The following is a 113,664-nucleotide window of genomic DNA, read 5'->3' on the forward strand; positions in this document are numbered from 1 at the left end:
CGATGGACACCCCCTTTATTTTGCATCAGCAGCAACACCGCGTGGTCACGCTGACGCTGCATCGCCCGGAGGCGCGTAACGCCCTAAGCACGCCGTGTCTGGAACAGCTGGTTGCCCGGCTGGAGCAGGCCGACGCCGACAGCGGCGTGGGCGCCGTGGTGATCGCCGGCGCGGCGCGCTTCTTCGCCGCCGGCGCCGATCTGCGCGAACTGCAACAGCAGGATCTGCCGGCCACGCTGGCGGATCGCCGTCCGCAGCTGTGGCAACGGCTGACGCAGTTCAGCAAACCGCTGCTGGCGGCGGTGAACGGTTATGCCCTGGGCGCCGGCTGCGAGCTGGCGCTGGCCTGCGACATCGTCATCGGCGGCGAAAGCGCCCGCTTCGGCCTGCCGGAGATCACCCTCGGCCTGATGCCGGGCGCCGGGGGCACCCAGCGTCTGATCCGCTGCGTCGGCAAGACGCGCGCCAGCCAGATGGTACTGACCGGCGAAGCCATCGACGCCCGCACCGCGCTGCAGGCCGGCCTGATCAGCGAAGTATGTGTCGATGCCCTGACGCTGGAGCGCACGCAGCAGATTGCCGATCGCATCAGCCGCCAGGCGCCGCTGGCGCTGCGCGCCGCCAAACAGGCGCTGAAACAGGCCGAGGAAATCGGCCTTAGCCAGGGGCTGGCGATGGAGCGTCAGCAATTTGTCACCCTGGCCGCCACCGACGATCGCCGCGAAGGCATCGCCGCCTTTTTCGAAAAACGTACGCCAAACTATCAGGGGCGCTGATTTATGGATAACGCATTGATTCTCAGCCATCTCGACGCCGGCGTGTTGACGCTGACCCTCAACCGGCCGGATCGGCTCAACAGCTTTAACGACGAGATGCATCGCCAGCTGAGCGAAGCGCTGACGCAAGCCGAGCGCGACGACAGCGTGCGCTGCCTGCTGATCGCCGGTGCCGGGCGCGGTTTCTGCGCCGGGCAGGATCTCAACGATCGCAACGTCAGCGCCGATCAACAGGCGCCGGATCTCGGCCTGTCGGTCGAACGTTTCTACAACCCCCTGATCCGCCGCCTGACCGCCCTGCCCAAACCGGTGGTATGCGCGGTCAACGGCGTGGCGGCCGGCGCCGGCGCCGCGCTGGCCCTGGCGTGCGATATCGTCATCGCCGCCGACAACGCCGGCTTTATTCAGTCGTTCTGCCGTCTGGGGTTGGTGCCTGATTCCGGCGGCAGTTGGTTCCTGCCGCGGCTGGCCGGCCACGCCCGCGCGATGGGCATGGCCTTGCTGGGTGACAAAATCAGCGCTCAACAGGCGCTGGAGTGGGGCATGATCTGGCAGGTGGTGCCGGCGGATGAATTGGCCGACCGCACGCAAACGCTGGCGCGCCATCTGGCCACCCAGCCGACCTACGGTTTGGGGCTAATCAAGAAAGCCATCTACAGCTCGGCCACCAACAGCCTCGATCAACAGCTCGATCTGGAACGCGATCTGCAGCGATTGGGGGGCCGCAGCGACGACTATCGCGAAGGCGTCAGCGCATTCTTCGCCAAACGCACGCCAAATTTCAGCGGGAAATAGCCATGAACGCGCCCCTTCTTAATGGCCAGGTGGCGGTGATCGGCGCCGGCACCATGGGCATCGGCATCGCCCAGGTGGCCGCCGCCGCCGGCCACCCGGTACGGCTGTTCGATATCGCGCCCGCCGCCGCCCAGCGCGCGATCGACGAACTCGCTCGCCGCCTGCGGCAGCGGGTCGACGGCGGCAAGGCCGACGCAAACGCCACCGAGGCGCTGCTGGCGCGCCTCGAACGCGCCGACTCGCTCGAGCAACTGGCCGACTGCGCGCTGGTGATTGAAGCGGTGGCGGAAAATCTGGCGATCAAGCAGAGCCTGTTCCGCGATCTGGAAGCGGTCTGCTCGCCCACGGCGCTGTTCGCCAGCAATACCTCCTCGCTGTCAATCACCGCCATCGCCGGCGCCTTGCAACACCCGGCGCGCATGGCCGGGCTGCACTTCTTCAACCCGGCGCCGCTGATGAAGCTGGTGGAGATCGTCAGCGGTCTGGAAACCGGGGCCGAGACCCTCGCCGCGCTGCAGGCCCTGGCGCAGCGCTGGGGTAAGCAGAGCGTCGTGTGCCGCTCGACGCCGGGATTCATCGTCAACCGCGTGGCGCGGCCATTCTACGCCGAAACCCTGCGCGCGCTGGAGGAACGGGTGGCCGACGCCGCCACCCTGGATGCAGTCATGCGCGACGCCGGCGGCTTCGCCATGGGCCCGCTGCAGTTGACCGATCTGATCGGCCAGGACGTCAATTACGCCGTGACCGACTCGGTGTATCAGGCCTTCTACCAGGATCCGCGCTTCACCCCCTCACTGGTGCAGCAGGAGCTGGTGGCCGCCGGACATCTCGGCCGCAAATCCGGCCGCGGCTTCTACCGCTACGACGCGCAACGCCCCGCCGCAGAGATGATCGCCTTTGCGCCGCCGGCGCAGGCCGCGCCGCCGCAACGCGTCACGCTGCACGGCGACTGGTCTTCGCTGGCCGATTTGGCGGAACTGTTGATCGAAAATGCGGGGGCGATCAAACAACCTGGCCAGACCAGCCCGTACCTCACGATCGACGACGTTACACTGATGTTAACCAATGGTAAAACCGCCGGCCAACTGGCCGACGAACGTGGAACGCCCGTGGTGCTGTTCGATCTCTGTGCCGACTATGCGCATGCCTCCGCCATCGCCATCAGCTGCGCGGCGCAAAACGGCGCGCAACACAATGCCAACGCGATTCGCCTGCTGCAGTCCCTCGGCAAGCAGGTCATTCAACTGCCGGATTATCCCGGCCTGCTGACGATGCGCACTCTGGCCATGCTGGCCAACGAAGCGCTCGACGTGGTGAACAAAGGCGTCGCCGGCGCCGAAGATACCGATCTGGCGATGCTGCGCGGTGTCAACTATCCGCGCGGCCCGCTGGCCTGGGGCGCCGCACTCGGCTGGTGCCACATTCTGACAACGCTGGAAAACCTGCAACGCTATTACGGCGAAGCGCGCTATCGCCCGATGCCGCTGCTGCGCCGCTACGCTTCCCCCGCCTCTTTCTCAGGAGCCGAACGATGAACGCCAATACGCCGCGCGCGCTGGCTCAGCGCTGCGCCGAACAGATGTTCCAGCAAGATACCTGCGCTCAGGCGATGGGGATGCATATCGACGCCGTCGACGCCGGGTACGCTCAGGTCAGCATGACCGTCGGCCCGCAGATGCTCAATGGCCACCAGACCTGCCACGGCGGCCAGCTGTTCAGCCTGGCGGACACCGCCTTCGCCTACGCCTGCAACAGCCAGGGGTTGGCGGCGGTGGCCTCCGGCTGCAGCATCGACTTCGTCCGCCCGGCGCTGGCCGGCGATCGCCTCACCGCCAGCGCGGCGGTGCGCCACCAGGGCAAAGCCACCGGGCTGTACGACGTCGAGATCGTTAACCAACTGGGCAAAACCGTCGCCTGGTTCCGTGGCCGCGCGCACCGCCTCGGTCACAGCATTTTAGGAGATCAGGCATGAATCAGGCATTTATCTGCGACGGCGTGCGCACCCCGATCGGCCGCTATGGCGGCGCGCTGGCCCAGGTGCGCGCCGACGACCTCGCCGCCCTGCCGCTGCGCGTGCTGCTGGAGCGCTATCCACAGGTGGATTGGGCGCAGCTGGACGATGTGATCCTCGGCTGCGCCAACCAGGCCGGGGAAGACAACCGCAATCTGGCGCGCATGGCGCTGCTGCTGGCCGGATTGCCGGTCGGCGTTTCCGGCACTACGGTGAACCGCCTGTGCGGTTCGGGCCTGGATGCGCTGGCGATGGCGGCGCGCAGCATCAGGGCCGGCGACGCCGGGCTGCTGCTGGCCGGCGGCGCGGAATCGATGACCCGCGCGCCGCTGGTGATGGGCAAGGCCGACAGCGCCTTCAGCCGCCAGGCACAGCTGTACGACACCACCCTCGGCTGGCGCTTCGTCAATCCGCGGATGCAGGCCGAGTTCGGCACCGATTCGATGCCGGAGACCGCCGAAAACGTCGCGGCGCAGTTCAATATCAGCCGCGCCGATCAGGACGCCTTTGCGCTGCGCAGCCAGCAGCGCGCCGCCCGGGCGCAGGCGCTGGGCCACCTGGCGCAGGAGATAGCCCCGGTCAGCCTCACCGGTAGAAAAGGCGCGGTCACCCTGTTCAGCCAGGATGAACACCCGCGCGCCGACACCACCTTCGAGCAGCTGCAGGCGCTGAAAACCCCGTTCCGTCAGCCCGGCAGCGTCACCGCCGGCAACGCCTCGGGCCTGAACGACGGCGCGGCGGCGCTGATCGTCGCCTCCGAAGCGATGGCGGCGCGCCAGGGCCTGACGCCGCGCGCACGCATCCTTGCCACCGCCACCTGCGGCGTGGAGCCGCGCCTGATGGGCATCGGTCCGCTGCCGGCCACCCGCAAGGTGCTGGAGATCGCCGGGCTGAGCCTGGCGCAGATGGACGTCATCGAACTGAACGAAGCGTTCGCCGCCCAGGCGTTGGCGGTGATGCGCCAGCTTGGCCTGCCGGACGATGCCCCGCAGGTTAACCCCAACGGCGGCGCGATCGCTCTGGGGCACCCGCTGGGCATGAGCGGCGCGCGCCTGGCGCTGGCCGCCCTGTTTGAACTGGAACGGCGAGCCGGCCGCTACGCTCTGTGCACCATGTGCATCGGCGTCGGCCAAGGCATCGCCATGATCATTGAGCGTGTCTGACCCCTGAGGCTAACCATGACAATAAATCCACAGCCCCTCGAAACGATCGAATTCGCCTCGCGCGATGAGATTGAAGCGTTGCAGTTGGCGCGTTTGAAGTGGACGCTGCACCACGCCTACGACAATGTGCCGATGTACAAACGCAAATTCGACCAGGCCGGCGTACACCCCGACGATCTTAAGCAGCTGAGCGATCTGGCGCGCTTCCCCTACACCACCAAGCAGGATCTGCGCGACAACTACCCGTTCGACACCTTCGCGGTGCCGATGGAGCAGGTGGTGCGCATCCACGCCTCCTCGGGCACCACCGGCCGCCCGACGGTGGTGGGCTACACCCAGCGCGACATCGATAACTGGGCCGATATCGTCGCCCGCTGCCTGCGCGCCGGCGGCGCCACCGCCAAAGACAAGGTGCACGTCGCCTACGGCTACGGCCTGTTCACCGGCGGCCTGGGGGCGCACTACGGCGCGGAGCGGCTCGGCGCGACGGTGATCCCGATGTCCGGCGGCCAGACGGAACGCCAGGCGCAGCTGATCCTCGACTTCAAACCCGACATCATCATGGTGACGCCGTCCTATTGCCTGACGCTGATCGACGAACTGGAACGCAAGATGGGCGGCGACGCGCGCGGCTGTTCGCTGCGGCTCGGCGTGTTCGGCGCCGAACCCTGGACCGAAGCCCTGCGCCACGAAATCGAATCCCGCATGGGCATCAAGGCGCTGGATATCTATGGCCTGTCGGAGGTGATGGGGCCGGGCGTGGCGATGGAGTGTCTGGAAAGCGGCGGCGGCCCCACCATCTGGGAAGACCACTTCCTGCCGGAGATCATCTGCCCGGAGACCGGCGTCGCCCTGCCGGACGGCGAGCACGGCGAACTGGTGTTTACCACCCTGACCAAAGAGGCGCTGCCGGTGATCCGCTACCGCACTCGCGATCTCACCCGGCTGCTGCCGGGCGACGCGCGCCAGATGCGCCGCATGGGCAAGATCACCGGCCGCTCCGACGACATGCTGATCATTCGCGGCGTCAACGTCTTCCCGTCGCAGGTGGAAGAACAGATCATGCAGTTCGAGCAGCTGTCGCCGCACTATCAGCTGCAGGTCAGCCGCAGTGGGCATCTGGACACGCTGGCGGTGCGTGTCGAACTGAAAGAATCGGCGCTCAGCCTCAGCCATCAACAGCGTTGCGATATCTGCCACCAGCTGCGCCATCACATTAAATCGATCGTGGGCGTCAGCACCGACGTCAGCATCGCCAACTGCGGCGATATTCCTCGCTCGGAAGGCAAGGCGCAGCGCGTGGTCGATCTGCGGCCGCGCTGAGGCGCACGGCGTCACGGATGACGCCGCCCCAAATTATGTTAATGTTGTGGCTCATCGAAGGCTAACCCATGGAAAAATATGGAACATAAACTGGATGAGTTCATTCGCCACGCCGTCGACGCGCAGCCGATCAGCGGCACCTCGCTGATCATTTCGCTGTACGGCGACGCGCTCAGCCACCGCGGCGGCGAAGTGTGGCTCGGCAGCCTGAGCGCGCTGCTGGAGGCCTTCGGTTTCGGCGATCGTTTCGTGCGCACCTCGGTGTTCCGCCTGCAAAAAGAAGGTTGGCTGGCGGTGGAGAAAATCGGCCGCCGCAGCTTCTACCGCGTGACCGAGCAGGGAATGCGCCAGTTCCGCCACGCCGAATCGAAGATCTATCTGCGCGAGCAGCCCGCTTGGGACGGCAAGTGGGAGCTGTTGCTGCTGGAATGCGCCGAAAAAAACGCGCGCGCGCGGCTGAAAAAAGAGCTGGGCTGGCTCGGGTTCGGGCAAATCGCCAACAATCTGATGGCCGCCCCCACCCATGCGCAGACCGACGTGACGGCGCTGCTCGGCGAACTGAACGCCAGCGAGCAGGTGATCTACTTTCGCGCCGATTACCCCTATAACCGCTCCGAGCAAACCCTGCAGAAACTGGTGGCCGACTGTTGGTCGCTCAGCGACGTGGCGGCCGGCTATCACGAGTTTATCGTCTCCTTCCGGCCGCTGATGGCGCTGCTGCGCGAAGTCGACCCGGCGGCGCTGACGCCGCTGCGCTGCTTCCAGATTAAGCTATTATTGATTCACTTCTTCCGTCGCGTGGTGTTGAAAGATCCGTTGCTGCCGGACGCGCTGCTGCCCGCCCAATGGGAGGGCCAGATCGCCCGCAATCTGTGCATCAATCTCTATCAGCAGGTCGATCGCGCCGCGACGGAGTACGTCAGCGCGCTGGCGGAGACCACCATCGGCGCCCTGCCCGCGCCGGCCGCCGGCTACTATCGGCGCTTCGGCGGCCTGCCGCGCGACCCTACATATTAAGGAACTCACGCTATGCCTGTGTATCAGATTGACGGCCTGACGCCGGTCGTTGACCCCAGCAGTTACGTGCACCCGACCGCGGTGCTGATCGGCGACGTGATCGTCGGCAAGCACGTGTATATCGGCCCGAACGCCAGCCTGCGCGGCGATTTTGGCCGCCTGGTGATCTGCGACGGCGCCAACATTCAGGACAACTGCGTGATGCACGGCTTCCCGCAGCAGGACACGGTGGTGGAAGAAGACGGCCATATCGGCCACGGCGCCATCCTGCATGGCTGCCGCATTCGCCGCAACGCGATGGTGGGCATGAACGCGGTGGTGATGGACGGTGCGGAGATCGGCGAGAACACCATCGTCGGCGCGATGGCGTTCGTCAAAGCCGCGGCGGTGATCGAAGCCAACAAGCTGGTGGTCGGCAGCCCGGCGCGCGTGCTGCGCGATCTGACCGAACAGGAGCTGGCCTGGAAGATCGCCGGCACCCGCGAGTATCAGGATCTGGTGCAGCGCTGCAAATCCTCGCTGCACGAAGTGGCGCCGCTGGCCGAAATCGAACCGGGCCGCCAACGCCTGAGTTTCGGCGACCACCTGATCCCGAAAAGCCAGCTGTAGTCGCAAGGGCTGAAGGCGCGCCTCAGCCCCTCCCCCGCATTACTTCACTTCCGGCGCCTTGAGCGGCGACGGCACAGCCGCGCGGCGGCTCTGGAAGTGATAAGCCACCACCAGCAACAGGGTGAACGGAATACCGAACCACAACGTCATGCGGAAAAATTCGGTAAACGCGGTCGAGATCATCAACGCCGCCATCAGCCCGGCGCCGAGCAAGGTGGTATAAGGAAAGCCCCACATGCGAAATTTCAGGTGGGTCTGCCGATGCCGGCGGCGGAAGAACAGGTGGGTGACGAAAATCATCAGCCAGGTAAAGCAGGCGCCATACACCGAGATAGACATCATGGCGGCGAACGAGGTTTTCGGCGCCACCAGGCTCAGCACGATAGACACCACGATACCGATGCACGACATCGCCAGTGCATTGACCGGAATACCGCGCCGGCTGACGCGCCCCAACGCCGCCGGCGCCTGCCCGGCGCGCGACAGCGAGAACATCATGCGAGTGGTGATATACAGCTGGCTGTTCATTGCCGACAGCGCCGCCACCAGCACGATAAAGTTGAAAATACCGGCGGCGGCGGGCAGATGGATCACGTTCATCGCCATCAGGAACGGGCTTTCGCCGGTGCCGGACTGGCGCCAGGGCACGATGGCCAGCATCAGGGCGATCGACAGCATGTAGAAGATGAACAGCCGCACGATGGTGCCCTTGAACGCCGCCTTCACCGCAATCACCGGATTCTTCGCCTCGCCGGCGGCCACCGCGATCATTTCAATGCTCAGGTAGCTGAAGATGGACACGATCACCGCGAACCACATGCCCTTGACGCCAAACGGCATAAAGCCGCCGGCGGTCAGGTTGCGCAGGCCATAGGCCGGGTTGCCCGAGAACGCCAGAATGCCGATGCCGATCAGAATAAACGCCACGATCGCCGTCACTTTGACGGTGGACAGCGCGTATTCCACCTGGCCGAACGATTTCACGCCGATCACGTTAACAACGATCACCGCCGCCGAGAACAGCAGCACCCACGGCCAGGTCGGCGTCGCCGGGAACCAGAACTGCATGTACATGCCGATGGCGGTGACTTCGGTGCCCACCGCCAGCACCACGCAAGACCAGTAAGAATAACGCACCAGAAAACCGAACAGCGGGCCGAGATAGAATTCGGCATAGTCGCCGAACGAGCCGGGCGTCGGGTGTTCGGAGGTCATTTCCGCCAGGCTGCCCATCAGCAGCAGCGCAATGACGCCACCGATCAGGTAGCTCAGCAATACCGACGGCCCCGCCATCTGAATGGCGTAGGCGCTGCCAAGAAACAGCCCGGTGCCGATGGCGCCGCCGATCGCCAGCATCAACATCTGTCCGGCGGTAAGATGCTTGTTCAACCCGCCCTGACGGCGGGCGATATGCTCAAAATCATTCATCTGTGGCATGGCTGTGCTCCCGGGCGGAGTTAGGCGGTACGGGTGACGTCGAGAATGGCGGCGGTCACGTAGTCAATGTTGCCGGGATTGAGCCCCGGCAAGCACATGCGGCCGGGTGAGACCAGATAGATGGCGTAGCGCTGTCGCAGAGTCTGCAGCTGCGCTTCATTCAGGCCGGTATAGCTGAACATGCCGCGCTGATCGCGTATGCGCCGATGATCCAGCGAAGAACCGCCCTGCGCCAGGCCGGCGGCCAGCTGTTCACGCATTTGCTTGATGCGCACGCGCATTTCCGCCAGCTCATCGCGCCAAAGCTCGCCGAGTTCGGCATCGCCAAGCAGGGTTTCCACGATCTGGCTGCCGTGCGTCGGCGGGCAGGAATAGCTGCGGCGGATCAGCGTTTTTAACGCCCCTTTGACGTTGACGGCGTTTTCCGCATCGACGCAGCGCACCGACAGCGCGCCCAGACGCTGGCCGTACAGCGCGACGTTTTTGGAAAACGAGTTGCAGACCAAAAACGGCAGATCGGTTTTCAGCGCTTCGCGCAGTGCAAAGCAGTCCTCCTCCAGCCCGTCGCCGAAGCCCTGATAGGCGATGTCGAACAGCGGCAGCAGGTTACGCCGCTGCAGCACGGCGAGCGTGGCGCGCCACTGCTCCGCCGTCAGATCGGTGCCGGTCGGGTTATGGCAGCAAGGATGCAGCAGGACTACGCTGCCGGGCGGCAGACTGTCCAACGCGTCGAGCATAGCGGCGAAACGCAGGCCGCCCGCCGCTTCATCAAAGTAGGGATAGGTATTCACCCGCAGCCCGGCGCCTTCGAAAATCGCCCAGTGATTGGCCCAGGTGGGATCGGACACCCAAATTTCACCGCGCGCCAGAAAGTGGCGCAAAAAATCCGCCGCCAGCTTCAACGCGCCGGAGCCGCCGACGGTCTGCACCGTGGCGATCTCGGCCGCCTGTTGTTCACCGAACAGCAGCGTCTGCACCTGGCGAGCGAACTGCGGCGAACCTTCGATCGGCGGATAACCGTGCGGGCGACGCAGCGCCAGCAACCGCTGCTCGGCGGCCGCAACCGCCTGCATCAGCGGAATATTCCCCTGTCGGTCGTAATAAAGCCCAATGCCTAAATTCACTTTTTTCGGATTGGGATCCTGCAAATAGGCTTCCATCAGCGACATAATAGGGTCGGCGGCGGAAGGTGTAATCTGTTTAAACATGACTCATCCTTAACTCGTCATTGAATTAATATTAAGACTGACTTAAGAAGAAATTAAATCAGGCGATGGCGCTGACGGTAATTTCTATTTTCATTCCCGGCACCACCAATTTTTCGACAATGACCGTGGAGCGATTGGGATAAGGATAATTAAAGTATTTCCGGTAAATATCATCGAGTAATTTAACGTCATTGACGTCGGTGAGATACACGATCACCTGCAGAACCTTATCGCTGTGGCTGCCCGCCGCCTTCAGCGTCTGCGCCAGATTATCGAAGGTCAACGTAATCTGTCGCTCCGGTGCGCCGGTGTCGATGCTGCCGTCCGCCCGCACCGGGCCGTGAGCGGTAAACAGCATGCCGCCGCCCCGGGTGGCCCAGGAAAAAGGCTGGCCGATCTCCGGCAGCCCGGTTTCTACGATCTCGCGCATGTCAGTGGTTCCCGTGGTGGTTAAGTTGGCGAAGCAGCGCGCCATCGGCGGCGAACAACGCATCCAGAATGGTAAAATGATTGGCGCCGGGCACCGCGACCAGGTCGGCCGGCAGCCCGCGTTGGCGCAGCGCCGCATGATAGTGTTGCGACTGACCTCTCAGTTCCGGCAGCTCCAATGCGCCGTAATACAGCGTAAGCGGCTTGCCGCGCGTCGGCAGGCGGCGCGCCGGGCTGAGCGTTTCAATTTGCCGCGCGCTCAGCTGCAGCGCCCGATTGACATAGCTTTGTTGCAGCGGTGCCAGCTCGAACAGACCGCTGATGGGAAAGACGGCATCCACCAACGCATGCTGCTGCCAGAACGCCGCCAGATGCCCGCCGGCGGAATGGCCGCACAGATAAACCGGATGGGCATAGTGCGGCGGCAGGCGGCGCTGAATGGCATTCAACGCCACCCCGATCTGTCGGCATATTTCGTCAAGATCCACCGCCGGCGCGAGCGCATATTCCACCAGCACCACGTCAAAACCCAACGCCAACGGTTCGGCGGCGATAAAGGCAAAATCCGCCTTATCGCAGAATTGCCAATAGCCGCCGTGAATAAAAATTAACGTCCCCTGGTGCTGCTTTGCAGAATAGAGCCAATCAAATGTTTCGCGTTCGCCGTTGCCATAAGCAATATTATTTTCATGGCGCGTCTGTTTATAAACAGACGCGCTGCGAGTTTGAAATGAAGTCAAAATAGCCGCTTCATTATCCACCGTGGCGCCGTTGTCATAACTCCCCGCAAGTGGTTTCATATATTAAACTTCGTTTATTATTTAAGATGTAAATTAACTATTAGCACCGCCAAAATTATTGTCAAGACGGGCGCACCAGCAATGCGCGCCCGGTAAAATAAAACCTGCAGAATAATGAAAAAGTTTAACCCATGAAACTTTTTGCGTTTATTTCCCCCGCCCGTCCGGCTGAATTTGCGGCAAGGCGCTGAGCCGTTCAAATGCATAATCCCAAAAGGCGCGCACCTTCAGCGGCATGCGTTGCGCCTGCTGCGCCACCAGCTGTACCGGCATTGGCAACGGCTCATGATCCGTCAACAGCCGCACCAGCGTACCGGCGGCCAAATCGTCCGCTACCTGATAAGAGAGCAACCGGGCGATGCCCTTGCCGGCGCGCACCGCCAGCAGTTGCGCTTCCACGTCGTTGAGCAACAGTCGGGGAGCCAATCGCACCCGTTCGCCGTTTTCCTGCGGGCCGAAGCGCCATTCGCGCAGCGACGGCCGCTGGGTGCCGACGATGGTGGCGTGCTCCGCCAGCTGCGCCGGCGATCGCGGCTCGCCGCAGCGCGCCAGGTAATCCGGGCTGGCGACCGTCATCCGGCTGACCTGCCCCAGCCGCCGCGCCACGCGGGAAGAGTCCTGCAGATGACCGATGCGCACCGCGATATCCAACCCTTCGTCAATCAGATCGAGATTGCGATCGTTCAACACCATTTCGATCTGCATCTGCGGGTAGTCATCGAGAAATGCCATCACCACCGGCGCCACGTACCGGCGGCCGAACTGCACCGGCGAGGTAACGCGCAGCAAGCCGCTCAGCTGCGCTTCTGCGGTATCCTGCACCACCGCCTGATAATCCTGCAGCAGCTGTTGCGCGCGTTCCAACAGCCGCATACCCGCTTCGGTGGGGGCCAGCCGTCGGGTGGTGCGCTCCACCAGCCGGGTGCCAAAACGCTGTTCCAGTGCGGCGATCGCCCGGGTGATCGCCGGCGCCGAACGCCGCAGTTTGCGCCCGGCCGCCGCCAGGCTGCCCTGCTGCACCACCGCCACGAAGATGGCCAACTCGTCTAGCCGATCCATAGATTCTTCCGAAAAGTGAAATTATCAATTTCCACATTGCCGTATTCCGCTCACTCAGCGCAAGAGTATGCTGACAAAAAGCACTGAGGAGAAACGCCATGTCCGCCATCACTCTCTACGGCACCCCGCTTTCCGGCCACGTTCACCGCGTAGCGTTGCTGCTGCGCATGCTGGCGCTGCCCTATGAATGGGTCGAAGCCTCGGCGGAGGTGCGGCAGAGCGCAGCCTTTCGCCGGCTCAACCCGTTAGGCCAGATCCCGGTCTTGCAGGACGGCGATCTGACGCTGGCCGACAGCAACGCCATTCTGGTCTATCTGGTGAAACGCTATGCGCCGGACAGCCACTGGCTGCCGGAACAGCCGGCCGCGGCGGCGCGAGTGCAAGCCTGGCTTTCCAAAGCCGCCGGTGAAGTTCGCTACGGCCCGGCCTCTTGCCGACTGATCGCCCAATTCGCCGTGCCGGAGGATTATCAGGCGGCGCGGGCGATCAGCGATCGTTTCCTGCCGCAGATGGAACAGCACCTGAGCGAGCGCGACTACCTGGCCACCGAACACCCGACCATCGCCGATCTGGCCTGCCACAGCTACGTGGCGGTCGCGGCCGAAGGCGGCATTTCGCTGGCGCCTTACCCTGCGATACGCCGCTGGACGGCGCGCATCGCGGCGCTTCCCGGTTTCTTCGCCATGCCGGCCCTGCCGGCGCCGGCGGGGAGCTGACGCCATGATCCCGCAACTGTTCCATCCCGACGAGCTGCGCGCGCAGACACTGGCCGGGTTTGGCGGCGTAGGCGGCGGCATCTATCCCGCGATGCCGGATCAGCACCGCGCGTTTTTCGCCGCGCTGCCCTACCTGTTCGTCGCCACGCTGGATGAACAAGGCTGGCCGATCGCTACCCTGTTCACCGGCCCGCCCGGATTTTTACGCGCGCCGGACGACACGCATTTACGCATCAGCGCGCCGCGTCGCAGCGACGATCCCGCCCAGGCGCTGTTGCTGCCCGGCAAACCGATCGGCGCGCTCGGGCTGGATTTCAGCAACCGGCGGCGCAACCGCGCCAACGGCACCGTCGGCCGCACCGACAAAAACCGGGTGGAGATCGTCGTTCAACAAAGCTTCGGTAACTGCCCGCAGTACATTCAGCGCCGCGAACTCTACCCGGTGGACAGTCGGCCACAGCCGGTTGAGCATTTAGCCTCGCTGGATGCGGCGGCACAGGCGCTGATCCGCGCCGCGGATACCAGCTTCGTTGCCAGCTGCGCGCACCTGGCACTGACGCAGGGCGGCGTCGATATTTCTCATCGCGGCGGCCGCCCCGGCTTTATCCACCTGGAAGGTGACACGCTGTGGATGCCGGACTTTCGCGGCAACCGCTATATGAACACGCTGGGCAATCTGCTGGCCGAACCGCGGGCGGCGCTGCTGTTCATCGATTTTGAACGCGGCGACGTGCTGCATCTGCAGGGGGAAACGCAAATCCTCTGGCAAGCGGAGGGGCATCCCGCCGTTGAAGGCGCAGAACGCTATTGGCGGTTTGACGTTCGTCGCGCCTGGCGTTTTACGGCAGCGTTGCCGTGGCGGGGGCGCAATCTGGAGTATTCGCCGGCGACGCTGGCGACCGGGGTGTGGCAGCGCTGAAATGAAAAGCCCCGCTGCGGCGGGGCTGGATCGGAAATTACAGGCTGTGTTCGGCCGCCGATGCGGCCTGATAAAGCTGACGAAAATAATTCAACCGCGCAAAGAACAGGCGGCTTTGCTGCTCCGACATATTGCCGGCCACCTGCCCGGCGTCAATCTGCCGCCCTTGCCATTCCATCAGAGCGATGCTCGACGCCAAAAAATCCATTTCGCTGCCGTAGGCCGCGAGATGTCTGTCCACTGATTTCATCATTCGCACACTCCTTTTAATTACATCGAAAAGGGTCATATGCCTGCTCTTTCAGTATCGGCCCGGCGGAGGATATTTTTTGTACAGAAGGTGCGCATAAAGAAAACGATCATCCTGTTGCCGCGCGGGCAAACGGCGGCGGCAAAATTTGCTAGGGTAAAGGGTAGCCGTATGGGATAGACCACTCTGTTGAACTCAGCAAAAAGGAAGAGACTCATGAGCACCAGCATCTGCGCTACCCTCAAGGACCCCACGCTGTTCCGCGAGGCCAATTACATCGACGGGCAATGGTTGCCGGCCAAAGCAGGCCACGCGATCGCCATCCATAACCCCGCCAACGGCGAGTTGGTTGGCCATGTGCCGGCCTTCGGCGCCGAAGAAACCGCGCGCGCCATCGCCGCCGCCAAGAAGGCGCTGCCCGCCTGGCGTGCGCTGACCGCCAAAGAGCGCGCCGGCAAACTGCGGCGGCTGTTTGAGCTGATGATGGAAAATCAGGAAGATCTGGCGCGCATCATGACGGCGGAACAGGGTAAACCGCTGGCTGAAAGCCGCGGTGAGATCGCCTATGCCGCCTCCTTTATCGAATGGTTCGCCGAGGAAGGCAAGCGGGTCTACGGCGACACCATTCCGCAGCCCCAGACGGGCCGCCGCATCATCGTGCAGAAAGAGCCGATCGGCGTGTTCGCCGCCATCACCCCGTGGAACTTCCCGGCGGCGATGATCACCCGCAAAGCCGGCCCCGGCTGGGCGGCGGGCTGTACCGGGGTGATCCGCCCCGCCAGCCAGACCCCGTTCTCGGCGCTGGCGATCGCCGTGCTGGCGGAGCGCGCCGGGCTGCCCGCCGGGGTGTGCAACGTGATCACCGGCCCCAGCAAAGGCATCGGCGGCGAGCTCACCGCCAACCCGGACGTGCGTAAACTCTCCTTCACCGGCAGCACCGAAGTCGGCGCGCAGCTGCTGGCCCAGTGTGCGCCCACCATCAAGAAAACCAGCATGGAGCTGGGCGGCAACGCGCCGTTTATCGTGTTCGACGACGCCGATCTGGACGCCGCCGTGGCCGGCGCGGTCGCCTCGAAATACCGCAATGCCGGCCAGACCTGCGTCTGCACCAACCGTTTTCTGGTGCAGGACGGCGTGTACGACGCCTTCGCCGCCAAACTGAAAGCCGCCGTCGCCAAGCTGAAAGTCGGCAACGGCCTGGATGACGGCGTCACCATCGGCCCGTTGATTAACCCGGACGCGGTGGAGAAAGTGCGCGAGCATATCGCCGACGCCGTCGAGCACGGCGCCTCGGTGCTGCTGGGCGGCAAGCCTGACGCGCTGGGCGGCAATTTCTTCACCCCGACCATCCTGACCGACGTGCCGCGCACGGCAAAAATCTTCCGCGAGGAAACCTTCGGCCCGGTGGCGCCCCTGATCCGCTTCAGCCAGGAGGCCGACGCCGTCGAGATGGCCAACGACACGCCGTTCGGCCTGGCCGCTTACTTCTACAGCCGCGACATCGGCCGGGTGATGCGCGTGGCCGAAGCGCTGGAGTACGGTATCGTCGGCATCAACGAAGGGCTGATTTCCACCGAGGTGGCGCCGTTCGGCGGCATGAAACACTCCGGTTTGGGCCGCGAAGGCTCAAAATACGGTATCGAGGACTATCTCGAGATCAAATACCTGTGCCTTGGCGGCGTGGATGCCTGATGTGAGGGGCCCCCGCGCCTGCGGGGGCCCTGCCTGGCGTTTGCTACCTTTAGGCATCTTTCTGCGGTTAAAAGGGATTGTCTCTATGCGGCCCATCTCGGTACATCTGCCCGGTTTTTACATCGCCGGGCCGTAACCAAAGCTCAGCCCCATGCAGCCCAGGCCCAACGCCGATACTTCCAGTCCTTCGCGCCCCAACTTGCGTGTTTGCATCTTCACTCTCCCGCTGATTGATACCGGCCCCGCCTGACGCGGAGCCGCTCCGGTGTGGTGACTGTAAAACGCGACTGCCGCCATGACTATGGGGCGAAATACGCTTGGGCTTATGAGCCAGGCTCATGAATCCGTTAACCGTCGCTGGGAGCGGAGTTTTTGCGGGAACGTTCCTGCCCGAGATACTCTATACTGATGTCAGGATGCCTTACCCTTTTCGTTTAGCGTCATGTAGATGGAGCGACAGATGGCTAACTCTGAATCGACCTGCGATTCCCTTTCAATACCAGTGGCAGATTTATCCCATGACCAATAAGAAAAGCGCCGTGCTGACCCCGGCTGCAATGCTATTGCTACATCCCATGTTTGCCAGCCAGGCGCTGGCGGCAGAAAATAATAAAGAGAAAAGCGACACCCTGGTGGTGATGGCGCAACCCACCGGATTGACCGAGCTGGGATCGCCGGTGTCCGTCAGCGTGATCGACGGCCAGGACCTGCGCAACGCCGCCCCGCAGATTAACCTGTCGGAAAACCTCGGCAGCGTGCCGGGCCTGCAGCTTCAAAACCGGCAAAACTATGCGCAGGATCTGCAGCTGTCGATACGCGGGTTCGGCAGCCGTTCGATGTTCGGCGTGCGCGGCGTGCGCATGTACGTCGACGGCATTCCCGCCACCATGCCCGACGGCCAGGGACAAACCTCCAACATCGACATCAATTCCGTCGAACGCATCGAGGTGCTGCGCGGCCCCTATTCCGCGCTGTACGGCAACGCCTCGGGCGGGGTGATCAATGTTGATACGATTACCGGCACCCAGCCGCCGACGCTGGAGGCCGGCGGCTATTTCGGCAGCGACAACACCTGGCGCTACGGGGTGAAAGCGACCGGCGCCACCGGCGACGGCACCCAGGCCGGCGACGTCAACTACGCCATTTCGGGCACCCGCTTCACCACTCAGGGCTACCGCGATCACAGCGCCGCGCGGAAAAACCTCGGCAACGGCAAGCTCGGCGTGCGGCTGGACGACGTCAGCACCCTGACGCTGATGTTCAACAGCGTCTCAATCGATGCCGGCGATCCGGGCGGCCTGACCGAAGCGGAATGGAAGGAAAACCCACGCCAGGCGCCGCGCGCGGATCAATACAACACCCGCAAATCGCTCGATCAAACCCAGGCCGGCCTGCGCTATCAGCGCCAGATGAGCGAGCGCGACGAACTGACGCTGACCGCTTACCACGGCGAACGCCACACCACGCAGTACCAATCGATCCCGATGGGGCCGCAGCTCAACCCCACCCACGCCGGCGGGGTGATCGTGCTGGAAAGAAAATATCAGGGCATTGACACTCGCTGGAAGCATGAGGATACTCTCGCATCGTTACCGGTAACACTGATCGGCGGTCTGGATTATGAAACCATGACCGAACGCCGCCAGGGGTTCGAAAACTTTATTCTGCGAGACGGCACAGTGGACTACGGCGAGAAAGGCGACCAGCGGCGCAACGAGAAGAACCGCATCTGGAACCTGGATCCTTACCTGCAAACCTCCTGGCAACTGACGCCACACTGGACGCTGGACGCCGGCCTGCGCTACAGCACGGTCAGCTTCGACTCGACCGATTACTACATCACGCCGCGCAACGGCGACGACAGCGGCAGCAAACGCTACCACCAGTGGCTGCCGATGGGCTCGCTCAACTACAAGATCAACCCGGCGTGGAACGTTTATCTCTCCGCCGGCCGCGGCTTTGAAACCCCGACCATCAACGAACTCTCCTACCGCCCCGACGGCCAGACGGGCCTTAATATCGGCCTGCAGCCATCCACCAGCGACACCGTCGAACTGGGCAGCAAACTGCGCCTCGGCAACGGCCTGGTGAGCGCTGCGCTGTTCCAGACCGATACCGACAACGAGCTGGTGGTGGCGGAAAGCAGCGGCGGACGCACCAGCTACGCCAACGCCGGCAAAACCCGGCGGCGCGGCCTGGAGCTGGCGCTGGATCAGGAGTTTGCGCTGGACTGGCGGCTGCATATGGCCTGGACGCTGCTGGACGCCACCTACCGCAGCGAAATGTGCGGCAAAGCCGGCTGCACCCCCGCCGGCAATCGCCTGCCGGGCATCGCCCGCAACATGGGCTACGCCTCGCTGGCGTTTGCGCCGCCGGAAGGCTGGCACGCCGGCGCGGAACTGCGCTACATGAGCGACATTCAGGCCAATGACGCCAACAGCGCGCAGGCCCCCGCTTACACCGTGGCCGGCGTAAACGCCGGCTATCGCTTTACCTGGGACCGCTGGGCGCTGGACGTGTTCAGCCGGGTGGACAATGTTTTCGATCGCCGATACGTCGGTTCGGTGATCGTCAACGAAGGCAACGGCCGCTATTTCGAGCCGGCGCCGGGGCGCAACTGGGGTGGCGGCGCCACCTTGTCTTATCGCTTTGAATAAGGCAAAGCACCTTAAGGTTAAAAAACGGGATGGGTTTTACGTCACCCTAGCGGCTTCTCGCTGAAATAGTAGGGAGAAACCGCGTGTTTTTTCCGATTTGGCTTAATCTCTAAATCGGGGACTTTCATTTTTGGTAAGGGTATTGCTATGCAAAATAAAGCGTCACTATCGCCGCTTATCGTCATAACGGCGCTGTTTGCCGCGCTGAGCGGGCTTTATCTGCTCGGCGGCGGCATCTGGCTGGCCAAGTTGGGCGGTTCGCTGTATTACATCATCGCCGGGCTGGTGCTGCTGGCGACCTCCTGGCTGCTGTTCCGCCGCCGCGCCACCGCGCTGCTGCTGTACGCGGTATTCCTGCTGGGCACCACCATTTGGGCCCTGTGGGAAGTGGGCCCGGACTTCTGGGCGCTGACGCCGCGCCTGGACGTCACCTTCTTCTTCGGTCTGTGGCTGGTGCTGCCGTTTATCTACCGTAAGCTGGTGGCCAACGGCAAGTTCGCCTACGGCGCGCTGAGCGCGGCGCTGGCGATCACCGTCATCGCGCTGGCCTATGCCGTATTCAACGATCCGCAAGAGATCAACGGCACGCTCGACGCCGCTCAGGTACAGCCGAAAGACGCCACCGGGTCCGACTGGCCGGCCTATGGCCGCACCCAGGAAGGCACCCGTTACTCGCCGCTGAGCCAGATCAACGACAAAAACGTTGGCCAGTTGCAAGAAGCCTGGCGCTTCCAGACCGGCGATCTGAAGACCGCCAACGATCCGGGTGAGATCACCAACGAAGTCACGCCGATCAAAATCCGCGATACCCTTTACATGTGTACGCCGCACCAGAAGCTGTTTGCGCTGGATGCCGCCACCGGTAAAGAAAAGTGGAAATTTGATCCGCAGCTGAAGTACAACCCGACCTTCCAGCACATCACCTGCCGCGGCGTGTCTTACCACGAAACCGCTGCAGCCGCGGGCGCCGCCGGCGATGCCGCACCGGCGATGTGCGCACGCCGCATCATTCTGCCGGTCAACGACGGCCGTCTGTTCGCACTGGACGCCGAAACCGGTAAACCCTGCCCGGACTTCGCCAACAACGGTGAGCTGAACCTGCAGAGCAATATGCCGTATGCGACGCCGGGCCACTACGAGCCGACCTCGCCGCCGGTGATCACCGATAAAGTGATCGTCGTCGCCGGTGCCGTGACCGACAACTACTCCAACCGCGAGCCTTCCGGCGTGATCCGCGGCTTCGACGTCAACAGCGGCAAGCTGCTGTGGGCCTTCGATCCGGGCGCGAAAGATCCGAACGCCATCCCGGCGGACGAGCACCACTTCGTGCCGAACTCGCCTAACTCCTGGGCGCCTGCCGCCTATGACGCCAAGCTGGATATCGTTTACCTGCCGATGGGCGTTTCCACTCCGGACATCTGGGGCGGCGATCGCACCCCGGAAATGGAACGCTACGCCAGCGGCCTGTTGGCGCTGAACGCCTCCACCGGCAAACTGGCCTGGTTCTATCAGACCGTCCACCACGACCTGTGGGATATGGACGTGCCGGCGCAGCCGACCCTGGCGGACATTACCGACAAGAGCGGTAAAAAAGTGCCGGTCATCTACGTGCCGACCAAAACCGGCAACATCTTCGTGCTGAACCGCACCAACGGCGAACTGGTGGTGCCGGCGCCGGAGAAACCGGTACCGCAGGGCCCGGCCAAAGGCGATCGCCTGTCACCGACCCAGCCGTTCTCCGAGCTGACCTTCCGTCCTGAGAAGAAACTGACCGGCGCCGACATGTGGGGCGCGACCATCTATGATCAGCTGGTCTGCCGCGTGATGTTCCACAGCCTGCGCTACGAAGGCACCTTCACCCCGCCATCCGAGCAGGGCACGCTGGTGTTCCCGGGCAACCTGGGCATGTTCGAGTGGGGCGGCCTGGCCGTCGATACCGATCGCGAAATCGCCATCGCCAACCCGATCGCGCTGCCGTTCGTCTCCAAACTGATCCCGCGCGGCCCAGGCAACCCGATTGAGCCGCCGGAAGGCGACAAAGGCGGCAGCGGCACCGAATCCGGCGTACAGCCGCAGTATGGCGTGCCGTTCGGCGTCACCCTGAACCCGTTCCTGTCACCGTTTGGTCTGCCATGCAAACAGCCGGCCTGGGGTTACATTTCCGCCGTGGATCTGAAAACCAACGACATCGTGTGGAAAAAACGCATCGGCACCGTGCGCGACAGCTCACCGTTGCCGCTGCCGTTCAAAATGGGCATGCCAATGCTGGGCGGCCCGGTGACCACCGCCGGTAACGTGTTCTTCATCGGCGCCACCGCAGACAACTACCTGCGCGCCTTCAGCGTGACCAACGGTGAAAAACTGTGGGAAGCGCGCTTGCCGGCCGGCGGCCAGGCGACGCCGATGACCTATGAGGTCAATGGCAAGCAGTACGTGCTGATCTACGCCGGCGGCCACGGTTCCTTCGGCACCAAGCTGGGCGACTACGTGGTCGCTTACGCTCTGCCCGATCAGAAGTAACTACCGCCGTTAGTACCCCGCAAAGCACGCCGCAAGGCGTGCTTTTTCTTTTTACGCCACCGCCCGATGCCACCTTGCAATACCCTTAATTTTTTCACCCCCACCATTGATAATGGTTATCATTCGCAATATTATGAATGCATGGCCCCGGCAGCGGCCTGTAATCCTTGCAATACAGCGATCGGCCGCCTGCCGGCGGCCTTATTCGGAGGCGCATGGTCGACCATACTCGGAAGCATCGAAAGAAAATTCTGCAAGCGGCGGTGAGGACGCGGCGCGCCGGTCTGCCGTTCGCGGCGGACTCCCCAGCCACCCCGCCCTTTATTGCGTTGCCCCATCTGCCGAAGGCCGTGCTGGTGCACCTGGTCGGCCATGATGGCGCACAGGAGGGGCGAGAATGAACCTGCAACCCTTTACCGCCATGCTGATGTTCGCCTACGTGCTGCTGATGGTGCCGCTGCTCTACGTCATCGACAGCCGCCTGAGCGCCAGTAAACTGGTGCGCAAAGCCACGCAAAACCTCATCATCATCGCCTTGACGCTGTTGTTCTTCAGCGCGATGACGCTTTTATACTGAGTCCACCTCGCCGGTGCCCCGCGGCCGGTTACCCGGCCTCCCGGCGTTTGGCCCGCGGATATTTCCACAGCCAGCGTCCGCTGACCATGCGCCAGTAGAACAAGGCGCCGCGCACCGCCCAATCGAGGAACATCCCCAACCAGACCCCCACCACGCCCATGCCCAGTTCGATACCCAGCGCGTAGCCCGCCACCACGCGGCAGCCCCACATGCCGAGCATCGTCACCCACATGGCAAAGCGGGCGTCGCGCGCGCCTTTCAGCCCGGCGGGCAACACCCAGGAAGCGGCCCAGATCGGCATAAAGGCGGCGTTGAGCCAAATCAGGGTTTCCACCACCGTTTTCACGTCATCCTGCGAGGTATAAAACGCGGCGAATACCCCGGCCAACGGCGCCGTGCCCCAGGCGATAGCGGTCAACCCAAGGGTAGACAGCCAGAAAATATGGCGCAGCTGCCGTTCCGCCTGACCGATCTCGCCTTTGCCGAGCCGCCGGCCGACGATAATGGTCGAAGCCGACCCCAGCGCGTTGCCCGGCAAGTTGATCAAGGAAGCGATGGAGAAAGCGATGAAGTTACCGGCGATCACGTTGGTGCCCATGCCGGCGACGAACATCTGCGTCAACAGTTTGCCGCCGTTGAACAGCACCGATTCGACGCTGGCGGGAATGCCGATCCCCAGCACTTCCCACAGGATGCTCATCTTCAGCGGCGTGAAATAGCTTTTCAGCGTGATGTGCAGCGCCGGATTAAAACCGATCGCCAGCACATAGAGGATGGCAATGGCGCCGATATAGCGGGAAATCGTCAGCCCCAGCCCGGCGCCGACGAACCCCAGGCCATGCCAGCCCAGCATGCCGTAAATCAGGATGCTGCTGATGATGATATTGAGGATATTCATGCCGCCATTGATCAGCAGCGGGATCTTGGTGTTGCCCGCGCCGCGCAACGCGCCGCTGCCAATCAGCGCAATCGCCGCCGCCGGGTAGCTCCACACCGTGGTTTGCAGGTAAGAGAGCGCCAGCGCTTTCACTTCCGGCGAGGCCGCACCGGCGATCACATCAATGATAGGCTCACCCGCCAGATGAATGCCCGCCGCCAACAGCAACGCCACACCGGTCATCAGGACCAGCGACTGACGCGCCGCCGCCCGCGCGCGCCGGCGATCCCGCTTGCCGAGGCTGAAGGCCACCACCACGGTGGTGCCGAGATCCACCGCGGCGAAAAAGGCGATGATCACCATGTTGAAGCTGTCCGCCAGCCCCACCCCGGCCATCGCCTCTTTACCGAGCCAACTCACCAGAAAGGTGCTCAGCACCCCCATCAACAGAACGCAGGCGTTCTCCAGAAAGATCGGCACCGCCAGCGGCGTGATTTCGCGCCAGAACAGCACGCGGTAGCTTTTCCGTTTGGCGTACCAAGGCGTATTTTCCACGCGCTGACGCAGTGCGGCATACAGGTTCAAGGTGGGCTCGATGGATAAAAGTGAAACATCATTTCAAATGATGAGCGATAAATCGTTATCCTGCAAAGAATTTTTGGGCGCCCGTGGCGAGCGCCCGACAGGCACACCGTAGCGCTACTCCATGTAGTCTTCCTGCTCGGCCTGCGCCGCCGCAATAAAGCGCGCGGTGCTGCGGCTGAGCGTGGCGCATTTGTCCGTCAGCAGCTGATCACCCTGTTGCAGGGTCAGGTAACGCGCCTGGGTGAGCGCCGGCAACTGCCGATACCCTGCCGCATGCGTATCCCAGCCGCGGCGCTGCGCTGCACGCATCGCAGTGCGTTGCAATTTCACGTCGTCCGGCACGTCGCTGCGCCCGCAGTCCACGCGCAGGAAATGCCCGCCGGCCAGCATCAGAGCGATGTGATCCAATTGCGCCTGCAGCGGCGGCGCCGGTTGATGCGCCGTCTGCTGACAACCCGCAAGCAGCAGCAACGCCGCCGCGCCGCAAAGAGACGTGCGAAACAGAGTAGACATGGACGCTCCCGGAAACCTGTGGGTAATGCAATGATCTTAGGTGAGCGGATGCCGGGCGGCAAGGCGGGCAGCACGCTTAGCGCCGGCCGCTGCTGACCTTGGTGGCGCGGGCGGGGTTGCCAGCGACAAATTCCAGCGTGGGGGAATAGTAAAACGGCAGCCAGGCGTTATAGCCGCTCTCCCACTCCCATTTGACCGGGCAGGGCCACAGCATGTCTTCATGCAGGATGTAATAGATCCACCGCCCGGGCGGACGGCGCGGTTTGCGCATTTTCATAGCGAGTACGACGGCCTGATGACGTGCGATAAGGTGAACTGCTGCATTTTACCGCGATTTGGGTTGCGGGGACAGCCTGCGTTGCCGTGCGAAGCGTCCGCTAAACCTCACCCGGTGATTCAGCGTAAAGCCCGCCGTTTTACTGATCCAGGACATCTTTTGTATTTATCTTGCAGATATATTGATTAAAAATCATTCCTATTCAGGAGGAAGGGCCATGGTTAAGTCATTGAATGCGGCATTCACGCGCCTTTTTGATCGCCCGGACGCCGGCAAGTTGGCGCTCAGGCTGACCTTCGGCGGGCTGATGCTGTTTCACGGCGTGGCGAAGATTCAGCACGGCGTCGGTTGGATCGCCGGTGCGTTGCAGGATCACGGGCTGCCCGCCTTCATCGCCTACGGCGTGTATGTGGGGGAGATCCTGGCGCCGATACTGATCATTTTGGGGCTGTTCACCCGCCCCGCCGCGCTGGTTTACGCCTTTACGCTGGTGGTGGCGTTTTTGATGGTGGGCACCGGCAAGGTGTTCAGCGTCACCGACGTCGGCGCCTGGGGCATTGAAAACGAGCTGGTGTTCTTTATGGGTGGGCTCGCCATCCTGCTGCTGGGCAGCGGCAAATACGCGATCGCGCGCAATGAAGCCTATCGGTAAGCCGTGCAATCCATAAGGAGGTTCCTGATGGCGAACCTCCTTTTTGCACGCTTAAGGTTGGGTGAGCAGCGTGTTCGCCATGAAAGACAATAAGGCGGTCGATTCGGGGAAGGCCGCGCGATTCTCGGTGACCGCGCGATCAAACCGCCAGTTCATGATGTAAACCACGGGCGCAGTCGGATATTGATTAATAAAATCCCAATACAGTTGAATTTGCGCATGCAGTTGCTGGTCGTTCATTCCTAACGATGCCGTAGAAGGCGGTACCAACACCCACTTTTGTCCGGCTGCGCTTATCGGCGCCAGGCGATTGTAGGTACTCCACATATCCGCCACCGACCAGTTGTAGTTATCCACCCCAACCCAATCTGGCGTGCTTTTTACATTGGCCGGACACGCGGTCGCGGGCGCGCCCTGCTGTATTTCACGGATCCATTCGGCGTTGTTGGCATGTCGGTAGGACAAGATGGTGTAGACGGGGATCGCGACCCCGTACTCCTGCATGGCCTGTCGCAGGGTGCAAACATAGCTGGAGTATTGGTAAGCGTCATATTTTCCCCCGGTCTGTAAGGCAGGAACGTCGAACGGCTCATCGATAAAATAAATGGCGCCGGGCTTATATTTGGCTTCGGCGATCTTCTTGACCACCGTCCAGATGGCGTTCCAGGAACCTGCGGCCTGGCAGTTGCTGTTCGAGACCGCCCCAGGGCAGATATCGATAAACGGCGAGCCCGATACCGCCCCCGAACCAGCCTGAATGTTCACGGCGCAAGTCCCCCCGGCGCAAACGGGCAGATTGAGACTTGCCAACGTGTGCACCACATTCAGATTGGTCATACTGAAGCCGGTGCCGGTAATCGCCTTAAGCGCCTCTGTGGCGCTGAAAGACGGCGTGGCGGTTTCATAAAAGTCCAGCCAGTCATAGCCGTAATACTTGATATTGGCGTTGGGGCCCGCCGCCAGCGCATTGGCGCCGATCAGGCACCAGCACAACAGTGCGAAACGTTTCAACATACTCTTCTCCTTCAAACCCTCGTCGATGTTAGCCAAAGGTGGGCGGCAAACGGCGCCGCCAACCGGAAACACCATCGTGGCACCGGCTATCGGCGGTGGCCCGTCGTTTGCGTTGTGCTACGGCAGAACGAACACAGGTCAGATTTTAGGAATATGTCACGTCGGTTTTCTTGCTGAGCGGCAAGGAGATGCGGGTAAAAAAGAACCGTAGAGGAGCCCGGCGGGAATCGCGCTTCATAAGCTGAACCGCCGACTATCGGTCATCAACTCTCGGCCAGGCGGTATACCGGAACCTTGCGCGTGGTGCCGGTCAGGGTGTCGAAGATCTCCGTTTCCGCCGTCACGATCGCCATGCCGGTTTTTCTTAGTCTGCGCACCTCGGCGGCAATGCGCTGTATGCCGAACCAGAACAGTCCGTCCAACGCCGTGACCCGCAGCCCCTGCTCCAGCGCCAGCTTAAGTCGCTCACGCGGCGCCTTGAGCGCTTTGGCGATTTCCCGGTAAGGCAGCGCGTCTACGCCCGACGCCGAAGTGCGGTGAATACGGGTCGACAGGCCGTATTGGAAGGCCTCAGGCACGTCGCTTAAATCGCTTTTCAGGCTGTAAACGCAGCCAAAGCGCTTGCCGTTGAACACCACATTTTTTTGACTGATCGACAACTCATCGCGCAGGCCGGCAATCAGCTGCGGCGCCCGCACCAGCAATAAACGAAACGGCAATTCGAAACTGGTCACATAGTCCACGTTGAGCAGCGCAATGCGCAGACGCTGTTCCGCCCCGGCCTGCGTCTGGCGACACTCGTTCAACACCTCGCTCCACTGGCGCGCGAGCCGCGGGGCTTCATCCAGCGGCGCGAAGTGGTATTTCTCGATGTGGTAGTCGATCCTTTCATTCATGTCCGTTGGCCCCTGCGTCAGTCATCATGCCCTCAGCAAATTACCTTACCCGCGGGCAACAATACAACACCGCGATGAGGTCACTCGGGAAATACGGCGCTGGCTTTCGCCGGAACGGACTACGCGGTCTCGATGAACAGCATCATGCGCCGCAGTGCGTCATCCAGGGCACTGAGCCCGGCATCATCCAGACAGGCCATCAGCTGTGCGTCATAATCCGCCACCCATTGCCTCGCCTGGTCAAAAATGGGACGAGACGCCGGCATGACGCGCAGATATACCGCGCGCTTATCTTCCGGATCGGGGAAGCGCGCGACCCACCCCCGATTAACCAGTTGGGTGATCGTACGGCCTAGCGCGGTGCGATCGGTCTGCGAATGCGCTATCACCTCGCTCATGGCCACGTCGCCCGGAAAACTGTAGAGAATGCGCAACGCGCGCCACTCATGGAGGCTGAGTCCTTGCAAATCGAGTAACGCAGACAGCCGTTTTTCGCGGTGACGCACCACCTCCGTCATCCTGTAAAGCGCACCATTGGGCAATCCCATTCCCCGTCGGCCGCTATGCCTGTCTTTTTTTTCAGAACCCATACTGTTTCCAATTAGCCTCGACTTTTGCCCTGACCTGTTCAGGATAAGAGTGCCTGTAAGAGGCGGTACCCGCACGTGTTACGCCGCTGAACTGCTCGGGGAACAGGCAGTTGATGATGACTTTGCCGCCGCTGCCGCGCGCCTTGTCTTCTTCCGTCAGGTACGGCACCATCGGGAACTCACGTACGTCCGGGAAAATAAAATGATCGCGCGCGGGATGTGAGCGCGTGGCCAACGCCCAAACCACCTGATCGATATCGACAATATCAATGTCATTGCCGACCAGGATCAGTTTGGGGATCAGGTAGCCCGCATGCGAGCCGAAGACCACCTCCGCCACCTTGCCGGCAAAATCCGCCGCGGTGGTATTCATTCCGGCCAGTTTTTCGATATCGACGGAGACCACCGCCCAGCAGGTCGCCGCCTCATAGGAACACCAGACAAAGTCAACGGGCAAGGCCGCGCTCTGCAGGGTTTCCAGCAGCTGAGCTGATATCATGGTGCCCCAGATCGTATGATTTTCTTCCGGCGGCGTGCCGGCGACGCAAATCGGCAAAATGGGGTCATCGCGAAACGTTACCGCACGCACATGGAACACCGGCTGTTCATGGCCTTGCTGGTGTTGATAGCCGTGATACTCCCCCATCGGCCCTTCCAGCGCCGTCTCCGTCAGGCTGATTTCACCTTCCAGCACAATTTCCGCATTGGCCGGCACCCAGAGATCGTTGGTTTCCGCTTGGGTGAGCGTGACGCTTTTACCGAGCAGCGCGCCGACATAGTCAGGCTCACTGACGCCGGCCGGCAACGGCATCCCCGCGACCGCCACCGCGGCAGGCGGCGCCCCGAGCACCATCGCCCACGGCGTAGGGTTCCCTTCTCGGCGCCACATTTCACGGATCATGCCGATGTGCTGGGTGGGGATTGCCGGGCCGGTGAGACGATTGCGATCGAGCATCATGAGTCTGCCGACGCCCCAGCTATGCCACTTTCCGTCCGGGGATTGCACGACATGGAACCCGTAGGTGCCGAAATAGCGCCCGCCATCCCGTTCATGCAACAGCGGCACCGGGAAACGTTTCAGATCAACCTCGTCACCACGCCAAATATTCTCTTTCACCGGGCCGGTCGAGCAATAATCCGGCGCAAACGGCTCCGCCTTCACCGCCCGGCGAATCGCCGCCACAATATCCCGCGGGGAGCTTTCTGGCGGCAGCCCAAAATGGAGGGCGAGGCGAGAATAGGCATGTTCCGCAGAAGCGAGCATGCCGGCCGGCGCGCCGAGGATGCGGGCTCCCGGCATCGCGCCCGCCACATGATGAAATAGCGGAGCCGAAAGCCGTTGCTCATAGACCCGGCGGCAGACAGCCGCTATCTCCAGGTCGGCGGAAACTGCCTGATGCACGTCGACCAAATCGTTTCGGCGACGCAATTCCTCAATGAAGTGACGAAAATCCAGTGCGCAATCGAGCAAACTCATGGCAAGTCCTCCGGTTTCCAGGCGTTCAGTCCCTGCTCTTCCCATCGTTTCAGGGAATAGACTGACATTTATGTGCATGTGCACACATATTGGTGCACGGAAAATCGCGTGTAAATACACGCTATCCTGGAGACGTTGGGCATGTTGTCAGTCTGGCAAACTCTTCAAGGAATAGCGGACTCGGGCCATGCACGCCCCTGCCGGCAGACATTATCGCCGTGACGGTTTCACACCTTCAGCATGATCGGCATAGCACTGGGCTTGCCGCAAGCGCCGCGCCGGGTTCAAGCACAACATGGCTCACAAAATGAAGAACATAATCGCAAAATGCTATTCGTTGATATTGCACGGGTTATAATGCGGAAAAGGATCTCTGCCAACGCAAACCGGTTTCAGATCGAACGGTTTACAAGCATTAGCGAAAGAAAAGGATTTTGATTCGATGGGGAACAACGAGGGGTAAAGTGGCGGAGAGAGGGGGATTTGAACCCCCGGTAGAGTTGCCCCTACTCCAGTTTTCGAGACTGGTCCGTTCAGCCGCTCCGGCATCTCTCCTGACAACGCTTGCTATCATGCCCGCTTTTGCGGCATTTTTACAGCATTAGCATACCGCTGAACGTTCAAGTGACGACTTTACGAGCAACCTGATGATTAAATGGCCGTGGAAAGCGACTCAACCCTCTCAACCCCAGGCAGACATCGAGGCCCAGTGGCAGGACGCGCTGGCGATCCCGCTGCTCTCGCCGCTGAATGAGCAGGAGCGGCAGCGGCTGGTGGCCGTCGCCGGGCAGATCTTGCAGCAAAAGCGCATCGTGCCGCTGCAGGGGCTGCAGCTCACCTCGCAAATGCAGGCGCGCATCGCACTGCTGTTCGCCTTGCCGGTGCTGGAACTCGGCGCGGAGTGTCTCGACGGCTTCAACGAAATTCTGCTCTACCCCACCCCGTTCGTGGTGGAAGACGAATGGCAGGACGAGATCGGTCTGGTGCACTCGGGGCCGGTGGTGCAGTCGGGCCAAAGCTGGGAACAGGGGCCGATCGTGCTCAACTGGCAAGACGTGCAGGACTCTTTCGACCTTTCCGGTTTCAATCTGGTGATCCACGAAGCGGTGCACAAGCTGGATATGCGCAACGGCGGCGTCGCCACCGGCGTGCCGCCGATCCCGCTGCGCGAGGTGGCCGCCTGGGAACATGATCTGCACGCCGCGATGGAAAGCCTGCAGGACGAGATCGACATGGTCGGCGAAGAGGCCGCCAGCATGGATGCCTACGCCGCCACCGATGCGGCCGAGTGCTTCGCCGTGCTGTCGGAGTATTTCTTCAGCGCTCCCGAACTGCTGGCCGAACGCTTCCCGGCGCTGTATCAGCACTTTTGCCGCTTCTACCGCCAGGATCCGCTGGCGCGCCTGCTGCGCGGCCAGGCGGAAAACGACGCGCAATGGGCGGATTGACGAGCTTATTGCTCAGATACCGAGCAGTCGCACCGCCCGGGGCAATTTAGCGTTGACACACCCGGGGCCGCTGGATATCATGCGCCCCGTTCACACGATTCCTCTGTAGTTCAGTCGGTAGAACGGCGGACTGTTAATCCGTATGTCACTGGTTCGAGTCCAGTCAGAGGAGCCATATTTAGAGAAGCCCGCTTAAGGAAACTTAAGCGGGCTTTTTGCTGTTGGGCGTTTACAGCCCGCGTTGTTCCATCAGCAGCGCCAGATCGACCAAGCGGTTGGAGAAGCCCCACTCGTTGTCATACCAGGCGAGCACTTTCACCAGGTTGCCGCCGATCACCAGCGTGGACAGGCCGTCGATGATCGACGAACGCGCATCGCCCCGATAGTCGCTCGACACCAGCGGTTCATCGCTGTACCCCAGGATCCCTTTCAGCGGGCCGGACGCCGCCGCCGCGCGGAAAGCGGCGTTGATCTCCTCCACCGTAGCCGGGCGTTTCAGCGTCACCGTCAGATCGACGATGGAAACCACCGGCACCGGCACCCGCAGCGAATAACCGGTCAGGCGGCCGTCCAGTTCGGGGATCACCTTGCCGAGCGCCTTGGCCGCGCCGCTGGAGTAAGGCACGATCGATTCCGCCGCCGCCCGCGCGCCGCGCAGATCTTTTTCCGGCTGATCGTGCAGCGCCTGGCTGTTGGTATAGGCATGCGTGGTATTCATCAACCCGTATTCGATGCCGAACGCCTGATGCAATACCTGCGCGGCGGGCGCCAGCCCGTTGGTGGTGCAGCTGCCGTTGCTGACCACCTTATGCAGAGCCGGATCGTAGAGGTGATCGTTAACCCCCATCACCAGCGTGATGTCGTCATTCTTGGCCGGCGCCGAGATAATCACCCGCTTGGCGCCGCCGTGCGTGATGTGCACTTCCGCCTTGGCCTTGTCGGTAAAGAAGCCCGTCGCTTCGATCACCACGTCAACGCCCGCGCTGCGCCAGGGGATCTCGGCGGGATCGCGCTGCGAAAACACCTGAATCGGCCGGCCGTCCAGCAGCAGCTGGTTGTCGCCGGCTTCCACCCTGGCCGCCAGCGTGCCGGAAAGCGTGTCGTATTTCAGCAGGTGCGCCAGCGTCTTGCTGTCCGTCAGATCGTTGATCGCCACCACTTCAAAATCGCTGCGCCCCAGCGCCGCGCGCAGCACGTTGCGCCCGATCCTGCCGAAGCCGTTAATGCCTACTCTCACCATGATGCACTCCTCGTTTTTGGGCTTTGCCTAAAATCTAGCGCCGACCAGAAACGGCGTAAATGACGTTTACCAATCAATTTACGCCAAATTGCGCGCATGAAAGCGCTCGCGGTATTCGCTCGGGGTCAATTGCAGTTTGCGTTCAAACACCCGCCGCAGGTTAAGGCCGTTGCCGAAGCCGGTGGCTAAGGCAATCTGCTCGATGCCTTCCGCGCTCTGTTCGAGGCGCTGCCTGGCGGTATGCAACCGCCCCTCTTCGACGAATTTGGCGGGAGAAATGCCCGTCTCGCGGGTGAACACCCGGGTAAAGTTGCGCGGGCTCATCGCCACGCGCTCGGCCAACCGATCGACGCTGAGATCGTCGGCGAGGTTTTCCAGGATCCAGGATTGCAGGTCACGGATCGGCCCCGGCGATTTGGCCTGGTTGAGCGGATAGCGGCTGAACTGCGCCTGCCCGCCGGGGCGACGCAGAAACATCACCAGATCCTGCGCCACTTCGCGCGCCTGCACGAAGCCGTAATCATCCTCCACCAGCGCCAGCGTCAGATCGAAGCCGGAGCTGACGCCGCCGGAGGTCCAGATCGGCCCGTCCTGCACGTAGATTGGGCCGTTTTCGACCTGCACTCGCGGGAAGCGCGCCTGCAGCGTCTCCGCCAGCCGCCAGTGGGTGGTCGCCCGCCGCCCGTCCAGCAACCCGGCTTCGGCCAGCAGCAGAGCCCCGCCGCAAACCGAAGCGATACGGCGCGCCTGCGGCGCCGCGCGACGCAGCCAATCGGCGACCAGGGCGCCCTCTTCTTCGGTCGCCCCCTTGCCGGCGACGATCACGGTATCGCGCGGCTGGGCCGGATCGAGATCCGCCAGGCGATGATCGGCCAACAGGCTCAGCCCGGACAGGCCGTGCACCACCCGGTGAGATTGCGTGGTGGCGACCGCGATCTGATACAGCGGCGTCTCGGCAGGGCTCAGGCGATTAGCCTGCATCAGGATATCGGCGATGCCCGCCGCTTCGAACAGCATGCCCCCTTCAGGGACGATAATCAGGAATGAGTGCATGGCGATAATATAAATAACAATCAAAACAGGCCAGGCGACCACTGTATAAGAAAAGCCCCGTCGGTTCACCCTGCGGGCATAAAAAAGCCCGCCGATAATCACCGGCGGGCCAGGAAGGAACGGCCATCAAGCCTGCGGCAGGTGCGCCCCGCCGGCGCGCGCCAATTGCGCCAACAGCGCCGTTTGAAACGCCTCATCGTGCACCGCCGCGTGAGGTTCAAGCCGCTGCTGGTGGTGCCAATAGCCGCCGGACGCCAGGGCCTGCGGTTCATCGCTGGTCACCAACCACGCCTGCGTCACATGCCCCAGCGCCAGATCGTCGGGCGCGTCCGCGCCGCCCATTTTGGTCGGCACCCAACCGGGATCGACCGCGCTGCTGATCACGTCAGGCCACAGGCGCGCCACGGCGGCGGCCAGCGCGGTGACGAACAGCTTGCTGTCCGAATAAGAACCGGCAGTGCCGCCAAGCCAATCCACGCCGTTCAGTTCCGCCACGCCGTCAAAATGCATGCTGCTGCTCAGGTAGACGACACGCTTGGGGCGTTCGATCAGGGCCGTCAGCAGGTAGGGCGCCATGACGTTCACCGGCATCACCTGCGGCCCGGTAAACATGCCGGCATTGTGGATCACCGCGTCCGGGCGGCCGAGGCGATTGACCTGCTCGGCAAGCTGCCGGATCTGTTGCACATCGGACAGATCGCCGATCGCCGCCTGCGCGCCCCGATCCAGCAAATCGCGCACCGCGGCCAAACGGCCAGGCTCACGCGCATGCAGGATCACCTGATGCCCTTCGTCCAACAGCGTTTGCGCGGCGGCGCGGCCCAGCCCGTCGACCGAGCCGGTAATGAAAATGCGTGACATGCCACTCCTCCGTTTAGCGCCAGCCGAGCGCCGGCGCGACATGGGTTAAAATCGATTCGATGACGTGCGCGTTGTAATCCACGCCCAGTTGGTTAGGCACGGTCAGCAGCAAGGTATCCGCTTCGGCGATGGCCTCGTCCTGCGCCAGCTGCTCGATCAGCGCGTCAGGTTCTGCGGCGTAACTGCGGCCGAAGATCGCCCGGGTCTGCGCGTCGATATACCCCAGCTGATCGCCCTCCTTGCCGCCGCCGCCGAAGTAGTTGCGATCCCGCTGATCCACCAGCGCGAAGATGCTGCGGCTCACGGAAACCCGCGGCTCGCGCGCATGGCCCGCCTCTTGCCAGGCCGCGCGATAGGCGCGGATCTGCTTGGCCTGCTGGATGTGGAAGGGCTCGCCGGTCTCGTCGTTCTTGAGCGTCGAGCTTTGCAGATGCATGCCCAGCTTCGCCGCCCAGACAGCGGTGGCGTTCGAACCGGCGCCCCACCAGATGCGATCGCGCAGCCCGGCGGAAAACGGCTCCGGCCGCAGCAGCCCAGGCGGATTCGGGAACATCGGCTGCGGATTGGGTTCGGCGAACCCTTCACCGCGCAGCGCTTCCAGGAACACTTCGGTATGGCGGCGGGCCATGTCCGCGTCGGTCTCGCCGTCGGCCGGGGCATAGCCGAAATAACGCCAGCCGTCGATCACCTGCTCCGGCGAACCGCGGCTGATGCCGAGCTGCAGCCGCCCGCCGGCGATCAGATCCGCCGCGCCGGCGTCCTCCACCATGTACAGCGGGTTTTCATAACGCATGTCGATCACGCCGGTGCCGATCTCGATGCGTTGGGTTTTGGCGCCGATGGCGGCCAACAGCGGGAACGGCGATCCCAGCTGGCGCGCGAAGTGGTGCACGCGAAAATAGGCGCCGTCCGCCCCCAGATCTTCGGCGGCGACCGCCAGATCGATGGACTGCAGCAGCGCATCCGCTGCGGAACGGGTGCCGGACTGGGCGGAAGGCGACCAGTGGCCAAACGAGAGAAAACCAATTTTTTTCATCGGGCATCATCCTCAGAGGCAAAACATGGGCCTACAGTGACAAAAACCGCGCGCTCTGCGCCAGCAAAATCGCCCCCGATCGCACTAAACGAACCGATTGCCGCCGCGCCGCCCGGCGATTGTAATCAAAAAACAAATGTCGTATAACAAGCAGCTCCGAGGGGTGTCCTGTTACGGGCTGAGATGGCGCAAGCCGAACCCTTTGAACCTGATCTGGGTCATGCCAGCGAAGGGACGGTTAGGCAACAACGCGATCACCCGTTGCCTGTTCATACCCCAGCGTGCCCGGATCTCCACTGACTCAAGGAGGTCCCATGTCCATCACTACCCTGTTCGAAAGCGGTCTTTACGGCCGGCTGCGCCACCATGCCGGCAGCCACTGGCAAGATTACGTCGATCATCCGTTTCTGCAGCAGCTGGCCGCCGGCACCTTGCCTGAACGCGCTTTTCGCCGCTACCTGACCCAGGACTATCTGTTTCTGCTGCACTTCGCCCGCGCCTACGCGCTGCTGGTCAGCAAGCTGCGCACTCTGCCGGAGATGCGCGCCGCCACCGCCTCGCTCAACGGCATCGTCGCCGAACTGCCGCTGCACGTGGCCTACTGCGCCGAATGGGGGCTGAACGAAGCGCAGATCGCCGCCCAGCCGGAAGCGGCGGAAACCATGAACTACACCCGTTACGTGCTGGATATCGGCCATGCCGGCGACGCCCTCGATCTGCTGGCCGGCCTGCTGCCCTGCGTGGCCGGCTATGCCGAAATCGGCCTGCGGCTGCTGCACGATCCCGCCACTCAGATGGAGGGCAATCCTTACGCCTCCTGGATCCGCAACTACGGCGACGAGGGCTATCTGGCCGGCGTGCGCGCCGCCATCGAACTGCTGGAAACCGTTGGTCAGCAGCGCGGCGCACAGGGCCGCTTCACCGAGCTGGCGCAGATTTTCACCACCGCCACCCAGCTGGAGTCGGCATTTTGGCAGATGGGGCTGAACGCCTCATGACCTCCCCGCGTCTCCCGCCCGGCATCCAGGTGCGGGATCTCAGCCTGCGTTTCGGTCAGCAAATCGTCTTCGATCGGCTGAGCTTCGACATCGCCGGCGGCAGCTTCGTCGCCCTGCTCGGCGCCAGCGGCGCCGGCAAAACCAGCCTGCTGAAGATCATCGCCGGCCTGGCGCAGGCCAGCTCTGGCTCGGTGACCGGCAGCGACGGTTTGCCGATCGCCGGGCGCATCGCCTACATGGGGCAAAAAGACCTGCTCTACCCGTGGCTGACCGTCGAAGAGAACGTCGCCCTCGGCTCGCGGCTGCGCGGCGAGACGCCGGACCGGGCGTGGGTGGCGCATCTGCTGGAGCGCGTAGGCCTGGCCGCGCATGGCCACAGCCTGCCCGCCGCGCTGTCCGGCGGCATGCGCCAGCGCGCCGCCATCGCCCGCACGCTCTACGAACGCCAGCCGATCGTACTGATGGACGAACCCTTTTCCGCGCTGGACGCCATCACCCGCGCCGAGATCCAGAGCCTGGCCGCCGAGCTGCTGGCGCAAAATACCGTGCTGTTGATCACCCACGATCCGATGGAAGCCTGCCGCCTGAGCCACCGGTTGCTGGTGCTGTCTCCCTGGCCGCTGGGCCTCGACGATACTCACCGCATCAGCGGGCTACCGCCGCGCGCGCCGGATGACGCCGGCCTGCTGAAAAGCCAGGCCGAGCTGCTGCAGCAACTGGTGAGGGCGGCGCAATGAATATCGCCAAAGAGCGTGGACTCACCCGCCTGCGGCGCGGGCTGACGGTGTTTGCCGGCCTGCTGCTGCTGTGGTGGCTGGCGGCGCAAAGCGGCATTCCGGCCTTTCTGCTGCCCACGCCGGGCGCGGTGGCGCAGGCGCTGTGGGACGGGCGCGGCTATCTCGCCTGGCACACGCTGGTCACCGCTTCGGAGATCGTCAGCGGGCTGGTGCTCGGCGTGTTGCTCGGCGCGGCGCTGGCGCTGTGCATGATTTTCTCGCCGCGCCTGCAACGCTGGCTGATGCCGCTGGTGCTCACCAGTCAGGCGATACCGGTGTTCGCCCTGGCCCCGCTGCTGGTGCTGTGGTTCGGCTTCGGCATGAGCGCCAAGGTGGCGATGGCGGTGCTGGTGATTTTCTTCCCGGTGGTGTCGGCCTTTTTCGACGGGCTGCGCCGGGTCAACAACGATTATCTCGATCTGGCGCGCACGATGCGCGCTTCGCGCTGGGCGCAGCTGCGGCACGTGCGGCTGATGGCGGCGTTGCCGGCCTTCGGCTCCGGCCTGCGCATGGCCGCCGCCGTCGCGCCGATCGGCGCCATCATCGGCGAATGGGTCGGCTCGGCCGAAGGGCTGGGCTACGTGATGCTGAACGCCAACGCGCGCATGCAGACCGACGTCTGCTTCGCCGCGCTGTTTATTTTGGTGCTGATGACCGTGCTGCTGTGGGCCGCGGTGGATGCGCTGCTGCGGCGCCTGATCGCCTGGGCGCCGGAAAACGACTGATGATTGCAACCATAACCAGGGATAAAGGAACGACCATGATCAAACAAACCGTTTGCGGGCTGCTGCTGGGCGCCGCCATCACCGGCCAGGCCGGCGCGGCCGAAAAGCTGACGCTGGTGCTCGACTGGTACATCAACCCGGATCACGCGCCGATTATGGTGGCCGAGCAGATCGGCGCCTTCAAGGCCGCAGGGCTGGACGTCAAGATCGTGCCGCCGTCCGATCCGGCGCTGCCGCCGCGGCTGGTGGCCGCCAAACAGGCCGACCTTGCCATCACCTATCAACCGCAGCTGCATTTCTTCGCCGATCAGGGTCTGCCGTTGATGCGCGTCGGCACGCTGATCAACACGCCGCTGAATACGGTGATCGCGCTGGATAAAAACATCACCTCGCCGGCGGATCTCAAGGGCAAAACGGTAGGTTACTCGGTCAGCGGCATCGAACAGGCGACGCTGGCCACCATGGTCGAACACGAGCGCCTCAAGCCGCAGGACATCAAGCTTATCAACGTCAACTTCCAGCTGACCAGCGCCCTGCTGGCGGGCCAGGTCGATGCGGTGATCGGCGGCTACCGCAACATCGAAGCGCTGGAGCTGAAGCTGCAGGGCAAGACGCCGGTGGTGTTCAACGTCGAAGATTACGGCGTGCCGGCCTATGACGAGCTGATCATCGTCGCCAACCGCGATGCGGTGAACGAGCCGAAAATCCGCAAATTCCTCGCCGCGTTGAAGCAAGGCAGCGACTACCTGCATGCGCACCCGCAGGACACCTGGCTGGCGTTCGCCAAGGCGCACCCGGAGCTGAATACCGAGCTGAACAAACAGGCGTGGCAAGCCAGCCTGCCGCTGTTCGCGCGTGACCCGACCAGGCTGGATCGCGCCCGCTACCAGGCTTACGAACAGTTCCTGTTCGACAACAAGCTGATCAAGAAAATCACCCCGGTGGAACAGTACGCGGTGGAGCTCGACTGATCATGCCGAGGCGGCCGGCGGCGCCACCGTCACCTCGCCCTGGCCACTGCGCTGCAAGGCCGCCTTCACCAACCCGTTGGCCTTGCAGCGTTCGATAAACGCGTTCACGTAGGCGGCGCCCTGCGTTTTTTGCCGCGGCACCGCCATCGCCTGGCGGATAGCGGTGAAATGCCCGTCCAGCACCCGGTAGCCGGGATGGGCGGCCGCGGCGGCCAACAGCGGTTGACGCACGCCGGCCGCCGCCTCCAGCCCCCGTTCGAAAAACAGCGCGATCGCCTCGGCGGAGGTTGCCGCCCGCACCAGCTGCGCCTGCTGCAGCGTGCGCGATAAAAACAGATCGTACGCCGCCCCCTGGCCGACCGCGATGCGCACCTCCGGCCGGTCGAGCTGCGCCGCCTCAAAGTAAGGCGCGTCGTTCGCCACCAGATAAGTCCCCTCAATGATCACGTAGGGTTCGCTGAAGGCGATCTGCGCCGCGCGCACCGGCTCGATGGCCATAAACGCCAGGTTCCAGGCGCCGCTGTCGAGATCGGCGAACACCTTGCCGGCCGCGTCATAGGTCACCAGCTCCAGCGCCACGCCCAGTTCGCGAGCCAGCGCGGCGGCCAGCTCCACCGAAGCGCCTTGCGGTTTACCGCCGGCCCCGGCCTGCGCCAGCACCGGATTGCCGTAGTTGATCGCCGCGCGCAACACGCCTTGCGGGGCCAGATCGTCGAGTACCGCTGCGGGGATTGTCTGCATACTTCCTCCTGAATGGCTGATGGGCGCACCGTCCGGCGCTCATTAAGCGTAGAGCGAAACCTCCGACCAGCAAGCTTTCGCCGCCGCGGCCGCCGTCGGCGTGATTAACGTCACACTATTGTCATAAAAATGTACAATAGCCGCCGTTCGTCGGCCGTAGCGGGAGATCGCGCGTTGTTCCGCCGCCGGCAATAGGCTATACCCTTCACTTTTCGCGCCGCGGCACGGTCGGCGGCGCAGACCAGGGCAGCAACGTTTTTTCCAATCAGACAAGGTTTGGCGGATGGTTTTAGCAGTCGTTTCTTTTGTTCTCTTTTTGGCGTCGATTTTGATTTATCGCACCCGGGCCGCCGCCAACCGCTGGTGGTTCGCCATTCTGCTGACGCTGCTCGGCAGCTATCTGGTGCTGAACGTCATCCTGATCGCCAGCAACTACTTTACCGGCGACGGCATCACCGACGCGGTGATTTACACCGTCACCAGCAGCCTCAAAGGCGCGGGCATCAGCAAATACGTGCTGCCGTTCATCGGCCTGCTGGCGGCGTTGGGGCTTATCTTCGCGGTGCTGGCCCGCAGCCTGCTGCGCCGCAAAGCCAAAGGCAGCAGCGTGGCCTACAGCCTCGTCGCCGTGCTGCTGGCGCTGTTTTCGGTCGGCACCACCCCGGCATTTCAGGACATCTCGCTGCTGGTCAAAAGCCAGATCGTCGGCGATACCGCCGATTTCACCACCTACTACAAAGCGCCGAAAAAAACCGTACAGGGCAAGCGGCCGAACCTGGTGTACATCTATGCCGAGAGCCTGGAACGCACCTACTTCGATACCGAGCTGTTTCCCGGCCTGGCCGACGAGCTGAACGCCCTGCGCGCGGACAGCATCGATTTCAGCAATACCCAGCAATTGCCGGGCACCGGCTACACCATCGCCGGCATGGTCGCCTCACAGTGCGGCATTCCGCTGTTCGCGCCCTTCGACGGCAACGCCTCCAGCGCGGTCTCCACCTTCTACCCGGAGAACGTCTGCCTGGGCGACGTGCTGAAGGCCGCCGGCTACAGCAACTATTTCTATCAGGGCGCCGAGCTGGCGTTCGCCGGTAAAGACACCTTCCTGAAATCCCACGGCTTCGACCACGTTTACGGCTTCAAAGAGCTGCGCGAACAGGTCGCCGATCCGAGCTACAAAAACGACTGGGGCTGGTACGACGACAGCGTGCTGGACGTGGTGTACGGCAAGTTCGTCGAGCTGTCCAAACAGCGCCAGCCGTTCTCGCTGTTCACCCTGACCGTCGATACCCATCACCCGGACGGTTTTATCTCCGCCGGCTGCAGCAAGAAAAGCTACGCCTGGCAGAACAAGGAAAACCGCTCGCTGAGCGCGGTAGCCTGCAGCCAGCAACACATCGCCGCGCTGATCGACAAGATCAAACGCTCGCCCTATTTCAGCAACACCGTGATCGTGGTGTCCTCCGATCATCTGGCGATGAACAACACCGCCTACGACATCCTGACCAAACAGAAGCGCCGCAATCTGTTCTTCATCATCGACGGCACCCGGCCGCTGGCGGAACAGCGCAACGAGAAACGCAGCACGCTGGACAACGGCGCCACGGTGCTGGACGTGATGGGCGGCGACAACTACATCGGCCTTGGCCGCAGCAGCCTGTCGGCGCCGTCGCTGTCTACGGTGTTCCTGAATATCGAAGAGAAGATCAATGGCTGGAAACCGGCGGTGATCAACCAGTGGGGCCTGCCGAACCGCATCAGCGACTACAGCGTGGACACGCGCCAGCGCAGCTTCAGCTTCTCCGGCGTCACCTACAAGGTGCCGTTCATCCTGCGGGTGGGCGATAACCGCATCGAACCGATGTTCAACGTCTACCTCTCCACCCCGCTGCGCAAGCAACTGGCCGGGCTGGGGGCGGGGGAGAAATTCGTCTGGGTCGATAAATGCTACGAGATCGGCCGGGTCTGGGCGCCGCAGCTGGCGCTGAGCACCGACATCTGCGTGGCCTCCGGCACCCTCGCCTCGCCGCCGCAGATCGCGCAGGCCAGCGGCGAACGCTTCAACGGCAAGGTGAACTTCACCGGCCCGGCGGCGGACAGCGTCGCCGATTACCAAAACGCCGTCGCCCGCCTGCAGGTGGACGACGCGGCGGTGAAATACCGGGCGGACGCCATCGAGTTCATGCTGCCCGGCATGCCGGAACAGGTGAAGGCCATCACCGGCGTCTCCGCCGTCGAGGAATGGGGCCGCTGGTCCGACGCCAATCTGGCGCCGGCGGTCGACATCGATTACGTCGACCCGCTGCCGAAAAGCTTCGATCTGGTGCTGCGCGCCCGCGCCTACGGCAACAACGTCGGCGAACCGATTTCGGTGCGCGTCGGCGACGAAGAGCGCTTCGTGTCGCTCGGCGAACAGGACAGCACCGTCACCCTGCGCTTCGATAACCCGCGCGGCGCGCAGAAGATCAGCATTACCCCGCCGGCGCCGACCGAGCCGAAAGAGAACGCCAGCGGCGGCTTCACGCCGAAGAAGCTGGGCATCGGCCTGGTGTCGCTGAAGGTCGAAGCGGCCGCTCCCGCCTCCTGATCCCCCCGCCTTCACGGGCGCGGTAATTTCTTTGCCGCGCCCGTCATTTCGACCAAGCTTTTACGCCCTTCTTCGGCTAACCTGTGACGGTGAAACGCCGCCAATCCCGCCAGAGCCGGGACATCGAAGGAGAAAGTATGAGCTATGCCCCACCTCGCAGCGGCCTCAGCGCCGATCAGGCACTCGATCAACTGGAAGCCCTGTATGACGCCGCGGTAGACGCGCTGCGGCAGGCGGTCAGTGACTTTATCAGCCACGGCACCCTGCCGGATGCGCAAGCGCGCGCCGCCGGACTGTTCGTGTATCCCGAACTGCGCGTCAGCTGGGACGGGCAGCAATCCGGCCCGAGCAAAACCCGCGCCTTCGGCCGCTTTACCCATCCCGGCAGCTACAGCACCACCGTGACCCGGCCGCAGCTGTTCCGCCACTATCTGGCCGAACAGCTGGCGATGCTGGAACACGACTACGCCGCCCATATCGAAGTGGCGCCGTCGCAGCAGGAGATCCCGTTCCCTTATGTCATCGACGGCTCCAGCCTGGCGCTCGATCGTTCAATGAGCGCCGGCATCGCGCAGCATTTCCCCACCACCGAGCTGGCGCAGATCGGTGACGAGACCGCCGACGGCCTGTACCACGCCACCGACAACCATTTCCCGCTGTCGCATTTCGATGCGCTGCGCGCGGATTTCTCGCTGGCGCGTCTGCGACACTACACCGGCACGCCGGTGGAGCATTTCCAGCCGTTCGTGCTGTTCACCAACTACACCCGCTATGTGGATGAGTTCGTGCGCTGGGCCTGCGCCCAGATCGCCGATCCGGCCAGCCCGTACATCGCGCTCTCCAGCGCCGGCGGCACCTACATCACGCCGGAAACCAGCACGCCCGAGCAAGCGGTGTCCGATCTGGCGTGGAAAAACCACCAGATGCCGGCCTATCACTTGATCTCGCGCACCGGCCAGGGCATCACGCTGATCAACATCGGCGTCGGCCCGTCCAACGCCAAAACCATCTGCGATCACCTGGCGGTGCTGCGCCCGAGCGCCTGGCTGATGATCGGCCACTGCGGCGGCCTGCGCGAAAGCCAGAAGATCGGCGATTACGTGCTGGCCCATGCCTATCTGCGCGACGATCACGTGCTGGATGCGGTGCTGCCGCCGGATATCCCGATCCCGAGCATCGCCGAGGTGCAGCGCGCCCTGTACGACGCCACCAAGATGGTCAGCGGCATGCCCGGCGAAGAGGTTAAACAGCGTTTGCGCACCGGCACCGTGGTCACCACCGACGACCGCAACTGGGAGCTGCGCTACTCCGCTTCGGCGCGCCGCTTCAATCTCAGCCGCGCGGTGGCGGTCGACATGGAGAGCGCCACCATCGCCGCTCAGGGTTATCGCTTCCGGGTGCCGTACGGCACGCTGCTGTGCGTCTCCGACAAACCGCTGCACGGCGAGATCAAACTGCCGGGCCAGGCCAACCGCTTCTACGAAGGGGCGATCTCCGAACACCTGCAGATCGGCATCTGCGCCATCGATTTGTTGCGCGCCGAGGGCGATCGTCTGCACTCGCGCAAGCTGCGCACCTTCAACGAACCGCCGTTCCGGTAACGGTGCTCAGGCCCGCTGCGGCGGGCCGTTTTTTCCTCAACGCACCAGCGCCAACGCGCGCTTCTCCTGGCTGCGGCCGCCGGCGATCGACAGCAACAGGTCTTTCACCAGCAGCGCCGGGGCGGACAGCGCCTGTTGGCTCGACATGCACAGTGACAGCGGCACCGACATCGTCGGCGCATTGATGCGCGCCATCCAGGCCTTGGCCGGGCCGATCATCGCGCGCGCCACCGATTCCGGCAGCACGGTCGCCCCTAACCCGCTGGCGATCGCGGCGCTCAGCGCGCCCGAGGATTCGATCTCCCCCACCACGTTGGCAGCCAGCTTGCGCAGCGCCATCGCCTCCTCCAGTTGGTTGCGCACCGCATCGCCCTCGCGCGGCAGGAACAGGTTCAGCCGCGCCACGTCCAGCAGCTCGACGCTGTTGCCGGGATGCGGCACCGCGCGCGTCGCCACCAGATAAAGATCTTCCCGCATCAATGCGATGGCGTGCAGCCCGGCGGGCATTTTGGCGCCGTAGACCATCGCCATGTCCAGCGTCTGGTTAGCCACCTGCCCGGCCAACGCCGCGCCGCCGTTTTCATGCAGGCTGAGCAGGATGCCCGGCTGCTGATCGCGCAGGGTCTGCAACAGCGGCAGCGCCAGCTGCGCCGCGGTGCTGCCCGACGCCAGCCCGAGCGACACCTGACCGCTCATCGCCTGTCCGGCGCTGTTGACCGCGCTCTGCGCCTGCTCGCACTGGCGCAGAATGGTCTGCGCGTGGGCATACAGAATGTTGCCGGCCTCGGTCGGCTGCACCCCGCGCTTGGTGCGGATCAGCAGCTGTTGCTTCAGCTCTCCTTCCAGCGTCGCCAACTGCTGGCTGAGCGCCGGTTGGGCGATGTGCAACACCTCCGCCGCCTGGGTCAGGCTGCCGATATCGACGATTTTCACGAAGTACTTCAGACGTCTGAAATTCATAGTGCCTCCAGCGAGCCGCTAAATTGAGAATGCCGAAATCCGGTCATGCAATCACAGCAAGATCCAGGCCAGAGTAGGTAAACGGCCGTGGAAGCGGGGTACAAGGCGGTAAATGGCCGTTCGCCGGGCGGCGCGCGCCACCGCGCAGGGCAACCGTTGCACCATCGGCAGGCAACGGCGCCGATCAACGGGCAATTCGGCGACGCTGCGCGCGGGATAAGCGACAAAAGCGAGAAAAAGCAGCAGGTTGGGCAATCTTGCAGCAAACGAACGCATCGGACGTCTTCACGCTTTACAAGCCGCAACCGCCCCGCTATTATTCGCCCCGTTCACACGATTCCTCTGTAGTTCAGTCGGTAGAACGGCGGACTGTTAATCCGTATGTCACTGGTTCGAGTCCAGTCAGAGGAGCCATATTTAGAGAAGCCCGCTCAGGGAAACCCGAGCGGGTTTTTTGCTATTCGGCACGGCGCGAGTCAGATATTTTCGGCGTTGCCGCCGTGCAAGTGGTGCCGAGTGCAGAACCCCAGGGCAAAGCAGAGAATAAAGACCAAAAAATACAGCACATCCGCCATAACCAGCGCCGCATGTACGCCTAAGTGGTCACAAATGGCCCGGTGACCACAAAGGTCAACATGGTGCCGACTGTTCCACAGGTCAGAATGAAATTCACCAGCTTGGGTGAGGAAACCCTCGTTTCGCACTGGGATATCACTCCCCGAGAGAATACCGGCGCCTGCGGGCATTGTTAACTTAAGATACAAAAGCTGTTTGGAGATAGCGGGTCAAGATCACCTTCTGTATTAATGCCCAGAGCGAGGAATACGGCTCTGTTAATCACGCTGCCAGCCTGACGAACCCTCACCACGATACAGCCAAGATAAACCATGAGATACAGTGCTTCAAGAGGCCCGTTTTACCACTTTGTCACCTGTTCTTTAACTGCATCGGTGACTTTAGATATCAGCGTGGGAGACACGTCCGTATCGTACATTTCCTTGAACGTGGCGACGATTTCGCGGGTGGTCATGCCTTTGGCATAGAGGGACCAAATCTGGATGTCCATCTGCTTAATACGCGTCTGGTGACTGAGGTTCAAAGGTATTTTCACAGTCACGCGGGGTGTTCAACTCGCTCTCGCCGTCATCACTCAACAGCGTTTTTAACGCGTAGCCATTGCGGGTATTTGAGCTTTTTGGGGCGCGTTTTTCTCGTGTCCGAGGTGCTCGCTCAGTTCTGCATTGAGCGCCGTTTCGACGGTAAGCTTCGTCAGCATCCGGAAAAACTGGTTGAGGTCGGCTTCGGTTTTAAGGCCTTTGGCCAGTTCAGCAGCCAGTGCTTTGAGTTTATTTTCATCCATAATTTGCCTGTCTCCGTTGTGGGAATGAACATATCAAAAACAGGTAGATACACAATTTAAATTACAGCCTCTATTCGTACGACTTTGGCCGAGAAATTCTACGGCGACCGAGTGGCATTATATTTCACCCTCTTGCCTCACGCTTATATCCATATAGTTTACATGGTTATCTTATCGTATAGCACATATAAACCTCCTCCCTTTAATACTATATCCTTTAAGCATTCAAATATAGCCAATAAATGGATGAACTCGCTTTTGTCTGACGGGATGAACATAGCTTAAATATGAATTACCCGGTGTAGCCTCCACCGTTAAAGATGTACATAACCCTTTAACTGTCTCAAGCGTAATTTGCCATAGAAATATTGATCTCATATTAGATATCCGAGTAATTTCCATTGATGCAACGACAAAGGGGTCTTTCGATTTTTTTTGGTATGTAGACACCCAGCGATTAAGCCTTGTGTTTTTCAACTCGTCACTCAAAAGATCGTAGTCGAACGTAACATAGTATTCAGTTGGATAAGCATCCGAAAGCCCGTCACACATAAACATCTGAACAATATTATATGCATAGCCATTGATCCGACTCGTTGCGTGTTTTCTCCATATTGGAATTTGCCTGCTAAGACTCCAGTCTTTTTCAATAAAACTAGCTAAATAAATAATCTTATTAGCAGACTGGAAATCAAGAATACCTTTATTGTTGTTCGTGATCCACGACTTAAGGCCATAAGGTCGTGGATAGGGGCAGCCGTTTTCCTGTAAAAATTCGTGACCTGATTCAGGGTGTAAAAGAGGTGGAATTGGTGATTGCCACATTGAGCGCCAGAGCAGCGTAGAAAAATTCAGAGGTGTCAGCTCAGCACGAGCAATGACTCTGCCAGCAACAGCACGGAGATGTTGTGCACTATATACTGCTAGAAGTTGATAACGTGGGTCAGATGTCAGCATAGCATAAATATCCATCACTACAGTCGTATAGTTAGATAATAGTACATGCTCTAAAATTACAATACCATAGTATATATTGTGTAACGTAACGACAGGTACAGATTTATAAACGCTCTGGCCTGTTTTCCGTTATCTTTGCAAAAACAGATGGCCTGTTGGCCAGGCTGACAAAAGTTGCGACATATGGCAATACGTAGATATAATCATACCACATCAATGTGCTATGACATGGAGTGTTCACTTTGAAAAAGTCAATGTTGTTCTGTTTGCCACTTATTTATTCATGCAATGTATATGCAAATAAAAACCTCTGCTCTGAAAAAACCTCAGCCAACAACGCCTTTAACAATGCCATCTTGGCTCAAGAGTGGTCAGCTAAGAAAACGCCTAAAAAAATCAGCATGCGTATAACCAGCAAGGATGACTATATCTCGGCTGATTCCCAGTTAGAATTTGATGACTGCGGTACCCTGCTGCATTCACGCGCTAAAAAAACCGTCAGGTCACAAATTAACAAGAGTACTTTAGTGATCCAGTTCAGCAGCACGCTTGATAAAAACCATAACAACTGGGATTACAGCTCAACATTTAACATGTTTATGATTGAGAATGGCAATGCCCGCCATGAGCTGATGGCGCAAGAAATCAGCGGCACCGTGCTCACCGATGAAGGTGGCCGAATCGTCCGATCGGAAGAGGCATCCGACCTGCTTATCAAGCAAAAGCACCAGTCAAGCAAGGCGGTAACAATATTTTTAGCCGATGACGCCGGGAGGTTGTCCGAGGCAAAACGCATTAGTACGCTGGGCAATGACAGTGGCAACACCGTTTATAGTCATGACGCTAAAAACCGTTTAATAAGAACACTATCAGGTACAACCACCGGAGATTTTACTTATGATAACGACGATAGAGAGTTAACCAGCAAAGAAGTGATGAAGTCCTTCACCACAGAAACGACCACAACTACCTGTAAAAGCTGGGATAAGTTTGGAAGATGCATTAATGCTCAGCAAAACATTTCAATTTTAATTAAAGACATGAAGAAAAACCGGGATAACGTCTACAACCACGTTGCAGAAATAAAGTATGACTATGTTTACTAGATTGTTATAGGGGGAATAGTTTCCCCCTATAACATGCGGCGTAGCTCAAGACGCAGAAACTTACCGGCGATAGAAAGCCGTTCCCTCAAAAGCTGCGTTTCGCCACCAGATAGGCGCCCGCCACCAGCAGCAGAGCGCCGAACAGCGCCGGCAGATTCTCGCGCAGCGCCGCCGGGCCGGCGCGGTAGACGTCCGCCAACAGCCCCATGCACAGCTGGCTGGCGACCAGGATCGAGATGGTGGCCGCCGCGCCCAGTTTTTGGTAGCCCAGGATGCCGGCGAACACGAACAGCGATCCCAGCAGCCCCGGCAACAGCATCCACCACCTGGCGGCGCCGGTCACTTCCGCCACCGCGCCGAGGCCGTTTTTGGCCAGCAGCAACCCCACCAGCAACAACAAACCGACGCTGGAGTTGATCACCAGCGTAATGAGGATGGTCGAAACGCTTTCGGTAATGCGCACCATCAGCAGATTCTGCACCACCAGCCCCATCCCGGCCGCGATCAGCAGTAACAGCATATTCATCGCCCTGTCTCCCGGGATCAACGCGCGGGCGGCGTCGCCCGTTCGTCGAGCGTCAGCTGCAGGAACGTCAGATCCAGCCATTGGCCGAATTTGGCGCCCACCTGTTCCATGCGCCCCACCTCGCGGAACCCCAGCGCCAGATGCAGCTCAATCGAGGCCTGATTGCCGGATTCGATGCCGGCCACCATCACGTGCTTGCCGATTTCCCGCGCCCGTGCGATCAGCGCCAGCAGCAACGTCTTGCCAATCCCTGCGCCGCGATGCGCCTGATGAACATACACCGAATGTTCCACGGTATGGCGATAGCCATCCCAGGCGCGCCAGTCGCCGAACGACGCATAGCCGATCGCCTCGTCCGCGGCGTTCACCGCCACCAGCACCGGGTAGCCCGCCGCCTGGCGTTCGCTGATCCACGCCGCACGGTTGGCCGTATCCACGGTTTGTTCATTCCAGATGGCGGTGCTGTTCAACACCGCGTCGTTATAGATAGCGGCAATCGCCGCGCTATCGTTGAGCGTCGCATTTCGTATAATCATGGTTTACCTCGGCCAATTGTCCACTATAATACTACGATATGAATATTAAATTAGACAATCTAAATCAGCTGATCGGCGCGCGCATTCGCATTGAACGCGAGGCACGCCACTGGTCGCTGTCCGATCTGGCCGAACGGGCGGGCGTCTCACGGGCGATGGTGCATAAGATCGAGCGCGGCGAGAGCAGCCCGACGGCGATGCTGTTGGGCAGACTGGCGGGGGCGTTCGGCCTCAGCATGTCCAAACTGATCGCCCGGGCGGAAACGCAAGAAGGCCGGCTGCTGCGCCGGGAAGATCAACCGGTGTGGGTCGATCCTGAGAGCGGCTACGTGCGGCGCCACGTGTCGCCGCGCACCGATCTGCCGCTCGATCTGGTGCGCATCGAACTGCCGGCCGGCGCAGCGATCCCAATGCCGGCGTCGGTGTATGCCTTCAAGCGTCAGCTGATCTGGGTTTTATCCGGCGAACTGGTCTTTCTTGAGGGCGACGCGCGCCATGAAATGGCCGAAGGAGACTGCCTGGAGCTCGGCCCACCGGCGGACTGCCGCTTTGAAAACCAAAGCGATGAGGCATGCGTGTATATGGTGGCGGTGCTGAGCGCCGCCTGACGGCTCACCGGCGCTACCCCTGCGTCGGCTGGTTATAGCCGGCGTGGAAAAACTTCTCCGCCAACCGGCTGTCGCCGCCGGAGAAGAACTCGCTCATCGGCTCGCGGCCGAGGCCATAGGCGCGGCTGAGCTGCCCGGCCTCGAACGCGGCCCGGTTCTCGTCGCCGCAGCGCTGCGCCAAATGGTGCGCATAGCCGAGCACGAAACCGCGCTTGTAGTCGGAGCAAAAGCGCGACAGCTCCGCCTCCGGCTTCAGGTTCTCCACCTTTAACCCCGCCAACAACCCTTTGCCAAAATGATCTCCCACGGGTTCCTCCTCACCGCACAATCGCTATATAATAAAATATACAGCGAATAAGCGAACGAGAACATACTCCCTAAGTTTTACTCGCCGCATAAAAAAGGCCCGCCAAGCGGGCCTGCGAGAAAGCGGGCAATCACAGCGTGAAATTCAGCCCTTCGCTGACGGTCTTGCCCAGCGGCAGGCGGCCCGACGGCGCTTCTTTCTCCTGCAGGAAATCCGGCAGGCGGGCTTTGTCGCCCGGTTTGCCGATCGCTACCATGGCGTGCACCGCATAGTCGTCCGGCAGCTGCAACGCCGCTTTGATCTTGTCGTGGTGAATGCCGCTCATGCAGTGGGTCAGCCAGCCTTTCAGGTGCGCCTGATGCGCCAGGTTGGCCCAGGCCGCGCCGGTGTCGAACGCATGGGTCGGGTTGTCCACCAGCCGCTCGCCGTTCAGGCTGGTGGTTTTGGAGACGATCACCACCAGCGCCGAGGCGTGTTGCGCCCAGCCGCGGTTGAAGTCGATCAGGAACTCCAGGTAGTTCTCCCAGCTGTCGGAGCCGTGCTTGCTGTAGGCAAAGCGCCACGGCTGAATGTTGTAGGCCGAAGGCGACCAGCGCGCCGCTTCAAAGAAGCTCAGCAGCGTTTGATCGTCGATGGCGTCGTTGGTCATCGCGCGCGGCGACCAGCGCTCGATAAATTGCGCGTCAATCGGGTAATCGGAGATTCTTGGCTGGCTCATGATAGGTTCTCGCAGTAAAGTAAAAACAAAAGTTCGCTGATATTCCCACAGCTTAGGACGGTAAAACTTTTATTTCGTGCCATTGTCCTGCGGCAATTCCTGCTGCAGCCAGGCCAGAAACGCCCTGACCGGCGGATGCCGCTCGCGCCCCGGGGCGCACAGCACGCTGTATGCGGCGCCCGGTACGCGCACCTCCGGCCGGTACGCCACCAACAGACCGTTGTCCACCATCTCGGACACCATCACCGAGCTGGCGAGCACCCATCCCTGCCCGGCCACCGCCGCCTGCAGGGCGTAATGCTCCTCGTGATAGCTGCGCATCGCCGCATGGCGCTGCCACCAGTCCACGCCGGCGGCCCGGCACCAGTCATGCCAGCCGCTGTCGTACAGCGCCGAATCCCCCCACTTGACGGTGATCAGCACCGGGTTTTCCGGTTCGGCGGCGGCCAGCCCCGGCGCGGCGTAGACGCCAAAGCTTTCCTCCAGCCGCGCCGCCTGATGCAGCGCGGGATAATGCGCGCGGCTGTAGCGCACCGCCACATCCACGCTGGCGTCCTGCTGCAGGTCGATCACCTCGGCGCAGGCCTCCAGGCGCACCAGATAGTGCGGATGCGCCTGGTAGAAACGCCCCAGGCGCGGCACCAGCCACAGCGCCGCGAACGAGTGCGTGACCGAGACGCACAGCGAGCCGCTGCTGGGCTGCGGCCGCAGACCCTCAAGCGTGGCGGCGACGTCCAGCAGCGCGCCATGCACTCCGGTAAACAGCGTTTCGCCCTTCGCCGTCAGCCGCACGCCGCGCGGCACCCGCTCGAACAGCGCAAAACCCAGCTGCTGTTCCAGCGCCTTGATCTGGTGCGAAATCGCCGTCGGCGTCACCGCCAGCTCGGCCGCCGCCAGCTTGAAGCTGCGCAGGCGAGCGGCGGATTCAAAGGTGCGTAACGCGTTGACGGGCAGCGTGGCGAACATGGCGAAGCCTCTTGGGATGAGTTGAGTTCATCCTGGCAGAAAAACCGTCATTTGTCGCCTGCGGACGCTTGCCTCTAAATTAAGGCTGAGTTCACTTCACACCAAGGAACATGACATGAATACAACTCATCAATCCAAACGCCTGGTGGTGCTGGTCGGCAGCCCGCGCCGCGACGGCAACAGCGCCACGCTGGCGCAGGCGATCATGGCGGGCGCCGCCGAAGCCGGCACTTCCGCCAGCCTGCATTTTCTCGACGATTACCTGAGCGGTTTCCTGAGCGATGAACGCCATACGCCGCCGCCGACCGATCGCTACGCCGAGCTGTTCCTGGAGCACTTCCTGCCGGCCGACGGCGCGGTATTTTGCACGCCGATTTACTGGTACGGCATGTCGGCACAAACCAAGGCCTTTTTCGATCGCTCGTTCAGCTTTTATTCCAACGTCTACCCTCAGGCGGAACAGGTGCACCAACGCATGAGCGGCAAACGCATCGGGCTGGCGGTGGCGTCGGAAGAAACTTATCCCGGCGCGGCGCTGGGCATCGTGCATCAGATCCAGGAGTTCAGCCGCTACACCCATTCCGCCTTCGTCGGGCTGGTGCACGGCGCCGGCAACCAGCGCGGCGAGATCGCCCGCGATCCGCGCAACCCGCTGCGGGCCGCCCGCGAGTTGGGGCGCGAGTTCTTCACCCGCCCCTACTCGGATTATCAGATGGACAGCCCGCGCAGCACGCAGGTTTGGACGGAATAGCCTCGGCCTCAACCGCCACTGCCGATTTGCCAGATAAAGTTCGGCGTATGGCGGTTAATTTCCCAGTCACCGATATTGCGCGCCTTGTAGATCACCGGATTATGTGAAGAGAGCGTGCGCGCATTGCGCCAGTGGCGATCCAACGCCTTGCCGGTACGGGTATCTGAAGCGCCGAGCGCATTGAACAATTCACCGGCGGCGCGCTGCACCCACTCCCCGGCGATGACCTGCGCCCTGGCGGCGTCCAGCTCCGCCGTCACGTTAAGCGCCTGCAGCAGCGCTTCATCGCCGGATCGATGCGCCTCGTAAGCCTGCTGCAGCGAGGAAGTCGCTTTTAGCACCGTCGCCTCAACCGCATAGGCCCAGGCGCTGATTTGCCCCACCACCTGCTGGATCTGCACGTCGTCCTTCACCCAACCGGCGTTGCCGTGGCTATAGATCCTTTTACGTTGCCTCACGCCCTCGCCGACGTCTCGCAGCACCGCGCGGCCGATCCCCGCCAGCGTCGCCAGCAACACATGCTGATAGAACGCAGTTTGGTAGCGGAAGCGCTCGGCAAAGTCATAGACGTGCGCCTGCTCGACCCGCGCATCAATAAAACGCGTGGTGCCGCTGCCGGTAGTGCGTTGGCCAAATCCGTCCCAGTCATCGTCGCGCTCTACGCCCGGCTGGGCGACGTTCACCAAAGCGATCACCGGGCCGCCGCTGTCGCTGCGCTCGGCATACACGTCGATCCAATCGGCAAACAGACTGCCGGTGCTGTAAAATTTCTCGCCGTTGAGCGACCAGCCGTCGGCCTGCGGCGTTATCCGGGTATTGACCTGCCCCAGCTTCACGCCGCCGATCTCGGTCCAACCGCTGCCGACCAGCTCGCCGTCGAGAAAGCGTTCGAACCAGCGATCGCGCTCCGGGCCGTCCGGCGCGTTCAGCCGATCTTCCACGAAGGCGAAATGCGCCCGCAGCGCCTGCGGCAGGTTAGAGTCCGCCTCCGCCAGTTCGGCCAGCAGTTCGAACAGCTGCGGCAACGAAGCGCCGTCGCCGCCCTTTTCACACGGGAGGCGCACCCTGCCGAACCCCGCCTCTTTCAGCCAACGGATCGGTTCATGCGGCAGCGTGCGCGACAGCTCGCGCTCCACCGCCCCGGCGGCGATTTCGGCGAAGATCGGCCGAAAACGCGCGGCCAGCTGTGCGTAGTCTGCTCCGGTGGATAACAGGTGTTGCGTCATGTCAGTGTCCTCTGTGGTTAAGCGCGATCGGCCAGATCGTCGATATCGCGCGCCGTCGGTTCAAAGCGAATGATCAGCAGGAAGACGATGGGGATCGCCGCCGCCAGTGAAACAATCCAAAACATGTCGGTGCCGAAGCGCGCCTGCAAAATCGGCAGAATAAACAGCGCCAGCGCGCTGCCGATACCGGACAGCGAACGGCCGAAACCGACGCCGGTGGCGCGGATCGGCGTCGGGTAAGAGAGCGCCGGGTAAATCATCATCTGCGCGCCGGGGCCGAATCCTTCGGCGAACAGCCATAGGCCCAACATCAGGATCGCCAGCCCAACGCCGAACGCCGCCTGCGGATGTCCGATCAACGCCAGGGCAATCAGCGCGATAAACTGCAGCGCGAATCCGGCGATCGCCACGTGGCGCGACGGATACTTCCATGCCAGACGCATGCCGAGCAGGCCACCGGTAAAAGCGAACAGCACGTTCAGCCCGAGCGAAGCGGAGATAGTTTCAAACACCCCGGCGCCGAGAAACTGCGCCAGAATCGACGGCAGAAAGAAGGCGATGGCGGTGTATTCAAAGGAAATGCAAACGTTCATCACGCTGGCGACCAGAGTGCGCTCGCGGTACGGCTTGCGGAACAGCACGCGGAAGCTGACCTTCGGCGGCGCCGCCGGTTGGGCGGCGTCAGGTTCCGCCTCATGGGCGGCAATGCCGTATAACTCGCGCAGGATGCGCGCCGCCTCTTTCAGATCGCCCTGGTTAGCGGCCCACAGCGGCGACTCGTTCATAAACTTGCTGCGCACCATGATGATCAGCAACGCCGGCACGGCGCCGAAAATCAACGAGGCGCGCCACAGCCAGTTCGCATATTCGGCCGGCAATAGAAAATAGAGCGCAAAGATGATCAGAAAACACACCGACGAAGCGGCGTACCACATCGGGCACCAGGCCGCCAGGCGCGACGCCTTGTTGGCCTTGCCGGTGAATTTGGAGAATTCGGCCAGATAGGCCATCGCCACCGGCAAATCAATGCCGACGCCGATACCCATCAAAAAGCGCGCGCCGATCAGCACCCAGACGTTGGGCGCCAGCCCGGCGGCGATGGCGGAAACCACAAAAAACAGCATATCGGCCATAAACACCTGATAGCGGCCGTACTTATCGGTCAACCAGCCGCCGACCAGGTTGCCGAGAATGGTCCCGACCATGATCGAAGAAGTTACCACCCCGGTCAGCAGCGGGCTGAGGCTGAATTCACGCACCACGTCATCGATGCCGTAAGACAGCGTGGTCAGGTCATAGGCATCGAGAAAAACACCGCCCAGCGCCAACAGCACGATCATGCGCGCATGGGTATTTTTCTCGCTGCGCTGGTTAATCAAACGCGCCACATCGCTGGCCGAGCCGATGGGCGCAGATAACGGCGGCGCGGTATCGATATTTAAGGTACTCATAGCTTCCTCGTTGTAATTGGCAGGTGACACCTCGTTTATAGGGTGAAAAAATTACGCCGACAAACAACAATTTCTTCTATAAATATCATTAATATCAATAAATTAAACTCAGTTACAGCGTAACAAAAACGCCGGATTAACGCGCGTTAATCCGGTCTTTATCACGGTCATTTCGGGCGGGGATTATTCTGCCGAGACAGGCACCAGCACGCCTTTCACCCGCGGGTCGTCGGTGCTTTTCAGCCACGCCTGCAACCTGGGATCGGCAAACGCCCGCTGCAGCTTGCGAATATTTTCGTCCTGCAGATAGGGCGTGCCAATCACCAGCTGCGAAGCGAAGGTTTTCGGCGCCGGTGGGAACAAGATGCCTTTCTCACGCGGCACTTTGCCGGCGTCGAACTGCGACACATAGCCAATGGCCGCATCTACCGAATTCAGCGCGCGCGGCATGGTCAGCAAATCCAACTCCTTGAAGTTAAAATGGCGCTTGTTCTCGCGAATGTCTTTCAGCCTGGCGGTGCGCGCCTCGATCGCCGGATCCAGCCCGATCAGTCCAATGCGCTGCAGCAGCCACAATGCCTGCCCCTGATTGGCGCCGTCGTTGGGCACCACGATCTCCGCGCCGTCCGGCAACTCGGCGATCGACGTATAGCGGTCGGAATAAATGCCAAACGCCCACTGAAACACCGGCAGCGTCGGGGTCAGCTTAAAACCGTTGGCATCCACCACCTGCTTTAGCCACCACTGGTGCTGGTAGATCGTGGCGGCGTACTGCCCCTGCGCCACCGCACGATCGGCCTGCACCGGATCCTGCAGGCCAACCGCCTCCAGCCTGAGGCCGTAATCCGGCGCGATATGGTCGCCGACGTACTCGATCACCCGCTGCTCTCCGGCCATCGCCGGCTCAAAGTGCACTTTCAGCGTGCTGCCGAACTGCACCGTCTGCTGTTGGCGGGCGCTGAAGTGCCAAACCGCGGCGGCGATAATCGCCACCGCCGCGATACCCACCGGCCACGGCCAGCGTTTCTTCTTCACTATCTCAAAATCGTGATTAGGCATGATTAAAAGGTTTCCTGATGATGACGCAACGCGGCAACCAAGCGGTCACCAATAAACTGAATCAGTTGAATCGTGGCGATCAGCACCACAATGGTGGCGATCATGATGTGATTGTCGAAACGCTGGTAGCCGTACACCACTGCCAGATAGCCGATGCCGCCCGCGCCAATGGTGCCGGCGATGGCCGAATACTCGATCATCGAGATGACGTTCAGCGTGATGGCGGCGACGATCGCCGGCAGCGCCTCGCTGAGCTGCGCGCGGGTGACTATCTGCCAGATCGAACCGCCGGACACCAGCCCCACCGCCGTCACCTCCGGCGGCAGTTCGCGCAGCGCGTTCTCCACCAGCCGGCCGAAGAATGGAATGCCGGCGACGATCATCGGGATCACCGCCGCCGGAATGCCGATGGTGGTGCCGGTCAACCAGAAGGTGAACGGAATAATCGCCGCCATCAGCACCAGAAACGGCAGCGAACGGCCCATATTCACCAACCAGCTCAGCGCGCGATTCAGCGCCGGGCGCGGAAACAAGCCGCGCGATGAGGTGTTGAACAACACCACGCCGACGGCGCCGCCGATCGCCACCACAAACAGCATCACGATGCCGACCATCAGCCAGGTTTCGCCGTAGGCCGGCAGCATCAACCGATGGATCTCGCGCCAGGGTGTGTCCTGGCTCATCACGCTGTCAGACAGATTTTTCATACCGCCTCCCGCAAGGCCGCCGGCTGTTCCAGCACCTCGGCGAGAATGCCCAACCGCCGCAGCTCGCCCTGCAGTTCAGCCGCCGAACGCGAAACGCCGCCAAAACGCACCGCAATCTCCAACCGCCCGGCCAGGCTGCCGCCCACCACTTCAACGTGGCCGCCCAGCAGATCGATCTGCAGGTCGAGTTGGCGGCTGATGCGGCTGATCCAGTCGGTGGCCGCCGGCTGACGGGCGGAATAGGTTACCTGCAGCCGCAGCGCGGCGTCGGACGCCAGCGTCTTCAGCGGGAACAACCGGCGGCCCAGCGAGGAATCGGGCGCCGCCAACAGCTCGCGCACCGGCCCTTGCTGCACAATCACGCCGTCGCGGATCTCGGCCACCGCGTCGGCGGCGTCGCGCACCGCATCCATCTCGTGGGTGATCAGGATGATCGACAGGCCATACCGATCGCGCAGCTGTTTAAGCAGGCTGAGAATGGCCCCGGTGGCGTCCGGATCCAGCCCGGAGGTGGCCTCATCCGCCAGCAGCACCGACGGATTCAGCGCCAGCGCGCGGGCGATGCCGACCCTTTGACGCTGGCCGCCGGACAGCTGCGCCGGGTAAAACGCCGCCTTGTCCGCCAACCCCACCGCCGCCAGCAGGCTCTTTACCCGCTTGTCGATATCGCGCGGCACCACGCCCAGATAGGTCAACGGCAGCGCCACATTCTGCCAGGCGGTTTTGCGCTGCAGCAGCGCGGAAGACTGGAACACCGTGCCTATCGCACGCCGCTCCCTGCGCAGCGCCTCGCCCGCAAGCCGCGACAAGTCCTGGCCGTTCACCCGGATACTGCCGCTGCTCGGCCGTTCCAGCAGGCTGATGCATTTCGCCAGCGTCGATTTGCCCGCCCCGCTGGGGCCGACCACGGCGGTAATCGATCCGGCCGGCACCTGCAGCGAAACGCCCTTCAGCACCTCAATCCGTCGCCCGTCCGGCGCGCGGTAAGCCTTGTGTAACCCCTCAATCTCTATCATCGCATCCTCACTTGACGCTCAGTGCATCGGCCAAGGGCGCGCCGGCCGGCCAGCGGTAGCCCACCGCCGGGTGCGGCTCCGCCAGGCGCGGCCCCTGATTGAACAATTTTTCTCGCAGAGTGCCCGCCGTGTAGTCGCGCTTGTACGCTCCGCGTTTTTGCAGCTCGGGGACAAGCAGTTCCACCACGTCGGTGAAGGTTTCATGGGTAACGGCGTAGGCCAAATTGAAACCGTCAACATCCGTTTCCTCCACCCACGCCTGCAGTTCGTCGGCCACGGTTTGCGGGCCGCCCACCAACAGCGGGCCGAAACCGCCGATGCCGACCCATTCGGCGATGCCCTGTACGGTCCATTCACGGCTGGGATCGGCGCTGGAGAAAGTTTCCACCGCCGACTGAATGGCATTGGTGTGCAGATGCTTCAGCACCTGATCCGGCTGATACTGGCCGAAATCGATGCCGGTCCAGCCAGACACCAGCGCCAGCGCGCCTTCGTAGCTGGTATAGGATTTGTATTCCCGCCATTTTTCCTGCGCCTGTCGGTCAGTTTCACCGACGATCACCGTCTGCAGGTTGAAGATCAGGATGCTGCGCGGGTCGCGCCCGGCCTCGGCGGCGCGGCGGCGGATATCGGCCACGGTTTTTTTCAGCAATGTTTTCGAAGGAGAAGCGACAAACACGCATTCGGCGTGCTCCGCGGCAAACTGCTTGCCGCGGCTGGAAGCGCCGGCCTGATACAGCACCGGCGTGCGCTGCGGCGAAGGCTCGCTCAGGTGAATGCCCGGCACCTGGAAGAACTCGCCTTTGTGGTTAATCGGATGAATTTTCGCCGGATCGCTGAAGATGCGCCGCTGACGATCGCGCAAAATCGCGCCGTCTTCCCAACTGCCCTCCAGCAGCTTGTAAACCACCTGCAGGTATTCATCGGCGTAGTCGTAGCGCGCATCGTGATCGGTCTGCGCCCGGTGGCCAATATTGCGCGCGCCGCTCTCCAGGTAAGAGGTGACGATATTCCAACCGATGCGCCCCTTGGTCAGGTGATCAAGCGTCGACAATCTGCGGGCGAAAGGATAAGGGTGCTCGAATGACAGCGAGGCGGTCAGCCCGAAGCCGAGATGTTCGGTAACCAGCGCCATCGGCGTCACCAGCGCCAGCGGATCGTTAACCGGCACCTGCGTCGCCTGGCGGATCGCCGCGTCGCCGCTGCCGTTAAGCACGTCGTAAATCCCCAGTACGTCGGCGATAAACAATCCATCGAACTTGCCGCGTTCCAGCAGGCGCGCCAGATCGGTCCAATATTCGAGATCCTTATACTGCCAGGAACGGTCGCGCGGGTGCGCCCACAGCCCCGGCGACTGATGGCCGACGCAGTTCATATCAAAAGCGTTAAGACGAATTTCACGTTGCGATGACATAGCGAGCTCCACAATTATCTGCCGGCCACGGGCGAAGCCGGGCCGGATGGGGGGTCTTAGGGTGTTAAAAACGGGAATGGACGATCAGTTTGCAGCCGGACATCGCGCCAACAGGTATTGCGCGACGCTTTGGGCGTGTTCCGCCACCTGCGGCAGCCCCATCAGTTCGCCGAAGCGGCCGCGCGCCGCCGGGCCGGCCACCAGCAGGCGCGGGTTGGCAAGGCCGTCGCCGCCGATCGCCTGGCTGTCGGCATTGACCCACAGCCCCAATCCCAGCGGATCGGCGCGCAGCGCCCCCTGCTCAGCCAGCGAGCTGAGCAACGGGCTGGCGGCGATCAGGCCGGCATGAGCCGGACCCGTAGCGATCAGCAACCGCTGCGCCTGCAGCGCCCGCTCTGCGCCCTGGCGCGGCAGAATCGTCAAGCGCACGCCCTGCGGCATGGGTTCCGCCCGCCGCAGACGAGCGGCCAATACCTGCAGCGTGCCCGCCGCCTGTTGCTCCATCAGCAGCGTGCTCACCTGCGGCGCAATGCGATAGCGGTGCACGTCCCAATAGGCGCGCAGATGCCGCAGAAAGCGCTGCTGTTCGGTCGGCGTCAACGCTTGCCACAGGCGCTGGCCCTGGGCGCGCACCGCGTCCAACACCGCCTGCCACGGCACCCGTTGCCGAGCGGCGCGCGCCACCTCAAGGCGCACCTGCCGCACCCCTTCACGCAGTCCGGATGGCGGGGTAAACGACCACGTCGGGTACTCCCCTTCAGCATTGGCACGCGGCAGCAAGCCGTGACGAGAGAACGCGGTAATCGGCCCGCGATGCCTGCGGCGGTGCAACGCCGCCACCGCATCGGCCATCGTCAGCCCGCTGCCGACGATCGCCAACGATTCATCGGGTTCAATCTCATCCAGCGCCCCCTCCGCCCAGGGATTGGCGATCAAACGCGCGTCGCGCGCCAGTTCCGGGGCGATCTGCCGCGGCAGCGCGGGCGGCGGATGGCTGGTCGCCAACACCACATAGTCGCCCCACAGCCGTTCGCCGCCGGCGGTGATGACGGACGCGCCCTGCGCCTGCGGCTGCAGGTGCTGCGCCCGATCGCGCAGGTGCCGCAAGCGGGCCTGGCCCGACTGCGCCGCCTGATGAAAACGTTCCTCGACATAGCGGCCGAAGGCGCCGCGCTGCGGATAGGCTTTACCGTCGCGCCACAACGCCTGCGGATCGGCCGCCAGCCCGCCGCTCTCGCGGAACCAGCGGTCAAAATCCCCCGCAGGTTCATCCGCCAGCTGCATCCTTTCGGCCGGGACGTTGATGCGGTGAGTCGGCTCGGTGGTCGAATACGCCACGCCATAGCCCGGCGCGGCACGCGGTTCGATCACCGTGACATCCACCGCTCCGCGCGCCAGCTGGATCGCCAGCGCCGCGCCGGTGAAACCGCCGCCGATAACGATAATATGGGCACGCTTCGCCATCAGCCCTCCCGCTGCGCCGGGGCGGGACGACGATCGCCGCCGATGGTTTCGCCAAACGGGCCGGTATTGATCGTGCGAGCCGTCTGATGAGCCGACTGCGCCAGCGGCAGCAGCGGCATCACCAGCTCGGCGAAGCGGTGAGCCTCTTCCAGATGCGGATAGCCGGAAAGGATGAAATTGTCGATGCCCAGCGCCTGATACTCGCGTATGCGCGCCGCCACCTGCTGCGGGTTGCCCACCAATGCGGTGCCGGCGCCGCCGCGCACCAGGCCGACGCCGGCCCACAGGTTGGGGCCGATGCGCAGACTCTCGCGCGAGCCGCCGTGCAGCTCGCTCATGCGGCGCTGGCCGGTGGAGTCCATGCGAGCAAAGATCTGCTGCGCCGCCGCGATGGTGTCGTCATCCAGATGCGCGATCAGTCGCTCGGCCGCCGCCCAGGCTTCGTCTTCAGTTTCGCGCACGATAACGTGCAGGCGAATGCCATAGCTGAGTTTACGCCCCTGCCGCTCGGCGCGCTGGCGCACCGCCGCCAGCTTTTCCGCCACCTGAGCCAGCGGCTCGCCCCAGGTCAGGTAGGTGTCGATCTGCCCGGCGGCGATGTCGATCGCTTCCGACGATGAGCCGCCGAAATAGAGCGGCGGGCCGTTTTCCTGCACCGGCGGGAACAGCAATTCGGCGCCTTCGACGCGAATATGCTTACCGCTGAAATCCACCTTCTCCCCTTGCAACAGCCGTTGATACACCGTGAGAAATTCCTGTGTCACCTCATAGCGTTCGGCATGGCTGAGGAAGATGCCATCCCCTTTGTTTTCCACCGGATCGCCGCCGGTCACCACGTTGATCAGCAGGCGCCCGTCCGACAGCCGATCCAGCGTCGCGGCCATGCGCGCCGCCAGGCTCGGCGGCTGCAGGCCGGGGCGCACCGCCACCAGGTAGCGCAACCGGCGGGTGATCGGCGCCAGCGCCGCCGCCACCAGCCAGGAATCCTCGCAGCTTTTACCGGTTGGGATCAGCACGCCGTAATAGCCGAGGTTGTCGGCGGCCAGCGCCACCTGCTGCAAATAAGGCAGGTCCACCGGGCGCCCGCCCTGCGCCGTGCCCAGATAGCGACCGTCGCCGTGGGTCGGCAGAAACCAGAAAACGTTGATGCGATCTTTCACTGACTCAGTCATTTATGCCTTTCCTATATAACTATTTTCATTATTTATCGATAGAAAAACTTTGCTTGGTTATAAAAAGAAAAGCAGGATGCGTGCCACATTGCAGATTAAAAAAAACCAATGCATATCAATATATTGATGAGATATCGACGTCAAAGCGCTGCTGCATTGGCAGCAGGCGGCGGCGGAAAGCTGTTGCCAATGCAGCACCGTGCGCCTTTTATCCTCTCGCGGCGGCTCATTGGCTGGGATAAGATTTTTTTCCCCATCGTCGTCAGACAGGAGACGCCCATGTACGATCCCCAACCGTTCGCCGCCGACAAACCGGTGCTGATCGATCCGGCGTCGCTCGCTCTGCAAAGCGTGCTCGATCGGCTGGCTCCCACCGACGCCACCGTGCTGATCGTCGGTGAAACCGGCACCGGCAAAGAAGTGGTGGCGCGCTATCTGCACCACCACAGCGCGCGCCGCCATCAACCTTTCCTGGCGGTCAACTGCGGCGCGCTGACGGAAAGCCTGGCGGAAGCCGAACTGTTCGGCCATGAGAAAGGCGCCTTCACCGGCGCCGTCGGCACTCATCAGGGCTGGTTCGAAGCGGCGGAAGGCGGCACCCTGCTGCTGGACGAGATCGGCGAGCTGAACCTGTCGCTGCAGGTCAAGCTGCTGCGCGTGCTGCAGGAACGGGAGATCACCCGTGTCGGTTCGCGCAAACCGCTGAAGATCGATGTGCGGGTCATCGCCGCCACCCACGTCGATCTGGCCGGCGCGATTCGCCAACGGCGGTTCCGTGAAGATCTCTATTACCGCCTGAACGTGGCGGCGGTGACTTTACCGCCCTTGCGCCAGCGGCCGGACGATATTCCGGTGCTGGCCAGACATTTTCTTGCGCTGTACGCCCGCCGTCTGGAACGGCCACTGCCGCGGTTGACGGCGGAAGCGCAGCAGGTGCTGCTGGACTACCCCTGGCCCGGCAACGTGCGCGAGCTGGAGAACACGCTGCATAATGCGGTCTTGCTGAGCCAGGAGGGGGCGATCGCCCCGCAGCAACTGCAACTCACCCATCGCCTGACGGATAACGGCGGCGGCGGCGACGACGCCATCGATCGCTTTGTGCAGCAGCAGTTGCAAGGCGACAGCGCGCAGCTTTACCAACGGGTGCTGGATGCGCTGGTGCGCAACGCCTTCGAACGCAGCGGCGGCAACCAGCTGCAAGCGGCGTCGTTGCTCGGCGTCAGCCGCAATACCCTGCGCACCCATTTGGCGCATCTTGGTCTGATCAAACCGCGCCGCCGCAGCGCCGGCGCCCCCTCACATTCACCGGCCATCAGCGCAGCGCCGCTGCCCGAACGCGAACTGCGCATCGGCTATCAAAAGTTCGGCAACCTCGGGGTGCTCAAGGCGCGGCAAAGCCTGGAACAGCTCTTCGCCACACAGCGCATCAGCGTGCTGTGGAGCGAGTTTCCCGCCGGGCCGCAGCTGCTGCACGCGCTCGACGGCGATGAGATAGACTTCGGCACCACCGGCGAAGTGCCGCCGATCTTCGCCCAGGCACAGGGCAATGCGCTGGTGTACGTCGGTTTTGAGCCGCCGGCGCCGCAGAGCGTGGCGATGGTGGTGCCGCAAGACAGCCCGATACGCAGCGCCGCCGATCTGCGCGGCAAACGCATCGCGCTCAACAAAGGCTCCAACGTGCACTATTTATTGCTGCAGATGCTGGACGAACAGGGATTGACGTTGAACGACGTGCGTATCGTCTACGCGCCGCCGAAGTATCCGCTGTCGGCGACCGATCTGCAGGCGGTGGACGCCTGGATGATGTGGGATCCGCTGCTCAGCGACGCGCAACGCAACGGGGAACTGCGCGTGATCGCCGACGGCACCCAGCGGGTGCTCAATCAGCAATTCTACCTGGCGCGCCGCGACTTCGCCGAGCGCTCGGGCGATCTGTTGCAGCCGCTGATGCAAGCATTGCAGCACACCGGCCGCTACATCACTGCGCAGCCGAGAGAAGCCGCTCGTCACCTTTCCAACGAACTGGGGCTGGCGAGCGCCTCGCTGGAACTCGCGCTGTCGCGCCGCAGCCACGAGATCCGCGCCATGGATTTGCAGGTGATCCGCCAGCAGCAAAGCATCGCCGACCGCTTCTACGCCCTCGGGCTGCTGCCTAGAGCGATCGCCGTGCGCGAGGCGGTCTGGCCGCTGTGATCCCCTGCCGAAAGCGCCGACGCCAGATGTCCGGCGGATCCCGGGCGGCAGCCGACAATGCCGCCGCCTGAAAGAGGGCAGAGATCAGAGATAAGGTTCGCCCAGCGTCAACATCAACCGGTTGGCCCAGGCGAAAAACGCCGTCGCCTGCACCAAATCCAACAGCGCCAGCTCATCCAGGCCCTGAGCGCGCAACGCCGCCAGTTGCCCGGCGTCAGCCTGCGGCGGCGTGGCGGATAGCGCGGCGGCAAAGGTTATCTGCGCTTGCCAGGCGTCATCCTGCCCCTGGCTCAACGCGCCGCCCGGCGCCACCGCCAGCAACCGATCTATCTCGGCTTCGCGCTTCGACAGCTGCGCCGCCTTGCGCGCATGCACCGAGGCGCAGTAGATGCAGCCGTTCACCTTGCTGGCGACCGTCGCCGCCAACTCGCGATCCTGCCGCGACAGCCCGCCGGGGGTATAAAAAATCGCCCGGTCCGCCAGCGTGCGTTGTTCCAGCACCGGATGGTTGCGCGCCAACAGGCGGAAGTAATCGGAATCGGCGTGGCCAAACCGCTCTAGCAACGCCCGGCCGGCGTCATCGAATTCCGCCAACGGCTTGGCGGCGATCCACGGCTCCCACCCCAGTTCTTGCCGGGTAAACGCCGGCGGCGCGTGACGGCCGCCCCGCGTCGAGCTCCCCGTTCGCCAGCGGCCGGCCGTTACCGGCTGATGCGCCGCAGCGTCGTCCGTCTTGCCGCCCAACAACCGGTAGCCCCGCAGCAAGCGGCTTTGGAAACTGACAAAGGCGATTAACTGCGACAATGTGACGATGGCGTCCAGCGACCAGCCGGCCTGCCGCAGCGCCTGCAAGTGCTGGGCGTTGGCGTTGGCCGGTTGAAACGCCAAACGTTCTGCATGCGCCAACGCCGCCGGCAGCCGCTCGTCTTCCGGCGCGTCGCCCTGACGTTCCAGCAGAGCAGCGTAATGCGCGGCCAAGCGCGGCTCGCCATGCCATTCACTGATGCGCTGAGCCAACCGCAGCCGCTGCGCCAGCGGGAAATCGCCGGCGTCCGCAGGCGCAAACAGCGCCAGATAGCTGGACTGAACGGCATCGGTCGCCGCCTGCCGGGTGGCTCTGGCCTGCGCCAGCGTGGAATCCGGCGCAATCTCGGCCAGTTCGGCCAGCAGATCGACCTGGTGCGGTAATGTCGTCATAGCTTTTCCTCAACGTGATATTCATAAGCAACGGCGGGCGTGCCGCGCCGCCAGCCCAGCTCAGGGGCCACGTGGCGGGCGATAAGATCGATAGAACGCAGAATATGGGCGTGCGGCGGGTCGATGGAGTGCACCTGAAACGCCAGATCGGTGACGCGCGCCAGCGCGCTGTCCCGTTGCAGCGAGGCTATTACCTGATCTGGCGTGCCCAAGTGCACGTCGAAAGCGCGGATCAGGCCGTCGAGCGACGTATCGGCCAACCGGTGGCCGCTGGCGCGCATCCGCTCCAGCCCACGGCTCAACCCGGCCGTGGCGAAGTCGCGTGCCTGCTGGCCGTTCTCGCTGACAAACGCAGTGCGCGACCCCATGATGCGCGGCGCCACCCCTGGCGGCAGCGCCGCCAGATAAGCGTCAATGATCGGATTCTGCAGTTCGTCCAGCGGCAGGTCAGACGCGTCCGCCGGGCGCGGCTGCGTGCGCGACAGCATCAGACCGTCACCGGCGCGGCCGGCCCGTTCGCCCCCTTCCACCGAGAACGTGGCCTGCCAGACGCGCTGCGCCAGCTGCGGCGCCGCCGGGTACAGCCGGTTGTCTTCGCCGCCCAACGCCTCTCCGCGCCAGGCGCTCAGCAACGTGCGCAAATTCTCGGCGAATGCCGTGTTGCGCTGCCCGGCGTCGAGACCGAAAGCGGCGAAAGAAGACGGCGTGCCGCCGCCGGCCACGCCCACCTCCAGTCTGCCGTCGGACAACAGATCCAGTACCGCAGTGTCTTCCGCCACCCGCAGCGCCGACTCCATCGGCAACGTGATCACCCCGGTGCCCAGCCGGATACGGCGGGTGCGTGCCGCCGCCTGCGCCAAAAACACCAGCGGTGATGGCAGACCGCCCTCATCGGCATGAAAGTGGTGCTGCGCCACCCAGGCGGTGTCGAACCCGGCTCGTTCGGCGTGCACGATCTGTTCGGTCGCCAGCCGGTAGCGCTCCTGCGCGCTGCCCTGATCCAGCAATCGGGTGAAGAAACCGAGTCTTTTTCCGCTCATATCGCCTCCTCGAATTTTGGCTGTCCGGCATGCGATGCGCGGCCGGGAATGGCGGCGATCAATTGGCGGGTGTAATCGCTCCCCGGCATGGCGAACAACTCGGCGGTGGCGCCGCCGTCTACCCGTTCACCGCGGTGCAATACCGAAACGCTGTGCGAAATCCGCCGCACCGTCGCCAGATCGTGAGAAATAAACAGGTAGGTCAGGTCCCGCTCCTGCTGCAACTCTTGCAACAAATGCAGGATCTGCGCCTGCACCGTGACGTCGAGCGCCGACGTGGCCTCATCCAATACCAATATTTGCGGTTGCAGCACCAGCGCGCGGGCAATCGCCACCCGCTGACGCTGGCCGCCGGACAGTTCGTGCGGCCTGCGGTTCAGCAAATCGGGCGGCAGCGCGACCCGTTCGAACAGCTCACGCACCCGCCGATCGCGCTCCGGTTTGCCGATCGGCGCGAAATTCAGCAACGGTTCTTCAATCACCCGATAAAGAGTCTGTTTGGGATCGAGCGAGCCGAACGGATTCTGATAAACCAGCTGAATGCGCTGCCGAAACTGACGCAGCGCTTCGCCCCTGAGACCGATAACATTGACGCCGTCGATCAGGACCTGCCCGGCATCCGGCCGCTCGAAGCCCAGCAGGCAACGCGCCAGCGTGCTTTTGCCCGACCCGGACTCTCCCACCAACGCATGGGTGGTGCCGCGCGGCACGCTGAATGACACGCGATCCAGCGCGCGGAACCCCTGGCCGCCGGACAGCCGAAAATCCTTAACCAGCGCCTGAACCACGATCGCCGGCGGCTGCCCGCTGCGTTTCGGCGGCGGCGCAACGGCGCCGCTCAATGAAGGCGCATCGGCTAACAGTTTACGGGTGTATGCGCTGGCAGGCGCGCGCAGTACCTCGGCGGTAGCCCCCTGTTCCTGCACCCGGCCGTGGCGGAACACCAGCAGCCGATCGGCGCGTTCCGCCGCCACGCCCAAATCGTGCGTCACCAGCAGCACTGCAGTGCCGAATTCGCGCCGCAGCTCGTCGATCAGATCGAGAATGCGTTTTTGCACCGTCACGTCCAGCGCGCTGCTCGGTTCGTCGGCAATGATCAACGCCGGCTGCAGCGCAATGGCGATGGCGATCAATACCCGCTGCTTCATGCCGCCGGAAAGTTGATGCGGAAACTGGCGCGCCCGCAGTTCCGGGTGCGTCAGCCCGACGCGGGTCAGCAGTTCCGTCACCCGCTGTTGTACCTGCCCGCGCGGCAACCGGCGGTGAATATTGACGATCTCCGCCACCTGTTCGCCGATGGTTTTTACCGGGTTGAGCGAGCTGGCGGGATCTTGCGGGATCAGGCTGATTTGCGCCCCTCTCACCGCATCCAGCCGCCGCGATGACCAGCCGGCGATATCGGTGCCGTGCAGCCGGATGGCGCCCTGTTCAAGGTGGCCGTTGTCGGCCAGCAAGCCGATGATCGCCTGCGCCGTGGTGGTTTTGCCGGAACCGGATTCGCCAACCAGCGCCACCACTTCCCCCGGCTCAATCGTGAACGACACCTCATGCACCACCCTTCGCCTGCCATCGTTGCCCTGATAGGCGATGGAAACCTTGTCCAGCGCCAGTACCGGCGGCCGCGCCGCCCGTTGCCATGCCGCTTGCATGCTCATCGCGCTTTTCCTCCCAGCGAACGGCTGATGCGGTTAGCCGCCAACACCACCGCCACCACCACCATGCCCGGGAAGGTGGTCAGCCACCAGGCGGTGGAAATGTAGTTGCGCCCTTCGGCGATCAGCAGCCCCCATTCCGGGGTTGGCGGCGGAGTGCCGTAACCGAGGAAGCTCAGGGTGGCGATCGCCAGGATCGCACTGCCGAACTGCAGCGCCGAGAAGGCGATCACCGAAGTCAGCGAGTTCGGCAGGATATGCCGCCACAGCACCGCCCAAAAGCTGCCGCCGCTGCCGTAAGCCGCTTCAACGTAATCGCTGTGCCGCACTCGCACCACTTCCGCCCGTGCCAGACGGGCAAAGTTGGCAACCGAAGTGACGCCCACGGCGATGGCGGCGTTGACCGTACCGAAACCAAGCAGGATGATAATGCTCAGCGACAGCAGCAGGCCGGGGATCGACAGCAGCACATCGACGACGCGCATCACCGCGTCGTCCGCCACGCCGCCCAACGCGCCGGCGGTCAGGCCGAGCGCGGTGCCAAACACCAACCCCAGCGCCACCGCCACTACCGCGCCGGCCAGGGTTTGCGACGCGCCGTACACCATGCGCGCATACAGGTCGCGTCCCAGTTGATCGGTGCCAAGCCAATGCTCACCGCCGGGCGCCAGCCGCTGCGCGCCGGCAATGCCTTCGGTGCCGCTGTAGGCGGTAAACAGCTGCGGCGCCAACGCCCACAGCGCCACCAGCGCAATGACCGCCCAGGCCAGCAGCAGCGTCAGGGGGACGCGGCGGCGGCTCGGGCGACTGGCGGGCAGCGCGCCTTCACTTTCGGCGCCGGACAGATCGCGCTCCGGAACCGTGGCTTTTTCAAAGGAGATACTGCTCATAGGGATGCTCCTGCCTGAGTTTTCAGCCGCGGATCCAGCAGCGGGAACAGCAGATCCACCAGCAAGTTGATGGTGACGAAAGCGGCGGCCGAGATCAGCACTATCGCCTGCAGCACCGCCACGTCCTGATTGACCACCGCTTGCTGGGTCAATTGCCCCAGGCCGCTGCGGCCAAACACGGTTTCGGTGATCAGCGCCCCGGCGATCAGTTCGCCGAACAGCATGCCGGCGATGGTCAGCGCCGGCAGCATGGCGTTGCGCGCCACATGCCGCCACAGCACCCCGCTGCGGCTGGCGCCCTTGGCCCGCGCCACCGCGACGAACGGCTGGGTTTGCACCGCATCGATGCTGCGGATCAGAATTTGCGCCAGCGGCGCGGAGATCGGCAGCGCCAGCGTCGCGATCGGCAAAATCACCCCCTGCCACTCGCCGGGGTTAATGATCGGGATCAGCTTCAGGCGGAACGAAAAGAGCTGAATCAGCACAATGCCCAGCCAGAAGGTGGGCACTGAAACGAACAGCGACGGCAGCATCTGCAGCGCCGAACGCAGCCAGCCGAAGCCGGTCAGGTTGGAAACAAAAGCGATAATCAGCGCCAGCAGCAACGCCACCGCAAAGCCCAGCACCGCCAACTGCAGCGTGGCGGGCAGATTAGCCGCCAGCAGCGCGGTAACCGGCACCCCGGCCTGCATTGAGAAGCCCAGATCGCCATGCAGCACGCTGCCCAGGGCATGCAGATACTGCCGCCACAGGGGGACATCCGCGCCATAGGCCGCGCGCATGTCGGCGATCTGCGCCGGACTCAGCCCCATGTCCGGGTTCTGGAATTTGATCAGGATCGCATCGCCCGGCAGCACCTGCAGCAGGATGAACGACAGGGTAAAGGCCGCCCACAGCACCAATGCCGCCTGCCCGATGCGCCCCGCCAGATATCGCTTCATTGCGCCCCCTTAATGTTTCTCTAACCAGGCGCCGTAGAAGCTCGGGCGACCGACCGCTTCGAAACTCACCCCCTTCAAATAAGGCGCACCAGCGAACACCTGCGGCTCCTCAAAAAACGGGATCACGTAGGCCTGGTCAATCAGGTAGTTTTGCGCCTCGCCGGCGATCTGCAGGCGTTGTTGCGCATCAACCTCGGAGGCAATGCCGAGCAGCAGGGCATTCAGCTTGTCATCGCTAAAGTTGCTGTTGCTGCTGGTGCCGCCCTTCTGCAGCAGCCCGTCGCGGTTGGTTGGGTAAAACTGACTTTTAATCACGTCCGGATCGGCGCGCCCCACCTCCACCACCGTCGCCGGGGTTTTCTGTGGGTCGAGATTATCCGCCACCCGGCTGCCGGCGTCGCCCGCCAGAATGTTCAGCCGCGCGCCGACTTTCCCCCACTGCTGAGAAACCAGCTGCAACACCGCCTTGTTCTGCGGCTGCGGCAACGATTCATACACCGTCAGCACCAGCTTCTTGCCGTCCTTTTCCCGCAGCCCGTCACCGCCCTTTTTCCAACCCGCTTCATCCAACAGCCGGTTGGCCTGCTGCGGGTCAAATTTCAGCTTGTCGGACAGATCGACAAAGCCGGCGGCCGAGGAGGCGATCACCGATTTGGCCTGCGGGTAGTTGGCGGAGAACAGCGTATCGACGATCTGCTTGCTGTCGGTGGCATGCAGCAGCGCTTGACGCACGCGCAGATCGGCCACCAACGGGTTATTCGGCCGGAAAGCGATGCTGTCGTTGACGCCGCGCGTCGGTGCGGCATAAATGATAAAGCCCTGATCCTGCGTTTGCTTCTCGTCATAGGCCTGGATCTGGCGGATAAAATCCGCCTGCCCGGCCTGCAGCGCACCGATGCGCACGCTGTCCTCGCCGGTGACGATCACCTTGATGCCGTCCAGATTGGCTCGCCCTTGTTGGGGCGATTTGACCGGCCCCCAGTCATAATCCTTACGGGCGCTAAGCTCGACCTCACGCCCCAGCGTTTCGCCGCTGACCACAAACGGACCGGAACCGATGATATGGCGCGCATCGCCCAGTTCGTCGTAGCTGCGGTTCAGCGTGCTGAGTGATACCAACCCGGAGCCGATAGTGGCGGTGCCCTGCAGGAAACCCGGCGACGATCGCGTGAAATGGAATTTAACCGTCAGCGGATCCACCACTTCACTGCGCTGGTAGTTATTGATCACCTCGGAAACCGGCAGGCGTTTCTCCTTGTTGCCCAGCCCGTAGGTGTCGAAGTTCTTCGCCACCGCGTTGGCGTCCAGTGGCGTGCCGTCGGAGAAAGTCACGCCGGGGCGCAGCTTGAAAGTGTATTCGGTTTTGTCGGCGTTGCTGCTCCAGGACTCGGCGATCCAGGGTTCAATCTCCAGCGTCTTGGGGTTCTGGTAAGTCAGCTTGTCGGTGATCTGATTGAGAATACCGCCGTTGGGGTAAAACCCGCCGGAAGGCGGATAAAGATTGGTGTGCGCCTGTTGTTCGAGGTAGATCAGCGTGCCGCCCTGCACCGCCGCCAACGCCGGGCTCATCGCCGCCGCCCCTCCTAACGCCACCGCTATTCCACCGGTTAATACCTTGAAAGAAAACTTAAACATTAGTGCCGCACCCATATTATTTCTGAAAGTTATGGGTTAGATAACAAACCAAATCGGCGGGGAATTGAACGAACTAATTTCGCTAACCAATGGTGTAAATCGCACAAGACGCGTCGCTTGGCGGCGAATGCAATCTGTTATAAAGTATCAAAACCTCAGCCAAAGGAAGACGACGATGAAAATCCAGCTGTCGCTGTTGTTTCTCAGCCTGCTGGCCGGCAAGGCCGCAGCGTTTCAGTCGAAAGTGCCCGAACCGCGCCCGGAGCAGGCGCGGGCGGCGGAACAAAACATCGAAAATCTGTTTTACGGCTTTCACGCCATGGACGCCCAGCCGGTGAGCATCGGCAGTTGCGCGGCGGTGCCGGTAGCGGGATGCCAATGCGCGTTCTGCACCCAGCTGCGGCAGGCCGGGCGCTGAGCCGCCCCCCTCATTCAACCCAGCTCATATTGCACGTTCAACTGCCCTTTCTTCATCTTTAGGCCGGTAATCGCGATCGCGCCCACCTCGCCCAGCGCGGCGACATGGGTGCCGCCACAGCCGTAGGCGGGCAACTCGCCGAAACCGACCTGGCGCAAACCGTCCACCGCCTGCTGGCGGCGCGGCAGATCGGCGGCGATCAAGCGCGCCAGCTCCGCCTGCAAAAAATCCGCTTCTATCGTCTGCGCATCCGGCCCCGGCGCGAAAGTGATGCGCCCTTCACCCGGCCAATGATGCGCCTTGACCGGCCGCCAGCCCCGGGTTTCGCCCAACCAACCGATCAGATGCCCAGCGGAGTGCCAGCGGGCGTGCAGCCGGCGCTGCGCTTCATCGATTTGCATCGTAACCGGCCCGTTCGGCAGCGGCGCGGCGGTAAAGTGCACCACGGTATCCCCCTGCTGCTGCACCCGCAGCACGGTGACGCCGCCTAACGACCCCACATCGGACGGCTGGCCGCCGCCCTGCGGGTGGAACAGCGTGGCGTCCAGCTCCACGGCGTAAGCGCCCGCCTCGGCCGGCGCACAGCTCAACACCTGCGCCTGGCCCTGTAAATCGTCGCTGTAGTAATAACGTCGTTCGGTCATCATTTTTCTCCTCGGTTCGAAGAGCCATTATATTCATGTCATAATCGGAGCATAATCCGCCGCCATCACAATGGACCTTTGCGTCATGAGCACAAATCTTTCTTACGCGCTGTTGGCCGAAATGGCCGTTTTCGTTCAGGTGGTAGAGAGCGGCAGTTTTTCCGCCGCCGCCCGCAAGCTGGGCGCTTCGCCTTCCGCCGTCAGCCGCAGCGTGGCGAAGCTCGAGCAGGCGCTGGCGCTGCAGTTGCTGCACCGCACCACCCGCAAACTGCGGCTGAGCGAAAGCGGCGAAGAGGCGTTTGCGCACTGCCGCACCCTGCTGGCGGCGGCCGACGCGGTCATGGCGATCGGCGGGCGCGGCGCCGCGGAGCCCGAAGGGCTGGTCAGCGTCAGCGTACCCAAAGCGGTGGGCCGCTTCGTGCTGCATCCGCACATGCCGGAGTTCCTGCGCCGCTACCCGAAGGTGGACGTGAGGCTGCGGCTGGAAGATCGTTACATGGATTTGATCGACGATCGGGTCGATCTGGCGCTGCGCATTACCGATCGCCCGTCGCCCGGGTTGATCGGCCGCCAGTTGATGAGAATAGACCATCTGCTGTGCGCCACGCCGCACTACCTGGCGCAACACGGCACGCCGCTGCACCCGCACGATCTGGCGGCGCACAGCTGCATCTATCTGGGAGAAACGCCGAGCGACGCGCAATGGAAATTCCGCCGCAGCGGCAAAACGGTGACGGTCAGCGTGCGCGGCCGCTACGCCGCCAACCACACCGGCGTGCGGCTGGACGCGGTGAAACGGCATATCGGCATCGGCAGCCTGCCGTACTTTACCGCCCGCCAGGCGCTCGACGAGGGCGAGATCGTGCAGGTGTTGCCAGAATGGGATTTCCTCAGCAGCTATCACGGCGGCCTGTGGCTGCTCTATGCGCCCAACCAGTATCTGCCGCCCAAACTGCGGGTGTTTATCGACTATCTAGTCGCCTGCCTGGCGCAGGAGCCGCAGTTAAAGCGCCTTGCGTAGCGTGATGTTGATGCGGTGCGGCCCCACCAGCGAGTGGTAGCCTTCCTTGACCGGCAGGATGCCGTGAAAACAGAGCCGCGATGGGCCGCCCCACACCACCACATCGCCGTGCGCCAGCGGAATGCGCCGCGCCCGGTCGCTGCGTTGCAGGCCGCCGAACTGAAACACCGCCGGCAGCCCGAGCGACACCGAGACGATCGGCGCACCGAAGTCGTGCTCGTCTTTATCCTGATGCAGCGACAGCTTGCTGCCCGGATCGTAACGGTTCATCAGGCAGGAATCCGGCACGAAGGGGCCGAAGCCCGCCTGCTGCGCAGCTTCGTCCGCCAGCGCCATCAGGATCGGCGGAATGGCCGGCCAGCGTTTGCCGCTGCGCGCGTCGCGTTCCGAATAGCGGTAGCCCCGGCTGTCGCTGGTCCAGCCGTTGCCGCACCAGCTCATCGCCACCGACATCACGTGCCCGCCGGGGGTGGTCAAATGCCGCCACGGCACCTGGGCCACCACGCCCTGCACCGCCGCCAGCAGTGCCGGCCCGTGATCGCGCACGAAGCCGTGCATCACCACCGCGCCGGGGGCGATCTCTTCGCGCCACGGCGGCGGCAGCGCGTCTTCAAAAAGATCGATTGTCATCGCCAAAACCTGTATGAATACACAGTATCCATTGTAACCCGCCGCCGCCGATTGTCCAGCGCCCGGCGGCGCCATTGTTGTTGGCGGCAAATTTCTCTACAGTAGCCGCCATAAAATCAATCACTCACCAGGAATGCGTGTGATTAAGGGCATCACTCTTTCAGTCGTCGCCTCCATCTTGTTCGGCGCGATGTATTACTTCACCTCTACCCTCACCCCGCTGAACGGCGAGCAGGTCTACGGCTGGCGCACGCTGCTGACGCTGCCGTTCCTGACGCTGTTCATGGCGCTGTCCGGCGATTGGCGCAAGGTGGGCGACACGCTGGTCGGGATCGGCCAACGGCCGCGGCGCCTGCTGGGCCTGCTGCTCACCTCGGCGCTGCTGGGGGTGCAGCTGTGGCTGTTCCTGTGGGCGCCGCTGCACGGCAAGGCGCTCGACGTATCGCTCGGTTATTTTCTGCTGCCGCTGACCATGGTGCTGGTGGGCCGTTTGATCTACCGCGATCGGCTGTCGCTGCTGCAAAAACTGGCGGTGGCATGCGCCATGGTGGGGGTGGGTAATGAGCTGTATCAGGCGGGTGGCGTGTCGTGGCCGACGCTGGTGGTGGCGCTGGGTTATCCGCTCTACTTTATTTTGCGGCGCCGCTTCGCCACCGACAATCTCGGCGGGCTGTGGTGCGAGCTGGCGTTGATGCTGCCGGCTGCGGCCTGGTTCGCCTTCGGCGACGGTGGCGCCGCGGCGCTGCAGATCAATACCGAGCTGTATTGGCGCATTCCGCTGCTCGGCGTCATCAGCGCCGTGGCATTGGTGTGCTATATCCTCGCCAGCCGCCTGCTGCCGTTCAGCCTGTTCGGCCTGCTGAGCTATGTGGAACCGGTGCTGCTGGTGATCGTCGCGCTGCTGCTCGGCGAGAGCATCAGCCAAAGCGAATGGCCAACCTATCTGGCGATCTGGCTGGCGGTGCTGCTGCTGGCGGCGGAAGGCGCGCGGCACCTGCTGCGCCGCCAGCGGGTCTGACTCAGGCGGCCAGCGTCGCGCCGCCGTCGATCACGATGTCCTGCATGGTGATGTGGCTGGCCAAGTCGGAGGCCAGGAACAACACCGCGTTGGCGATCTCGTCCGGGCGAGCGATTTTGCCCAGCGGGATCCCCAACTTGAACATCTCGGGGAAGCCGGCGATGGTGCGTTGCTGCGCATCATCGGTCTGCCACATGCCGCGCTGCATCGGCGTGTCGGTCGAGCCCGGCGACACCAGATTGCACCGCACGCCGAACGGCGCCATCTCCAGCCCCACGCAGTGGTTCAGGCTGGTCAACGCCGCCTTGGAGGCGCAGTAAGCCGCCATCTGCGCGCGCGGCACGTGCGCGGCGTTGGAGCCGATGCTGACGATAGCCCCGCTGCGCTGCGCCTTGAAGTGCGGCAGCACGGCGCGGAACAGGTAAAACGCCCCCGAGGCGTTGACGTTGATGCACTGGTGCCAGTCATCCACGCTCAGATCTTCGGTATTGCCCATGCGCAGAATGCCGGCGGCGTTGACCAACACGTCCAGTTGCGGGTTTTCCGCCAGCTGTTGGCGGCACACCGCCTCCACCTGCTCCGGCCGGCTGATGTCCAGCGTCACGCAAGGGTAAGGCAAATCCGGGTTGGCGAACTCGCGGTCAAACCCCACCACCTCGGCGCCCTGCGTCAAAAAATGCCGGGCGATCTGCTCGCCGATGCCGCGCGCCGCGCCGGTCACCCACACGCGTTTGCCGGTGAAATCCATCTGAATGCTCATGCGCGCACCGCCATCCGGGCGCACAGCCGGGTCATGTTGTTGTTCATCGTTGTCTCCTGCGAAAAGGATAGGATGCGGCGCGCGCTGCGCCGCAAAGTGGCCCTACAGCGCACCGCTGTTCAGGCCGAAAGCGTTGAGCATGGTGCCCAGTTTGGCGGCGGTTTCCAGCCACTCGGACTGCGGCGTCGAGGCGGCGACGATCCCCGCGCCGGCGAACAGCCGCACCCGGTTGCCGCGCAGCAGGCCGCTGCGGATGACGATCGCCCACTCGCCGTCGCCGTTGGCGTCGCACCAGCCGACGATGCCGCTGAACAGGCCGCGATCGTGCGGCTCCAGATCGGCGATCAGCTGGCGGGCGCTCTCGGTCGGGAAGCCGCACAGCGCCGGCGTCGGATGCAGCAGGCAGGCCAGCTGCATCACGTTGAGATTCGGGTTCAGCAGCTCGCCGCGAATGCGGGTGGACAAATGCCACATGGTGCCGGTACTGAGCAGCGACGGGCCGCTGGGCACGCTCAGGCTGGCGCACAGCGGCGCCAGGTGCCGACGGATGTCGTCGATCACCAGCTTGTGTTCGTATTTGTCTTTGGTCGAGCGCATCAGGCGCTCGCTGCCGAGGCGATCCTGCTGCGGATCGTCCTGACGGCGCGCCGAGCCCGCCAGCGGGTTGGTGTGGATCTCGCCGCCCTGCTTGCGGATCAGCAGTTCCGGGCTGGCGCCGATCAACACGCCGCCATCGGCCAGCGGCAGGGAAAAGTGGTAACCGGTCGGGTTCTGCACCATCAGGTTATTGAGGATCTGGTGGCCCGCCACCGGCTGCTCCAGCTCGATGTCGAGGATGCGCGACAGCACCGCCTTGTCCAGCTTGCCTTGTTTAAAGCGGCTGACCGCTTCCGCCACCGCGTGCTTGAAGCGCGGCTCGTCCGGAATGCTGGTGCAGGCGGCCAGGCGATGCGGCTGTTGCAGCATCGGGCGCGCGGCGCGGGTAAAGCTGTCGTTGGCGACAAACTCATAACTTTCAGGCACATACAGGCAGGAAGGCCGGCGCGTGTCGAACGGAATGGCGCCCACCACCACCGGCGTCTCCTGGCCGGCGGCGTTGGCTCGCGCCAGCGCCTGGCGAATATGCTGCGTCAGCGCGCTGCCTTCCTGCTCGCCGCCGAACGCCGGCGTCTCAATCCGTTCGGACACGCCGCTGGCGGAGAGGGAACGGAATTCGGACCGGTACAAAAAGGTCGATTGTTCGGCGTACGCAAACCCGGGGAAGGTTTGGTTTTCTGTCGTCAGTGTCGCCACAGACCACTCCTTTGTTGCGCCTCACCAATGATAATGTTTATGCGAATAATTATCATTAGCTGTAAAAGGAGGATAAATTACACCGATTCCCCACCGAGGGTCAATCTCCGATGAATGAATCTTTCCGCTCGCTGCGGCAAATCCACGTTACGGCGCAGCAAGAAATAACACACTGTTATTATTGTATTTTAGCAAAAAATAAAGGTCGTGACGTCGTCACCTTCACGCCAAAAATGCCCGCTGAACCGGCGGCCGGCGGGGCAATTTGGCGTCAAGGTCTTAAGCAACGCTAATACGAACGTCTGCCGCTGCGTATCCACGGCGACCATGCGCGCATCGAGAAAATCGAAGTAACAACGCACCTGCGGATAAAGCGCCTTGAACAGGCTCTCTTTGGCGGAAAACGTCAGCGTCAGCAGCTCGTTAAACGGCAGCGTTTCGCGCAGCAACGCCTCGCGCTCCCCCGCCGAAACGATCGCCCCCCACAGCTCCTCCGCCCGCACGTCGGAGAGCAGCGTCTCCACATCCAACCCAACGCCGCCCAGCCCGCTCTCGCGGTGTACGGCGCACAGCGCGGTATCCGAATTATGGCTCAGCGCCCCGGCGATGCCCGGCGGCCACTGCGGCGCGCGATCTTCGCCGCGCGCCAGGGTGAAATCGGCAAAACCGAGCGGCGCCAATAGCTGGCGCGCGAGAACACGCCCGGCCAAATACTCCGCGCGGCGTTTCGGCACCGCGCGCGCCAGATGGTCCGGCAGCGCAAAGCCCGCCTCGGGAAAACTCTCGTCGCGATACTCTGCCAGCGCAAAATGGCAGCGCGCCACCTGGCCCGGATAGCCGTCCGGCGTGAAAAATTCGATATTGCGGATAAAAGTGGGCAACGGCGGTATCCATGATAAGCAGGCAGGCTGATGATGTTAGCCCCCGAAACCGCCTGCAACAATGACCCTGGGCAAAATAAATGACGTTAAGGCTCGTACGGCGGCACGTTAGCCGGGATGGGGAGAGGCCTCTCCCCCGCGGTCGGGAGAGAGGCTGAGCATTACAAGATGCCTTTCATGGTCTTTTCGAAATCGCTCCAGGCGCAGAAACCGTCTTTGTCGATCGGGCAACCTTTCAGCGCCAGCGTCACGCGCTGCGGCGGGGTTTGCAGCGTCAGCGGCGTCGCCTTGCGCAGCTGTTCGGTGGACTGATAGACGTACTCAATCTTCAGCAATTCACGGCTGTTCTGCGCGTCGCGCCAGCGCTGGAACACCAGTTTGCCGCCTATCGGCGTTTTCTCATACTGCTGCGGCAGCTGATACGGCTGGAACTGCATGGCCGACAGCAGCGAGGCGATATTGGAGTCGTGGCCGACCAGCACCGTCAGCTTCGGCGCGTCCGGTTTGCGCTCGCCGAGCAGCGCGTTGTTGATGTAGGTCAGCAGCGGTTTGGCGACGTTCTGCGCCACCACCGGCGAGGTGAACAGCGAATCCTGATAGCCGTCTTTCAACTGCGCCAGCTGCTTCCACTGCTGCGGGGTGACGATTTTGCCCCAGGCCACCTCTTTCATCGGGAAACCTTCGTAATACTGCAGCATAAAGGCGTCCACCAGCGAGTTGCCCACCCGCAGCGGGCCGGAGACGCCCGGCTCTTTGCCCGGCACCGCGCTCATCACGCTGGCTTCTTTGGTCAGGTCGCAGTGTTTGTCGGTCTTGCAGGCGGCGGAATCCTTGTAGTCGATGATCTTCGCCAGCTGTTGGTAAGAGGCGTCCAGCTTAAGCGAGCCCAGCGCGGCGTTCATCGCCGCCAGCGCCTGCTGGTTGAAGGCTTCGCTGGTATCGGTGATGATCGGGTTGAAGGTCGGATCCATCTCGCCCATCTTGTCCTGATGGTGCACGCTGACGTCGCAGCCGGGGAACGCGCCGTTGCTGAAGAACTGCGCGGTGGCCACCGTGCGCTGCAGGCTGTTGGCGTAGACGTACACGCTGCCGGCGGTCGGGCAGCCCTCTTGCGGCAACAGGCCGGTCTGCTTCAGCCAGGCGTTGAAATAGTGCCCCATATACACTTCCAGCACCCCGCCCTTGGTGGTCAACTGGCCGCCCGGCGTTTCCCAGGCCGGCCAGTCCTTCGGCGTGGACTGCGCCAGCACGCTGCCGTTGTTGGCCAGCGGCGCGCGCAGGTTATGGCGGCTCATCACCAGCACCTGTTCCAGTTGATAACCGCCGGCGTCCGCCAGCGCGTTCCCGGTGAATAACAAGGGCAGGCACAGCAATAACGTTTTTTTTCTCATCCGCAGAGGCTCCCGGAAAATGATTATTTTTAAGGTGTTAGCGTTTGCCTGCGTATGATGGCGGGGTTAGTGTGACAAGTGTGTGACAGGGTTCACGGGAAAAGATCGTACCAGCGGCCACCGGGCGGCGGCCGCTGTGCGTCAACTCAGTACCACAGGCTCATGATCGGCCAGCCGATCAGCAGCAGCGCGGCGATGTACACCACGCCGAGAATGCCGCCCAGGCGCCAGTAGTCTTTCGATTTCACGTAGCCGCAGCCGTAGATGATCACCCCCGGCCCGGTGGCGTACGGCGTCAGCACGCCCATGATGCCGATCGACAGCACCAGCAGCATCGACAGCTGCTCCATCGGCACGCCCGGCAACCCTTTGCCGACCGCCAGAATCACCGGCAGCATGGTGGCGGTGTGCGCCGACAGGCTGGCGAACAGGTAGTGGGCGAAGTAGAACACCAGCACCAGCGCCACCACCGTCATGTTCGGCGAGAAGCCGTCCAGGTGGGTGCTCATGGTCTGGGCGAACCAGTCGATAAAGCCGGAGCGCGTCAGGCCGTTGGCCATCACCACCAGCGTCGCCAGGTTAACCAGCGTATTCCAGGCGCTGGAGTATTTGGTGATCTCTTTCCACGACACCACGTGCAGCGCCAGCATCAGCGACACCGCCAACAGGCACACCGCGGTGGCGTCCAGCACCTTGCCGCCGAACACCCACAGGCACAGGCTGAGCAGCACCAGGCCGATCAGGGTGTACTCCTTGCGCGTCAGCTTGCCCATTTCCCCCAGCGCGGTATTCGCCCAGGCGGCCACTTCGCTGCTGTGGGTCACGCCCGGTTTGTACAGATAGTAGGAGATCAGCGGCGCGATGATCAGCAGCAACAGGCCGACCGGCAGGAACGCCAGGAACCACTGCATCCAGCTGATGTGCACCCCGGCTATCTTGCCGACGAACTCGATGCCCAGCACGTTCGGCGCGGCGCCGGTGACGAACATCGAGGAACTGATGCTGGTGCCGACCACCATCATCCACATCAGGTAGCCGCCGATGCGGCGCGAAGAGGGATCGTTAGGGAAGGAATCGAACAGCGGCGGCAGGTTTTTCACCACCGGGAACACCGTGCCGCCGGTGCGCGCGGTGTTGGACGGCGTGAATGGCGCCAGCAGAATATCGATGATCACCACCGCATAGCCCAGCGTCAGCGTGCGCTTGCCCATGAACTTCACCAGGAACAGCGCGATGCGCCGCCCCAGCCCGGTGGCCTCGTAGCCCAGCGCGAAGATAAAGGCGCCGAACACCAGCCAGACGGTGGTGCTGGAGAAGCCCGCCAGCCCCCATTTCAGCGCCTCTTTACCGGCCTTGAAGCCCGGCTCCGCCAGTTCCTGCGCGCCGAACAGCACCCAGTTGGCGCTGAGCACGCTGACGGTCACCGCGATAAAGCTGATGGCGGTGGCCGGGATCGGCTCCAGAATCATGCCGACGATCATCGCCACGAAGATGGCGAAATAGTGCCACGCCTGCGGCGGCATGCCGTCGGGCACCGGTATCAATAACAGGATCGCGAGCACCGCCAGCGGCGCTATCGCTTTCCAGATCTTTTCCTGGGTTTGGGACATAGGGACTCTCCTGAAGGCTTGGTTATTATTCTTGGGCACCCAGCTGCGCCAGCAGCCAGGTCACTATCAACAAGTCGGCGCTGCCGCCGGGGCTGAGGTTGCGGGCAATGCAGTCGGCATCGAAGCGCCGCAGGCGCGCCAGGCCCGTTTCCCCCGCCGAGCCGCCCTGCGCCAGCAGCCAGGCCGCCCGGCGCCGCAGCCAGCGAAGCCCGCGCAGGCCGCCGCGCGAGGCGACGTTGGTGTCATCGTTGTGGGCCATCAGCCACAGCAGGCTGTCCAGCAGCGCCCGCTGTTCGTCGCCGCCGGCGGCCAGCCGTTGCCGATACAGCGGCAGCGCGCCGTCAAGCACCAACCGAAAACCGGACTCCGCCTCGCCGCGCGCGCCGCTGAGGCCATACGCAGCGAACAAGCGCTGGCCGGCGGTCTGCCCGGCGTTGTTGCGCCGCAGCTCACGGTCCACCAGCCCCCGACACATCGCCGCTACCTCGCCGCACAGCGCCTCCGCGCCGATGTCACGGCTCTGCTGCTGCAGGCGGCCGAAGGCGGTGCACAGCAACCCGAGTGAGAACACGCTGCCCTTGTGGGTGTTAATGCCGCCGGTGGCGCGAAACATCTGGTTTTCGCAGGCCAGGCCCAGCGGCCGCAGCCGCGCCAGCTGCTGCTCTGCCGGCAGAGCCGCGTCTTCGCGCCCGCGTTGGATAAAGCGCGGCAGCCACACGCCGATGGCGCGGGCGCTGCGATAGAAGTGCCCGAGATCCATGTCGCGGTGGGCGCCGGTGTTATGGCGATCCACCAGCCCCGGCTTGGGCGTGAGGTTGACTTCCACCAGCAGCGCGCGAAAGGCGGCGCGGGCGAAGTCGCAAGCCGGTTCGGCACGGCGGGCGGGCAGGTTAATCGGCAGAGATCGCATCGTTGAACATCCTTTCCATTTCATGCAGCAGTTGCTCGCTGCTGTGCCGCCGCTGGCGGGCGCAGATCTTGGCCGGTTGGCCGCACAGCAAGCAGCGCCGCTCCGGCAGGCCGATATCGCGGCGCGACAAAATGCGCCCCTGCGTATCCAGCACGTCGATGTCCCATAGCCGGCCGATCGGGCGACTCACCTCCAGCTGCATGGCGCAATCTTTCACCCGCTGGGCATCGGCGCGCAGCGCGACAAACCCTTCGCAACCGGTGGAGAGCGCCAGCGCTTCGGCCTGCGGGCTGGGCCAGCCCTGTTCGGCGCACAGCCGCAGCAGCGCCGCCCACCCCAGGTTGAAGATGCCGCGCGTCAGCGCGCTGTCCTTCACCGGGCCGGGCACCACCAGCGTCAGCACCAGCAGCGTGCACTCGTGCTGCGCCAGCCACGCTTGCTGGCGCGCCTGGCGGCATTCACGGCTGGTGAGCAGCTCCGGCAGGCTGACCGCGCGTTCGGCGGCCAGTTGGGGATCGACGGCGGCCATCGGTTACTCCGCCACCTGATGCACCACGTCGATCACCGAGCCGTCGCGGTAACGCACCACCGCCACCACCTTGTCGGTAAAGGCGATCGGCTGCGGTTCGCCGGTCAGCTGCAGCGCGCGGGCGCGCAGCCAGTCGATGCTCACCACCTCGAGCCCGGCCTCCCGCAGGCGCTGCGCCAGCTCCGGCCGCGCCGGGTTGACGGCGATGCCGTGGTCGGTCACCAGAATGTCGATGCTGGAACCCGGCGTGACGCAGGTGGTCACCTGCTCCACCAGCGTCGGGATGCGCCCGCGCACCAGCGGCGCGACGATGATCGCCAGCCGCGCGGCGGCGGCGGTGTCGCAGTGGCCGCCGGACGCGCCGCGCAGCACGCCGTCGGAGCCGGTCAGCACGTTAACGTTGAAGCCGGTGTCGATTTCCAGCGCGCTCAGCACCACCACGTCGAGCCGATCGACCGACGCGCCCTTGGAGCTGAAGTTGGCGTACTGGTTGGCGCTGATTTCGATATGGCGCGGGTTGCGCGCCAGCGAGGTCGCCGCCGCCCGATCGAAGCTCTGCACGTCCAGCAGCTTGCCGATCAACCCTTTCTCGTGCAGATCCACCATGGTCGAGGTGATGCCGCCGAGGGCGAACGCGGCGCGAATGCCGCGGGCGCGCATCTTGTCCTCCAGGAAACGGGTCACCGCCAGCGAGGCGCCGCCGGTGCCGGTTTGCAGCGAAAACCCTTCGGTGAAGTAACCTGAACCGGCGATCACCTCGGCGGCGCGGCGGGCGATCAGCAGCTCGCGCGGGTTCGAGGTCATGCGCGTGGCGTCGGCGCCGATCTTGTCGGCGTCGCCCACCCGCTCCAGCTGCACGATCAGATCCACCCGATCCTGCGCCAGGCTGGCGGGATGATGCGGATACGGCACCAGCTGCTCGGTCAGCAGCACCACGGTGCCCGCCGCCTCGGCGTCCACCCGCGCATAGCCGAGCGAGCCGCAGCAGGCTTCACCGCTGTAGCCGTTGGCGTTGCCGAACTCATCGCAGGCCGGCACGCCGAGGAAGGCCACGTCTATCTTCAGCTCGCCGGATTCAATCAGGTTGACCCGGCCGCCGTGCGAGTGAATTTGCACCGGCTCCGCCAGCAGGCCGCGCGAAACGGCGTCCGCCAGCGGGCCGCGCAGCCCGGAGGTGTAAATGCGGCTCACCACGCCGTGACGGATATGCTCAACCAACGGCGCATGGCAGTCGGTCAGCGAGCTGGAGGCCAGCGTCAGGTTGCGGAACCCCATCGCCGCCAGCGTCTCCATCACCTGATTGAGCGCCAGATCGCCGCCGCGAAACGCATGGTGGAAGGAGATGGTCATGCCGTCCTGCAGCCCGCTGCGGCGCACCGCTTCCTGCAAGGAGTCGCACAGCTTGAGATCGCGCGGTTTGCGCGCCTGCAGGTTGGCTTTGGACACGACCTGATAGCCCGGCAGATCCGCCGGGTTGGCGAAGGTCATCAATCGTTGTTGGCGGTTCATCATGCTTCCTCCCCGTGCTGCGCCGGTTCTTCCCGTAAGCCGGACAGCGCGGCGCGCTCCAGCACCAGCCGGGCGCGTTCAATCACCGGGCTGTCGACCATTTTTCCGTTGAGCGACACCACGCCGCGCCCTTCCCGCTCCGCCGCCTCGGCGGCGTCCACCACCCGCTGCGCGTGCGCCACCTCTTTGGCGGTCGGCGCATACAGGTTGTGCAGCAGCTCAATCTGGCGCGGGTTAATCAGCGATTTGCCGTCGAAGCCGAGCTGTTTGATCAGCGCCGCTTCCTGCAGGAAGCCGGCTTCGTTGTTGGCGTCGGAGTAGACGGTGTCGAACGCCTGAATGCCGGCGGCGCGCGCCGCCTGCAGCAGCGAGCAGCGGGCGAACAGCAGCTCGATACCCTCCGGCGAGCGTTCGGTGCGCAGGTTGCGCACATAGTCTTCCGCCCCCAGCGCGATGCCGATAAGACGCGGCGAAGCGTGCGCGATCGCCACCGCGTTGGTGATGCCCTGCGCCGATTCGATCGCCGCCAGCAGCCCGGTGCTGCCGACCGGCCGGCCGCAGGCCGCCTCGATGGCGGCAATCTCGCGCTCCATGTCGACAACGTCCTGCGCGCTGTCGGTCTTCGGCAGGCGCACGATGTCCGCGCCGCCGCGTACCACCGCCTGCAGGTCCGCCAGGCCGTAGGCGGAGTCGAGCGCATTGACGCGCACGATGGTTTCCACCTCCTGATACAGCGGATGCTGCAGCGCGTGGTACACCAGCCGGCGCGCCGCGTCTTTTTCACGCAGGATCACCGAGTCTTCCAGATCGAACATCAGCGCATCGGCCTGATAGATAAAGGCGTTGCTGACCATCGCCGCGTTGGCGCCGGGAACGAACAGCATGCTGCGGCGCAGCCGGGTTTTATTCAGCGTTTTCATCTTTCGCCTCCCACGGCAGTTGGCCGCTCTCGCAGGCGCGCATCAGCGCGGTTTCCAGCCGGGCGCGCAGCACGCAGTCCAGCGCCCCTTTGTCGTCGACGATCACCTGCACCGGCTCCACCTCATAACGCTGCAGCACCTCCAGTAGGGTGCGGCGGATCGCCGCGCCGAACTGTTTTTCCACGCTGCTGGCGATCAACAGATCGTGCTGCGGCCCCTCGGCGGGCGCGATGCGCACCATGACATCGCTGGATTCCAGCGTGCCGGCCATTGCTTCTCGGATAATTTTCATCATTCACCTGATTGTGCGGACTCAAAAGGATGCGGGGCCGCCTTGGCCCGGCGCTGCGTTTGCAGATCCTGCAGGTAGTACAGGGTGTCCGGCGGCACCAGCGGCGCGGCGGCGTGGAAGTCCCCCGCCGCCAGCAGCTTGCGTACCCAGGAGGCGGAGATCGCCGTGCCCTGATATTGCAAACGCTCGATTTCCACCAGCGCGATCGGCGGGCTGGGCAGCGCCGGCGTTTCCAGCCAGTAGCGCATGTCGCGGTTGTATTTCGCGGTCACCGCGCAGAACGGCTCGTTGCCGACGAAACGGTGGGTAATGCCCAGCGCGGGCGCCAGATACTGGCGGAAGATCTTCAGATCGATTTCGGTGTAACAGTCGTCGGCCACGCCCTGATCCTTGATGAAGTAACAGGGGAAGGTGGCGCGCGAGATCACGTACTGCGAGCCTTCGTGTACCGTGAGGTTGGGGATATCGGCGGTGCCGGCCAGCACCAGCCGGCGGCGGTCTTCATAGCTGAAGCGCGAGGTGTTTTCCTTCACCAGAAACAGGTGCAGCCAGTCGCAGCGTTTGGCCGCCTGACGCACCAGATACTGATGCCCGCGTGTGAAGGGGTTGGCGTTCATCACGATGCTGCCGATGGTCTCGCCCGGCCGGCGCTGGCTCGCCAGCTGGGCGGCGTAGCGCTTCAGGCGGCACGGGCTGTTTTCCATCAGCACCACGATGCCCGGCACGGTGGCGATCGGGTAGAAACCGCACTGGCGGAACAGCGGCTCGTTCTGCACCTTGGTGTAGATAAACAGCTGGGTGTGGTGGCGCTCGTAGGCCAGGTTCACCAGCTCGGTCGCCAGCGCCAGCGCCAACCCTTCGCCGCGCATCAGCGGACTGATGGCGACGCATTTGATAATATTGTCGGCGATGCCGCCGCAGGCGACCAATTTGTCGTGCTGGGTAACAGTAATAAATATTTCAACCGTGGTGTCGATATTCAGATCGTTACTGCGCAAGAAGGCACTTATTTCCGAAATCGCTTTATGATCCGATCGCTTTACCCGATTAAATACGGCATCGCCTAACATAACACGCTCTCTGGGTTAACTGGCACACAACAAGTTAAATACAAAAAGGCATTTTAATTAACATCAATGACGGCAATTAAAACCTTAAAAACCATGAAGATAAACGCCGCTTCGCGTTCGATAAATCAATGGTAAACAGAAAAAAAACGCCAATTATTGACCTATTTCACAAACCGTTCCCGGTTAATAAGTTATTTAATGTTCTTTATTTGCTTAATTAATCTTATGGTGTTTATTATTGAGATAATCTTTATTTAGCGCCGCAATTTACTTACATTCATTTAGCATCTTGATTGCAATAGTAGGTTTCATTATGGAATGGCTGAACATCCTGATCGTTGAAGACGAAACGCCGCTGGCGGAGATGCACGCGGAGTTTATCCGCCAGAACGGCGGCTGCCGCCAGATTTGGCTGGCCGGCACCCTGGCGCAGGCGCGCGCCATGACCGAGCGCTTCAAGCCGGACCTGATCCTGCTGGACAACTTTCTGCCCGACGGCCAGGGCATCACCCTGCTGCGCGAACTGACGCTGAGCGGGTATCGCGGCGGCATCGTGTTCATCACCGCCGCCAGCGACATGGCCACCGTGGCCGAGGCGTTGCGCTACGGCGTGTTCGACTACCTGATCAAACCGCTGGCCTATGACCGGCTGAGCCAGACATTGCAGCGCTTCAGCCAGCGCCGCGAAGCGTTGAAGGACAAAGCGCGCCTCAACCAGCGCCGCATCGACGAGATGTTCAACACCTATGCCCGCGGCGAGCAGCAGGCGGCGCTGCCCGCCGGCATCGACGAGCTGACGCTGGGCAAGATCCGCGCGCTGTTCGCCGAACCCGCCGCGCGCCACACCGCTGAAAGCGTTGCGCAAAAAATGGGGCTCAGCCGCACCACCGCGCGCCGTTATCTGGAGTTTTGCACCGCCGCACAGCAGCTGCGCGCCGAGATCATTTACGGCAAGGTCGGCCGCCCACAGCGGATCTACCGCGCCGGCGAACCGCATTAACGGTTATTTGATCGCCCTTGCAAGGTTGCGTGTAACCGCTTTACTTTTTATGCGACGGTCAGCATCTTGGTGAGCATCACCTAGACGACTGGACGATCGCCGATGCCTGCTGCGCCCCATGCTTCCCTGACCGAAATCCTCGCCCGCCGTGACTGGCAAAACCCGGCCTGCACCCACTACCGCCGACTGGACGCTCACCCGCCGTTCGCCAGCTGGCGCACGGTGGAAGACGCGCGCGATGACGCCCCCAGCGCCAGCCGCCGGTCGCTGAACGGCGAGTGGCGCTTCAGCTATTTCCCGCGCCCAGAGGCGGCGCCGGAGTGCTGGCTGCAGCAGGATCTGCCGGACGCCGCCCCGCTGGCGGTGCCGAGCAACTGGCAGCTCGCCGGCTACGACGCGCCGATTTACACCAACGTGCGCTACCCGTTCCCGGTCGATCCGCCGCGCGTGCCGGAAGACAATCCGACCGGCTGCTATTCACGCACCTTCAACGTCGATCCGGCCTGGCTGGCCGCCGGCCAGACGCGCGTCATCTTCGACGGCGTCAACTCGGCGTTCTATTTATGGTGCAACGGCCACTGGGTCGGCTATTCGCAGGACAGCCGCCTGCCGGCGGAGTTCGATCTCGGCCCGTGGCTGCAGCCGGGTGAAAATCGGCTGGCGGTGATGGTGCTGCGCTGGTGCGACGGCAGCTATCTGGAAGATCAGGACATGTGGCGCATGAGCGGCATCTTCCGCGACGTCAGCCTGCTGCACAAACCCGCCGCGCACCTGAGCGATGTGCGCATCACCACCCCGCTGCATGACGGCTTTACCCGCGGCGAACTGGTGGTGACGGCGCGCGCCAGCCGGCCCGGCCCGCTGCTGGTGCAGGTTCAGCTGTGGCGCGATGGCGCGCGGGTGGCCGAGCGCACCCAGCCACTCGGCAGCGAGATAGTGGACGAACGCGGCGCCTATGACGATCGCGTCACGCTACGCCTGCCGGTGGAACGCCCGGCGCTGTGGAGCGCCGAAACGCCCGCGCTGTATCGCGCTACCGTCGCCCTGCTCTCGCCCGAAGGGGAGATTATCGAGGTGGAAGCCTATGACGTCGGCTTTCGCCAGGTGGAAATCAGCGGCGGGCTGTTGAAGCTCAACGGGCAGCCGCTGCTGATCCGCGGCGTTAACCGCCACGAGCATCACCCGCGCCACGGCCAGGTGATGGACGAGGCGACGATGCGCCACGATATCCTGCTGATGAAGCAGCACAACTTCAACGCGGTGCGCTGCTCGCACTATCCCAACCACCCGCTGTGGTATCGGTTGTGCGACCGCTACGGGCTGTACGTGGTGGACGAAGCCAATATCGAGACCCACGGCATGCAGCCGATGAACCGCCTGGCTGACGATCCGCTGTGGCTGCCGGCGATGAGCGAGCGCGTCACCCGCATGGTGCAGCGCGATCGCAACCACCCTTGCATCATCATCTGGTCGCTGGGCAACGAGTCCGGCCACGGCGTAAACCACGACGCGCTGTACCGCTGGGTGAAAAGCCAGGATCCGACCCGCCCGGTGCAATATGAAGGCGGCGGCGCCGACACTGCCGCCACCGACATCATCTGCCCGATGTATGCGCGGGTGGATCAGGATCAGCCGTTCCCGGCGGTGCCCAAATGGGCGATCGGCAAGTGGATCGGCCTGCCGGAGGAACAGCGCCCGCTGATCCTGTGCGAATACGCCCATGCGATGGGCAACAGCTTCGGCGGCTTTGAGCGCTACTGGCGCGCGTTCCACGCACATCCGCGCCTGCAGGGCGGCTTTGTCTGGGACTGGGTCGATCAGGCGCTGATCCGGCGCGACGAACGCGGCGAAGAATTTTGGGCCTACGGCGGCGACTTCGGCGACACCCCCAACGATCGCCAGTTCTGCCTGAACGGGCTGGTGTTCGCGGATCGCACCCCGCACCCGGCGCTGTTCGAAGCGCAGCGGGCGCAGCAGCTGTTCCGCTTCGCCTTCGACGCCGCCTCGCTGACGCTGACCGTCACCAGCGACTACCTGTTCCGCCACACCGACAACGAGCAGCTCAACTGGCGGCTGGAGCTGGACGGCGTGGAGCGCGCCAGCGGCAGCCTCGATCTGGCGCTGCCGCCGCAGGGCAGCGCTAGCTTCACCCTGCTCGACCGGCTGCCGATGCTGCATCAGCCCGGCGAACTGTGGCTGAACGTGGAGGTGGTGCAACCGCAGGCCACCGACTGGTCTGAAGCGCACCACCGCTGCGCCTGGGATCAGTGGCGGGTGCCGCGCGCGCTGCATCCCGCGCCGCCGCCGGCGCAGGGCGTGCCGCCAACGCTTATTGAAAATGATGAAGGGCTGACGCTTACCCATGGCGACCAGCGCTGGCGCTTCGAGCGCAGCAGCGGCCATCTGACGCAGTGGTGGCAGAATGAGCAGCCGCAGCTGCTGACGCCGCTGCGCGACGGTTTTGCGCGCGCGCCGATCGATAACGACATCGGCGTCAGCGAGGCGAACCATATCGATCCCAACGCCTGGGTCGAACGCTGGAAGCTGGCAGGCCTGTACCGGCTGGAAGAGCGCTGCACGCGGCTGCAGGCGGATGCGCTGCAAAACGGCGTGCGGGTGGTGAGCGAACACCAGTTCGGCGTGGACGGGGAGATTTTGCTGATCAGCCGCAAACAGTGGCTGTTCGACGCGCTGGGCGCGGTGAGCGTGAACGTGGAGGTCGAGATGGCCGACGCCCTGCCGCCGCCGGCGCGCATCGGCCTGCACTGCCAACTGGCGACGGTGCAGCCGCAGGCGGAATGGCTGGGCCTGGGCCCGCACGAAAACTACCCGGATCGCCGCCTGGCCGCGCAGCACGGGCGCTGGCGCCTGCCGCTGGCGGACCTGCATACGCCGTATATTTTCCCCGGCGAGAACGGCCTGCGCTGTGACACCCGCAGCCTGCGCTACGGCGGCTGGCGCATCGACGGCCGCTTCCACTTCTCGCTCAGCCGTTACGGCCTGCAACAGCTGATGGCCTGCAGCCACCAGCATCTGCTGCAGCCGGAAGCGGGCACCTGGCTGCATCTGGACGGCTTCCATATGGGAGTGGGCGGCGACGACTCCTGGAGCCCGAGCGTGCACCGGGATTACCTGCTCACCGCCGGCGTTTACCGCTATCAGCTGCGCCTGCAGCGAGCACCAGAGGGCTAAATCTGCCAAAAAACTCAACGGGTTGCGCATTCTGTAAGCAAACAGTCACAGAATGTGTAATCCGCCTTTGACATGCCGACGGCGCCTCGCTATTATTCGCCCCGTTCACACGATTCCTCTGTAGTTCAGTCGGTAGAACGGCGGACTGTTAATCCGTATGTCACTGGTTCGAGTCCAGTCAGAGGAGCCATATTTAGAGAAGCCCGCTTAAGGAAACTTAAGCGGGCTTTTTGCTGTCAGGCGGTCATAATCGGTGATCCCTACGCCCTCCCTACCCGACACCGTTCAGCCATCCGTTGAACGGGTCAGTTTCTCCCATTGTTCAATTTCCTGACCTAACGCCTCGAGCTTTTGCCGCACCAAACTTAATGCGTCACTGCCTAACAACAGATGCGTGGGTGGGGTCTGACTCTCGATCAATGCCAGTATGGCGTGAGCCGCCTTCACCGGATCGCCGAGTTGCTTGCCGCTTTTTTCCTGGCGCGCCTGACGAACAGGTTCAAATAACGCGTCATAGTCCGGGAGACGGCGAGGGCTGCGTACCATTGAACGCCCGGCCCAGTCCGTTCGAAACGAACCGGGCGCCACTGCGGTCACGCGTATGTTGAACGGGGTAAGCTCCTGACTTAACGCTTCTGATATCCCTTCCAGTGCAAATTTGCTGCCGCAGTAATAGCTGATACCGGGCAAGGTAATGAAACTGCCCATTGAGGTGATATTGATAATGTGGCCGCGACGGCGCTGGCGCATGCCCGGCAGCACGGCTTTGATCATCGCCACCGCGCCAAACACATTGACGTCAAACTGGCGGCGCAGCTCTGCAAGCGGGGATTCTTCCAGAATGCCTTCGTGGCCGTAACCGGCATTGTTCACCAGCACATCTATCGGACCGACGGCGGACTCAATCTCTCCAACCACCTCATCAATACGCTCAACGTCCGTGACATCAAGCAGATAGCCAAAAGCCCGCTGCGTATCGAGCGCGCCGAAAGCCTGTAGCGCTTCGCTGTTGCGCACCGTCCCTATAACCCGATGCCCCACGGCGAGGGCTTCCCGCGCCAGCGCCTGACCAAAGCCACTGCTGACGCCGGTAATTAAAATCGTTTTTGCAGATGCCATAAAAAGAACTCCCATGAACCATGAAGGTTGCATGGTATTCTCTGCTCTGCCGCATTTTTAGGCCGTATCTTCTCTTTTTCTTGCCTGATTTTATGAGGTGGTGGGATGTCCGACATGATTGCCCTGATGAATAGACTTGCGGTGCAAGAGGGATACAACCTCACTGCCCTACCTGATGTGCGAATTTTGCGTTCCGATCGCCCGCTTGCCAGAACGCCGGTGCTGTACGATCCGGGGATCGTGATTGTCTGCCAGGGCAGCAAACGCGGCTATTTCGGTCAACAGACCTATTTATATGATGAGCAGCACTACCTGGCGGTTTCGGTGCCGGTGCCGTTTGTGATGGAAACCGACGCGTCGGCAGCGCATCCGCTGCTGGCGATTTACATGCATCTGGATTTTCAGCTTGCCGCTGAACTGATGTTGCAGATTGAACAGCATGGCGCCCCGCATCTTCCCGCCGCGCCGCAAAGCATGATGTCGAGCCCCATGGACGACACGGTAAAAATGGCCGTACTTCGCTTACTTGACGTCCTGGCCAACCCGCTTGAGGCGGCGATCCTCGGCCCGGCGCGGGTGCGAGAGCTCTATTTCCGCGTGCTGACAGGCGCACAGGGCAACGCGATGCGTGCCGCGCTAGCCTTACAGGGCCAGTTTGGCAAAATCGGTAAAGCGTTGCAGCACATCCACGCCACTTACGCGGAGCCGTTAACGCTGACGCAGCTGGCGATGCTGGCCGGCATGAGCGTGCCGACCTTTCATAGCCATTTCAAAGCGATAACGCAGATGCCGCCGATGCAGTATGTGAAATCGGTACGACTGCACCAGGCACGGATGCTGATGGTGCGCCAACAAATCACCGCCGCTGCTGCGAGTTACGCCGTTGGCTATGAAAGCCCATCGCAATTTAACCGCGAATTCAAACGTCTGTTTGGCCTGCCACCGGCAGAGGAGATAAAACGCATGCAGCGTCACTTCGCCATTCCGCCCGCGCAGCCTGCGTCGGTATTTGTTTCATCGCACTGAGGCTGATTTGGTATGGCGAACGCGACCTTGAGGTATTTCGCGCCCGCTTCTAGTTCTGGCGCAGAGCGAACATTTTAGCTTTGTTCCGCCTCGAACATCTGAACTTAGCTTTGACAATGGTATAATAGCTAAATTGAGACATCCGACTCAGCGGTGAGTGAAATTTCTTGAGCTAGCTGCAACGTACATGATCGCTATTGCACACGGTCACATCCTCAATGAAGGTAACAAACGCACGGTGCTATTTGTGGCTATGACCTTCCTGGGTCTTAATGGCGTGATGATTGTTGATGAAGATAATTCACTGCTGGAACTGGCTGTGCAGGCCGCAACCGGTGATCTGGATGTCCTCCAGGTAGCTAATGAACTTCGACAGAAAAAGGTTTGAGATTGAAGACGTGAACAACGTGCAAAGTGGCTGGAGTTATTGAACATGGCAAAGAAACTTTTCAAAAAGAATCGTTCTACCAAATTAAGTGGCACTGGCAGCGTACGCATAACCAATTTGTTGAACGCCATCCTTCCTCCTGGGCCAAAGGTTGATAACAGCGGCCTCACGCTGGAAATTAAGCGTCACCTTGCCGTTGGTAAAGATGAGAAATATATCCTCCTGAATGTCCCTAAATCCGTTGCATATGATCGCTATTTAAAAGCGCAAGCTGCCATCGAAAACTATCAAGAATTAACACGGGAAAGATTGGAGAAAGCAAAGGCTGAACGACAGCAGGATGAGGTTCACCGACATGAAGATGAGCGACTGGAACAGGAACGCCGTCTCCAGGCTGTTGAGCGCTATAAAGATGAAGCTCTGCGCCTTGCCAATGGCGGGGTGATTGAAAAGGGTGCTCCGTATTCAAAACAGCTCGCTGGACTGGTGAATGACCTTCTGAATCGTGGTCTTCCAGTACAGGAAATCATCACAACTGTTCTCTACTCATCCATTTTTGAAAAATACTGCTTCCAGCGTGATGCTGTCGGGAAAACCAAAAAGAAAAAAAAAGCCGCTGTTAAGGCGGAGGACTTCCAGCGTATGGAGGATCAATATAGAGAGTCACGCCTTCGCCGTGAAGAGGAGGAGCGGCTGGCCAATAAAAAGCGCATCAATGATGAAGCCTGCCGTGAAGATATTTACGAAGAATTACGCCAGATTGTACCGGCCCACCGATTGCGCGAATTCCGCTTACAGTTGCGCGGCACCACTGAAAATGTGCTAGAAAGCGCCCGTGATTTTATGGTTGCAGGTGAGCAAAAACAGGCACAATCAGCGCCACGCGGTGAGGCTATCGAACCGGTAGCAGCGCAATTAAGTGTTAAATCAGTAGTTCCCGTTACAGAGTTTCCTGTGAAACCTAAGCGCGAAGGCAAGAAAGCGGAGATCACCACTCGCCCTAATCAGATTGAATTCACCGAGACAGTACGCCTGAACTGTTTTAACCGCTGCGTGATTTCTGGTGTTCGTATACGCCAACGTACGGAAGCGACTCATCTTGTGGAGCACTGTAAAGACGGTATCGACCATTACACAAACGGGCTGCTTATGCGCGTTGACCTGCACCGCCTGTTTGATGCTGGCCTGCTTGCGATTAATCCGGAGACGTTAACAGTTCACTTTGACGCGGGCGTATTGGCGGACGATCACGACCTGATGCAATTTGAAGGCAAGTGCATTGCTGGTACCCAGCGCCCGATTAATCCGGCTTACCTACTGACCCGCTGGGCGGAATTCAATCTGAATGCAACGTGAACTGGCTGACGATAACGATCACTCTATTTTGTTTGAAAGCGCGTTTTTGAATCTGCAAAGGCCAGATTTTTCTAAGCGTATCAGCCAGTATCTCAAAGAGTACATCTCCTCCGATACTAACAGCGGAAAAATGGTTGTTGGCTATATAGGTGACGGTACAACCGGAGTACTGTATTCTGACTGGCGTCAGCCATTTGCTAGTTTCGCCCTGGGTAGGGGGCGATTGGGAAGCGTAAAACATCCCACCTCAAGCTTTTTTAAGCAGTTAGAAGTTAATAGGCTGCTTTAAGCGATTAACAGACATTGCTAACTGCATTCTGTGTGCTGGACGAGTGTCCCAAAAGACTTGAGTAGTCAGCAATCAGTACGCATGTTCATTCGCTAAGAATGCCCGCTCCTGGCACAAAACTGCCCCGGCGGATCACCTACTCAACAATCCCCACAAACACCTAAAGGCCCGCCTCGTCCCCCACGCAGGCCTTTAACCTTCAGCCATTTCTCAGCCCCCATCCCGCTCCGCAACCCGCGCCATCAATGCCCCCAGCAGCGCCAGATCGACCAGCAATGCCAGCGCGAAACAGGCTCCCTTTATCCCCGGTGCGGCGTAGGTTTGCACCAGCGAAGCGGCAACTACTACGGCCACGATAGTCACCACCGTCGTCAGCCTGCACGCCACGGCGAACGCCGCTTTCTCCCCCACTGCCGTGCGGTAGGCGACGCCCTGCCCCAGACCGCCGAGGACGATGCCCGGCAGCAGGGCCGGCCAATCATGGCCGCCGAACAGCATCAGCAGCGTCAATAGCCACCCCACCGCTGCCAGTAAAAAGCCGTAGCGGAGAATCGCCAGCGCAGGCCGGTTCCGCAGCGGCCGTAGATGGGCCAGTGCGGCGCCGCCGAGAAACGCCAGCGCCAATGCCGTCAGCAGCATCAGGGTCGCGCCGATGCCCAGCAGATTTTCGGTCTTCAGCAGCAAGGCGCCCGCCGCGACCGGCACGCTGAGCGCCAGGGCGCTCGCCGCCGTTCCCGGGTGTTCCATGGCGCCCAGGGCGCCGTTGTTGATATAGAGGCTCATCGTTCACTCCGACATGATGGAAATGATGAAATAAATTCATTTCCCTGTTCACATGTCAGTAGCCTATCTCTTGTATAATCGGTCAGACAAACTCATAGTTTTCAGCCTTGGATGAGAATAATTCAGCCATGAGAAAAACCCGTTTGCCGCCGCTGGGCGCGCTGCGCGCTTTCCACGCCGTGGCCGGCTGCCGCAGCTTTAAACATGCCGCCGAGGAGCTGGGCGTCAGCGCGACGGCAGTCAGCCACCAGATCAAGCTGCTGGAGTCGGTGCTGGAATGCCGGGTGTGCGAGCGCAGCGCGCAGGGCGTCAGCCTGACCGAGACCGGCGAGATCCTGTATGCCGGCACCCAGCGCGCCTTTGCCGCGCTGGCGCAGTCCGTCGCCCAAATCACCCGCGCCCGGCAGCCGCCGGCGCTGACCGTCACCACCACCTCCAACTTTCTCACCCACTGGCTGGTGCCGCGCCTGGCGGATTTCAAGGCGGAGTTTCCCGCCATCGATCTGCGCCTGCACACCAGCGTCGAGCGCGTCGATCTCAGCCAGCGCACCGTGGACGTCGCCATCCGCTACCGCGAAATGCCGGAAAGCGATCTGCACTGCACCCTGCTGCATGAGGATCGTTTTATCGTGGTGGCTAGCCCGGCGCTGGCGCTGGAGCGCATCGAAGATTTGCAGCGGGTGACGCTGTTTCACGTGGAGCATCGGCAGGTGCCCGCCGACTCGCCGACCTGGGAGAACTGGCGACGGCGCTACGGGCCGGAAGGATTGAACGTGGAAGCCGGGCTGACCTTCAGTGACGAAACCCATGCGCTGCAGGCGGCGGTGGCGGGCCAAGGGGTGGTGATCGCCAGCCGGCTGCTGGCGCGCGATTTGTTGCAGCGCGGCGTGCTGGCCGCGCCGTTCGAGATGTCGTTGCCCGGCGCCAACTACTATCTGATGACCACCGAGGAGACCGCACAGCGTCCCGATATCATGGCGCTGCGCGCGTGGCTGCTGCGGCAAATGGCGGCGGGTTAATCTCTAATTGAAATACTAGAAGGCGAACATTTAAAATATATACATCCGCCTTCTTAATCTTTATTAAAGTTCTATAGGCCAAGTCATTTAAATCTTGAGAACAAAACAGAATAATTCTCAATTGGCACTTCAACAACTTGGGTTCCACTTCTTTCAAAATGCTTTTTATTATAATGCGAGGGTTGCTCTTGCCCTACAACTTCAAAAACAAAAATTGTCTTATCGTAATACCTCACACACTTAAGATGACTATTTACATAAGACTTTAGAGGCTCAGACATTTCTGATGACTTAATTTTCTCAGTTATTAGATGGAATAACTGATCCATGGTTTTCCCTAAATGCGCCGCTTCATGCTCGACACCTGTTATTTGAAAGCCATTAAATGTTACCGGAGCTACTTGAAAAACATTTTGAACCCTTATAGCAGTATGATCATTATCACAAACGCCAACGATTACGTAACCCTTATGCCCCTTTTGAATATTTGCGATAGCTGTACATGTCTCTAATATCTTTTCGAATGAGTTCTCATCAAAACTAGGTCTTTTACTTAACTCAAGAAAACCTTGCTTAAAATCATAAGCAGACTGTTCTGTTTTCGAGTTCGTCAGCAAATTTTGGAGGTTAGTGACCCAATGCACTTTAGCTGGATCGGGATTACTATCATCTTCAAAATATTGCTGAATCATTCCCACGACCGAGTTAACAGCCACACCTCTATTTTCGGCCCCCCATCTCCCTCCCTCTTGGATAGAAATATTCTTTCCTTTATTCGTAAGTGCCGCAATTGCTCCTGCCCTATCTGCAAGTACTTTTCCTTTACGGACAATGAGGTCATGGAATGCTAAAAATACAGCTTGGAAGTAACGAGGCACTGGGTTTCCAGCATTTCCGTCGGGGTAAATTAAATTAGAAAATGTTGTTTGCGCTTCTGCCAGAAGCAACATTAATGTATCATGGGTGCGTTGATAATCCAGATCTACCAAATCAGGATTTCTTCTTCGAATCGCTTGATCCATTTCTTCAAACCTTTCGAGGTTTGCTCCTCTGAGTGGGTAGGTAGCACCATAATAATCATCAAACAATTCGGTACGTGAAGAAACTGGTGTATCTGATAACATATAAGCCAGAAGGTCTGCTACAATTTCTTCGTCTCGACTTTGCCTCAAATGATCTTTAGTTAAAATACCATTTTTAACCCAAAACACATTGTCAGCATTAATTCCATACGGTAGCTCTCTGTTAGTTATACTTATTGATTTCATATCATTTAGTAAAAGTATCGGTGTGTTAGACGTATCTCCACGTACTCTAGAGGAAATAATGCGCACACAGTCAGCAAAGGAATTAATTGCTCCAGCAGCTCGCAATTCTTGACGAGAAAGTTGGCGACCACCTGAATTTATACGTCTAAATATTTCATCAACAGACTCACCATCAGAAAACTCATAAATTGACAGAGGTACAGGATAAGCAGAAATTGCCAGACAATCAGCTCTTGTCATCACTGGTTCTTTTTGTATTAGAACCCCTCTATCTAGTAAATCTTTAGTAGTTGCAAATGTGTTTAAATCAAAGTAAGAATCATTTACTGGAAAATCATTGCTAATAAATGATGTAATTGCATCCATTCTCTGCATTCCATCAATTATCTCTACTAAGTTATCCTGACTTCCTTTTTGATCTGCTAATAGAATGATAGGGACAGGATAGCCATTGATGATGGAGTCTATAAAACTCTGTTTTTCTTCGATAGTCCAGATGAGCTTTCGCTGATATCGTCTATTAACTATGTATTTGTTGTTAACATAGTTAATATATATCCTTTCCACTTGTTCACCACGAACTGTTAGTTCTTGCTGAGTTATTGCCATGATAAAAACTCCTTTTGCAGAAGAAAAAACATTAAAAATAAAAATGATTAACTTAATATTAAGAAGTGCATAATACAAGTAAACCAATGTTCTGCATTAAAGCATAATTCCATATAAAATCCAGCCACATTCACGATTGTGCTGCGGCAAATGGCGGCGGGCTAACGGCTCTCGGGGGCGATTTCTCCCAGGCGGATCGCCACGCTGATCGCCTGCGCGGTGGTGGCGGCGCCGAGACGTTGGCGAATGCGCCGCAGGTGATTTTCCACCGTGCGTTCAGACAGGCCGAGCATCGCGGCGATATCCGCCTGCCGCCGGCCGATGGCGGTCCAGCTCAGCACCTCACGCTCGCGCGCCGACAGCCGGCCTTCTTCTTTGCCGGCCGCCGGTTCGAACAGCCGCCGCGCCGCCAGAAAGGCCGCCGAGCCCACGAGCGACAGCGCCAACCGCACCGGCGGCGAGGCGTCGATGCGCTCGCCTCCCAGGCTGACGGCGCCCTCCAGGCCTGCGGGGCCGAACACCGGGATTTGCACGCCGTGCAGGCCCGCGCCGCGCGGCGTGCGCACAATCCGGTAGCGCTCTCCCTGCTGCGCCCGGGTCTTGGTCCAGAAGAACGGCTCGCTGGCCCGCAGCATGTGGCGAGTCACCGGGCAGTGCCGCACGTAGGTCAGCGCATCGACCGCCTCCCCCTCGCCGAACCAGTCGCCCTCGACCCAATAGATATGCTCGATCCCCGCCTCCGCCGCGGCGGAAGCGGAATACAGCACAAAGCGATCGAAACCGAACGGCGCGGCGAAGGCGCGAACCCGTTCCTGAATGGCGGACAGGGTTCGCTCGTGGTCCATCGCCAACGCCGTCTGGAAAGCGCGCTGCGCGATCTCATCGCTCATCGCGTGGCGACGTCGGCCAGCAGCGTCTCCGCCGCCAGTTTGCCGAGGTTGTTGGAAGCCAGCGGGCTGTCGCCGGTCAGCAGGCGCCGATCTTTATGCACCTTGCCGGTGATGTCGGCATTGACGATCTTCACGCCCAGCTCACGCAGGCGTTCGCCCACCAGCCAGGGCATCGGGCCGGGGATATAGCCGATGTCGATGTTGGCGCCGGTATCGAGAGCATCCGGGAACACGCACATCTCATAGCCGCGATAGAGGAAATCGTCTTTGCTCTCGCCAATGCCCGCCGCCAGCAAACCGGCGGGCCCGTGGCACAGCGAGATCACGTAGCGATCGTTGTCATGGGCCCAGTGCAGCGTCTTTTTCACCTCTTCACTGAACGGGATATCATTGAGCACGCCGTGGCCGCCGGGGATGAAAACACCGAGATAGTTGCCGCCATCCAGATCCTTCACCACTTCCGCCAGCTTTTTCGGCTGCTTGAGTTGGCTGCGGTACTTCTCGTAGGTGGCCTTGACCGCTTCATCTTCATGCGGGAACGCCCACATCTCCAGCTTCACCGGATCGCCGGACGGCGTGGCGATGTCGATCTCGAAACCGGCCAGATCCAGGTGATACATCGGCAACAGCATCTCGACCGGGTGGTTGCCGGTGGAGAAGAACTTGCCGTTTTGCATCAGCAGGTAGCGCTCCTGCGAGGCGATCATCAGCACCTTCCACTTGCCGCCGCGATAGGCGTTCGGGTAGCTGGCGCCCGCGAAGTCGGTTTTGGACGAGGTGTACTGGCTGAGGGAGTAAGGCGATGGGAAGAACGCGTTGTCTTCCGCCACATCCGGGGTGGGATTACGATCGTTGGACACTGAATCAGTCATGATTATCTCCATATTCACCGTTGCATTGCCCTTTCAGCTTAAATAACCGCCGGCGGGGCCGCAATGAGGGATATCCCTCAATCACCCTCGCGCTGGCAGCGCTCAAGCGGGGTGCCATAGCCAATAAAAAGCCCCGCCCGGTGAAGGTCGAGGCTCGCTCGCGCCGATCGAGACGGTGGGCAGAGTGATGACAGGGTGCCGAATGCGCCTGCTCATGGCGCGACAGACGCCTTAACGTCGCGCTTGCGCGTTCTTCCACTCCCGCCAAATCGTTTCCAGCCCGGCGCGATACGTCGTGACGGCGAAGTCGGGAAAACGCTGTTTGAACTTGGTCGAGTCGAACAGGTTATCGTGCTCGTAGCGCGGCAGCAGCTCGCGCATCTCTCGCGCCCCGGATGAAAACAGCCCTGCGGCGATCAACGCCCATTTGCCGATAACGGAATATGAAATGTCCTTCCCAAACACCTCGCAGGCCAACGCGGCGAACTGCGCATAGGTGAGCCGCTCGTCGCAGCACGGGAGATGCCACGTCTGGCCGAACGCGTCGGGCGTATTGCCGAGCCGAGCTAACCCGCGGCTGGCGTCGGGCGTCCAAATCAGCGTGCGCAGCCTGTCATCGCGAACCGGCACGCGCGGTTTTTCCCCCGCTTTCAACCTGTCGACGATCAACGCATTGGTGAAGCTCTGCGTTTTCCCCGGCCCATAAAACTCGGGCGCACGGCCGATCAGCACGGGGATCTGCTTGCGCTTCATCTCGTCGAGCACCTTCTCGGTCATCAGAGCGCGCACCCGTCCCTTGCGCCCCCGAGGCGCGAACGGCGTCGATTCCGTCTGCGGCTCGCCGTTCTGCGGATACATATAGGTATTGTCGAAATAGACAAAGGGCACGCCCGCGGTACGGCTGGCGTCCAGCGCATTCTGCAGCATGGTCGGAAATTGTCGCTCCCACAGCGCCGAATCCGGCGGCAAGCCGGCGGCGAAATACACCACCTCGCTGCCCTTCACCGCCGCCAGGGTCTGCTGCGCGTCGAGCAGGTCGGCCGCAACCAGCGTATCGCTGTCGTTGATCTTCTTCGGGTGGCGGCTGACCAATCTTAAATCATCGGTGTGCGCGCGCTTCAGTTCACGCGCCAGCTCTTGGGCGATCTGGCCACTGGCGCCCAGGATCGTTTGCATTGGCGTTCCTCATCGCAATGAAAAAAGCTCCACCCACTCAGGGCGGAGCAAAGGTGCTTTTTCGCGCTTAGCTGTTCACGAACGCCAGCAGATCGGCGTTGACCTGATCGGCATGGGTGGTCGGGATGCCGTGCGGCGCGCCCTTATAGGTATGGAGCGTGCCGTTTTGCACCAGCTTGGCCGAGAGCACACCGGAATCCTGATAAGGCACCACCTGATCGTCGTCGCCGTGGATCACCAGCACCGGAATGGCGATCTTCTTGAGATCTTCGGTGAAATCGGTCTGCGAGAAGGCGACGATGCCGTCATAGTGCGCCTTGGCGCCGCCCATCATGCCCTGGCGCCACCAGTTCCAGATAATCGCCTCCGACGGCTTGGCGCCCGGGCGGTTATAGCCGTAGAACGGGCCGGCCGGCACGTCGTAATAGAACTGCGCCCGGTTGGCGGCCAGCTGCGCCTGGAAATCATCGAATACCGATTTTGGGGTGCCCTGCGGATTGGCGTCGGTTTTTACCATCAGCGGCGGCACCGCGCTGATCAACACCGCTTTGGACACCTTGTCCTCGCCGTGGCGCACGATATAGCGCACCACCTCGCCGCCGCCCGTCGAGTGGCCCACGTGCATGGCACCCTGTACGCCGAGGTGTTTTACCACCGCGGCGACGTCATCGGCATAGTGATCCATGTCGTGCCCTTCCCACACCTGGCTGGAGCGGCCGTGGCCGCGGCGATCGTGCGCAATCACGCGGAATCCTTTGTTCACGAAGAACAGCATCTGGGCATCCCAGTCATCGCTCGACAGCGGCCAGCCGTGGTGGAAATAGATAACCTTGCCGTTTTTGGGGCCCCAATCCTTGTAGAAAATCTCGACGCCATCGCTGGTCGTTACATAACCCATGTCGTTTCTCCCATTTACACTATGGTTAAAAAAGAAGGTTTATACTGCGCACGGCGCCGGGATCTCTGGCTCCCTCATCCCGGTTGGCCGACGATCTTGCGTTGATCGTTTAACGAGTATAGGTTTAAAGTTCACTTTAAGGTCAATAGTGGCCCGGCAAGCGGTATTTCCCTCAGTAACGCGATCGGCATCAGGAGTATTCAAGTGCAAGGAGATGACACCGCCACGACGATGGAGCAACGGCTTGCCGCCCAGCGCCACGCCTTCCTGCGCGACGGCGCGCCGACGCTGCAACAGCGCAAGGCCGCCCTGCGCCGCTTGCGGAGCGCCATTCTGGCTCAGCGCGCCGCGCTGGCGGCGGCCGTCAGCGCGGACTTCGGCCACCGTTCGCCTTACGAAACCGACATTCTGGAGATTCTGGTCACCGTTCAGGCGATCGATTACCTGCTGCGCAACCTGAAACGCTTCATGAAGCCGGAGCGCCGCCACGTCGCCCTGCCGTATCAGGCCGCACGCGCCTATGTGCAATATCAGCCCAAGGGCGTGATTGGCATCATGGCTCCGTGGAACTATCCCTTCTCGTTGACCTTCATCCCGCTGGCCACCGCCCTGGCCGCCGGCAACCGCGTGATGCTGAAACCTTCGGAGCTCACGCCGCATACCAGCCGCCTCATCCAAACGATGCTGGCGGCGCGGTTTCCCGCCGATGAGGTCGCCGTCGTGACCGGCGGGCCGGACGTCGGGGCCAGATTCAGCGAGCTGGCGTTCGACCATCTGGTGTTCACCGGCAGCACGGCAATCGGCCGTCAGGTCATGCAGGCGGCCGGCAAACATCTGGTGCCGTTAACGCTCGAACTGGGCGGCAAAAGCCCCGCCGTCATGGCGCGCGGCGCGGTTAACACCAGAAACGTCCAGAGCGTGGCGTTCGGCAAGCTGTCGAACGCGGGCCAAACCTGCATCGCGCCCGATTACCTGCTGGTTCATCAGGACGATCTGGCAAGCTTCATGGCGCTCTATGACGCGGCGGTTAAAAGCTTTTATCCCGACGGGCCAACCGGCGACGACTACGGCGCCATCATCAACGACAGGCACTACCACCGCTTGCAAGCGCTGCTTGCCGACGCACAGGCGCGCGGCGCGCAACTCCATCCGGTCGGCCATCGCCCGGACTCGGCGTCTGAACGGCCGAAAACCCTGGCCCCCACGCTGGTCGTCGGCGCCCCCGACGACAGCCGGATCATGCAAGAAGAGATCTTCGGGCCGCTGCTGCCGGTGCGCACCTACGCCGCCTTTGATGAAACGATCGACATTATCAACGCCGGGCCGCGCCCGCTGGCGCTGTACTACTTTGGCCCGGCAGACGCGCAGCAGGATCGGCTGCTGGCGCGCACCGCCTCCGGCAACGTCAGCATCAACGCCACCCTGCTGCACTTCGCTCAGGACGACCTGCCGTTCGGCGGCATCGGCCCCAGCGGCATGGGAGCCTGTCACGGCATCGAAGGATTTCGGGCGCTGAGCCACGCCAAAGGCGTTTTCATCCAGAGCCGCTGGCGCTTTACCGACCTGCTGCGCGCGCCGTTCGGCAAGCTGGCGGACGCAGTGCTCGCGTTCATGTTGCGGCGCCGATAACGCGGCGTGTTGACTATCAATAGCACACCCATAAATCGCCGCAAGCTATCACAATATTCACTCATTCCTATTTTATCTCTCCGCCGCCGCTGACTAAGCTTAGCCATGAGTCACCCTTTGCCCGTTGGCGGCGAGGATGACGTAAATCGATTGAGTTCAGTTATTTAGCGCAATACCCGACGCAAGCCTTACCCGCATGCCTTGTTAACCGCTCCACGCCCGGCGGCTGGAGCATCTTTACGGAAGCAGAGAGCGCATTATGACAACTGAAAGCAAATGCCCGTTTTCGGGCGGCAAGCAGCCCGCACCGCAGAACGGCCCCACCAATCAGGATTGGTGGCCTAATCAGCTCAGCCTGAAACCGCTGCATCAGCATTCCCCCCTGTCCGATCCGATGGATAAAGACTTCAACTACGCCGATGCCTTCAACAGCCTCGATCTGGCGGCGGTCAAACAGGATCTGCACGCCCTGATGACCGACTCGCAGGAATGGTGGCCGGCGGACTTCGGCCACTACGGCGGCCTGTTCATCCGCATGGCCTGGCACAGCGCCGGCACCTACCGCATCGGCGACGGCCGCGGCGGCGCGGGCGAAGGCCAGCAGCGCTTCGCCCCGCTCAACAGCTGGCCGGACAACGTCAGCCTCGACAAGGCGCGCCGCCTGCTGTGGCCAATCAAGCAGAAATACGGCCGCAACCTCTCCTGGGCCGATCTGATTATCCTGACCGGCAACGTGGCGCTGGAATCGATGGGCTTCAAAACCTTCGGCTACGCCGGCGGCCGCGCCGACACCTGGGAGCCGGACGACGTCTACTGGGGGTCTGAGAAGATCTGGCTGGAACTGAGCGGCGGGCCGAACAGCCGCTACTCGGGCGACCGCGATCTGGAAAACCCGCTGGCGGCGGTGCAGATGGGCCTGATCTATGTTAACCCGGAAGGCCCGGACGGCAATCCCGATCCGGTAGCCGCCGCGCGCGACATCCGTGAAACTTTCGCCCGCATGGCGATGAACGACGAAGAAACCGTGGCGCTGATCGCCGGCGGCCACACCTTCGGCAAGACCCACGGCGCCGGCCCGGCGTCTCACGTCGGCGCCGATCCGGAAGCGGCCGGACTGGAGTCGCAGGGCCTCGGCTGGCACAGCACCTTCGGCACCGGCGTCGGCAAAGACGCCATCACCAGCGGCCTGGAGGTCACCTGGACCACCACCCCGACCCAGTGGAACCACGACTTCTTCCGCCACCTGTTCGAATACGAATGGGAGCTGAGCCAAAGCCCGGCCGGCGCGCACCAGTGGGTGGCGAAAGACATCGGTGAAACCATTCCCGACGCCTTCGATCCGAACAAGAAGCGCCGCCCGACCATGCTGACCACCGATCTGTCGCTGCGTTTCGATCCGGCCTACGAGAAGATTTCGCGCCGCTTCTATGAACACCCGGAGGAACTGGCCGACGCCTTCGCCCGCGCCTGGTTCAAGCTGACCCACCGCGACATGGGGCCGCGCGCGCGCTACCTTGGCCCGGAAGTGCCGCAGGAAGAGCTGATTTGGCAGGATCCGATCCCGGCCGTCGATCATCCGCTGATCGACGAGCAGGACATCGCCGCGCTGAAAAACGCCGTGCTGGCTTCCGGCCTGTCGGTGTCCGCGCTAGTCTCCACCGCCTGGGCTTCGGCTTCCAGCTTCCGCGGTTCAGACAAACGCGGCGGCGCCAACGGCGCGCGCATTCGCCTGGCGCCGCAAAAGGACTGGGCGGTCAACCAACCTGCGCAGCTCGCCGCGACGCTGGCCAAGCTGGAGAGCATTCAACGCGCCTTCAACGACGCGCAGACCGGCGGCAAGCGCATCTCGCTGGCGGATCTGATCGTGCTGGCCGGCGCGGCGGGTGTGGAACAGGCGGCGAAGAACGCCGGTTTCGCCCTGACGGTGCCGTTCGCGCCGGGCCGCATGGACGCTTCACAGGAACAGACCGACGTGGACTCCTTCGAGGCGATGGAGCCGCTCGCCGACGGTTTCCGCAACTTCCTGAAGGGCAAATACCGCGTGCCGGCCGAAACGCTGCTGGTCGACAAGGCGCAGCTGTTGACCCTGACCGCGCCGGAAATGACGGTGCTGGTCGGCGGGCTGCGCGTGCTCGGCGCCAACGTCGGCGGCACGCAGCACGGCGTGTTCACCCAGCGGCCGCAGGCGCTGACCAACGACTTCTTCGTCAACCTGCTCGACATGGGCACCACCTGGCACCCGGTCGGTGAAGACGGCCTGTTCGAAGGCCGCGATCGCCGCAGCGGCGCGGTCAAGTGGACCGGCACCCGCGTCGATCTGGTGTTCGGTTCGCACGCGCAGCTGCGCGCGTTGGCCGAGGTCTACGGCAGCGCCGACGCGCAGGAGAAGTTCGCCCACGACTTCGTCGCCGCCTGGAACAAAGTGATGAACCTCGATCGCTTCGATCTGGCGTAACTTAGCGACAGCACAAAGCCCGCCACGGTAAGTCGGCGGGCTTTTTTATTTGAGGGTAAAAAAACCGACGACACAACACATAAAAATGACTAACTGATTGATAAAATTTATAACCCCATGATAGTTTAGGCGATTAAATGCATACAAAGACAATTTAAAAATATTAAAAATCAATTAAATAGGAGTAATCATGGACGATATTAATGTTTACGGAGAAACAGGAATATTTATCATTAAAGAACAAATTTTCAGCAAAAATTGACTCCCGTCCATAGGACACATCTCTCCTTCTGCTGTACAAATCCAGCGCTACGTCTACCAATTGCGTAAGGAACAAGAGGTTTTTTGGGAGGGGCGAAAGATCGACTATACACAGCTCGGCATTTGGGAAAAATTTAAGATACTGATGGGCAACGACTTGGTCAGTAGAGACAAACAAGGGGGCAGCACGCTCTATTCACTGGAGTTCGCCGGATTTGAAACAAGAGTAACGCCTCTGGATGGAGCAAAAGCCCCCCTTCCCGACTTTTTAGGGAAATCCTATAAGATTAACGTACCCACACCTTACATTTATGGCCAAGATCCTATCCCAGAGATGAAGCTCTATGGCAGGAAAGACGTCTCATTCATTATGAGCAACGGTGGACAATCAGCCCCTACTGCAATGGCAAAATACAACAAGACGACCAAGAATCTGATAATGATTCGTACTGAACTAGAAATGAAAAATTTGATGTTATCCTTGAGCAGCGCCAAGGAGCTAAAAAAATGAAGAAAACGATGCTGTTCATTAGTCTGATAGTCATTTATGGTTTTATTGGTTATTTTCTGTACCTCCCAATGGCAAAGCTCTACTTTGCCGGGAAAGCATTGTTTGTTTCTGACGTTGCAGCAACGGTCGTTACCCAGTTCAAGACTGCCGGGATTTTCATTTTGTGCGGTGTCATCATCCTGACGCAGATCGTACTGACAAAAAAATCAAAATCCCTTGGACGATATGCCGTTATCTATAGCACTTGGGTGGGTATCCACTTCGTCTACCTTCTCTTCATCTTGATACTTAAGAGCAAGTTCCTGGAACCTCTCAACAAAATCCCGATGGATGCAATTGCTCTTGAACAGTTTAACCTTGCTGGCCCAGCGCTTATTTCTCTGGTTTTAACCTGTTCGTCGCTATGGCTCGTCAACAAGTCAGGACAATCAGAACGCAATGTCTAAACAACCGAGAATCCTGAATAGTCTACTCAACTGTTACAAAAAGACCTTCACCTACTCAGGCCGCGAAAGCCGTGGGCCTTATTCAATGCTGCTTTTGTGCCAGCACGTTTGGTTTCTGCTTTATCTCGCCGTTATCGCCAGCAAGATGAATGAGATTTCCATTTTCGCGCTTGCGGCGTTTTTGCTGCCTTTGCTAGCGGCCAATGTGCGCCGTTTGCATGATGCGGGTTACTCCGGTGGTTGGTGCCTGACCTGGTTCTGCTTCACACCCTATGTAATGCTGATCTTCGCGCTGTTCCTTCCTGCTAAGAACATCAATAACCCTTACGACGATCGCCCAAACCTGGCGTAAGCCTCCTCAACGGCCTGCTTCGGCGAGCCATGGCTGGCGCTGCGATATTCTCTTTTCCCGCTTATTCGCATTTACTCAACAAGTCATATAAAAATTTGATGGGCGGCAATTCTTTTAATGCTGTATTTATATTTAGAGGGCAATGAAGAACGTAACTTCAGCGCGCTAATACGATATATCCCATCAAGGAGAACACCGTTATGGATTATCCTCGACTCACCTCAACACGCGGCGAGGCGGGCCTAATGACCATCGCCATCCCTTAGCGGCAGCGGGTTTGGCCGGCAAAGGCGCCCTATCGTTTTACGCCATAAAAATAGATGATCTGCACCTGCGCGATATTCGTTCAGGCGTCTGACGTTCGCCCTTCGTTAATGTTTCACGGCGCACGTTGCGTTTTTAGCTTTTATTTTTCAGCCGACGGGAAAGCTCATAGGAAATGACGTTTCACTCAGGAAAATAACCGCTACCTGGAGGTCAACATGCAACATACTATCGGTATTTCTTCTCGTCGGCTGAGGATATCGGCCCTTGCGCTGCTGCTCCCTGCCGTATCATGGGCGGCCGATACGGCGTCTCTTGCCGTGGGGCCGCAATATGACACCACCCATGTCTACGTCGAACGCGGCAAAATGGACGCCTTTGTCGACAGCATCCTGAAAACCTTCGGCGGCACCAGTACCGAACGCGTGCTGGTCAACGTCACGCCCACCCCCAGCGAAACTTACTCCCAGCTGATACTGACGCCGGCCGGCAGCTTCTCGGTGTTCGATTTCAAAACGCCGATCCCGTACCCGTTCGGCGCCGAGCGCAACGGTTTTCTGGTCAGGGATATGGACGCCGCCATCCGGCAGGCCAGGGCCGCCGGCGCCGATGTGCTGGTCGAACCCTTCGACGATCCGATTGGGCGCGACGCAGTGATCCAGTGGCCCGGCGGCGTCAACATGCAGCTCTATTGGCACACCAAAGCGCCCAACTACAAACCGCTGCTGAGCCTGCCGGAAAACCGCCTGTACCTCTCCGCTTACCGCATCGATGACTTCCTGAAAAGCTATCAGACGTTCTCGCACGGCAACGTGGTGAGCGACGAACAGGTCAGCGATGCGGCGATCGGCCGCAACGATAACGGCAAAATCCGCCAGATCGAACTGGACTCGCGCTTTGGCAAAACGCGCATTTTCGTCACCGATGGGCATCTGCCTTATCCGTTCGGCCATGAGCGCACCGGCTATGGCGTCGAGGATCTGCAGGCCACGCTGGCCAAAGCGACGGCCACTGGCGCGCAGGTGCTGTGGCGTTCGACGGCGGCGGAACGCCGCGCCTCGGCGCTGGTGCGTTTCCCCGGCGGCTACATCGCCGAAATTCACCAGACGGCTAAATAAACCCAAGGCGCGCTGCGGCGCGCTTTTTTCTTCGGATATTCATGATGAAACGCACGCTACCCGCACTGTTGCTGTTTTCCACGCTCCCCGCGCTGGCGGCGGAGCCCGTCGCTTCCCCCTGGAAAAACATCCCGTTGGGCGATGCGGCCACCTTATCTTTCGACGGTTCACTGCGCGAGCGCTATGAATGGACGGATCAACGGGATCTGAATGGCGGACGCGACGACACTTTCATGCAGCGCTTGCTGGTTGGCGCGCGCCTCGACTACGGCGACTATTTCGGCGCCTATGTGCAAGTGGGATCGTCGCTGGCCACGCCGCGCGATCGCGGGCGCAAGCCGACCGACGAAGATCATGCCTACCTCGGCCAGGGCTATGTGGATATGAAACTGCCCACTGCCTACGGCCTCGGCACCCTGCGGGTCGGCCGCCAGGAGATTGCGCTGGGCTCGCTGCACCTGCTGGGCACCCGCGACGGCCCCAACGTGCGCCGTTCCTTCGATGCTATCCGCGCCAGCTGGGTCAAGGATAAAAACCGCCTCGACGCCTTTATCGGCCATCCTGTCACCCTTAAAACCGGCAGTTTCGACGACGATACCGACAACAGCCAAAAGGTGTGGGGGCTGTACGGCACCACGCCGCTGACGCCGCTGGCGTCCTCGCTCGATCTCTACACCTTTGGCTTTGAGGATAACGATGCCCACTACGCGCAGCTCAGCGGACAAGAGCGGCGCTATACCGTCGGCGCGCGCATTTTCGGCGCGGCGCAGGGGTTCGACTGGGATAATGAAGCCGCCTGGCAGTTCGGCAGCGCAGAGCAGCGTGATATCCGCGCCTGGTCGGCGTCGGCGCACGCCGGCTATACGGTGAGCGACTGGCGCTGGCAGCCGCGCTTTGGCGGCAAGATTGGCATCGCCAGCGGCGATAAAAACGGTCACGATGGGCAGCTTAACACCTTTAACGCCATGTACCCCAAGCTGCCCTACCTGACCGAGAACGGGCTGGTGGCGCCGGCTAACCTGATCGCTATCCATCCTTCGGTCACGATTACGCCGTGGCAAACCCTGGCCATCGACTTCAGCTGGGACGCCTTATGGCGGCAACGCCGCGAGGACGCCTTCTACCTCGGGCCAATGCGCCCGGTGAAAGGCAGCGGACAGGGCTCGCGCTTTATCGGCAACCAGTACCAGGTCGAAACCACCTGGATGCCGAGAAGCGATCTCCAGTTCAAGGTGGCCTACGTCTACTTCGACGTCAGCAACAGCCTGCAGCAACATGCCGGGCTGAAAAACATGAACTTCGTGCTGGCGCAGGGCACCTACAGTTTTTAAGTATCAGGTAAGTTAATCGGTGTACGCGGGCGCCCTTAATAATCCCGTACTCAATTAATGACGATCGCCGGCGAGTAGCCGCCCATATGCATTGCGGCAATGGCGGCTACTCGCCGCCATTCACAGACAAAAGCCAAATAAAAGCAAAAAGATAAATCAATCACGTAAACTCCGCGAGCCAATTACAGTGTAATATTAAATAAATATTCAATTCCACCTGGTTATTTAAGCACGCCTTTTACGCATATCTTATGTAAAAGATTCATATAAGAATAACTCATTAATAAAATAATTGTGTTTATACTGCTTTAACGCAATCACAGTGCAAAATTAATTCCTCACCGTGATTAATGATAAGGATATATTCTGCTTGAACGCAATATTCAAGCCGGACCAAGGAGGCAAGCCAATGATATCACATTAATTACCCCTGATTTTCAAACCTGTGTACGAGCATATAGAGCGTTAGGTGCAATATTGTCAACGTCCAAAGGAGTTTGATATGTCATTAGCGACCGATAAGATTTCCGGTTATTTAACCAGTTATGAAAGAGGCGATCACGCGGGGAGCAGTAAACCGTCATATACCACGCAAGAAGTTTCAGATCTGCTGCTGAGGAGCCATTATTCCGCCAATGGCAAAGGCGTGACCGACCATGCGGCTACCTTGACCTACTCTTTCCCCGTCTATACCGGCAGCGACAAGACGGGCGCCGCGCAGCTTACCGCCGCCCAGCAAGCCCAAACCAAGCTTTCATTGCAATCCTGGTCGGATGTGGCCAACATCACGTTCACCGAGGTTAAAGGCAACGACGCGAAAAATGCAGATATAAAGTTTGGTTTTTATAAGGCGGCCAGCGGGGGCAATTACACCTCGTATGAAAGTACGCAGAGCAATCTCAAAAGCACCATTTGGATCAGCGGCAATAACGGCTACGACGCCTCCAATCCGCAAACCAATAACTACGCCAGGGATACGCTGACTCATGAAATAGGGCATGCGTTAGGGCTTTCTCATCCCGGCAATTATGATGCGTCAAATGCCACCTACCCCACCTACGCCAACTCGGCGAAGTATTATGAAGACGACCATCAATATTCTTTGATGAGCTATTTTAACGAACAATACACCAGCGCTGACTATAAAGGCGTTTGGCCATCAGGGCCGCAGCTGGATGATATTACCGCCATACAGAAGCTTTACGGCGCGAATACCACCACGCGCACCGGTGATACCACCTATGGTTTCAACTCGAATACGGACAGAGACTTTCTGAGCGTTAAGGCGTCCACGGACAAAATCGTGGCGGCTATCTGGGATGCTGGCGGCAATGACACGCTGGATTTTTCAGGCTACAGCCAGGATCAGCGCATCAACATTAACGAAGGCGCATTCTCTGATGTGGGCGGCTTGAAGGCAAATATCGCCATCGCCTACGGCGCGCAGATTGAAAATATCATCGGCGGCAGCGGCGCAGACATTTTAGTGGGCAACGCGCTGAACAATACGCTAAAAGGCGGTGCAGGCAACGACATCATTTACGGTGCCGGCGGCGCCGATCAGCTCTGGGGCAATGCAGGCGCGGACACCTTCGTCTTCCGCGAAGCCGGCGACAGCCAAGCCGCCGCACCGGATTGGATCCGCGATTTCCAGACGGCGGTGGATAAAATCGATCTGTCGTGGCTCAACCAGACGGCTAAGGCCGATGGGAGCGAGCTGCACTTCGTGGATAGTTTAAGCGGCTCGTTGTATGAAGCGGCGCTGAATTATGACGCGCAGCAGAATGTCACCGATCTGGCCATCAATCTCTCCGGCAATCAATTACCTGATTTCCTTGTCAAAATCGTTGGGCATGTCGACGCTTCCGCCGATATTCTCGTCTAGCAGGGGTAAACCCGCAGCCCGGCGTGAACGCCGGGCTGTTCATCTCTTCTCAGGCCTCACCCCGGCGTCTTTTTACATTGCCACAGCAATAAATCGCGCAGACGAGCTCACACCGCTTCCAGCTCCGCCGCCAGGGTGGCGACCAGCTCCGCCGCCGGCATCGGCCGCGCCAGGCCCACGCCCTGCCCGGCCCACAGCGACATAAACTCCCCGCGCCCGGCCTTGGCCGCCGCCTGGCGGATATCGCCGGTGAGCGCGTTCTGCACCGGATAGGGCAGGATCTGCGCCTCTTCCGCGCGCATCTGCCGCATGAAGTCATTGACGATGCCGCGCGCCGGGCGGCCGCTGAAGGCGCGCGTCAGGCGCGTGCTGTCATCGCCGGCGTTGCGCAGCGCCGCCCGCCAGGCTTCGGCGATGCCCGACTCCGGGCTGCACAGAAACGCGGTGCCCAGCTGCGCCGCCTGCGCGCCCAGCAATTGCGCCGCCGCAATGCCGCGCCCGTTCATGATGCCGCCCGCGGCGATCGCCGGGATCTTCACCGCCGCCGCCACCTGCGGCAGCAAAGCCATCAGCCCGACGCAGGATTGCTCGATGTCGCCGAGGAAGGTCGGGCGGTGGCCGCCCGCCTCCGCGCCCGAGACGCAAACGAAGTCGGCGCCCGCTTCTTCCCAGGCGCGGGCTTCCGCCACCGTGGTGGCGGTGCCGATCACCCGCGAGCCGGCCTTCTTGAACTGCGTGACCGTGGCGCGCGGCAGCACACCGAAGGTAAAGCTGACCACCGGCGGCGCAGCCTCCAGCAGGGCCGCGATCTGGTCGCGGTTGTTTTCGGCAAATTGGGTGGGGATCGGCGGCTCGCTCAGCCCCAGCGCTTCGCGGAACGGCCGCAGCAGGTGCTGGGCGCGCTTAAGCTCGGCGAGATCCGGGTGCTGCTCATCAAGCAGAAACAGGTTGATGTTGAACGGCGCGGCGGTCTGCGCGCGGATCTGCTGCACCCGTTCGAGGATCACCGCCGGTGAAAACAGCGCCGCCGCGCACGATCCCAGCGCCCCGGCGTTGCTCACCGCCACCGCCAATGCCGGCGGCGACGCGCCGTTCATCGGCCCCTGAACGATCGGATAGCGCAGCCCAAGCTCGCGGGCAAAAGCAGAAGGTGCCGTCATCAATGTGTCTCCCTGTGCTGACTACATTCGTCTTACGGCGGCCACGCCGCCGAACCGACCAAAAGCATAGCACCTTCTCACCGCCCGGCCGTGCAGTTAATGCTTCACCTGCCGCCTGTCCAGCGACAGGAAGTGATGCACCACCGGTTTCTCCGGGCCGATATGGAAGCGCAGCGCCTCCTGCTGCAGGTCGGCGTCGGCGTGCGACACCCGCTGGTGCTGCCGCAGGTGCTCCGCCCAGGACTCCACCAGGAACCACTCCATGATGCATTCCGGATCGCCGGTATGCTCGGTGATGCCCCAGGCGTAAGCGCCATCGCGGCGGCGCGCCCGCTCCAGCATCAGCAGCGTGCGCAAGAACTGCGGCCGATCCTGTTCGCGGATGCGGTACTCCACCTGAATCATCACCGGGCCGCGATCGTTTTCAACCGGCGTGTTGACCAACGGCTCCGGCCAATGGTTCGACGGCTGCAGATCGGCCTCGCCGGTCGGCAGACGCAGGCGGTGGAACAGCAGCCCCGCCGCCAACAGGCCGACGCCGCCGACCAGCAGCGTGGCGGCCACGCCCAGCTCCTGCGCCACCAGCCCCCACAGCAGGCTGCCCGCCGCCATCGCGCCGTTGAACACCATCAGGTAAATGGCCAGGCCGCGGCCGCGCACCCAGTTGGGCAGCACGCCCTGCGCCGCGCCGTTGAGCGTGGTCAGCGCGATAATCCAGCCGGCGCCCAGCACCAACAGCAGCA

The 113,664-nt window shown here is 61.7% G+C and carries 106 protein-coding genes, 4 tRNA genes, 2 pseudogenes and 1 riboswitch (1 of these 113 running past the window's edge); of the genes and pseudogenes, 47 read left to right on the forward strand and 65 right to left on the reverse strand.

The annotated features are described in order from the left end of the window. Positions 1-2: 2 nt before the first annotated feature. From paaF to paaY, 8 genes are all read left to right on the forward strand, one after another. A complete protein-coding gene (gene paaF, locus IT763_RS14625; protein ID WP_206194793.1) occupies positions 3-776 on the forward strand; it encodes a 2,3-dehydroadipyl-CoA hydratase PaaF in 774 nt (257 codons plus the stop codon). A gap of 3 nt (positions 777-779) precedes the next feature. After that, on the forward strand, positions 780-1,571 hold the full coding sequence (gene paaG / locus IT763_RS14630; RefSeq protein WP_015378353.1) for a 2-(1,2-epoxy-1,2-dihydrophenyl)acetyl-CoA isomerase PaaG: 792 nt from the start codon (positions 780-782) through the stop codon (positions 1,569-1,571). Between the two features lie 2 nt (positions 1,572-1,573). Next, complete coding sequence (locus tag IT763_RS14635) at positions 1,574-3,106, forward strand: 3-hydroxyacyl-CoA dehydrogenase (protein WP_049300293.1); 1,533 nt, start codon at positions 1,574-1,576, stop codon at positions 3,104-3,106. Next, on the forward strand, positions 3,103-3,543 hold the full coding sequence (paaI, locus tag IT763_RS14640) for a hydroxyphenylacetyl-CoA thioesterase PaaI (RefSeq protein ID WP_016927190.1): 441 nt from the start codon (positions 3,103-3,105) through the stop codon (positions 3,541-3,543). The genes IT763_RS14635 and paaI overlap by 4 nt, the downstream gene beginning before the upstream one ends. Next, entirely contained in the window at positions 3,540-4,745 is a 1,206-nt protein-coding gene (pcaF, locus tag IT763_RS14645; RefSeq protein WP_049300294.1) for a 3-oxoadipyl-CoA thiolase, read from the forward strand. The genes paaI and pcaF overlap by 4 nt, the downstream gene beginning before the upstream one ends. Before the next feature lie 15 nt (positions 4,746-4,760). After that, positions 4,761-6,068 carry a phenylacetate--CoA ligase PaaK gene (paaK, locus tag IT763_RS14650; protein ID WP_004935199.1) on the forward strand — a complete coding sequence of 436 codons (1,308 nt, stop codon included), beginning with the start codon at positions 4,761-4,763 and terminating at the stop codon, positions 6,066-6,068. 78 nt (positions 6,069-6,146) lie between these two features. After that, positions 6,147-7,085, forward strand: coding sequence for a phenylacetic acid degradation operon negative regulatory protein PaaX (gene paaX / locus IT763_RS14655; RefSeq protein ID WP_016927187.1), 939 nt, complete (start codon positions 6,147-6,149; stop codon positions 7,083-7,085). A 12-nt stretch (positions 7,086-7,097) separates the two neighbouring features. After that, positions 7,098-7,694 (forward strand): phenylacetic acid degradation protein PaaY, encoded by a 597-nt coding sequence (paaY, locus tag IT763_RS14660; RefSeq protein WP_016927186.1) that lies wholly within the window; start codon positions 7,098-7,100, stop codon positions 7,692-7,694. A 39-nt stretch (positions 7,695-7,733) separates the two neighbouring features. On the opposite strand, the gene IT763_RS14665 is transcribed toward paaY, so the two are convergent. The 5 genes from IT763_RS14665 to IT763_RS14685 all read right to left on the reverse strand — a co-directional run bounded on the left by IT763_RS14665 (position 7,734) and on the right by IT763_RS14685 (position 12,627). Beyond that, on the reverse strand, positions 7,734-9,131 hold the full coding sequence (locus tag IT763_RS14665) for an amino acid permease (RefSeq protein WP_206194794.1): 1,398 nt from the start codon (positions 9,129-9,131) through the stop codon (positions 7,734-7,736). 20 nt (positions 9,132-9,151) lie between these two features. Next, positions 9,152-10,339, reverse strand: coding sequence for an amino acid aminotransferase (locus IT763_RS14670; protein WP_049300296.1), 1,188 nt, complete (start codon positions 10,337-10,339; stop codon positions 9,152-9,154). 58 nt (positions 10,340-10,397) lie between these two features. Continuing rightward, a complete protein-coding gene (locus IT763_RS14675; protein ID WP_033639957.1) occupies positions 10,398-10,769 on the reverse strand; it encodes a RidA family protein in 372 nt (123 codons plus the stop codon). A 1-nt stretch (position 10,770) separates the two neighbouring features. Next, positions 10,771-11,568 carry an alpha/beta hydrolase gene (locus tag IT763_RS14680; protein WP_049300297.1) on the reverse strand — a complete coding sequence of 266 codons (798 nt, stop codon included), beginning with the start codon at positions 11,566-11,568 and terminating at the stop codon, positions 10,771-10,773. Between the two features lie 147 nt (positions 11,569-11,715). Then, positions 11,716-12,627 carry a LysR family transcriptional regulator gene (locus tag IT763_RS14685; protein ID WP_115436221.1) on the reverse strand — a complete coding sequence of 304 codons (912 nt, stop codon included), beginning with the start codon at positions 12,625-12,627 and terminating at the stop codon, positions 11,716-11,718. A gap of 98 nt (positions 12,628-12,725) precedes the next feature. Here IT763_RS14685 and IT763_RS14690 point away from each other — a divergent pair, with 98 nt between their 5' ends. After that, positions 12,726-13,343, forward strand: coding sequence for a glutathione S-transferase family protein (locus IT763_RS14690; RefSeq protein WP_143778272.1), 618 nt, complete (start codon positions 12,726-12,728; stop codon positions 13,341-13,343). A 4-nt stretch (positions 13,344-13,347) separates the two neighbouring features. Then, positions 13,348-14,262: a pyridoxamine 5'-phosphate oxidase family protein gene (locus IT763_RS14695; protein WP_016927179.1), complete on the forward strand. Its 915-nt coding sequence runs from the start codon at positions 13,348-13,350 to the stop codon at positions 14,260-14,262. Positions 14,263-14,299: 37 nt separating this feature from the next. On the opposite strand, the gene IT763_RS14700 is transcribed toward IT763_RS14695, so the two are convergent. Continuing rightward, a complete protein-coding gene (locus tag IT763_RS14700) occupies positions 14,300-14,515 on the reverse strand; it encodes a glycogen synthase (protein WP_004935234.1) in 216 nt (71 codons plus the stop codon). A gap of 213 nt (positions 14,516-14,728) precedes the next feature. Here IT763_RS14700 and gabD point away from each other — a divergent pair, with 213 nt between their 5' ends. The 4 genes from gabD (at position 14,729) to IT763_RS14720 (ending at position 21,958) form a co-directional block, all read left to right on the forward strand. Next, entirely contained in the window at positions 14,729-16,204 is a 1,476-nt protein-coding gene (gene gabD / locus IT763_RS14705) for an NADP-dependent succinate-semialdehyde dehydrogenase (RefSeq protein WP_097101765.1), read from the forward strand. A 518-nt stretch (positions 16,205-16,722) separates the two neighbouring features. Beyond that, the gene (pqqU, locus tag IT763_RS14710; protein WP_193842886.1) at positions 16,723-18,861 is read left to right on the forward strand and encodes a TonB-dependent receptor PqqU; all 2,139 of its coding nucleotides are present in this window, start codon (positions 16,723-16,725) and stop codon (positions 18,859-18,861) included. Between the two features lie 147 nt (positions 18,862-19,008). Continuing rightward, entirely contained in the window at positions 19,009-21,381 is a 2,373-nt protein-coding gene (locus tag IT763_RS14715) for a glucose/quinate/shikimate family membrane-bound PQQ-dependent dehydrogenase (protein WP_049300302.1), read from the forward strand. A 397-nt stretch (positions 21,382-21,778) separates the two neighbouring features. Next, positions 21,779-21,958 (forward strand): hypothetical protein, encoded by a 180-nt coding sequence (locus IT763_RS14720; RefSeq protein ID WP_015378373.1) that lies wholly within the window; start codon positions 21,779-21,781, stop codon positions 21,956-21,958. Between the two features lie 28 nt (positions 21,959-21,986). On the opposite strand, the gene IT763_RS14725 is transcribed toward IT763_RS14720, so the two are convergent. The 3 genes from IT763_RS14725 to IT763_RS14735 form a co-directional block, all read right to left on the reverse strand. Continuing rightward, positions 21,987-23,420, reverse strand: a complete 1,434-nt coding sequence (locus IT763_RS14725; protein WP_143778275.1) for an EmmdR/YeeO family multidrug/toxin efflux MATE transporter — start codon at positions 23,418-23,420, stop codon at positions 21,987-21,989. Between the two features lie 114 nt (positions 23,421-23,534). Further along, positions 23,535-23,933, reverse strand: coding sequence for a type II secretion system pilot lipoprotein GspS (gspS, locus tag IT763_RS14730; protein ID WP_206194795.1), 399 nt, complete (start codon positions 23,931-23,933; stop codon positions 23,535-23,537). Positions 23,934-24,009: 76 nt separating this feature from the next. Beyond that, complete coding sequence (locus IT763_RS14735) at positions 24,010-24,210, reverse strand: hypothetical protein (RefSeq protein ID WP_016927170.1); 201 nt, start codon at positions 24,208-24,210, stop codon at positions 24,010-24,012. A 217-nt stretch (positions 24,211-24,427) separates the two neighbouring features. Here IT763_RS14735 and IT763_RS14740 point away from each other — a divergent pair, with 217 nt between their 5' ends. Continuing rightward, the gene (locus IT763_RS14740) at positions 24,428-24,862 is read left to right on the forward strand and encodes a DoxX family protein (RefSeq protein ID WP_016927169.1); all 435 of its coding nucleotides are present in this window, start codon (positions 24,428-24,430) and stop codon (positions 24,860-24,862) included. Between the two features lie 51 nt (positions 24,863-24,913). Here IT763_RS14740 and IT763_RS14745 read toward each other — a convergent pair whose 3' ends face one another. The 5 genes from IT763_RS14745 to IT763_RS14765 all read right to left on the reverse strand — a co-directional run bounded on the left by IT763_RS14745 (position 24,914) and on the right by IT763_RS14765 (position 29,394). Beyond that, positions 24,914-25,876, reverse strand: coding sequence for a hypothetical protein (locus IT763_RS14745; RefSeq protein WP_049300305.1), 963 nt, complete (start codon positions 25,874-25,876; stop codon positions 24,914-24,916). Positions 25,877-26,139: 263 nt separating this feature from the next. After that, complete coding sequence (locus tag IT763_RS14750) at positions 26,140-26,772, reverse strand: helix-turn-helix domain-containing protein (protein WP_016927167.1); 633 nt, start codon at positions 26,770-26,772, stop codon at positions 26,140-26,142. A 119-nt stretch (positions 26,773-26,891) separates the two neighbouring features. Further along, positions 26,892-27,362: a MarR family winged helix-turn-helix transcriptional regulator gene (locus IT763_RS14755; protein WP_151254653.1), complete on the reverse strand. Its 471-nt coding sequence runs from the start codon at positions 27,360-27,362 to the stop codon at positions 26,892-26,894. Then, a complete protein-coding gene (locus IT763_RS14760) occupies positions 27,352-28,839 on the reverse strand; it encodes a UbiD family decarboxylase (RefSeq protein WP_206194796.1) in 1,488 nt (495 codons plus the stop codon). The genes IT763_RS14755 and IT763_RS14760 overlap by 11 nt, the downstream gene beginning before the upstream one ends. A 465-nt stretch (positions 28,840-29,304) precedes the next feature. Further along, a tRNA-Ser gene (locus IT763_RS14765) sits at positions 29,305-29,394 on the reverse strand. 92 nt (positions 29,395-29,486) lie between these two features. Between IT763_RS14765 and mtfA the strand changes: the two genes are divergently transcribed. Continuing rightward, complete coding sequence (gene mtfA / locus IT763_RS14770; protein ID WP_048795162.1) at positions 29,487-30,287, forward strand: DgsA anti-repressor MtfA; 801 nt, start codon at positions 29,487-29,489, stop codon at positions 30,285-30,287. A 99-nt stretch (positions 30,288-30,386) separates the two neighbouring features. Further along, positions 30,387-30,462, forward strand: a tRNA-Asn gene (locus IT763_RS14775). Between the two features lie 54 nt (positions 30,463-30,516). Here the strand turns inward: IT763_RS14775 and gap are convergent. The 4 genes from gap to IT763_RS14795 form a co-directional block, all read right to left on the reverse strand. Next, the gene (gene gap, locus IT763_RS14780) at positions 30,517-31,527 is read right to left on the reverse strand and encodes a type I glyceraldehyde-3-phosphate dehydrogenase (RefSeq protein WP_016927129.1); all 1,011 of its coding nucleotides are present in this window, start codon (positions 31,525-31,527) and stop codon (positions 30,517-30,519) included. 78 nt (positions 31,528-31,605) lie between these two features. Continuing rightward, positions 31,606-32,580 carry a GlxA family transcriptional regulator gene (locus IT763_RS14785; protein WP_028128346.1) on the reverse strand — a complete coding sequence of 325 codons (975 nt, stop codon included), beginning with the start codon at positions 32,578-32,580 and terminating at the stop codon, positions 31,606-31,608. A 126-nt stretch (positions 32,581-32,706) separates the two neighbouring features. Further along, complete coding sequence (locus IT763_RS14790) at positions 32,707-33,441, reverse strand: SDR family NAD(P)-dependent oxidoreductase (protein ID WP_151254652.1); 735 nt, start codon at positions 33,439-33,441, stop codon at positions 32,707-32,709. A 13-nt stretch (positions 33,442-33,454) separates the two neighbouring features. Continuing rightward, positions 33,455-34,477, reverse strand: a complete 1,023-nt coding sequence (locus IT763_RS14795; protein WP_049299637.1) for an LLM class flavin-dependent oxidoreductase — start codon at positions 34,475-34,477, stop codon at positions 33,455-33,457. Between the two features lie 149 nt (positions 34,478-34,626). Beyond that, positions 34,627-34,729: riboswitch (TPP riboswitch) on the forward strand. A 62-nt stretch (positions 34,730-34,791) separates the two neighbouring features. Here IT763_RS14795 and IT763_RS14800 point away from each other — a divergent pair. Genes IT763_RS14800 through IT763_RS14815 form a run of 4 tightly spaced genes read left to right on the forward strand, consistent with a single transcriptional unit; the run spans position 34,792 to position 37,947 of the window. Further along, positions 34,792-35,475, forward strand: coding sequence for a TenA family protein (locus tag IT763_RS14800; protein WP_016927125.1), 684 nt, complete (start codon positions 34,792-34,794; stop codon positions 35,473-35,475). Then, complete coding sequence (locus IT763_RS14805; protein WP_206194797.1) at positions 35,472-36,212, forward strand: ABC transporter ATP-binding protein; 741 nt, start codon at positions 35,472-35,474, stop codon at positions 36,210-36,212. The genes IT763_RS14800 and IT763_RS14805 overlap by 4 nt, the downstream gene beginning before the upstream one ends. After that, positions 36,209-36,976 (forward strand): ABC transporter permease, encoded by a 768-nt coding sequence (locus tag IT763_RS14810; RefSeq protein WP_049299639.1) that lies wholly within the window; start codon positions 36,209-36,211, stop codon positions 36,974-36,976. The genes IT763_RS14805 and IT763_RS14810 overlap by 4 nt, the downstream gene beginning before the upstream one ends. A gap of 35 nt (positions 36,977-37,011) precedes the next feature. Further along, on the forward strand, positions 37,012-37,947 hold the full coding sequence (locus tag IT763_RS14815) for an ABC transporter substrate-binding protein (protein WP_143778279.1): 936 nt from the start codon (positions 37,012-37,014) through the stop codon (positions 37,945-37,947). On the opposite strand, the gene IT763_RS14820 is transcribed toward IT763_RS14815, so the two are convergent. Beyond that, positions 37,948-38,688, reverse strand: coding sequence for a transporter substrate-binding domain-containing protein (locus tag IT763_RS14820; protein ID WP_016927121.1), 741 nt, complete (start codon positions 38,686-38,688; stop codon positions 37,948-37,950). It lies immediately after the preceding gene. A gap of 283 nt (positions 38,689-38,971) precedes the next feature. Between IT763_RS14820 and opgB the strand changes: the two genes are divergently transcribed. Continuing rightward, positions 38,972-41,275 carry a phosphatidylglycerol--membrane-oligosaccharide glycerophosphotransferase gene (gene opgB, locus IT763_RS14825; RefSeq protein ID WP_193842889.1) on the forward strand — a complete coding sequence of 768 codons (2,304 nt, stop codon included), beginning with the start codon at positions 38,972-38,974 and terminating at the stop codon, positions 41,273-41,275. Positions 41,276-41,412: 137 nt separating this feature from the next. Then, positions 41,413-42,876 (forward strand): AMP nucleosidase, encoded by a 1,464-nt coding sequence (locus IT763_RS14830; protein WP_197834908.1) that lies wholly within the window; start codon positions 41,413-41,415, stop codon positions 42,874-42,876. Positions 42,877-42,912: 36 nt separating this feature from the next. Here IT763_RS14830 and nac read toward each other — a convergent pair whose 3' ends face one another. Further along, positions 42,913-43,836, reverse strand: a complete 924-nt coding sequence (nac, locus tag IT763_RS14835) for a nitrogen assimilation transcriptional regulator NAC (protein ID WP_016927119.1) — start codon at positions 43,834-43,836, stop codon at positions 42,913-42,915. Between the two features lie 51 nt (positions 43,837-43,887). Then, positions 43,888-44,112, reverse strand: a complete 225-nt coding sequence (locus IT763_RS14840) for a hypothetical protein (protein ID WP_126186879.1) — start codon at positions 44,110-44,112, stop codon at positions 43,888-43,890. A gap of 62 nt (positions 44,113-44,174) precedes the next feature. On the opposite strand from IT763_RS14840, the gene IT763_RS14845 reads away from it, so the two are divergent. After that, positions 44,175-44,250, forward strand: a tRNA-Asn gene (locus IT763_RS14845). A 62-nt stretch (positions 44,251-44,312) separates the two neighbouring features. Here the strand turns inward: IT763_RS14845 and IT763_RS14850 are convergent. The 3 genes and pseudogenes from IT763_RS14850 to IT763_RS14860 form a co-directional block, all read right to left on the reverse strand. Continuing rightward, positions 44,313-44,533 (reverse strand): annotated as a pseudogene (locus tag IT763_RS14850) (MFS transporter TsgA); the annotation flags it as partial. Between the two features lie 81 nt (positions 44,534-44,614). Beyond that, positions 44,615-45,196: pseudogene (locus tag IT763_RS14855) on the reverse strand (transposase); the annotation flags it as partial. A 225-nt stretch (positions 45,197-45,421) separates the two neighbouring features. Then, a complete protein-coding gene (locus IT763_RS14860) occupies positions 45,422-46,153 on the reverse strand; it encodes a hypothetical protein (RefSeq protein WP_143778281.1) in 732 nt (243 codons plus the stop codon). Between the two features lie 242 nt (positions 46,154-46,395). On the opposite strand from IT763_RS14860, the gene IT763_RS14865 reads away from it, so the two are divergent. Further along, positions 46,396-47,259: a hypothetical protein gene (locus IT763_RS14865; protein WP_228009718.1), complete on the forward strand. Its 864-nt coding sequence runs from the start codon at positions 46,396-46,398 to the stop codon at positions 47,257-47,259. 85 nt (positions 47,260-47,344) lie between these two features. Here IT763_RS14865 and IT763_RS14870 read toward each other — a convergent pair whose 3' ends face one another. Together IT763_RS14870 and IT763_RS14875 are read right to left on the reverse strand one after the other, a co-directional pair. Continuing rightward, positions 47,345-47,785: a DMT family transporter gene (locus tag IT763_RS14870; RefSeq protein WP_044030891.1), complete on the reverse strand. Its 441-nt coding sequence runs from the start codon at positions 47,783-47,785 to the stop codon at positions 47,345-47,347. A gap of 17 nt (positions 47,786-47,802) precedes the next feature. Continuing rightward, positions 47,803-48,321, reverse strand: a complete 519-nt coding sequence (locus IT763_RS14875) for a GNAT family N-acetyltransferase (protein ID WP_206194798.1) — start codon at positions 48,319-48,321, stop codon at positions 47,803-47,805. A gap of 38 nt (positions 48,322-48,359) precedes the next feature. On the opposite strand from IT763_RS14875, the gene IT763_RS14880 reads away from it, so the two are divergent. Further along, a complete protein-coding gene (locus IT763_RS14880) occupies positions 48,360-48,929 on the forward strand; it encodes an XRE family transcriptional regulator (RefSeq protein ID WP_015378410.1) in 570 nt (189 codons plus the stop codon). Between the two features lie 13 nt (positions 48,930-48,942). On the opposite strand, the gene IT763_RS14885 is transcribed toward IT763_RS14880, so the two are convergent. The 3 genes from IT763_RS14885 to IT763_RS14895 form a co-directional block, all read right to left on the reverse strand. After that, positions 48,943-49,236 (reverse strand): DUF2623 family protein, encoded by a 294-nt coding sequence (locus IT763_RS14885; RefSeq protein WP_049242376.1) that lies wholly within the window; start codon positions 49,234-49,236, stop codon positions 48,943-48,945. A 130-nt stretch (positions 49,237-49,366) separates the two neighbouring features. Continuing rightward, positions 49,367-49,954: a nitroreductase family protein gene (locus IT763_RS14890; protein ID WP_015378412.1), complete on the reverse strand. Its 588-nt coding sequence runs from the start codon at positions 49,952-49,954 to the stop codon at positions 49,367-49,369. 69 nt (positions 49,955-50,023) lie between these two features. Continuing rightward, on the reverse strand, positions 50,024-50,920 hold the full coding sequence (locus IT763_RS14895; RefSeq protein ID WP_049300274.1) for a LysR substrate-binding domain-containing protein: 897 nt from the start codon (positions 50,918-50,920) through the stop codon (positions 50,024-50,026). Positions 50,921-51,035: 115 nt separating this feature from the next. On the opposite strand from IT763_RS14895, the gene IT763_RS14900 reads away from it, so the two are divergent. After that, positions 51,036-51,671 carry a flavodoxin family protein gene (locus IT763_RS14900; protein ID WP_143778283.1) on the forward strand — a complete coding sequence of 212 codons (636 nt, stop codon included), beginning with the start codon at positions 51,036-51,038 and terminating at the stop codon, positions 51,669-51,671. 8 nt (positions 51,672-51,679) lie between these two features. Here the strand turns inward: IT763_RS14900 and IT763_RS14905 are convergent, their stop codons facing one another. From IT763_RS14905 to ssuD, 8 genes are all read right to left on the reverse strand, one after another. Beyond that, positions 51,680-52,897: an acyl-CoA dehydrogenase family protein gene (locus tag IT763_RS14905; RefSeq protein ID WP_206194799.1), complete on the reverse strand. Its 1,218-nt coding sequence runs from the start codon at positions 52,895-52,897 to the stop codon at positions 51,680-51,682. A 17-nt stretch (positions 52,898-52,914) separates the two neighbouring features. After that, positions 52,915-54,348: an MFS transporter gene (locus tag IT763_RS14910; RefSeq protein ID WP_206194800.1), complete on the reverse strand. Its 1,434-nt coding sequence runs from the start codon at positions 54,346-54,348 to the stop codon at positions 52,915-52,917. 183 nt (positions 54,349-54,531) lie between these two features. Further along, entirely contained in the window at positions 54,532-55,407 is an 876-nt protein-coding gene (locus IT763_RS14915; RefSeq protein ID WP_197758435.1) for a MetQ/NlpA family ABC transporter substrate-binding protein, read from the reverse strand. A gap of 2 nt (positions 55,408-55,409) precedes the next feature. Continuing rightward, positions 55,410-56,114, reverse strand: a complete 705-nt coding sequence (locus IT763_RS14920; RefSeq protein ID WP_016927110.1) for a methionine ABC transporter permease — start codon at positions 56,112-56,114, stop codon at positions 55,410-55,412. Beyond that, a complete protein-coding gene (locus IT763_RS14925) occupies positions 56,111-57,130 on the reverse strand; it encodes a methionine ABC transporter ATP-binding protein (protein WP_060444572.1) in 1,020 nt (339 codons plus the stop codon). The genes IT763_RS14920 and IT763_RS14925 overlap by 4 nt, the downstream gene beginning before the upstream one ends. A gap of 7 nt (positions 57,131-57,137) precedes the next feature. Continuing rightward, positions 57,138-58,544 (reverse strand): LLM class flavin-dependent oxidoreductase, encoded by a 1,407-nt coding sequence (locus IT763_RS14930; protein ID WP_049300268.1) that lies wholly within the window; start codon positions 58,542-58,544, stop codon positions 57,138-57,140. Between the two features lie 84 nt (positions 58,545-58,628). After that, the gene (locus IT763_RS14935; protein WP_197766443.1) at positions 58,629-60,008 is read right to left on the reverse strand and encodes an FAD/NAD(P)-binding protein; all 1,380 of its coding nucleotides are present in this window, start codon (positions 60,006-60,008) and stop codon (positions 58,629-58,631) included. Next, positions 60,008-61,180, reverse strand: a complete 1,173-nt coding sequence (gene ssuD, locus IT763_RS14940) for an FMNH2-dependent alkanesulfonate monooxygenase (protein WP_048324237.1) — start codon at positions 61,178-61,180, stop codon at positions 60,008-60,010. Before ssuD ends, IT763_RS14935 begins: the two co-directional genes overlap by 1 nt. A gap of 279 nt (positions 61,181-61,459) precedes the next feature. Between ssuD and IT763_RS14945 the strand changes: the two genes are divergently transcribed. Beyond that, positions 61,460-63,373, forward strand: coding sequence for a sigma-54-dependent Fis family transcriptional regulator (locus IT763_RS14945; protein WP_015378421.1), 1,914 nt, complete (start codon positions 61,460-61,462; stop codon positions 63,371-63,373). A gap of 84 nt (positions 63,374-63,457) precedes the next feature. Here the strand turns inward: IT763_RS14945 and IT763_RS14950 are convergent, their stop codons facing one another. The 6 genes from IT763_RS14950 to IT763_RS14975 are packed head-to-tail and all read right to left on the reverse strand — an operon-like array spanning position 63,458 to position 70,662. Continuing rightward, a complete protein-coding gene (locus IT763_RS14950) occupies positions 63,458-64,570 on the reverse strand; it encodes an alkylhydroperoxidase domain protein (protein WP_143778290.1) in 1,113 nt (370 codons plus the stop codon). Beyond that, entirely contained in the window at positions 64,567-65,610 is a 1,044-nt protein-coding gene (locus IT763_RS14955) for a putative FMN-dependent luciferase-like monooxygenase (protein ID WP_197817571.1), read from the reverse strand. Before IT763_RS14955 ends, IT763_RS14950 begins: the two co-directional genes overlap by 4 nt. Beyond that, positions 65,607-67,265, reverse strand: a complete 1,659-nt coding sequence (locus IT763_RS14960; RefSeq protein ID WP_206194801.1) for an ABC transporter ATP-binding protein — start codon at positions 67,263-67,265, stop codon at positions 65,607-65,609. The genes IT763_RS14955 and IT763_RS14960 overlap by 4 nt, the downstream gene beginning before the upstream one ends. Next, positions 67,262-68,152 (reverse strand): ABC transporter permease, encoded by an 891-nt coding sequence (locus IT763_RS14965; protein ID WP_143778291.1) that lies wholly within the window; start codon positions 68,150-68,152, stop codon positions 67,262-67,264. The genes IT763_RS14960 and IT763_RS14965 overlap by 4 nt, the downstream gene beginning before the upstream one ends. Then, positions 68,149-69,093 carry an ABC transporter permease gene (locus IT763_RS14970; RefSeq protein WP_206194802.1) on the reverse strand — a complete coding sequence of 315 codons (945 nt, stop codon included), beginning with the start codon at positions 69,091-69,093 and terminating at the stop codon, positions 68,149-68,151. Before IT763_RS14970 ends, IT763_RS14965 begins: the two co-directional genes overlap by 4 nt. Positions 69,094-69,102: 9 nt before the next feature. Next, positions 69,103-70,662: a TIGR04028 family ABC transporter substrate-binding protein gene (locus IT763_RS14975; protein ID WP_228009830.1), complete on the reverse strand. Its 1,560-nt coding sequence runs from the start codon at positions 70,660-70,662 to the stop codon at positions 69,103-69,105. 241 nt (positions 70,663-70,903) lie between these two features. Between IT763_RS14975 and IT763_RS14980 the strand changes: the two genes are divergently transcribed. Continuing rightward, positions 70,904-71,146: a hypothetical protein gene (locus IT763_RS14980; RefSeq protein ID WP_016927098.1), complete on the forward strand. Its 243-nt coding sequence runs from the start codon at positions 70,904-70,906 to the stop codon at positions 71,144-71,146. Between the two features lie 14 nt (positions 71,147-71,160). On the opposite strand, the gene IT763_RS14985 is transcribed toward IT763_RS14980, so the two are convergent. Then, on the reverse strand, positions 71,161-71,790 hold the full coding sequence (locus IT763_RS14985; RefSeq protein ID WP_048324255.1) for a serine-tRNA(Ala) deacylase AlaX: 630 nt from the start codon (positions 71,788-71,790) through the stop codon (positions 71,161-71,163). An 85-nt stretch (positions 71,791-71,875) separates the two neighbouring features. Between IT763_RS14985 and IT763_RS14990 the strand changes: the two genes are divergently transcribed. Next, positions 71,876-72,811 (forward strand): LysR family transcriptional regulator, encoded by a 936-nt coding sequence (locus IT763_RS14990; protein ID WP_151254644.1) that lies wholly within the window; start codon positions 71,876-71,878, stop codon positions 72,809-72,811. On the opposite strand, the gene alkB is transcribed toward IT763_RS14990, so the two are convergent. Further along, positions 72,794-73,441 carry a DNA oxidative demethylase AlkB gene (alkB, locus tag IT763_RS14995; RefSeq protein ID WP_016927095.1) on the reverse strand — a complete coding sequence of 216 codons (648 nt, stop codon included), beginning with the start codon at positions 73,439-73,441 and terminating at the stop codon, positions 72,794-72,796. The two genes, IT763_RS14990 and alkB, sit on opposite strands and share 18 nt — an antisense overlap. 139 nt (positions 73,442-73,580) lie before the next feature. Between alkB and rarD the strand changes: the two genes are divergently transcribed. Next, positions 73,581-74,459 (forward strand): EamA family transporter RarD, encoded by an 879-nt coding sequence (rarD, locus tag IT763_RS15000; RefSeq protein ID WP_206194803.1) that lies wholly within the window; start codon positions 73,581-73,583, stop codon positions 74,457-74,459. A 1-nt stretch (position 74,460) separates the two neighbouring features. Here the strand turns inward: rarD and dhbA are convergent, their stop codons facing one another. The 11 genes from dhbA to citC form a co-directional block, all read right to left on the reverse strand. After that, complete coding sequence (dhbA, locus tag IT763_RS15005) at positions 74,461-75,219, reverse strand: 2,3-dihydro-2,3-dihydroxybenzoate dehydrogenase (RefSeq protein WP_025303452.1); 759 nt, start codon at positions 75,217-75,219, stop codon at positions 74,461-74,463. A 102-nt stretch (positions 75,220-75,321) separates the two neighbouring features. After that, positions 75,322-76,512: an isochorismate synthase MenF gene (locus tag IT763_RS15010; protein ID WP_275424109.1), complete on the reverse strand. Its 1,191-nt coding sequence runs from the start codon at positions 76,510-76,512 to the stop codon at positions 75,322-75,324. A 188-nt stretch (positions 76,513-76,700) separates the two neighbouring features. Continuing rightward, positions 76,701-77,393 carry a 4'-phosphopantetheinyl transferase gene (locus tag IT763_RS15015; protein ID WP_080353573.1) on the reverse strand — a complete coding sequence of 231 codons (693 nt, stop codon included), beginning with the start codon at positions 77,391-77,393 and terminating at the stop codon, positions 76,701-76,703. A 161-nt stretch (positions 77,394-77,554) separates the two neighbouring features. Then, a complete protein-coding gene (gene agp / locus IT763_RS15020; protein ID WP_049300256.1) occupies positions 77,555-78,784 on the reverse strand; it encodes a bifunctional glucose-1-phosphatase/inositol phosphatase in 1,230 nt (409 codons plus the stop codon). 146 nt (positions 78,785-78,930) lie between these two features. Further along, positions 78,931-80,394, reverse strand: coding sequence for an anion permease (locus IT763_RS15025; protein WP_016927089.1), 1,464 nt, complete (start codon positions 80,392-80,394; stop codon positions 78,931-78,933). Positions 80,395-80,419: 25 nt separating this feature from the next. Continuing rightward, the gene (gene citG / locus IT763_RS15030) at positions 80,420-81,304 is read right to left on the reverse strand and encodes a triphosphoribosyl-dephospho-CoA synthase CitG (RefSeq protein ID WP_206194804.1); all 885 of its coding nucleotides are present in this window, start codon (positions 81,302-81,304) and stop codon (positions 80,420-80,422) included. Further along, the gene (citX, locus tag IT763_RS15035) at positions 81,285-81,833 is read right to left on the reverse strand and encodes a citrate lyase holo-[acyl-carrier protein] synthase (protein WP_033654921.1); all 549 of its coding nucleotides are present in this window, start codon (positions 81,831-81,833) and stop codon (positions 81,285-81,287) included. The genes citG and citX overlap by 20 nt, the downstream gene beginning before the upstream one ends. A gap of 3 nt (positions 81,834-81,836) precedes the next feature. After that, complete coding sequence (citF, locus tag IT763_RS15040) at positions 81,837-83,342, reverse strand: citrate lyase subunit alpha (protein WP_143778348.1); 1,506 nt, start codon at positions 83,340-83,342, stop codon at positions 81,837-81,839. After that, positions 83,342-84,262 carry a citrate (pro-3S)-lyase subunit beta gene (gene citE, locus IT763_RS15045; RefSeq protein WP_016927085.1) on the reverse strand — a complete coding sequence of 307 codons (921 nt, stop codon included), beginning with the start codon at positions 84,260-84,262 and terminating at the stop codon, positions 83,342-83,344. Before citE ends, citF begins: the two co-directional genes overlap by 1 nt. Beyond that, entirely contained in the window at positions 84,246-84,554 is a 309-nt protein-coding gene (gene citD, locus IT763_RS15050; RefSeq protein ID WP_046687418.1) for a citrate lyase acyl carrier protein, read from the reverse strand. The genes citE and citD overlap by 17 nt, the downstream gene beginning before the upstream one ends. Beyond that, a complete protein-coding gene (citC, locus tag IT763_RS15055; protein WP_028127715.1) occupies positions 84,554-85,624 on the reverse strand; it encodes a [citrate (pro-3S)-lyase] ligase in 1,071 nt (356 codons plus the stop codon). Before citC ends, citD begins: the two co-directional genes overlap by 1 nt. Positions 85,625-85,937: 313 nt before the next feature. Between citC and dpiA the strand changes: the two genes are divergently transcribed. The 3 genes from dpiA to IT763_RS15070 all read left to right on the forward strand — a co-directional run bounded on the left by dpiA (position 85,938) and on the right by IT763_RS15070 (position 90,006). Next, entirely contained in the window at positions 85,938-86,624 is a 687-nt protein-coding gene (gene dpiA / locus IT763_RS15060; RefSeq protein WP_004940807.1) for a two-component response regulator DpiA, read from the forward strand. A gap of 102 nt (positions 86,625-86,726) precedes the next feature. After that, positions 86,727-89,816, forward strand: coding sequence for a beta-galactosidase (locus IT763_RS15065; RefSeq protein ID WP_206194805.1), 3,090 nt, complete (start codon positions 86,727-86,729; stop codon positions 89,814-89,816). A gap of 114 nt (positions 89,817-89,930) precedes the next feature. Further along, positions 89,931-90,006: transfer RNA gene (locus tag IT763_RS15070), tRNA-Asn, on the forward strand. 95 nt (positions 90,007-90,101) lie between these two features. On the opposite strand, the gene IT763_RS15075 is transcribed toward IT763_RS15070, so the two are convergent. Beyond that, positions 90,102-90,935: an oxidoreductase gene (locus tag IT763_RS15075; RefSeq protein ID WP_049299767.1), complete on the reverse strand. Its 834-nt coding sequence runs from the start codon at positions 90,933-90,935 to the stop codon at positions 90,102-90,104. 105 nt (positions 90,936-91,040) lie between these two features. Here IT763_RS15075 and IT763_RS15080 point away from each other — a divergent pair, with 105 nt between their 5' ends. The 4 genes from IT763_RS15080 (at position 91,041) to IT763_RS15095 (ending at position 93,994) form a co-directional block, all read left to right on the forward strand. Continuing rightward, positions 91,041-91,961 carry an AraC family transcriptional regulator gene (locus IT763_RS15080; RefSeq protein WP_151254641.1) on the forward strand — a complete coding sequence of 307 codons (921 nt, stop codon included), beginning with the start codon at positions 91,041-91,043 and terminating at the stop codon, positions 91,959-91,961. A 187-nt stretch (positions 91,962-92,148) separates the two neighbouring features. Continuing rightward, a complete protein-coding gene (locus IT763_RS15085) occupies positions 92,149-92,349 on the forward strand; it encodes a type II toxin-antitoxin system death-on-curing family toxin (RefSeq protein WP_080353558.1) in 201 nt (66 codons plus the stop codon). A 45-nt stretch (positions 92,350-92,394) separates the two neighbouring features. Next, positions 92,395-93,705, forward strand: a complete 1,311-nt coding sequence (locus IT763_RS15090) for an HNH endonuclease signature motif containing protein (RefSeq protein ID WP_053090361.1) — start codon at positions 92,395-92,397, stop codon at positions 93,703-93,705. Continuing rightward, on the forward strand, positions 93,695-93,994 hold the full coding sequence (locus tag IT763_RS15095) for a hypothetical protein (RefSeq protein ID WP_152903357.1): 300 nt from the start codon (positions 93,695-93,697) through the stop codon (positions 93,992-93,994). The genes IT763_RS15090 and IT763_RS15095 overlap by 11 nt, the downstream gene beginning before the upstream one ends. Positions 93,995-94,204: 210 nt before the next feature. Here IT763_RS15095 and IT763_RS15100 read toward each other — a convergent pair whose 3' ends face one another. Beyond that, positions 94,205-94,777 (reverse strand): hypothetical protein, encoded by a 573-nt coding sequence (locus IT763_RS15100; RefSeq protein ID WP_206194806.1) that lies wholly within the window; start codon positions 94,775-94,777, stop codon positions 94,205-94,207. A 128-nt stretch (positions 94,778-94,905) separates the two neighbouring features. Between IT763_RS15100 and IT763_RS15105 the strand changes: the two genes are divergently transcribed. Next, positions 94,906-95,796 carry a LysR substrate-binding domain-containing protein gene (locus IT763_RS15105; protein ID WP_049299770.1) on the forward strand — a complete coding sequence of 297 codons (891 nt, stop codon included), beginning with the start codon at positions 94,906-94,908 and terminating at the stop codon, positions 95,794-95,796. Between the two features lie 83 nt (positions 95,797-95,879). On the opposite strand, the gene IT763_RS15110 is transcribed toward IT763_RS15105, so the two are convergent. From IT763_RS15110 to IT763_RS15130, 5 genes are all read right to left on the reverse strand, one after another. Then, the gene (locus IT763_RS15110) at positions 95,880-97,673 is read right to left on the reverse strand and encodes a DUF262 domain-containing protein (RefSeq protein WP_206194807.1); all 1,794 of its coding nucleotides are present in this window, start codon (positions 97,671-97,673) and stop codon (positions 95,880-95,882) included. A 161-nt stretch (positions 97,674-97,834) separates the two neighbouring features. Beyond that, positions 97,835-98,563, reverse strand: coding sequence for a PA1136 family autoinducer-binding transcriptional regulator (locus IT763_RS15115; protein ID WP_206194808.1), 729 nt, complete (start codon positions 98,561-98,563; stop codon positions 97,835-97,837). Then, positions 98,560-99,435, reverse strand: a complete 876-nt coding sequence (hchA, locus tag IT763_RS15120; protein WP_164053038.1) for a glyoxalase III HchA — start codon at positions 99,433-99,435, stop codon at positions 98,560-98,562. The genes IT763_RS15115 and hchA overlap by 4 nt, the downstream gene beginning before the upstream one ends. Positions 99,436-99,666: 231 nt before the next feature. Further along, on the reverse strand, positions 99,667-100,611 hold the full coding sequence (locus IT763_RS15125; protein ID WP_016927062.1) for an NAD-dependent epimerase/dehydratase family protein: 945 nt from the start codon (positions 100,609-100,611) through the stop codon (positions 99,667-99,669). 67 nt (positions 100,612-100,678) lie between these two features. Then, positions 100,679-101,509: an alpha/beta fold hydrolase gene (locus tag IT763_RS15130; protein WP_049299773.1), complete on the reverse strand. Its 831-nt coding sequence runs from the start codon at positions 101,507-101,509 to the stop codon at positions 100,679-100,681. 204 nt (positions 101,510-101,713) lie between these two features. Between IT763_RS15130 and IT763_RS15135 the strand changes: the two genes are divergently transcribed. From IT763_RS15135 to IT763_RS15170, 8 genes are all read left to right on the forward strand, one after another. Continuing rightward, positions 101,714-103,138, forward strand: a complete 1,425-nt coding sequence (locus tag IT763_RS15135) for a coniferyl aldehyde dehydrogenase (RefSeq protein WP_241005477.1) — start codon at positions 101,714-101,716, stop codon at positions 103,136-103,138. Positions 103,139-103,397: 259 nt separating this feature from the next. After that, positions 103,398-105,593, forward strand: a complete 2,196-nt coding sequence (gene katG, locus IT763_RS15140; RefSeq protein WP_206194809.1) for a catalase/peroxidase HPI — start codon at positions 103,398-103,400, stop codon at positions 105,591-105,593. A 322-nt stretch (positions 105,594-105,915) separates the two neighbouring features. Continuing rightward, positions 105,916-106,365 (forward strand): hypothetical protein, encoded by a 450-nt coding sequence (locus IT763_RS15145; RefSeq protein ID WP_046896708.1) that lies wholly within the window; start codon positions 105,916-105,918, stop codon positions 106,363-106,365. Then, positions 106,362-106,811, forward strand: coding sequence for a hypothetical protein (locus IT763_RS15150; RefSeq protein WP_193842900.1), 450 nt, complete (start codon positions 106,362-106,364; stop codon positions 106,809-106,811). Before IT763_RS15145 ends, IT763_RS15150 begins: the two co-directional genes overlap by 4 nt. Beyond that, positions 106,804-107,163 carry a DUF805 domain-containing protein gene (locus tag IT763_RS15155; RefSeq protein ID WP_071525925.1) on the forward strand — a complete coding sequence of 120 codons (360 nt, stop codon included), beginning with the start codon at positions 106,804-106,806 and terminating at the stop codon, positions 107,161-107,163. The genes IT763_RS15150 and IT763_RS15155 overlap by 8 nt, the downstream gene beginning before the upstream one ends. A 584-nt stretch (positions 107,164-107,747) precedes the next feature. Beyond that, positions 107,748-108,545, forward strand: coding sequence for a VOC family protein (locus tag IT763_RS15160; RefSeq protein ID WP_162835078.1), 798 nt, complete (start codon positions 107,748-107,750; stop codon positions 108,543-108,545). A gap of 41 nt (positions 108,546-108,586) precedes the next feature. Continuing rightward, positions 108,587-109,876, forward strand: coding sequence for an alginate export family protein (locus IT763_RS15165; protein ID WP_143778302.1), 1,290 nt, complete (start codon positions 108,587-108,589; stop codon positions 109,874-109,876). 502 nt (positions 109,877-110,378) lie between these two features. Beyond that, the gene (locus IT763_RS15170) at positions 110,379-111,761 is read left to right on the forward strand and encodes a serralysin family metalloprotease (protein ID WP_049299778.1); all 1,383 of its coding nucleotides are present in this window, start codon (positions 110,379-110,381) and stop codon (positions 111,759-111,761) included. A gap of 107 nt (positions 111,762-111,868) precedes the next feature. On the opposite strand, the gene IT763_RS15175 is transcribed toward IT763_RS15170, so the two are convergent. Both IT763_RS15175 and IT763_RS15180 read right to left on the reverse strand, forming a co-directional pair. Continuing rightward, the gene (locus tag IT763_RS15175; RefSeq protein ID WP_049299779.1) at positions 111,869-112,921 is read right to left on the reverse strand and encodes a nitronate monooxygenase family protein; all 1,053 of its coding nucleotides are present in this window, start codon (positions 112,919-112,921) and stop codon (positions 111,869-111,871) included. Between the two features lie 96 nt (positions 112,922-113,017). After that, a protein-coding gene (locus tag IT763_RS15180; protein ID WP_016927051.1) for an MFS transporter crosses the window boundary here: on the reverse strand, positions 113,018-113,664 show its final stretch. 964 nt of this gene lie beyond the right edge of the window; only the last 647 of its 1,611 coding nucleotides appear in the window; its start codon lies beyond the right edge, outside the window — the gene reads right to left on this strand; its stop codon occupies positions 113,018-113,020.

The organism is Serratia sp. CMO1 (genome assembly GCF_015689115.1).
Lineage (GTDB): Bacteria > Pseudomonadota > Gammaproteobacteria > Enterobacterales > Enterobacteriaceae > Serratia > Serratia marcescens.

Bases quoted from the DNA above. Each gene is read 5' to 3' on its own strand.
- paaF (WP_206194793.1), top strand. From the start codon at position 3: ATGGACACCCCCTTTATTTTGCATCAGCAGCAACACCGCGTGGTCACG.
- paaG (WP_015378353.1), top strand. From the start codon at position 780: ATGGATAACGCATTGATTCTCAGCCATCTCGACGCCGGCGTGTTGACG.
- IT763_RS14635 (WP_049300293.1), top strand. From the start codon at position 1,574: ATGAACGCGCCCCTTCTTAATGGCCAGGTGGCGGTGATCGGCGCCGGC.
- paaI (WP_016927190.1), top strand. From the start codon at position 3,103: ATGAACGCCAATACGCCGCGCGCGCTGGCTCAGCGCTGCGCCGAACAG.
- pcaF (WP_049300294.1), top strand. From the start codon at position 3,540: ATGAATCAGGCATTTATCTGCGACGGCGTGCGCACCCCGATCGGCCGC.
- paaK (WP_004935199.1), top strand. From the start codon at position 4,761: ATGACAATAAATCCACAGCCCCTCGAAACGATCGAATTCGCCTCGCGC.
- paaX (WP_016927187.1), top strand. From the start codon at position 6,147: ATGGAACATAAACTGGATGAGTTCATTCGCCACGCCGTCGACGCGCAG.
- paaY (WP_016927186.1), top strand. From the start codon at position 7,098: ATGCCTGTGTATCAGATTGACGGCCTGACGCCGGTCGTTGACCCCAGC.
- IT763_RS14665 (WP_206194794.1), bottom strand. From the start codon at position 9,131: ATGCCACAGATGAATGATTTTGAGCATATCGCCCGCCGTCAGGGCGGG.
- IT763_RS14670 (WP_049300296.1), bottom strand. From the start codon at position 10,339: ATGTTTAAACAGATTACACCTTCCGCCGCCGACCCTATTATGTCGCTG.
- IT763_RS14675 (WP_033639957.1), bottom strand. From the start codon at position 10,769: ATGCGCGAGATCGTAGAAACCGGGCTGCCGGAGATCGGCCAGCCTTTT.
- IT763_RS14680 (WP_049300297.1), bottom strand. From the start codon at position 11,568: ATGAAACCACTTGCGGGGAGTTATGACAACGGCGCCACGGTGGATAAT.
- IT763_RS14685 (WP_115436221.1), bottom strand. From the start codon at position 12,627: ATGGATCGGCTAGACGAGTTGGCCATCTTCGTGGCGGTGGTGCAGCAG.
- IT763_RS14690 (WP_143778272.1), top strand. From the start codon at position 12,726: ATGTCCGCCATCACTCTCTACGGCACCCCGCTTTCCGGCCACGTTCAC.
- IT763_RS14695 (WP_016927179.1), top strand. From the start codon at position 13,348: ATGATCCCGCAACTGTTCCATCCCGACGAGCTGCGCGCGCAGACACTG.
- IT763_RS14700 (WP_004935234.1), bottom strand. From the start codon at position 14,515: ATGATGAAATCAGTGGACAGACATCTCGCGGCCTACGGCAGCGAAATG.
- gabD (WP_097101765.1), top strand. From the start codon at position 14,729: ATGAGCACCAGCATCTGCGCTACCCTCAAGGACCCCACGCTGTTCCGC.
- pqqU (WP_193842886.1), top strand. From the start codon at position 16,723: ATGACCAATAAGAAAAGCGCCGTGCTGACCCCGGCTGCAATGCTATTG.
- IT763_RS14715 (WP_049300302.1), top strand. From the start codon at position 19,009: ATGCAAAATAAAGCGTCACTATCGCCGCTTATCGTCATAACGGCGCTG.
- IT763_RS14720 (WP_015378373.1), top strand. From the start codon at position 21,779: ATGAACCTGCAACCCTTTACCGCCATGCTGATGTTCGCCTACGTGCTG.
- gspS (WP_206194795.1), bottom strand. From the start codon at position 23,933: ATGTCTACTCTGTTTCGCACGTCTCTTTGCGGCGCGGCGGCGTTGCTG.
- IT763_RS14735 (WP_016927170.1), bottom strand. From the start codon at position 24,210: ATGAAAATGCGCAAACCGCGCCGTCCGCCCGGGCGGTGGATCTATTAC.
- IT763_RS14740 (WP_016927169.1), top strand. From the start codon at position 24,428: ATGGTTAAGTCATTGAATGCGGCATTCACGCGCCTTTTTGATCGCCCG.
- IT763_RS14745 (WP_049300305.1), bottom strand. From the start codon at position 25,876: ATGTTGAAACGTTTCGCACTGTTGTGCTGGTGCCTGATCGGCGCCAAT.
- IT763_RS14750 (WP_016927167.1), bottom strand. From the start codon at position 26,772: ATGAATGAAAGGATCGACTACCACATCGAGAAATACCACTTCGCGCCG.
- IT763_RS14755 (WP_151254653.1), bottom strand. From the start codon at position 27,362: ATGGGTTCTGAAAAAAAAGACAGGCATAGCGGCCGACGGGGAATGGGA.
- IT763_RS14760 (WP_206194796.1), bottom strand. From the start codon at position 28,839: ATGAGTTTGCTCGATTGCGCACTGGATTTTCGTCACTTCATTGAGGAA.
- mtfA (WP_048795162.1), top strand. From the start codon at position 29,487: ATGATTAAATGGCCGTGGAAAGCGACTCAACCCTCTCAACCCCAGGCA.
- gap (WP_016927129.1), bottom strand. From the start codon at position 31,527: ATGGTGAGAGTAGGCATTAACGGCTTCGGCAGGATCGGGCGCAACGTG.
- IT763_RS14785 (WP_028128346.1), bottom strand. From the start codon at position 32,580: ATGCACTCATTCCTGATTATCGTCCCTGAAGGGGGCATGCTGTTCGAA.
- IT763_RS14790 (WP_151254652.1), bottom strand. From the start codon at position 33,441: ATGTCACGCATTTTCATTACCGGCTCGGTCGACGGGCTGGGCCGCGCC.
- IT763_RS14795 (WP_049299637.1), bottom strand. From the start codon at position 34,477: ATGAAAAAAATTGGTTTTCTCTCGTTTGGCCACTGGTCGCCTTCCGCC.
- IT763_RS14800 (WP_016927125.1), top strand. From the start codon at position 34,792: ATGTCCATCACTACCCTGTTCGAAAGCGGTCTTTACGGCCGGCTGCGC.
- IT763_RS14805 (WP_206194797.1), top strand. From the start codon at position 35,472: ATGACCTCCCCGCGTCTCCCGCCCGGCATCCAGGTGCGGGATCTCAGC.
- IT763_RS14810 (WP_049299639.1), top strand. From the start codon at position 36,209: ATGAATATCGCCAAAGAGCGTGGACTCACCCGCCTGCGGCGCGGGCTG.
- IT763_RS14815 (WP_143778279.1), top strand. From the start codon at position 37,012: ATGATCAAACAAACCGTTTGCGGGCTGCTGCTGGGCGCCGCCATCACC.
- IT763_RS14820 (WP_016927121.1), bottom strand. From the start codon at position 38,688: ATGCAGACAATCCCCGCAGCGGTACTCGACGATCTGGCCCCGCAAGGC.
- opgB (WP_193842889.1), top strand. From the start codon at position 38,972: ATGGTTTTAGCAGTCGTTTCTTTTGTTCTCTTTTTGGCGTCGATTTTG.
- IT763_RS14830 (WP_197834908.1), top strand. From the start codon at position 41,413: ATGAGCTATGCCCCACCTCGCAGCGGCCTCAGCGCCGATCAGGCACTC.
- nac (WP_016927119.1), bottom strand. From the start codon at position 43,836: ATGAATTTCAGACGTCTGAAGTACTTCGTGAAAATCGTCGATATCGGC.
- IT763_RS14840 (WP_126186879.1), bottom strand. From the start codon at position 44,112: ATGCGTTCGTTTGCTGCAAGATTGCCCAACCTGCTGCTTTTTCTCGCT.
- IT763_RS14860 (WP_143778281.1), bottom strand. From the start codon at position 46,153: ATGCTGACATCTGACCCACGTTATCAACTTCTAGCAGTATATAGTGCA.
- IT763_RS14870 (WP_044030891.1), bottom strand. From the start codon at position 47,785: ATGAATATGCTGTTACTGCTGATCGCGGCCGGGATGGGGCTGGTGGTG.
- IT763_RS14875 (WP_206194798.1), bottom strand. From the start codon at position 48,321: ATGATTATACGAAATGCGACGCTCAACGATAGCGCGGCGATTGCCGCT.
- IT763_RS14880 (WP_015378410.1), top strand. From the start codon at position 48,360: ATGAATATTAAATTAGACAATCTAAATCAGCTGATCGGCGCGCGCATT.
- IT763_RS14890 (WP_015378412.1), bottom strand. From the start codon at position 49,954: ATGAGCCAGCCAAGAATCTCCGATTACCCGATTGACGCGCAATTTATC.
- IT763_RS14895 (WP_049300274.1), bottom strand. From the start codon at position 50,920: ATGTTCGCCACGCTGCCCGTCAACGCGTTACGCACCTTTGAATCCGCC.
- IT763_RS14900 (WP_143778283.1), top strand. From the start codon at position 51,036: ATGAATACAACTCATCAATCCAAACGCCTGGTGGTGCTGGTCGGCAGC.
- IT763_RS14905 (WP_206194799.1), bottom strand. From the start codon at position 52,897: ATGACGCAACACCTGTTATCCACCGGAGCAGACTACGCACAGCTGGCC.
- IT763_RS14910 (WP_206194800.1), bottom strand. From the start codon at position 54,348: ATGAGTACCTTAAATATCGATACCGCGCCGCCGTTATCTGCGCCCATC.
- IT763_RS14915 (WP_197758435.1), bottom strand. From the start codon at position 55,407: ATGCCTAATCACGATTTTGAGATAGTGAAGAAGAAACGCTGGCCGTGG.
- IT763_RS14920 (WP_016927110.1), bottom strand. From the start codon at position 56,114: ATGAAAAATCTGTCTGACAGCGTGATGAGCCAGGACACACCCTGGCGC.
- IT763_RS14925 (WP_060444572.1), bottom strand. From the start codon at position 57,130: ATGATAGAGATTGAGGGGTTACACAAGGCTTACCGCGCGCCGGACGGG.
- IT763_RS14930 (WP_049300268.1), bottom strand. From the start codon at position 58,544: ATGTCATCGCAACGTGAAATTCGTCTTAACGCTTTTGATATGAACTGC.
- IT763_RS14935 (WP_197766443.1), bottom strand. From the start codon at position 60,008: ATGGCGAAGCGTGCCCATATTATCGTTATCGGCGGCGGTTTCACCGGC.
- ssuD (WP_048324237.1), bottom strand. From the start codon at position 61,180: ATGACTGAGTCAGTGAAAGATCGCATCAACGTTTTCTGGTTTCTGCCG.
- IT763_RS14945 (WP_015378421.1), top strand. From the start codon at position 61,460: ATGTACGATCCCCAACCGTTCGCCGCCGACAAACCGGTGCTGATCGAT.
- IT763_RS14950 (WP_143778290.1), bottom strand. From the start codon at position 64,570: ATGACGACATTACCGCACCAGGTCGATCTGCTGGCCGAACTGGCCGAG.
- IT763_RS14955 (WP_197817571.1), bottom strand. From the start codon at position 65,610: ATGAGCGGAAAAAGACTCGGTTTCTTCACCCGATTGCTGGATCAGGGC.
- IT763_RS14960 (WP_206194801.1), bottom strand. From the start codon at position 67,265: ATGAGCATGCAAGCGGCATGGCAACGGGCGGCGCGGCCGCCGGTACTG.
- IT763_RS14965 (WP_143778291.1), bottom strand. From the start codon at position 68,152: ATGAGCAGTATCTCCTTTGAAAAAGCCACGGTTCCGGAGCGCGATCTG.
- IT763_RS14970 (WP_206194802.1), bottom strand. From the start codon at position 69,093: ATGAAGCGATATCTGGCGGGGCGCATCGGGCAGGCGGCATTGGTGCTG.
- IT763_RS14975 (WP_228009830.1), bottom strand. From the start codon at position 70,662: ATGAGCCCGGCGTTGGCGGCGGTGCAGGGCGGCACGCTGATCTACCTC.
- IT763_RS14980 (WP_016927098.1), top strand. From the start codon at position 70,904: ATGAAAATCCAGCTGTCGCTGTTGTTTCTCAGCCTGCTGGCCGGCAAG.
- IT763_RS14985 (WP_048324255.1), bottom strand. From the start codon at position 71,790: ATGACCGAACGACGTTATTACTACAGCGACGATTTACAGGGCCAGGCG.
- IT763_RS14990 (WP_151254644.1), top strand. From the start codon at position 71,876: ATGAGCACAAATCTTTCTTACGCGCTGTTGGCCGAAATGGCCGTTTTC.
- alkB (WP_016927095.1), bottom strand. From the start codon at position 73,441: ATGACAATCGATCTTTTTGAAGACGCGCTGCCGCCGCCGTGGCGCGAA.
- dhbA (WP_025303452.1), bottom strand. From the start codon at position 75,219: ATGAGCATTCAGATGGATTTCACCGGCAAACGCGTGTGGGTGACCGGC.
- agp (WP_049300256.1), bottom strand. From the start codon at position 78,784: ATGAGAAAAAAAACGTTATTGCTGTGCCTGCCCTTGTTATTCACCGGG.
- IT763_RS15025 (WP_016927089.1), bottom strand. From the start codon at position 80,394: ATGTCCCAAACCCAGGAAAAGATCTGGAAAGCGATAGCGCCGCTGGCG.
- citG (WP_206194804.1), bottom strand. From the start codon at position 81,304: ATGCGATCTCTGCCGATTAACCTGCCCGCCCGCCGTGCCGAACCGGCT.
- citX (WP_033654921.1), bottom strand. From the start codon at position 81,833: ATGGCCGCCGTCGATCCCCAACTGGCCGCCGAACGCGCGGTCAGCCTG.
- citF (WP_143778348.1), bottom strand. From the start codon at position 83,342: ATGAACCGCCAACAACGATTGATGACCTTCGCCAACCCGGCGGATCTG.
- citE (WP_016927085.1), bottom strand. From the start codon at position 84,262: ATGAAAACGCTGAATAAAACCCGGCTGCGCCGCAGCATGCTGTTCGTT.
- citD (WP_046687418.1), bottom strand. From the start codon at position 84,554: ATGAAAATTATCCGAGAAGCAATGGCCGGCACGCTGGAATCCAGCGAT.
- citC (WP_028127715.1), bottom strand. From the start codon at position 85,624: ATGTTAGGCGATGCCGTATTTAATCGGGTAAAGCGATCGGATCATAAA.
- dpiA (WP_004940807.1), top strand. From the start codon at position 85,938: ATGGAATGGCTGAACATCCTGATCGTTGAAGACGAAACGCCGCTGGCG.
- IT763_RS15065 (WP_206194805.1), top strand. From the start codon at position 86,727: ATGCCTGCTGCGCCCCATGCTTCCCTGACCGAAATCCTCGCCCGCCGT.
- IT763_RS15075 (WP_049299767.1), bottom strand. From the start codon at position 90,935: ATGGCATCTGCAAAAACGATTTTAATTACCGGCGTCAGCAGTGGCTTT.
- IT763_RS15080 (WP_151254641.1), top strand. From the start codon at position 91,041: ATGTCCGACATGATTGCCCTGATGAATAGACTTGCGGTGCAAGAGGGA.
- IT763_RS15085 (WP_080353558.1), top strand. From the start codon at position 92,149: ATGATCGCTATTGCACACGGTCACATCCTCAATGAAGGTAACAAACGC.
- IT763_RS15090 (WP_053090361.1), top strand. From the start codon at position 92,395: ATGGCAAAGAAACTTTTCAAAAAGAATCGTTCTACCAAATTAAGTGGC.
- IT763_RS15095 (WP_152903357.1), top strand. From the start codon at position 93,695: ATGCAACGTGAACTGGCTGACGATAACGATCACTCTATTTTGTTTGAA.
- IT763_RS15100 (WP_206194806.1), bottom strand. From the start codon at position 94,777: ATGAGCCTCTATATCAACAACGGCGCCCTGGGCGCCATGGAACACCCG.
- IT763_RS15105 (WP_049299770.1), top strand. From the start codon at position 94,906: ATGAGAAAAACCCGTTTGCCGCCGCTGGGCGCGCTGCGCGCTTTCCAC.
- IT763_RS15110 (WP_206194807.1), bottom strand. From the start codon at position 97,673: ATGGCAATAACTCAGCAAGAACTAACAGTTCGTGGTGAACAAGTGGAA.
- IT763_RS15115 (WP_206194808.1), bottom strand. From the start codon at position 98,563: ATGAGCGATGAGATCGCGCAGCGCGCTTTCCAGACGGCGTTGGCGATG.
- hchA (WP_164053038.1), bottom strand. From the start codon at position 99,435: ATGACTGATTCAGTGTCCAACGATCGTAATCCCACCCCGGATGTGGCG.
- IT763_RS15125 (WP_016927062.1), bottom strand. From the start codon at position 100,611: ATGCAAACGATCCTGGGCGCCAGTGGCCAGATCGCCCAAGAGCTGGCG.
- IT763_RS15130 (WP_049299773.1), bottom strand. From the start codon at position 101,509: ATGGGTTATGTAACGACCAGCGATGGCGTCGAGATTTTCTACAAGGAT.
- katG (WP_206194809.1), top strand. From the start codon at position 103,398: ATGACAACTGAAAGCAAATGCCCGTTTTCGGGCGGCAAGCAGCCCGCA.
- IT763_RS15150 (WP_193842900.1), top strand. From the start codon at position 106,362: ATGAAGAAAACGATGCTGTTCATTAGTCTGATAGTCATTTATGGTTTT.
- IT763_RS15155 (WP_071525925.1), top strand. From the start codon at position 106,804: ATGTCTAAACAACCGAGAATCCTGAATAGTCTACTCAACTGTTACAAA.
- IT763_RS15165 (WP_143778302.1), top strand. From the start codon at position 108,587: ATGATGAAACGCACGCTACCCGCACTGTTGCTGTTTTCCACGCTCCCC.
- IT763_RS15170 (WP_049299778.1), top strand. From the start codon at position 110,379: ATGTCATTAGCGACCGATAAGATTTCCGGTTATTTAACCAGTTATGAA.
- IT763_RS15175 (WP_049299779.1), bottom strand. From the start codon at position 112,921: ATGACGGCACCTTCTGCTTTTGCCCGCGAGCTTGGGCTGCGCTATCCG.